A 115,343-nucleotide genomic window follows, 5' to 3' on the forward strand; every position below is an offset into this window, starting at 1 on the left:
CACGAGGACACCTCGCCGCGTGGGCTCAAGGCTGGTAGAGGCCCATCACCGCGCCCGCCGGGTCGCGGATCACGGCGTACCGCGCCTCGCCCATCGACTTGGGCCCGACCACCAACTCGCCGCCCCGCTCCTTGCAGGCGGCCAGGCTCGCGTCGAGGTCCGGAATGATCGTGTACAGGATCCACTGGGCCGGCATGCCCGCATTCGCCCCCTGGGCGTGACACACCCCGGCGGTCGGGTTGCCGGCCGAGTCGTTCATGTTGAAGTCCGAGTAGTCCTCCACCGGGACCGCCTCCGGGCTCCAACCGAGAACGGCCGCGTAGAAGTCTCGCACGGCCTCGGTCTGCTCCGGCGGAACAGTGAGGTCGTGCCAACCGATGGTGCCCATCACCGGGCCTTGCGAGTCGCTCATGCCGGTACGTTACCCTCCGGCGTGCTCGCAGATCTCGCACCGCTCGCAAGCTGGCTCTTCGGAGCCGCCGTGACCGTCTTCAGCGGGCTCACAGCCCTGCACGCCCTGTTCCGCAAGCGCTCGCCCCGCAACGCGTCGGCCTGGGTCGGGATCTGCATCGTGTTCCCCCTCTTCGGGGCGCTGACCTACTGGCTCCTGGCCCAGAACCGGATCTTCTACCGGGCCAAGCGGCTGCGCAGGCGCTGGCCCAGCCGCGCGACCCTCGACGCGAGCGTCGCCGCGGAGCGTGGCGACCTCGAGGCCGTGGCGCGCTCGGACGAGGAGCTGAGCCAGATGGCCGAGATCGAGCGGGTCGGCAACGCGGCCACGGGCATGCCCCTGGTGCCGGGCAACCGCGTCACTCCGCTCGAGAACGGAGAGGCCTGCTATACGCGGATGATCGAGCGCATCGACGCCGCGCGCGAGAGCATCTTCCTCGAGACCTACCTCTTCGACGGACCGCGCGTGGAAGCACAGTTCGGCGCCGCCCTCTCGCGCGCCGCCGAGCGAGGCGTGGACGTGCGCGTGCTGCTCGATGGACTCGGCGCCCTGGTCGACAAGGGCACGACGCGCAAGCTGCTGATCTCCCGCGGCGTGCGCGTCGAGTCGTTCCTGCAGCCGTCGTTCACCGGTCGGGGCTTGCACCTGAACCTGCGCAACCACCGCAAGATCCTCACCATCGACGGCGAGTTCGGCTTCACCGGCGGGATGAACCTGCGCGACGTGAACCTGAAGTCCGGCGACGACGACGGTTGGCGCGTGCGCGACCTGCACTTCGAGCTGGAGGGACAGATCGTGCGCGGCCTGGAGGACGTGTTCCTGGAGGATTGGCAGTTCGCCACCGGCGAGGAGCAACCGCTGCGCCGCCGCCCCGAGGCCGCCCCCGCCGGCCGGGCCCTGTGCCGCGCCGTGCCCGACGGCCCCAACGAGGACTTCGAGTCCTTCAAGTGGATCCTGATCGGCGCCATCGGCTCGGCGCGCACGCGGGTGCGTCTGGTGTCGCCCTACTTCATCCCCACCGAGGACCTGGAGACGGCCCTGGTCGCCGCCAGTCTGCGGGGCGTCGAGGTCCAGGTCCTGATCCCCGAGACGGTCGACCACAAGGTGACCCAGTGGGCCACGCGCGCGATGGTCTGGCAGATGCTGCAGCGTGGGGTCGAGGTGCGCCTGCAGCCCGGACCCTTCGCGCACACCAAGCTGGTGTTGATCGACGAGATCGTCTCGATCGTCGGTAGCGCCAACATGGACCCGCGCAGCCTGCGCCTGAACTTCGAGTTCAACCTGGTCGTCCACGATGCCGAACTGGCCGGCCAGTTGAACGCCCTGTTCGAGCGCGACTGGGAGCCGGCCGAGCCCCTGACCCTGTCCGAGTTGACCGAGGCCCCCTTCTGGAAGCGCTTCAGGGACAACGTCGCCCGCCTGGGCGCGCCCTATCTCTGACGGGCGGCCCCGTCGCCGCTACACTCGCGCCCCCCCTGCGACTCGCGCAACGTCCCAGTCCCTCCCCGATCCCAACGATGGCCAACTACCGCACCGCGCCGGCTTCGATCACCGGCATGCCGAAGGGCATCCCGTACATCCTCGGCAACGAACTCGCCGAGCGATTCAGCTTCTACGGGATGAAGGCCATCCTGACGGTCTACATGACCAAGCACCTCATGGATGCGGCCGGCCAGCCGGACTTCATGGGGGACGAGGAAGCCAAGAGCGTCTACCACCTGTTCACGGCCGCGGCCTACTTCTTCCCGATCCTCGGGTCGCTGCTGGCCGACGTGCTGCTCGGCAAGTACCGCACGATCCTGGTGCTCTCGCTCGGCTACTGCATCGGCCACGCCTTCCTGGCCATGGGCGACACGGGCGCGGGCGCCGCGCTGCTCAGTCCACGGGGCTGGCTGTTCCTCGGCATGGCCTTCATCGCCGTCGGTGCCGGGGGCATCAAGCCCTGCGTGTCGGCGCACCTCGGTGACCAGTTCGGTCCCAAGAACAGCGGGCTGATCTCCAAGGTCTTCGCCTGGTGGTACTTCTCGATCAACGTGGGTGCGGCGACCAGCACGCTGCTCACGCCCTGGCTGCTCGAGAACAAGGGCGCCTGGGCCGCCTTCGGCCTGCCTGGCGTTTTGATGGCCCTGGCGACGCTGACCTTCTGGATCGGTCGCAACAAGTTCGTCCACATCCAGCCCGCCGGCTGGAAGAAGTTCAAGGAGGAGTCCTTCAGCCCCGACGGCCTGCGGTCGCTCAAGAACCTGACGCCCCTGTTCCTGATCTTCATCCCGATGTTCTGGGCGATCTTCGACCAGACCGGGTCGGCCTGGGTCATCCAAGCCGAGTACATGGATCGCCACTTCCTCGGGGTCGAGTGGCTGGAGAGTCAGATCCAAGCAGCGAACCCGATCATGATCCTGCTGCTGATCCCGACCTTCACCTATGCCATCTATCCGGCGATGGGGCGCTTCTTCGAGCCCACGCCCCTGCGTCGCATCGGCATTGGCCTGTTCCTGACCGCCGCGGCCTTCGGCCTGACGGGAATGCTCCAGGCGCAGATCGACGCGGGCGGCGAGCCCAACATCGGCTGGCAGCTCGTGGCCTATCTGCTCTTGACCTCGGGCGAGGTTCTGGTCTCGATCACCAGCCTCGAGTTCGCCTACACCCAGGCGCCGCGCAAGATGAAGTCCTTCATCATGGGCGTGTACTTCCTGGGGGTCTCCTTCGGCAACCTGTTCACCTCCGGCGTGAACCAGCTGATGACCGGTGACGATCCGATGCTGACCCTGGACGGCGCGGACTACTACTGGTTCTTCACCGGCCTGATGCTCGTCGTGGCCGTCATCTACGTGGTCTTCGCCAAGACCTACAAGGGCTCGACCTTCGTGCAGGAAGCCATGACCCCCCTGGAGGCGGGTGAGACCGAGGGCGACCTGAAGGAGTAGCGCCACTTGCGGCGATGGCGCGGCCCGGGGCCCCTGGTACTCAGGTGGCCTCGGGCCGCACGCCGTTCGGGGGCGGCCCGTCGTTGCCGTCGCTGGACACGGCCTCGGGCAGGAGCCGCTCGGTCGCGAGCAGCAGCAGCGGCATGGCGACGGCCCACACGACCGTGATCGCGATCAGGCTCGCCGCCATATCGTCGCCGAATTGCAGCGCACCCAGGCGTACGCCGGCGAAGTAGGTGGTCGGTCCACCGAGCGCTCCGAAGAGCAGCCCCACGATGTAGCGGCGCCGCATCCAGCCCAGGGCGTGGCCCAGGCTCGGCGCGAAATTGGCCCACAGGGCCACCATCCACAGGGGCAGGGGGCCGACGAAGGGTGCGTCGGTGGCGTCGAACCGCAACAGGCCCCCGGCCGCGAGGCCGCCGTCGAGCACCAGCCCGAGCAGGGCGGCGAACAGCACAAGGCCCAGCTCGCCACGGCGGCGCGTGAAGGCCAGGTGCACCACGATCAGTGCCGCGACCACCGCGGGCCCGAGCAGCGGGCGCTCCTGCGCCGCGCCCAGCACGCAGGCCCACCAGCCGAGCTGGAAGGCCAGGAAGTTCGCCAGCTTGCCGAAGGTCGCCATCTACGGCCGCGCTACCGAGGCGGTGCGGATCGGAGGACGGCGGTCCAGGGGCTTGGCGAAGACCAGTTGCACGTCCTGGATCACGCGCTCCATGAAGCCGCCCTGGGAGTAGGCCAGGTACCACTGCCACAGGCGTTGGAACTCGTCGTCGTAGCCGAGCTCGCGCAGGCCATCCGCGTGCGCGGCGAAGTTCGCGCGCCAGTCGGCGAGGGTCCGCGCGTAGTGCGGCGTGAGGTCTTCGAGGTGCGCGAGCCGTAGATCCGAGGAACTCGCCATGGCGTCGACCAGGGCCGTCACCGAGGGAATGCAGCAGCCCGGGAAGATGTGACGCTTGATGAAGTCGACCTCGCGTCGGGCCTGGTCGTAGAGCTGGTCGGCGATCGTGATCGCCTGGACCAGGGCCAGGCCGTCGGGGGCGAGCAGGCGCGAGATGGCGCCCAGGTAGGTCGGGTACTGGTCGGCGCCGATGGCCTCGACCATCTCGATCGAGACCAGCTTGGTGTAGGTCCCGGAGAGGTCGCGGTAGTCCTCGAGCAGCACCTCGACCCGATCGGTCAGGCCCGCGCGGCGCATGCGCTCGGTGGCGTGGTCGAACTGGGCCTTGGAGATGGTCGTGGTGGTGACGCGACAACCGTAGCGGGCGGCGGCGTGCTCCGCGAAGCCGCCCCAACCGGTGCCGATCTCGACCACGTGATCCTCCGGCCCCAGGTCGAGCTTGCGGCAGATCGCGTCGAGCTTCTCGACCGAGGCCTCGTAGAGGGTCGACTCGGGATAGCGGTAGATGCCCGACGAGTACATCAGCGTCGGGTCGAGCATGCGCTCGTAGAGGGCGTTGCCCAGGTCGTAGTGGGCGGCGATGTTGGCCCGCGCGCCGTCGCGGTGGTTGCGGTTGGCCGCGTGGATCAGACGCAGCAGGGGCATCGAGAATCGCGCCAGGCCGCCCTCCAAGCCTTCGAGGGCCTGGCGGTTGCGCGCGAAGATGCGAACCAGGCCGACCAGGTCCTCGCAGCGCCAGTGACCGCGCCCGTAGGCCTCGCCCACGCCGACGGAGCCGCGCAGGGCCACCGCCCAGTAGAAGTCAGGGTCGAGCACCTCGACCCGCACCCGCGGTGCGTCGTCGCTGATCGAGCCGAACAGCCGCACGCCGAGGGCGTCGACCAGCTCGACCTGGCCCCAGGTGAGGGCTTCCAAGCGGCCCACGACCGCGCGGCGCAACAAGGCCGTCAGCCCCTTCGATCGAGCCAACTCGCCGGCCGCAGTTGCAGCGGCCGGCTCGTCCGCGATCGGCACAGGCCTCGCGACCGGGCGCACGGGGGTCGAGCCGTGGCGGCGACGGGTGAGGTCCGTGGTCGTGGGGCGGGGCATCGGGGATCGGATGGGTTCTGGTGGTGTCTGGCTCCGACCCCGACCGCTCACGTGGTGGAGCCGGGTCGTCCGCGCTCCGGGGTCTTCGTCCGCTTCGACGGATGGATGTAGGTCGGCGTGCGCCGCAGCCACAACCTCAGAGCTTGAAAGTAGATAGCGCCGTGGACCTGGACCGAGGCCAGGGGCTGTCGGGCCAGGAAGGCACGGAAAGCCGCCGGCGTCAGCTCGCGGCGGCGGGCCGTCAGGGTTGCGTCGAAGAGCTTCTCGCCGTCCGCGATCCAGTCCTTGCCGCCCCCGCGCTGCACGTCGTCCATGTGGACCGCCAGGTGGTCGCCGGGGAGCCCGAAAGACCAGCGGTAGTCCACGTCCAGGTCCACGAAGGGCGAGACGTGGAAGTCCTTCGGGAAGGTGAAGCGCGCCGGGCCCCCGCGACCCCCACCGGCGGCGCGGGCGTCGAGCACGTAGGCGCGCCGCTCGCCCCAGGGCGTGTTGGTGATCTCGGCCACGACCGCGTCCAGGCCCTCGGCGCCGGGCTCGAAGCAGTAGTAGAAGCTGACCGGGTTGAAGCAGCGGCCCATGACCGCCGGCTGGGTCAACAGGCGCACCGGCCCGGCGGGCCGGCGGCCGAGCTGCGCCTCGACGGTGTCGCCGAGCGCCTCGCGCAGGTCCCGGCGCGGATCGCCGTGGTAGTCGCGCCGACGGAAGGAGATCAGGTTGGGCCGCTCGACCGACAGGAGCCGCGAGCGCCCGCCGACCTCTTCCAGCTCGTCCAGGTCGAGGTAGAGGTAGGTGATCGCGTACTGGAAAGCGTGGGGCCGCGGCGCGAAGCGGCGGTGGCGCACCGTGCCGCGGTAGACGCAGCTCGCGAGCTCTGCCTGGACGGCGCCGCTCACCCCAGCTCCTCGCCGAAGGCCCGGCCCACGCGCAGGGCACTGCGCACGCCGTCCTCGTGGAAGCCGTGGAACCAGTAGGCGCCGCAGTACCAGGTGCGCCGCGGGCCGCTGACCTCGTCCCAGCGCCCCTGGGCCTGGACCCCGGCGTGGGTGTAGACCGGGTGGTGGTACTCGATGCGCCGCAGCACGCGGGCGGGGTCGATGTGCTCGTCCCGGTTGAGCGTGACCAGGAAGTCCTCGGGCGCGTCCAGGGACTGGAGCCGGTTCATCCAGTAGCTCACCGCCACCGGGGCGTCGCTGTGGCCCACCCCCCGATCGGTCAGGTGGTAGTTCCACGCCGCCCAGGCCAATCGCTTGCGCGGGATGATCGAGCTGTCGGTGTGCAGGATCGCCTCGTTGCGCTGGTACGGAATCGCGCCGAGTACCTGACGCTCCGCCTCGCTCGGGTCCGCCAACAGGGCCAGGGCCTGGTCCGAGTGGCAGGCGATCACGACGCCGTCGAAGCGCTCCCACTCCCCGCCGCGCGGCTTCACGTCCACGCCCTCCGCGTCGCGTCGCACGGCCTCGACCGGGGTCGACAGGCGCAGGCCGTCGCGGAAGGGGCGTGAGATCGGCTCCAGGTAGCTGCTGCTGCCGCCACAGACCACGCGCCACACGGGCCGGTCGTCGACGTTCAGGAACCCGTGGTTGGCGAAGAAGCGCACGAAGTAGCGCGCCGGGAAGGCCAGCATCTGCGAGCGGCTGGCGGACCAGATCGCCGCGCCCATGGGCAGGATGTAGTCCCGCACGAAGGGCTCGCGGTAGCCGCCGCGCTCCAGGTACTCGCCCAGGGTCGGCCCGGGCCCGGTGGCGACCGTGTCGGGTCCGTCCAAGAGCGCCGGCGCTTCGCGGCCGAAGCGCAGGATCTCCCGCACCATGCCGATGAAGCTGGGCCGGAAGAGGTTCGTCCGCTGGGCGAACAGGGCGTTCAGGCTGGTGCCGTTGTACTCGAGGCCGGTGAGCTCGTTCCTCACCGAGAAGCTCATGTCGCTGGGCTTCCAGGCCACCTCGAGCAGCTCGAGCAGGCGGATGAAGTTCGGGTAGGTCCAGTCGTTGTAGACGATGAACCCCGTGTCGACGGGCCAGGTCGCCCCGCCCAGCTCCACCTCGACCGTGTTGGTGTGCCCCCCGAGCCGGTCCGCGGCCTCGAACACGGTCACGCTATGGCGGCGCGCCAGGAGGTGCGCCGCCAGGAGACCCGAGATGCCCGTGCCGATGATCGCCAGGCGCTGGCCCGGCCGATGGAGTTCAGGCACCTCGGAGCCGTCTCCCGCTCAGCGCTCGCGGCGCTGGGGTCGCGCGTCACGCACGCGCGCCGGCACCGGCCGCAGGTCCCACACGATGCCGAGCCACGACAGCACCTTGAGGCCGTAGTAAGTCAGGTCGTACTCCCACCAGTAGAAGCCATTGCGGGCCGACGACTGGTAGTAGTGGTGGTTGTTGTGCCAGCCCTCGCCGAGCGTGATCAGGGCCAGGATCGGGTTGTTGCGGCTGGTGTCGCCGGTCTCGTAACGCTGGGTCCCGAACACGTGGCTCAGGGAGTTGATCGTGAACGTGCCGTGCAGCAGGAAAACGGTCGAGACGAAGTAGCCCCAGACCAGCATCTGCCCGGCCGAGGTGCCCAGGGACGGCCACAGGGCGTCGAGGGCCATGCCCAGGAAGAACATCGCCGCCCCGGTCAGGATCGGCACCAGCGTGTCGAAGCGGTCCAGGAAGCGCAGCTCCGGGAAGCGCGCCAGGTCGCGCACGTTCTCGAGCTTGGTCGGGAAGTTGGCCTTGCAGGTGACCCAGCCCATGTGGCTCCACCAGAAGCCGTGCTGCTTGGGCGAGTGCACGTCCTCCATCTGGTCGGAGTGCTTGTGGTGGTCGCGGTGGTGGGCGGCCCACCACAGGGGCCCGCGCTGGGTAGCGGTGGACCCGATCAGCCCGAACATGAACTGTCCGAAGCGGGTCGTCTTGAAGGTCCGGTGCGAGAAGTAGCGGTGGTAGAAGCCGGTGATCGCGAACATGCGGACCGCGTACATCGCGACCGCGACGCCCACGGCGACCGGGCTCCAGCCGACCCACAGGACCGCCAGGCAGGACAGGTGCAGGATCGCGAAGGGCACCATCCGCACCCACTCGATCTTCTGCCGACCGCCGAAGCCCTGGACTTCTTGGGCGTCGCGCGCGGTGGTGTCGAACCACTGCATCACGGCCACGAAGGGGTTCGAACTGCGCGGGCGCACCTCGCGCTCACGCTCGTCGGAGATCTCCGCGGCCGGCGCGGGGGCGGCGTCGGCCTCGCTCAGCCGGCCCGCGACGGGCAGGGCGCCTGGACCCGAGTCGACGGTCGTCCCGGCAACGCCGGTTTCGGCGGAAGCTTGGTCCTCGGTCTCTCGCGAGTCGAGCAGTGCTTTGGCGTCGGTCATGGGTGTCGGGGAGAGCGCCGCGCAGGCACTCAGGGCTTGCGGAAGCGGTAGTGGGCGACCCACCACTCGCTGCCGTCGCGGTAGCCGAAGAGCTCGGCGCAGGAGAGGAAGAAGACACGCCAGCGGGAGAACCAAGTGCGCGCCTGCGCGGGGCCGTAGGTGGCCTCGAACAGGGGCATCAGCTCGTCCCGTGCGGCGTCCTGATTGCGGAGCCAATCCTCGCTGGTCTGGGCGTAGTGGCGTCCATCGACGCGCCAACGCTCCTCGAGGGTCAGGTCCTTTTGGAAGTTCAGCAGCAGGTCACTGGACGGCATCACCCCGCCGGTGAAGAAGTGCCGTCCCATCCAGTTGTCCGCGCCCTCGGTCTCGAAGGGATAGGCCAGGTCGCGGTGACAGAAGATGTGTACGAACAGGCGGCCGTCCGCGCGAAGCCAACCCGAGATACGCTCGAGCAGAACTTCGTAGTTCCGCATGTGCTCGAACATCTCGACCGAGACCACGCGGTCGAATTTGAGGTCGATGTCGAATTCGACCATGTTGGCCGTCACGACCTCGACATTGGCCAAGCCGCGCTCGGCGGCGCGGGCCAGGATGAACTCCCGCTGGGAGGCCGAGTTCGATACGGCGGTGATCTGCGAGGCCGGGTAGTGCTCCGCCATCCACAGGGTCAGGGAGCCCCAGCCGCAGCCGAGTTCGAGCACGTCCTGGCCGTCGAGCAGGTCGGCCCGCTGGCAGGTCAGGGCCAGCATCGCCTCCTCGGCCTGGGCCAAGCTCTCGCGGCCGGTCTCGTAGAAGCACGACGAGTACTTCAGCCGCGGGCCCAGGACGGCCTCGAAGAAGGCCGCGGGGAGCTCGTAGTGCTGCTCGTTGGCCGCATCGGTGTGGATCGCGACCGGGCTGGCCTTCAGCTGCTCCACGAAGCCCTGCACGGCCCTCGCCTGGGCGGCGGTGGACGGCTGTCGCTCGTCGCGCAACCGCTCCTGGAGCAGGCGGCGGATGCCGAAACGGACCAAGGGGTCAGGCACGACACCCTTATCGACGAGATCGAGGACGAGGCTCACTGTTGGACTCCAGTCGCGGTTCCAGCGGGACGACCGCCCACCACGGGGCGCGTCGGGACCAGTGGATGCCAATGCTCGTCCGCGCTCCCACAGACTCTTTGGGTGGCGACGCCGGCGGAATCCAGGTCCGCTGGGGTTTCGTCCAGATCGCGCCGCGGATGCATCGTTCCCGGGGTCCGCAGGGCCGTGCCAGTTCGGCGACGGAGCCCAACATCGAAGCTGCCTCCCGCGTCGATCGCGGTCGGGGGCGGCTCGGTGCCGAGGGAGATCGGCTGGGACTTGGAACGGATCATCGGTTGCCGCGCCCCCCGGGGGGGTCGTCGAGGCGGACCATGATAGGTGCCTGTATCGGACCGGCGGATGCCTGCCTGGGCTCAATTGCTCGCCCCACCCAGCCCTGGGCCCCGGGGCCCCCCAGGGGGCCTGGAGCGTCATCGGGGGCTCAGGATCCCGCCGCCGCACCCGGCCCAGTCGAGCGGGGCCCAGTCGAGCGGGGCCCAGTCGAGCCGAGCGACCGCGCCCCGCATCGGGCACCTCAGACGTAGACCTGCACGTCGTCCCCCACGGCCTCGGTCCGGTAGACCCGGGCCTTGCCGCAGGGCGCGTTGGTGCAGGCGCCGGACTTCGGGTCGAAGTGGTAGTTGTGCAGGGGGCAGGTCACCAGGCGCCCGTCGACCAGGGGCCCGTCGATCAGGAAGCCCCCCGCGTGGGGGCAGCGGGCGTCGATGGCCAGGATCTCGCCGCCGACCTTGGCCAGGATCACGTCCACCCCGCGGCCGGCCAGGGGATCCCCGAAGGACAGCTTCTTCGACTCACCCTCGGGGAGCTTGGCAGCTCCCTGGACGAGGGTCGGCTGCTTGCGGAACAGGTTGAGCAGGCGCTGGAGCATGGCGGGCGGATCTTAGACGAGATGGCGCCGGGCCCGTAGGCTCCGCGCCGTGAAGCCGGTTCTGATGATCGACGTGGTGGGGCTGTCCGAACGCCTTATCGACGAGTCCACGCCCAACCTCCAGCGCTTGCGGGCCCGCGGCGCCGGCGCGCCGATGGACACGGTCCTGCCGGCCGTGACCCTCTCGGCCCAGGCCACGATGCTGACCGGGCTCCTGCCTCGCGACCACGGCGTCGTCGGCAACGGCTGGTACTGGCGCGACCTGGGCGAGGTGCTCCTGTGGCGCCAGCCCAACCACCTGGTCGGCGGCGAGAAGCTCTACGACCGCGCGCGGCGGCGCGACCCCGGCTTCACCTGCGCCAAGCTCTTCTGGTGGTGGAACATGGGCGCCGCGGTCGAGTGGTCGCTCACGCCCAGACCCTTCTATCCGGCCGATGGGCGCAAGATTCCGGCCACCTACGGCTGGCCGCGGGACTTCAAGACCGAGCTCGAGGGCGAGCTGGGGGCCTTCCCCTTCTTCGACTTCTGGGGCCCGAAGTCGGGCCTGCCCTCGAGTCGTTGGCTGACGGACGCGGCGATCCACACCCTGCGCACGCGGCGGCCGAGCCTGACGATGGTCTACCTCCCGCACCTCGACTACAGCCACCAGCGCCTGGGCCCCGATGCACCCGAGAGCCGCCGGGCCGTGGTAGAGGTCGATGCGCTGATCGGCGAACTGGTGGCGGCGGCGGACGCCGTCGGCGCGGAGACCGTGGTGGTCAGCGAGTACGCCCTGGAGGCCGTGAACCGGCCGGTACACGTCAATCGCGCCCTGCGCGACGCGGGCCTGCTCGAGGTGCGCGAGACGCCCGCCGGCGAGGTGCTCGACGTCTTCGGCAGCCGCGCCTTCGCCGTGGCCGACCACCAGATGGCCCACGTGTACTGCGCGGACGAGCGCGCCCAGGTCGCCGCGCGCGAGGTGCTCGAAGCCCTGCCCGGCGTCGCACGGGTCCTGGGCGACGACAAGCGCGAGTTCGCCCTCGACCACGAGCGCTCCGGCGAGTTGGTCGCCCTGGCCGAGCCCGACGCCTGGTTCACCTACTACTACTGGAACGACGACAGCGCCGCCCCCGACTTCGCGCGCACGGTCGACATCCACCGCAAGCCCGGCTACGACCCGGTCGAGCTGTTCGTGGATCCGGCACTGAAGGTGCCCGCCCTGCGCGTGGCGCGGCGCCTGGCCCAGAAGGTGCTCGGCTTCCGCTACCTGATGGACGTGATCCCGCTCGACGCGTCGCTGGTGAAGGGCAGCCACGGCCTGCTGCCGAGCGAGCCTTCGCGCGGGCCGGTGTTCCTGTGCTCGCGGGGCTTCGACGAGTGCGGGGGTGACCCGAGCGACGGCACGGTGGCGATGACGTCGGTGTCCGATCGAGTGTTGGCCCTGCTCGAGCGCTGAGCTCGGTGGCGCGAGGTAGGCGTTCGTACGGTGCCAGGCACAAGACCGCCTACCTCGCGTGCTTCAGCGCGGCGAGCTCGGCCCCGCTTGCCAACCACCAAAGCACTCCGCACCGTCCTCCGTCACCGCGACGATGTTCTCGAGGCGCACGCCGAACTTGCCGCGCTGGTAGATCCCGGGCTCGTTCGAGAAGGTCATGCCCGGCACCATGATCGTCGGGTCGCCCCCGTCGAAGTAGGGCGCCTCGTGCCCATCCATGCCGATGCCGTGACCCAAGCGGTGGGTGAAGTGCAGGTAACCGTCACCGAAGCCCGCGTCGGTCACCACCTTGCGTGCCGCTGCGTCCACCTGGAAGCAGGGGTTACCGGGTTTGATCTGCTCGAAGGCCGCCATCTGGGCCGCGCGCACCACGTCCCACACCTTCGCAACCTCGTCCGGGACCTCGCCGCCCACAACCCAGGTGCGCGTGTTGTCCGACTGGTAGCCGAAGAGCGAGCCGCCGGTGTCGATCAGGATCACGTCGCCCTTGGCCAGGGGCGTGTCGTCGGTGCCGCCGTGGGGCTCGGCGCTGTTCGGACCGACGAGGGTCAGGTTCCAGATCGACTCGAGGCCGAGCTTGGTCTGGGCGGTGGTGATCATGGCCGCCACCTGCCGCGCGGTGACGCCGGGCTCGACCCGCGGCTCCACGGCGTTGAAGGCGCGCACGGTCAGCTCGTTGGCGCGCCGCAACAGCGCAAGCTCGTGGGTGTCCTTGGTCCCGCGCAGGGCCTGGCGCAGGGCGCCGCCCCACAGGACCTTGTCGCGCCCCATGGCCACGCCCATCCCGTGCACGAACACGTGGCGCAGCTCGGGCTCGACCGCCAGGGTCTCGACGCCGCGCTCGGCCAGTGCCGCCGCCAGGGGCGCGTAGGCGTACTCGTGCTCGTCCCAGCCGAGGATCTCGCCGCCGGGGCCCTCGGCCACGAGGCGCTTCATGCGCTCGACCTCGAAGGACGGCGCGATCCAGAGCAGCTCCCCCGAGGCCAGCACGACCAACCCGAACAGGCGCTCGGAGCGCCCGCCGCCGACGCCGGTCAGGTAGCGCAGGGTCGTGCCCGGCTCGCACAGGAAGGCGCCCGCGGCGGTGCCCTCGGTCAGCGAGGCGTCCTCCATCAGCCCGGCGAGGCGCTTCACCCGCGCGCGGCGCTCGGCCAGGGAGATGGGCTCGAGGTCGGCGGCGCCGTACTCGAGCTCGTCGAAGTCGTCGTCGATCAGGGGCGTGTGGCGGGCTTCCATGGGGCGTTGGCGCAGGGGGTTCGGTGGTGACGGGGCGGTCGCGCTGACCGCCACACGTTACCGCGCGCGAGCCCTCCTCACCGCGCTCCGCGATCAGCGTCGCGCCCAGGCCGCAGCCGAAGGCGCTCCGCACAGGATGCGGGCCCCCGCCGCACCACGTCGGTCGCAGTCTCCGGGCCGGCGGTCCGTTGCGTCGGCAGCTCGACCGAGTCCTCAGCGACGGTCGAGCCGGGGGCATCTCGCGACAAGGTCTCCGGGACGGGGCGATCGGTTGACTCGAGGACTCGCGCAAGCAGCCCGCGAGCCTCGCTGGAAGCTCAGTCCCGTCCGTCGGGCAGACCGTCGCAGGTCAGCTCGAGGCGCACCAGCAGGGGGACCCGCTCATCGAGCGGGAGCGAGCGGTCGACGAGCCGCAGCTCGAAGAGGCCCTCGAAGGCCCGCCCTGTCACGTCCGGAGTCCATTGCGCCTCGATCCCGGCACTGGCGACCGTCGGCAAGGCGTGGGTCTCGGGGAGAGCCAGGGGTTCGATGCCCGCCTCGTCGAGCAGGGTCAGCGTCGTCGCTGCCTCGAACTCGCCGCCCAGCCGACAGCGCAGCCACGGACGCAGTGCCAGGCGACCATCGAGCTCGCAGAGGATCAACGCCGACTCGACCTCACGCAGGGGCAGGGTGCCGCCCCCGAAGCCGCGCTCGATCGCGGCGCAACCGTCGAGGCGACCGGTGGTCACGGTGCGAACGAGGTCGTCACCGCCGTCGGTCGTGCCGACGAAGCGCGTGCCTTCGAAGGGCAGCGGCATCCAATCGCCGTCACCGACGCGCCAGGTCCACTTCGCGTCGAGTCGCGCGGGCAACCCCTGTGGCAGTGCGATGCGAGCTGCGGGTGAGAAGACGACAGGCCCGTGCTTCTCGCGCAGATCGACCATCGTCTCGGGACCGAGCGGTCCCGTGCTCGCGCGGTACCAGGGCTCCACCGCCGCGGCGCGTTGGGCGACGACAACGCCAGCGACGACGAGCACGCCCAGGGCAACCACGACGATCAGCCCCACGCGTAGAACGCCTGCCCGTGACCCGCAAGAAATGTCGACGAGAGCCATGGAACGACCCTACGCCGATCCCGCTCAACTGCCGCCGACGCTCTCGACCTGAACACGGAACTCGAACACGGACTCGAGCTCCGGCCGCCGGCGGTCCTTCAGCTTCAGTAAGACTTCGGCCTCGACCACCCCCTGGTCCACCGAGCCTGCCGCCTTCGAGCTGAAGTCGGCCTCGGACAGCGGCGGCAAGCCCAGCTCGCGCGGCAGGACCCACGGCTCGCCCAGGAAATCTACGTGCCACTGGGACCCTGGCTCCACGCCGTTGACCACTTCGTGCCACGGCGTGACGGCGAGGGCACCGTCGACCTCGCACATCAAGAGGCTCGAGTTCACCGCACCGCCCTCCACCGGCGCCGCCATGTAGCTCGCCTCCACGACGATCCGGCCGTCGCGAACACCCGTGAACTCCGAACGGTCCACGTAAGGCGCGGATGGGTCCGCATCGAAGTAGCACAGCCCTTCGAATTCGATCGGCCTCCACTCCCCGCCGGGCTCACGCCAGGACCACGTGGAGACGAGGTCGTCGCCCAGGGGGCCACCGCGCGAAACGCTGATCGACGTGGACGCCTTCACTGGCCCAAGCACCGCCTCGGCCTCCGTCAACCCCGCAGGCGGCACCGGGCCCAGGTCGATCGAGACGGTCGTGGCCTGCCTCGCAAGGACGATCGCCCCCAGCACCACCAGCACGCCGAGACCGACGACGAAGAGGAGCAGCAACGCACGCTTCACGAGCGCACCTCACGGGTTTCGATCGGCGCCGTTGGATGGCCTCGAAGCGACGCGTTGATCGTCATGGTCTGGAATCTAGCGTCCTGGATCAGCGGCTCGACGGAAACGGACACGCGCACCTCGAGGACTCGGGTCGCACCGTCGTCGGCACTGGCACTCCAAGCGACCCTGAGGCCCCCGTCCAGGTCCGAAGTCGATCGGGGGTCGAACCAGGAGGCGTGCGGGCGCTGCAGTCCGAAATCGCTTTCGAGGCCCTCGAGCACGATCAGCTCAGGCGCGATCGTCGCACTGCCGCCTCCTCCGGTCGTGGGTCGCAGCGCGATCGAGCTGACCGCCCCCACCGCTATCGCGCCGTCGATTCGCTTCCACCCGACACCGAAGGTCGCCGTGCGCGCGACTCTCACGTTCGGCCTCGATTCCATCCGGCCGTAGCCAGAATCGACGACGATCTGACCGTCGCCTACACGCCCCTCGTAGACGCCGTTGGAACCACGGGCACCATCGACTTCGACCGACCGAAAGTCGAGCCCTGCGAACGGAAGGACCTGCCATCGTCCACCGTCGACGCGCCAGGACCACTCCGCGACCAGGTCGGCGGGAGGCTCCTCGGGGTACTCGATGAAGTCGCAGTCGCTGAGTTCCAGGCCCTCGTGGCTGCGACCGATCGAAGCCACTAGCTCAGCGGGAGCTGGCCCACCCTCGAAGCGCGCAGGTTGCCGCCCCAGGATCGGACCGACCGTCGCCAAGACGCCGGCGGCGACGACGATCAGGACCAACAGGAGTCGAGCGCGACGGAACTGCTGCGAGGCCATGGGCCAGATGCTACCCCGCATCTGTCGGGAGCGTGGCTGCCACGGGAACGGGCCCGCCGGTGGCGCGGTGCGGCTCGGGGCAGCGGATCGCTCGCTCCTTGGAGGCCGACCTCCCCCGCCGCACGGCCGCACGGCGGTGGTCAGCGACCCGTCGCGGCGCCGGATCGGCTCCCCGGCGGCGGGGGGACGTCGACCAAGGGGTTCCACGGACCCGCGCTGACCTCGACGAGCACCTCCAGTGCAGGGGTCGGCGGGTCAGCCTCGGTCGAGACCCACTGCGCGATACACCAGCCCTCGAGGGTGCTTCCAATGCGAGCACTGTGCGCGCTTGCGTCCAGCCAATGGCCCTTCGGACGCGCGCCGAGTGCCTCGATCTCGATCGTCGCCAAGGCGCTTCGGATCGGGCCCAGCACCGAGCCGCCCTCGTGGAGCTTGGCCCGGAAGGCCATCGGCATGAGCGTGCGCTCGCCGGCGAGCTCACTGAGCGCTATCGCGAACCAAACGATCTGCGAGTCGGGCTCGACTCCGCTCAGGGCTTGGATCGTCGCCGCGCGGACGCCGTCGACCGGAGCTAACTCGCCGCGGTGTGCGTCGGCGAATTCGATCGGCTGCCACGCGCCGCCCCCCGTGCGCCAGGACCAGCGCACCCCCAGGGGAGTCGAGTGGTCCGCGTCCGCCGCGACGCGCAGCGGCATCAGGTAGCCGTGACTGCCCAGCAGACGCTGCGGCCAGGAGCTCCCCTCCGACCGGTCTCCGAGCTCAATCTGAACCTCCCAGCCGCCGAAGCTCGCCAACAGGGCGACCAGGCCCACCGGAACGCCGACGCCGGCGAGGGCACCGGTGAGGACCAGGCAGAACCGGGCCCAGCCGAGGCGATGCGCCCGACCGGAGCTCACGACTGGCGCAGCTCCCGCGGCACGGCCGGCAGGTACTGCTTGGGCCAGGCGTGCCCCGTGTGCTCGTACTCGAGCGCGGCGCGGTGCGTCAGGTAGGCGTCGTTCAGGTGCGGGCGCGCCATGGCGATCAGGTCCGCTCTGCCGGCGGCGAGGATCGTGTTGGCTTGGTCGGCGCCTTGGATCGCGCCCACGGCCATGACCTTCAGGCCGGTCTCGTGGCGGATGCGTTCGGCGAAGGGCACCTGGTACATGCGGCCGTAGACCGGCACCGACTCGGGGGTGTTGCCGGCGGTGGAGACGTCGACCACGTCGCAGCCGTGCTCGCCCAGCCAACGGGCCAGGCGCACGCTCTCCTCGGCGGTGATGCCCGCGCCTTCGGTCTCTTCGAGCCAATCGGTGGCCGAGATCCGCACCGAGATCGGCTTGGCCGCCGGCCACACGGCGCGCACGGCATCCAGCACCTCGAGCGGGAAGCGGGCACGGTTCTCGAGGCTGCCGCCGTACTCGTCCGTGCGGTGGTTGGAGGCCGGCGACAGGAAGCTCGACAAGAGGTAGCCGTGGGCAATGTGCAGCTCGATCAGGTCGAAGCCGGCCCGCTCGGCGCGCTCGGCGCCTTGCACGAAGGCGTCGCGCACCGCGTCCATGTCGGCGCGGGTCATCTCGCGCGGCGTGTGCCAGCCGGTGCCGAAGGGCAGGGCCGAGGGGGCGATCGTCTCCCAGGCCGTGGCGTCCGTGAGCGGCGCGTCGCCCTCCCAGGGCAGCGAACACGAAGCTTTGCGGCCGGCGTGGGCGAGCTGCATGCCGATCGCCGAGGCGGAGTTGCCGTGCACGAAGTCGACCACGCGCTTCCAGGCCGCCTCCTGCTCGTCGGTGTAGATCCCGGCGCAGCCCGAGGTGATGCGTCCCTGGGCCGTGACGTCGGTCATCTCGGTGATCACCAGGCCCGCGCCGCCCACCGCGCGGCTGCCCAGGTGCACCAGGTGCCATTCGCCGGGGACCCCGTCCACGGCCGAGTACTGGCACATGGGCGAGACGACGATGCGGTTGGCGAGCTCCAGCTCGCGCAGCTTCAGGGGCGTGAAGATCGGCACCGGCGCGCGCCCGTCGGCCTCCCGCGGCGCGCCCTGTGTGCGGGCGAACCACTCCGTCACGCGCTCGACCAGGGCCGGGTCGCGCAGGGCCAGGTTGTCGTAGGTGATGCGCTTGGAGCGCGTCATCAGGTTGAAGGTGAACTGCAGCGGATCCTGCCGCACGTAGCGCCCGGCGTTCTCGAACCACTCGAGCGACGTCTGGGCTGCCTTCTGCAGCTTGAGCGTGTCGACGTAGCGGTCCTGCTGGTAGGCCTCCAGCACCGCTTCGACGCCCTCGCTCACGTGGGCGTCGAGCGCGTCCGCCAGGGCGATGGCGTCCTCCATCGCGAGCTTGGTGCCCGAGCCGATGGAGAAGTGCGCCGAGTGCGCCGCATCACCCAGCAGCACCACCTTGCCGTCGTGCCAGTGGCGGTTGACCACGTTGGGAAAGCGCCGCCAGATCGATCGGTTCGCCAAGAGCCGCTCACCGCCGAGCTCCTGCGCGAACAACTTCTCGCAGTAGGCGACCGTCTCCTCCTCGCTCGCGCCCTCCATCCCGGCCCGGCGCCAGGTGTCCTCGTGGGTCTCGACGATCCACGTGCCGCGGGCCTCGCCGGCGGCGCCCGAGCCCTCCTGGAAGGGGTAGGCGTGGACCATCCACAGGCCGTGTTCGTTCTCCTTGAACACGAATGTGAAGGCGTCGAGCAGCCTGGTCGTCCCGAGCCACGTGAAGCGGCAGTGGCGCCAATCGAGCGACGGCTCGAACACCTGGCGGTGGTCCTCGCGGATCTTGCTGTTGATGCCGTCGCAGGCGATCACCAGGTCCGCCTCGCGGGCGATCTGGCCTTCGTCGACCTCGCGCTCGAAGACCAACTCGACGCCCAGCTCCGCCGCGCGCTCGTGGAAGATCTGCAAGAGCCGCTTGCGCGCCATGCCGCAGAAACCGTGGCCCGTGGAGCGCACCAGTTCAGCTCCCAAGTACGTCTCGATGTCGGTCCAGTAGACGAAGCTCTCGCGGATCGCGCGGTAGCTCTCGGGATCCACCTGCTCGAAGTTGCCGAGGGTCTCGTCCGAGAACACGACCCCCCAGCCGAAGGTGTCGTCGGAGCGATTGCGCTCGTAGACGACGACCTCGAAGTCCGGGTGGCGGCGCTTGGCCAGGATCGAGAAGTAGAGGCCGGCGGGGCCGCCACCGATGCAGGCGATCTTCATGGGGAGGGGGGCTCGGGTGGCGCGGGGCGCGGGAGTCTAGCTGTTCAGGAGGAACGTCGCCGTGGCGTCGAAGAACGCGTGCAGCCGCGCTCGGGTGTGGGCGTCGGTGTCGAGCTCGCCCAGGGCCGCCCCCATGTGCTCCATCCAGCGGTCGCGCGCCGCCTGGTCGAGGCGGAAGCGTGCGTGCCGCATTCGCAGGCGCGGGTGGCCACGCGCTTCCACGTAGCGCGGCGGACCACCGCAGCGACCGACGATGAAGTCGAGCAGGCGCCCCTGCGAGCCGTCCCAATCGTCGTCCGGGTACATGGGCGCCAGCAGATCGTCGCCGCGGACGCGTCGATAGAAGCTGGACACCAGGGCCGAGAAGCCCTCCTCGCCGAGCTCGTCGTAGAGCTGCTCGAGGCCTGCGTAGGGATCCGTGGGCATGATTCGAGGGAGTTCGCGCGCGGGAGTCCGAAGGGCCGACTGCGGACCCCGAGGTCCGAGATTAGCCCAGGGCGGCTTCGCGCGGAATCCGATCCTCGCATCTAGTGCCGAGCGTTTAGATTCATCGCCCCGCGAGTCAACTCGCGCCTTCTGGTGAAGCAGTCGACCGTCAAACAGCTCCACGACGCCGCCGCAGCTCGGGGCGACCTCACCTACCTCGACCCGGAAACCGGCTTGGCCGTGCTGACGCGGGTCTTCCTGCGGCGCCGCGGCTACTGCTGCGGACGGGGCTGCCGCCACTGCCCCTACCACGACGAAGAAGCGTCCGACGAGGAGCGTCAGCGGCCGCCCGTACGTCCGCCGAAGCGCAACGCCGGCTGACAAGGTCCTTCTCGCGCCGCCCGCGTCGCGTTCCAATCGGTCCATGGGCGACTCCGACTACGACGCGCAGAAGGGCGCCGCCCGCGCCAACCGCGCCTTCTACGCGGCCTTCGAGGAGTTGGACATCGGCGCCATGACGGCTCTTTGGCACGACGACGACGGCGTCCAGTGCATCCACCCGGGGAGCGAAGTCCTGATCGGCCGCCGCCGCGTGATCGGCTCCTGGGCGGCGATCTTCGAGCACACCGACTCGATCCGCTTCGAGCTCTCCGACCTGCAGATCCAAGTCCGCGGCGACACCGCCTGGGCCACCATGGTCGAGCGCATCCGTGCCAGCTCGGGGGGCGAGGACATTCGCTCCGACATGGCCGCGACCAATGCCTTCGTGCGCACGGACGGTGGCTGGAAGCTGGTCCTGCACCACGCCTCGCCGGTACAGCGGCGATTCTTCCCCGAGGGCTTGTAGGCTCCCGCCCGCGGCTGGCCGCGCGGACGGGAGCACGACGCGCGTCCTACAGGTATCCGCCCAGGGTGATCTCGAGCCCATGGGTCAGACGCACCGTCTCGGTCGGCGAGAGCGGCGCCAGGAGAGCACCCTGGGCGTAGATCTGCAGGCCGGCCAGCCCGGCCACCGACGGGACGCTGATCGAGAAGTCGGCGGGAGCGCCGGTCCACGGCACGATCGACGCGAACAGCTCGCTCGAGGGCGCGAGATCGACGAGCAACTCGCCGGCGGTGCCAAAGTCGACGCCGCAGCTCGGCCAGCCGGCGACCGGGGCGGCCGAGACGACCAGCAGTGAAGCGAGTGTGGCCGGTTGGGCGCCGTCGGTGCGCAGGGTGAGGGTCTGGCCGGCGAAGGGCAGACCAGCGGCCAGGTCGAGGCTGCCCAGGTTGCCGAGGCACTCGGACATGGGCGCGGCGACGCCGGCGGCCCCGAACAGGTAGGCCGACCCGCAGGCGTCGCCGACGTCGTCGTCCCTGGCGGCGCCGGCCACGATCACGCCGCCGGCAACGCAGACCGCCCCGCCCAGCTCGTCCGACGAAGTCGAGTCGCTGGCCAGCAGCTTGGTGACGAAGGACCCACTCGCCGCCTGGTAGACGTACACCGCGCCCGACGAGAACCCACCCTGGTTGTCCTGCCCCGCGCCGACCACGACCAGTGGGCCTTCGATACCGACGGACGAGCCGAACTCGGCGAAGATGTGGCCGTCATTCGGGACCAGCTTCTCGATCTGCTGGCCGGTGACCGCATCGAACATGTAGGCGGCTCCGGAATCCTTGCCCTTGGGGCTCGCCGTCCGCGCGCCGACGACGACCGTACCGGCGTCGATCGCGACGCTCGAGCCGAAGAAGCTCCAGGCGGTCCCGTCGAGGGCGGACAACTGGCGGATCTGGACGCCGCTCGCCGCGTCGAAGACGAAGGCGGTGCCGGTCAACAGCCCCAGCCCGTCCCCTACCTGGGCGCCGACGACCACCAGGCCGGCGTCGATGTCGACAGCCCCGCCGAAGCCGCCGGCGGAGCCGGTGCCGGAGGGCGCCAGCTTCGCGAGCTCTTGCCCGGTCGCGACGTCGAACACGTAGGCGGCCCCCAGCGCGCCGACGACGGCCAGACCGCCGTCCATGGCGACCGCCGTGCCGAACTGGACCGCCGCGTCGGAGGGTTGCAGCTCGGCCGACTGGGTGCCGCTGCTCGCATCGAAGAGGTATGCCGCGCCCGAGTCGGTCCCGGTCACGTCCGCGAACGGCGCGCCGACCAGAGCCAGAGCACCGTCGACGCAGACCGCCGCGCCGAAGCGGTCACCGGCGGACACGCCGGTGGGGACGAGTTGCACCGACTCGCCGCCCGTCGTGGCGTCGAACAGGAACGCCGACCCGGCGTCCGGTCCCGCCGCGTCCGCGAGGGGCGCGCCGACTGCGACGCGCACGCCGTCGGTCCCCACGGACGAGCCGAACTCGTCGCCAGCGAGCACGGCGGCGGCCAGGAGCTTGTGGTCTTCGGAGCCCTGGACTGCGGGCGTCGCGGCGGCGCCGGCCTGCAAGGCGATGCAGGTGAACAGGAGAGTGGACGACGAGGGTCGAATGGGGTTCTTCATTGGGGTCGGGTGGGTCAGCGATCAGTTGCCGACCAGGTCGCGCAGGCGCGGTGGGTCCGGCTCGGTATTGACTCGGGTTCGAGGGGAGGCCGCGGTCGCCGCATCTGTCGCGGCCGGGACCTGCGGAGCGCCCGGGTTGGCGATCGACCACGGCGCTCGCCGGTGATCGCCGACCCGGTGGGCCCGGCAGGCCCGGTCGGCGGGGAGGTTCGAGGTCGAGCGGGCTCCGACGACCAGGGCCTCCCAGGTCACGCAGGCAGGCGGGACTCGCTCGACAATGATATTCGAGATCCGCAAGTCCTGTGCCGCACCACCGAGACCCTCCAGCGGGGTCGAGGAAGGCGTTCGACGTGGATGCCCGTCCACGGCCTCGACGCCCTGTCCACGATCTGGACGAGTAGGGCCGGCGCCCGGCGCCTCCCGCCTCCCGCCTCCCGCCTCCCGCCTCCCGCCCCGCGGCCCCGCGGCCCCCGGGTCCCGGGTCCCGGGTCCCGGGTCCCGGCGATCGAGCGGGCGATCCGACCCTCGCCGTCAGCCGCGCACGCCCGCGATCGCGCCCTCGCGCACGACGCCGTCGTGGAGTGCCGCGGCCGCCACGGCGTGGGCCACCCGCACGGCGACGGAGCGGTCGAAGGGCGGCGGCAGGATGCGATGGGGCGAGGGATCGACGACGCAGCCGGCGATGGCCTCCATGGCGGCGAACTTCATGCCGCTGGTGAAGCGCACGGCGCGGGCCTCGAGGGCGCCGCGGAACAGGCCGGGGAAGGCCAGGACGTTGTTGACCTGGTTCGGCAGGTCGCTGCGGCCGGTGCCGACGATGGCGGCGCCGTTGGCCTTGGCAGCCTCGGGGTCCACCTCGGGGATCGGGTTGGCCATCGCCAACACGATCGGGTCCGCGGCCATGGTGGCGATGTCCTTGCCCTCCAGCACGCCGCCGGCGCTGACGCCGATGAAGATGTCCGCGCCGCGCAGGGCGTCGCGCAACGTCCCGCGCTCGCCCTCGGGGTTGGTCAGGCGCGCCAGCTCCTCCTTGATCGGGTCCTGGCGCTCGCGCTCGGGCGAGAGGATCCCGCGGCTGTCGCAGATCCGCAGCTGCCCCACGGGGATGCAGCGGTCGTGGCCGTCGGTGCACGACAACAGGCGCGCGATGGCCCGCCCGGCCGCGCCGGCGCCGCTGATCACGACCTTCAACTGCGAGAGCGAGCGCCCCTGCACCCGCAGCGAGTTCATCACCGCCGCCAAGAGGACGATGGCCGTGCCGTGCTGGTCGTCGTGCAGCACCGGGATGCCGATGTCCTGGAGGGCGTCCTCGATCTCGAAGCAGCGCGGCGCGGAGATGTCCTCCAGGTTGATGCCCCCGAAGGTCGGTGCGATGGCGCGCACGGTCTCGATGATCTGGGCCGGCTCGCGCTGGTCGAGCACGATCGGGAAGGCATCGACGCCGGCGAATTCCTTGAACAGCACGGCCTTGCCCTCCATCACCGGCAGGGCGGCCTCGGGTCCCAGGTCGCCGAGGCCGAGGATCGCCGAGCCGTCCGAGACGACGGCGACGGTGCGGCCCTTGAGGGTCAGGTCCCAGGCGGCCGACACGTCCCGGCCGATCACCTCGCAGGGCCGCGCCACGCCCGGGGTGTAGGCCAGGGAGAGGTCCTCCATCGAGTCCACGCGCGTGCGCGACGAGACCTCGAGCTTGCCTTGCTTCTCGCGGTGCAGGGCCAGAGAGCGCTCGTAGATGTCCATGGATGGGATGGGGTTCGAGGGGGCTGACGACGCGCGATCGCGGAGCTGGTGCGCGACCCTACGGCACTGCCGCGCCCGCCGCGACGACCTGGGCTCGACGCGCGTCGATTTGCCGCATGGATTCCCGCGGCGACGTGTGCGAAACCATTCGCCATGGCAGCCACCTCGAGCATCACTCCTCTGACCGACGATCTCTGGACGGTCCAATCCGACTTCGGGCTGCTCGGGATGCCCCTCGGGCACCGCATGACGGTCGCCAAGCTGTCCGGCGGCGGGCTCTGGCTGCACTCGCCGGTGCCGTGGTCCGCGGACCTCGTCGCGCGGCTCGCCGAGTTGGGTCCGATCGAGCACTGGGTCGCGCCCAGCCGCACCCACGACCTGTACCTCGACCAGTGGTTCGAGCACCTGCCCGCCGCCTCGACTTGGGGTGCGCCCAAGCTGCGACGCCCGCACCCCGAGTGGAACTTCACGGGCTGGCTGGCCGAGGACCTGGACGCCCCCTGGCGCGGCGAGTTCGAGCTGTTGCCCCTGGAGGGCGCGCCGCGGGTCGGCGAGTGGATGTTCCTGCACCGCGCCAGCCGCACCGCGATCACCGCCGACGCCGTCTTCAACCTCGGCACGGCGACCGGTGGCTGGGGCGGCCTGATGCAGCGCATGCTCGGGATTCACGGCGAGGCCCGCGCGGGGCGGCTGATGCGCTCGGTGATCAAGGACCGCGAGGCTTGGAACGCGAGCCTGGGTCGCGTGCTCGAGTGGGACTTCGAGCGTCTGGTCGTCGGCCACGGCGAGCCGATCACCGAGGACCCCAAGGGCAAGCTGCGCGCGGCCTGGGGGCTGTAGGCACCGCGGCTGCGCGTCGCGCGGCCCCGAGTTCACCGCTCGCCGGTCGGCGCCTCGGCCGGCTCCGGTGCGAGCAGCACGCTCTCCGAGCGCGAGCCGGCGTAGGCTTCGACGACGATCTGAGCCGGCTGGTGTCCGCGCGCCGTGAGCGTCAGGGTCGTGCGCGCCGCCGGCAGGTTGCCGAGCATCGCCGCGGGCACTGCTTGCGCCAGGCCACCGCCGGCGAACCAGCGGCGCCGGTCGACCTCCGCCTCCCACGCGACGCGAATCGATGGGTGGACCTCGGCGGCGTTGAGCAGCTCGAGCTCGAAGCGGACGTAGCCCGGCAGGGCCAGCTCGTGGACCTCGTCGAGGCGGTGGTCGAGGCGCGTCATGAAGCGCATCGGGTAGACCTCGAGCTCGACGTCGCCGCGCGGGACGTCCTCGAAGACCCACTCGACCCGGCGACTGCCGGCGCGGGGCAGGAACAGGGGCGGACCCATGACCGAGCGCGAATCGAGGAGCTCGGAGTAGATCCGCAGCCGCACCCGATCGAGGGGCCAGGATCCGGGCACGTCGAGCGCCACGTGCAGGTCGCCGAAGATGTCGTCGGGATGCGCGTCCAACGAGAGCCGCAGGGGCAGCCAGCCGCCCGCGGCCAGCTCGCCCCGGGTGCGGATCAGCTCGAGGTCGTCCACCAGCAGGGCGGCTTCGATCGTCCCCGCCGGGAAGGACGGAAGATCGATCCTCCCCACCTGGGCGGGGCCCTCCCAGACGGTCTCGCCGCCGCTCGTCAGTCGCAGCACCGAGTTCGCGGGCAGGTCGATCCCCGCGCCCAGGGCGAGCTCGAGTTCGAGGTCGCCGCCCCGTTCGAGCCGGACCGACACCTGATTGCGCGCGAGAGACGAAACGACGGCGCTCCCGAAGGCGTAGCCCGGCGCGCGCGCGAAGAGCGTCTGCTGCGGCCCGGCACCGACTCGCTCGCCCGACAGCTCGATCTCCATCGGCGAAGTGCCGCCCTCGACCAGGCGCACCAGGTCACCGCGCGCCGGGCCCGGGTGGCCGAAGGGATCGGTCCCTGGCCGCGAGCTGACCTCCACGTCGCTCAGGTGCGCGCCGGTCCTGGCGTCCAGGGCCGAGAGCCGCGTCGTGGATTCGCGCACCACGATCACCTGCACCCGATCCCCCGGCGGCCAAGCTGCGCGCGGTGACGGCGAGAGGACTCGGCACGGCCCGCCGTCGATCCGCGGCCGGCGGAAGGTCAGGTTGCCGCGCGAGGGCAGGTCGATACGGAACTGCCCGGCGCGCACGTCGACCTCACGCACCCATTCGACCCCGTCGCTGACGAGCAGCAGCTCGATCGTCCCACTCGCTTCGTCGAACGCCATGGGCCGCTCGCCCAACACGGCGATCGAACCCGTCAGAGTCAGGCCCGCGACCGCGCGCGCCGATTCAGCCGAGTCGAGCTCGTGGGCCGCGACCATGACCGGCGCGACGGACGGCGTCGCGTGCGCCGCGGGGGCACGGGGGCTCGCCGCGTCGATGGGCTCCGCGACGTCGCGCAGCAGGAACCACGGCACCGCGGCGAGCAGGGCCAGGACACCGCACAGGGCGAGGCTGCGCCATGCGGACCCACCGCGCACCAGGTCCGGACTCACGGCCGCCCTCCGGCGACGTCGCGCCCCGTGCTCCGAAGGCCGTGGCCCCAGGATTCCGGGCCGCACCGCATCGAACGCCCCCGCGCGTCGATCGCGATGGATCGCAGCGTGGCAGCAGTGTCGGGCATCGCGCGCGGAGCCAAGGCGATCGCTCCCTCAGGGTCGGCGCTCGAGCGGCACTTCGATGCGGTTGATCCCCGCCGCCAGCTCGACGATCTGGTCGTTCACCGGTAGGTAGGCCGGCGCCGGAACGATGCCGATTCGATAGCGCCCGGGCTCCGACAGGCCGATGTGGTACACGCCCGATCTGGACCGGCAGAAGTCGGAGCGCCCCTCGCCGTCGACGGCGGCCGCCGACACGTCGGTGCCGGGCATGGACCTCGCGATTCGGCGGCCGTCGACCGCGAACACGATCTGGAGCTCGGTGGGCGGCAGGAATCGCGCCACCAGCCGCTCGGCGCCCGGTGGACAGTCGACGGTGGCGGTCCGACGGGAGATCTGAGGCGAGCCGATCGTGATGTTCAGTGCGCCGGGAGCGACCTGGACCTGGTAGAGCCCGGGTCCGACCCGCGCGAAGGATCGCGATCGGTGCGGCACCAGCGCGGAGCCCCGCGACGAGCTGACCGCGATCGTCGGGGCGTCCAGTTGCCGACCCGTCTGCTCGTCGACGCACTCGATCAGGACCGACTCCGGCGGCGGAAGCTCGAGGGCGACGGTCGTCGGGCCGCTGACCTGGAAGCTCTCGATCCGGGCCAGCTCGTGCAGTTGGAGCGCGTAGGCGCCGGCGCGCAGGGATCCGAGGGAGCCGGTGAAGTGGTTGTCCTCACTCAGATCGGACGTCTCCAGGCGTACCTGGTCGACGCGGATGAAGCGCTCGCCCCCCAGGTTCCGGTAGACCGAAGCGCTGACCCTGCGCCGCTCGGGCCAGCCCCGGGCCGTCAGCTCCACGGCGACCGGATGCTCGGCCAGCAGGGAGTCGAACTCGCCCAGGTCCAAGTCGAACCGGGTCACCTGGCCCGCTCGCACGCTCAACTCGCGAGCGAGCATCGCGTCCTTCGTCCGCGGGGACTGCCCGGCCGAGATCCGCAGGCTGTAATCCCCCACCGCAAGACCGTCCAGGCGCAGCTCGCCGCCGCTCGAGAGGGCCTCCGAAGCAATCGAGGAACCGCCGGCCGCGTCCGCCAGGCTCAGGCTCACGCGCTGGGTCGACTCCCCGACGACGCGTACCCGCAGGTCCCCGCCGGGCTCGAGCTCGACCCGCTGCTGACCAGAGGACCCGAGCCACACGCATCGCCAAGCGTGGTCCCTGGCCCTGACCCAGGCCGCGAAGGTCGTCTGGCCCGGAAACAGCCGCGGCAGCCGACCGAGGGTCAACGGAGAGCGCGCGCCCCGCGCCAGCCAGCGCCCGGGCGAAAACCGTTCCGGTCGAGGGACGCCCGACGGCAGGGCGTTCCCGCGCTCCAGGACGATGATCTCCACGCCATCCAAGTGCTCGCCGGTCGCGCGCGAGCACACCTCGATCGACTCGGCCCCGCGGTGGTCGACGCGCACCGTCGCGAAGGGACCCGCGACCTCCTCGGCGCGCCCCTCGCCCACGACGGGCACGCGCACCCCGTCCATCCAGGCGCCGTCGACCCGCAGGCTTTGCAGCGCGCCGACGACGCCCGGGATCGTGAAGAGGCCACCGCGAAAGGCCAGCGAGTCGTGCTGGACGCGTGTCTCGGAGACCGCCACGAGGCTCAGGGTCCCGTCGCCGTCGCGCACCACGCCCCCCTCCTCCATCACCAGCACCAGGCCGGCGAAGCCCGCGTCGCCGGCCGGCCGCCGAGCACCGGGCTCGCTCGCCTGAGGCTCTCTTGGCGCCAAGGCCTGGGTCGTCGGCGCGACCGGGCTCGTCAGCTCCGCCTGCCCGGCGACCGGTGTCGGGACTGCCGCCGCGCGGGCGACCGCCGGCGCTTGCCCTGCGGCATCGCCTCGCGGCACCCCGAGCAGGTAGATCCACGTCGCGGCCGCCAGTACCAGGGTCGAGAGCGCGACAGCCGTCGTGCGCAGCTTCATCGCGGCAGCATAGCCCCGATCACGATCGCGGCTCGGGCGGTTACGCGCCCGTGACCGGCGCGTCGCTCACTGCGGCACCCGGCCCTCGACGAAGGGAGTCAGGGGCAGGCCCGTGCCGCCGACGACGTTGCAATCGGGCAGCGGCGCGAAGGCGTAGCGCGCGGCGACGGGCGTCGGGACCGCTTCCGAGATGACGACGATTCGGTCACCGTCGAGCGTGGCCGCCGCCGGCTGCCAGGTCCCGTCATCGCCGACCAACTCGAAGCCGCGCGGCGCCGCGCCGTCGGTGGTCGCCAACCCGCCCCCGTCGTCCGCGACTCGCAGATGGACGCGCGCGCCCTCGACCTCGAACTCCACCGGGTTCGGGCTGCGGGCACCGACGACTTCGAGCCCAAGGACCTGATCCGCCGCGAGCAAGGCGAGCCGCCGGCCGACTTCGCGCTTGTTGCGCGGGTGCACGTCGCCCGCATCGCCGATGTCGATCGTGACGGCCATCCCCGTGCCGGGGATCTCCAGGCACCTGCGTTGGGCCTCGCGGAAGGCCGCCCAGTCGCGCTCGATCCCGGGCAACTGCACGAACAGGAAGGGCAGGTCGGGCATGGCGAAGGTCCGTCGCCAGTTGGCGATCAGGGTCTGCATCGCCACCCGATAGCGCTCGGGATCGATCACCGCACCGGCCTCGTCGGTGGCGTTCGACTCGCCCTGATACCAGATCACGCCGCGCAGCCCGAGGCCGGCCAGGGGCCGAATCCCCGAGTCGAACAGGAAGCCCGGCAGGAACGGGTGCCCGGGCAGGGCCCCCGTCGGATCGTCAAGCCAACGCCCGAGGTTCTGGCGCGCGCGGGAGCGGGCCCAGGTCGACTCGCCCTGCTCGAGCCAGGCCCGCGGATCCGACACGAACGCCGGCAGGCGGGTCTCTGCGCCCATGGCTTCGAGGGAGGTCCAGGCCTCGATCGGGCTGCCGCCGATGGCGTTGCAGATCAGCCCGATGGTTACGCCGGTGCGCTCGTGCAGGTCGCGTCCAAACCAGTAGCCGACGCCCGAGAAGCTCGCCGCCGTCCGCGGCGTGCAAGGGGTCCATTGGGCCGCTTGGTAGCCGCTCTCGATGCTCGCGTCCGCCAGTTGCCGCTCGCTCCAGGTGCCCGCCAGGGAGAGGCCACCCTGCATGTCGAACAGCCGCACCTGCGGCAAGTCGGCCCCGGCCGCAGCCGCGTCGCCGCCCTCGGATTGGTCCAGTTGCCAGCGCATGTTGGACTGGCCCGAGCACAGCCAGACATCGCCGATCAGCACGTCCTCGAAGCTCAGCTCGCGCCCGGCCACGCCTACGACCAGCTCGTAGGGCCCACCCGCATCGAGGGCTTCGAGCTCGACCGACCAGGCGCCGAGGGGATCGGTGACGGCGACGGCGGCAGCGTCCCCCAGGCTCACGCCCACCACGACGCCCGCCTCGGCGCGGCCCCAGATCTCGATCGGCTGACCGCGCTGCAGCACCATGTGGTCGGTGAAGACCGGCGCGAGCTCGAGCGAATCGCGCGCGTCTGCACAGGCCTGCGACAGGAGCGAGAGGGCGAGGACGGCGCTGGCGAGGTGAGTTCTCATCGTGGAGTCCGGCGATCGGTGGCCTCGCATGGTATGGAACCGGTGCATGGGAACCGCCACGACGATCTTGCTCCTCACCGCCTTGGCCGGCGCCGCCCAGGACTCCGACGTACCCGTTGCGGAGCCGACGACGCAGGACCTCTTCACGTCCGGCGTGGCCGGCTACCACACCTACCGCATCCCCGCCCTGGTCACGACCGCGAGCGGCGCGCTGCTCGCCTTCTGCGAGGGACGGCGGACGGGCAGCGCCGACTCGGGCGACATCGACCTGCTGCTGCGGCGCTCCACCGATCGCGGGCGCACCTGGTCGGACGTGCAGGTCCTCTGGGACGACGGCACCAACGTCTGCGGCAACCCCTGCCCGGTCGTGGATCGCGAGAGCGGTGCGATCACCCTCTTGATGACCTGGAGCGACGGCGACGTGCCCGAGTCGGACATCGCCGTGGGCCATGGAACCGACTCGAAGCGCGTGTTCCTGAGTCGCTCGACCGACGACGGGCTCACCTGGAGCGAGCCGGCCGACATCACGCCGAGTGTGAAGCCCGTGGAGTGGAGCTGGTACGTCGCGGGCCCAGGTGCAGGGATCCAGATGGAGCGCGGCGAGCACGCCGGCCGCCTGGTCGTGCCCTGCGACCACAAGACACCCGGTCCCGAGGGCACGCGCTTCGAGAGCCACGTCATCCTGTCCGACGACGGCGGCCTCACCTGGCGCGCCGGCGGCAGCGCGCCGAGGGACGCGGTCAACGAGTGCGAGGTGGCGGAGCTGGAGGACGGGAGCCTGCTGCTCAACATGCGGAACTACGACCGCAGCGTGCGCGCGCGCCAGACCTGCACCAGCCGCGACGGGGGCGAGAGCTGGGGCGATCAGCGCCACGACGAGGCGCTGGTCGAGCCTGTCTGCCAAGCCAGCCTGCGCCGCCTGCGTTGGCGCGCGGGCGACGCGCCCGGTGTGCTCCTGTTCTCGAACCCTGCGAGTACCGAGGCACGCCACCGACTGACGGTCCGGGCCAGCTACGACGATTGCCGGACCTGGGCCCACTCGCGCCTGCTCTACGAGGGCAGCAGCGCCTACTCGTGCCTGACCGCCCTCGACGACGGCACGATCGGCTGCTTCTTTGAAGCCGACGACTACGGCCGCCTGGTCTTCGCGCGCTTCGGCCTCGACTGGGTGCAGGCGGAAGCCGAGGCGTCCCGGCGCGATCAGTAGGAGCGCACCAGGTCGATCACCGTCTCCGACACCGTCTCGGCCAAGATCTCGACCTCGATCGGTTCGATCGACTCGTAGCCGTCGAGGTCGGGGAGGTACAGCCAGTAGGACCCCGGCTGGCCGACAAAGTAGATGTAGGCCCCGTCGTCGCGGTGCCCCGTGACGTTGCCGGTTGCGCCCCCGACGGCGATCAGGCTCGGAGTCCACAGTCCGGGGAAGCCGATCGGTTGGCCCTGGTCCCGCAGGGTGACCCGCACGCCGCAGGGTCGTGGCAGCTCGAGCTCGACGGCATTCGGGCCGGAAACCAACTCGACCTGCTCGACCAGTCCGGGGTGCAGGGCCGACGGCCGCACGACCACACGCACCGGACCGGCGGCGACACGTGCTCGGAACTCTCCGGGCGCGGTGCGAACCGCCTCGACCGCGACCCTGCAGCGGCCGTCGGCACCGACGGCGCCGACGTTCACGCTGGGGACGTCGATCGCTCCCCCATCCGGCTCGGCGACGCAACGCAAGCGAAGCTCGGCGGGCGGTGGGAGTCGGAGCGTCTGCTCGCCAGACTGCTCGACGATCAGGTCCGCGCTGTAGCCCAGATCGACGAACTCCGCTCGATAGCGGCCGGGCCTCTTGCCCTCGACCTGTGCGCGACCGCGGAGCAGGCCGTCCTCGGCAGACAGTGGGACGTCGAGCCAGGTGTAGGGCTCGGCGGCGGTGGCCGGCTCGCCGGAGACGAGCAGCACCTCCAGGCGCTTCAGCTCCCAGACCGGGTCCAACTCGAGCACCAGGCTCAGGTCGAACTCGGCAACCACCGCCTCCGCCGCCGGCTGGACGTCGATGCGGATCGTCGTCGTCTCGCCGCGGGCGACGGGGGCGGCGGCGCCGCCCACCAACCGCTCGCGCTTCGACTCGCCCCCGGCGCGCAGCTCGACGCGGTAGTCGCCCAGGGGCACGTGGTCGAACACGAGGGTCTGCGGAACGGCGCAGGCCCGCTCGAGAAGGCGCACGAACCGCTGCCCGCGGTAGAGCAGCAGGACGCCCTCGAAGGGCTCGGAGGGGGTTGCAAGGTCGACGCACAAGCCTCCTCCAGGCTCGAGCTCGACCACGTGGCGCTCGGTGTCCAGGTCCAGCTCGACGAGGCGCCAGGCGTGGTCTCGCGCCGCGATGAACAGGCGCAGACGCCGCTCCCCCCGGCTGTCCCGAACGGCCGCGCCGAGCCGCACCGGCGAGGACCCGTCCCGCAGGACCTCACGGGTTCGCCAGTCGGACAGCGGCAGTGCATCCGCGCCACCGGCCGACGGCATGGCACCTACCAGCAACACGACCCCGTCCAGGTGCTCGCCGGTCGCCGCGTCGCGCACCTCGAGCCAGTGCTCGGGCTCCACTTGCAGGCGCAGCTCCACGGTCCCGCCGGCCTCCAATGCCGCCTGGAGGTCGGGCAGCGGCTCGACCAGCCGCGCCTCGCGGCCCTCGGCGCGGCCGAAGCGCAGGGTCGCGTCGGCGATCGTCCCGCCGCTCTCCCAGCGCGCCTGACCGCCGCGGAAGGGCATCGAGCCCTCGATCCACTCCGCGACGTCTTCTTCCTCTTCGAAGAAGTCCAAGTAGTCGAAGAGCAGCTCCCCGTCCGCGTCGAAGCGCTCGGTGCCGTCGAGCTCGACCACGACCACGCGCAAGCTGACGTGGTAGCGCGGGTCGGACTCGGCGGCGGGGACGACTTCGGTTGCGGTGTTGCCGGAAGCGTCGGCGGGAGTGATCGGAGCCGCGCTGCGCTCGACCGGTCGCGGCGCGCCGGCGGCAACCAAGTCAGGGGACCCGGCCTGTTCGATCTGCGCCGCGTGCGCATTGGGAGCGCTCGCGACCGGGGCTTCGACCTCGCCGCGCGAGAAGAGCCACAGGGCGATCATGGCCACGATTGCCAAGACCGCTGCGATGCCGACGCCCTTCATCGCCCACCCTCCGCGCGCGCCAGCTCGACGATCAGGTCGACGAACTCGCCCCGGGCGACGACGACTGCACGCGGGCGCGGCGCGTCGTAGCCCTCGGCCCCCGCGACTTGCACGCGATAGCGCCCCGTCCCGAGCACGTCGCACTCGACCGACGCGGCGCCGGGCTCGGCGGACACCAGCATCGGGGCGTCGTCGAAGTCGAGTGGCGACAGGCTCACCGACCACTGGGCCGGTCCCAGGTCGAGCCCGCTAGCCGCGTCGCGCAGCCGCACCCGCACCCCATGCCGCGGCGGGATCGTGAATCGCAGGCGGTGCTCGCCGGGCGCGAGGTCGTAGGCGCGCTCGATCTTGCGACCGTCGACGACCGCTCGGATCGCGATCTGGCCCGCGGGCGCGGTGAAGCGCAGCACGCTCGGCTCGTCCGTGTGCTGCAGGGCGGCCGCCGGCGCGAAGGCGTGGCTGCCGTCCGTTTCGGTGAACGCCCGGCCCAGGGCGGGGCCGAGCCAGTAGAGCACCGGCGTGTGTGGCAGCGCAGCGCCGAGGTCGTCGGTCACCTCGACCTCGACCCGGGCCGGCTCGGGGACGCGCAGGGTCGTCGTGCCGGCACCGGTGACGTCGAAGGTCTGCGCCCAACGCAGGTCGCGCAGGTTCGCGCGCCACAGGCCCGCTGGCTGGGCCCCCAGGTCGTAGTGCAGCCAACTCCGACCCGGTCCCGACTCGACCACTGCGGTCGGTCGCAGCTCGAGCCCGATCGGTCGCGCTCGGTCGCCGCCATCCAGGGCGAAGCAGCCGGGAAGCTCGTCCCCGCTCCAGGGCGCGGGCACTTCGATCTCGACCTGCAGCTCGAAGCGCGGAGCCTCGCGCTGCTCGAGCTCCGCGGGCGCGACGGACAGGCGCAGCGGCGTCTCGCCAGCGCCCACGACCTCGCCCCGCGCCGAGGCCAGCACGCGCGAGTTCCCGTAGAGGTCGTCCAGCTCGAGGCTGGCGACGACCTCGCCCGCGGGGACGCCGCTGAATGGAATGACGGCGTCGAGCCCCACGACCTCGTCGACGATCCGCGTCGCTGGGTCGCCGGCCGCGATCCGCAGGTGCAGCTCGTCGGTTCGGCCCAGGCCGTGCAGCTCGACGCGGATCGAGCCACCGGGCGCGAGCTCGACCAGGCGCTCGCCCCCGGCGAAGGGGTCGAGCACCACGGGCTGCCAGGCGTACCCCGCGCCGCCCACGAACCAATTCGCCGCTCGGCCGGGGAGGATCTCGTCGGCGACCGCGGGCGTGACCTCGACCGGCGAGGGCCGGCCCAGGGTCACGGGTTCGATCAAGCCGTCGGCGCGGCCGGGGTGGTGGGCGCTACCGACCGAGCGCACCACGTCGACCGATTCAACCTGCAGCCCGGTTGCGCGGTCGCGGACCACGAGCGTCGCCGCCACGGGCGCGCGGTAGACCAGACGCACCCGGCCGTCGTCGGGGAAGCGCCGCGCCTCGGTCCCCACTGCCCGCACCGCGCTGTCTTCGAGCTTCGCGTCCACGAAGCGCAGCTCTGCCGGTGCGATCCAACCCGTCGGGACCAACAGTTCGAACTGACCGCCGGCGACCACGGGGAAGTAGGTCCGAAAGCCCTTGGTCTCGATCATCTGCACGGCGACCACGCCCGAGGGCCGCTCGTCGATCGAGCCGTCGCCGCGGATCAGGGTCACCGTCCCCGTGAGGACGGCGATCTCCGTCGAGTCGGAGGTCGGCGCCTTCGAGCTCGCCGCGCGGCGGTCCGCGGGCTCGGCACCGACCACCGGCCGCAGGCCCGCGCCCGAGCGCCCGGCCTCGCCATCGACCTCCACCCTCGCCGGGTGGGCGGGTGCGGCTGGCCCGACGCGCCGCGAGGCGGCCCAGAGCGCGAGGCCCAAGCCGGCGGCGAGAGCGACGATGACGAGGGGCGACTTCACTGCAGCTCAGTCCTTCGGCTCGACCTGGATGTCGACGTCGACCATCTCGCCCAGCGCGATCTGGACCTCGACCGGCTCGACCGGCTTGTAGCCGTTGATATCGGGAATGGTCACGCGGAAGCGTCCGGGCTCGTCCACGAGCATCGCGAGAGCCGCCCCTTCCATGTAGCCAGCGCCTCCGACGTCGCCGTCGCCGCCGTCGTCCGGCAGACGCTCGAGCTTCGGTATCCAACTCCAGTCCGTGGGGTTCACCACCACCTCGCCGTGCAGCGCGCGCAGCCGAATCCCCTGGCGGGGCGGCAATCGATACTCGAGCCGCTGCTCGCCGGGAACTACCGTGAAGTGCTCCAAATCGAACCCGCGGTCGGCCGCGAAGACCGAGATCGCGATCTCCCCCACTGGCGCGACGAAGCGGTATTGCCCCGGTTCGTCGAGGGCCTCGGTGCTCTCGTGGGACCAGCCGTCGCTCGGGCCCGTGTAGACCGAGTACCAGCTGACGCCGACACCTTCGGGCGCGGCGCCGGTCAGCTCGTCCACGACCTCGAGCAGCACGGTGCCGGGCTCGGGCGCGTGTATCGAGTAGAGGCCGGAGTGGTCGACGACGATACCGCTGCGCCATCCGAGCGACGGGAACTCCAGAAACCAGTCGCCGCCGAGCTCCTGCTCCAGCTCGAAGCTGAAGCGACGCAGGCCGGAATTCAGCTCGTCGCCGTCGGACGAGGTGAGGTCCCAATCACTCTCCTCGCCACTGGGCGAGTCGATCAGCTCGCCGCTTACGCGCAGCTCGCTCCGGGCCCAGGCCGCGGGAACGTCGACCTGCAGGGCGAAGTCGAAGCGCGGCGCCTCCTCGCCGGCCGCGGCGTCGACGATGACCTCGAGCTGGAGTGGCATTCCGGGCACGAGCTGACCCTGGGCCGAGCCGAAGACGCGCGGGCTGGTGAACCACTCGCCGCGCTGCACCCGCGCGCTGACGCTCCCGGCCTTCAAGCCCGAGAGCCGATGGCGCCCGTCGCCGCGGATCAACTCCTCCGTCAGGAACCCCGCCCCCGTGTCCGCGTAGACGGCCAGGTACAGCCGCTCCTGCGCGGGCATGCCCGTCACGTCGACGACCACCTCGCCGCCGGGAACGAGTTCGACGACGCGTCCCGCGCCGGCGATGTCCACGCCGACCGGCTCCCAAGCGTAGCCGTCCGCGCGTACGAGCCAGTTGCTGCGGCCCGCGGCTCGCTCCCAGGCGGGCAGATCCACCTGCGGCACCCGCACGGGTGAGACCGCGCCCTGCACGATGAGTCTCGGGCGCAGGCCTGGATGGGACCGGTACTCCTCGCCCTCGGCGATGTCGACGCCTGCCAGGGGAACGCCGGTCGCGGCGTCGCGCACCTCGAGTAGAAAGGGTTGCACGAGTCGCAAGCGGAAGACCAGCTCCCGGTCCGCAGGCAGCTGGTAGTCCTGGTCTTCGATCGCCATCGCGAGCAGCTCGTCGAAGTTCCCGCTGCGCAGCTCGATGCGGTCCGCCCCCGCAGCGTCGCCGCCCAGGGGCAGTTCGAACGCTCCGTCGGCGACCTCGACCTCGCTGCTCTGGCCGCGATTCCCGGTCCAGAAGTTCACGTCCAAGCGGCCCGTCGCGGTGGTCGAGATCGAGCCGTCATCCAGCTCGAGCTCGACGCGGCCACGGAGCGCAGTTCCAACAGGTTCAGCCAACGCCGTCGCGCCGTCCGCCTCCGCCGCCTCCGCGGTGGCCGTCTCGACCGACACCCGCTCCTCGGCCGCCTCGCTCGAGGACACCGGAGCGGACAACTCGCTCGGACCTTCCCGCGCCTGCTCGGACGGTGCAGCAGGGGGCTTCGAGGCCGAATCGACCTGGTGATCGCCGCTGGTCGAGATCCAGACCACGCAGGCCGAGATGGCGAGGAGCAGCAGCAGGAAGATCCAGGCGGCGCGATTCACGGGGAGCTCCGGGGGCAAGGGACGGATTCGGGGGGCCAGGGGGACTCGAGGGCAGCGCGGCCGCCTGACGCAGGCCAGTAGCCGGGGCTTCGGGGTGCTAACCTCCCGCCATGAGCGGGCAACCGATTGCCGTCGTCGACGCCTTCACCGACCGAGCCTACCGGGGCAACCCCGCGGCGGTGTGCGTCCTCGAGACGGACCGCGACGCGGAGTGGATGCAGGCGGTGGCGCGGGAGATGAACCTCTCGGAGACCGCCTTCCTGCGGCGCGAGGGGGACACCTGGCGCCTGCGCTGGTTCACGCCGACGACCGAGGTGCGCCTGTGCGGCCACGCGACCCTGGCCAGCGCCCACTGGCTGTGGGAGGCGGGGCTGGCGAGCGCCGAGCGGATCGCCTTCGAGACCCTCTCCGGTCGCCTGGTCGCGGCCCGCGCGCAGGACGCGATCGACCTGGACTTCCCGGCCCGCCCCGCTGCCCGCGCGACGGCGCCGCCGCGGCTCCTGGGTGCTCTGGGCCTGGCCGCGGGGGCCGCGCTCACGGTGGCGGGGGCCGAGGAGGACTGGCTCGTCGAGGTCGCCGACGAGGCGGCCCTGCGAGGCGTCGCGCCGGACTTCGGCCTCTTGGCCAAGGTCGACGCCCGCGGCGTGATCGTCACCGCCCGCGCGGGCGAAGGCTCGGAAGTGGACTTCCTGTCGCGCTTCTTCGCCCCGGCCTGCGGCGTAGACGAGGATCCGGTGACGGGCTCGGCCCACTGCACCCTCGGTCCCTTCTGGGCCGCGCGCATCGGTCGCAGCCGCCTGCGCGCCCACCAGGCCTCGGCTCGCGGCGGCGACCTGGAGGTCGAGCTGCGGGGCGAGCGAGTCGGCCTGATCGGACGCGCAGTGACGACTCTGAGCGGGGAACTCCTGGCGCAGTAGTCGCCGCGCTCAGGTCTCCGCCGAGCGGGGCTCGACGAAGCCGAAGAGCAGCTCCTCCTCACCGTGGCGGACGCGGAAGACCGAGACGCGAACGTCGCTGGTCGAGCCGTCGCGGCGCCGCTGCTGCGAGCGGAAGGTCACCAGACCACCCTGCCCCAGGGGCTGGTCCGACTCACCGGCGGCGAGCAGCCCGCGCCAGGCGCCGTCGACTTGATCGATGGTCAGACCGTCGAGCTCGTCGAGGCCGTAGCCCAGGGCCCGGCAGGCGGCGGGGTTGGCCAAGCGGAAACTCCCGTCGGAACGCAGCACGAGGACCTGCACCGGTGAGTCCATGAGCGCCCGTGCCAGGAGGTCGCGTTCGTAGGAGGAGTGGCCGCGGGCCGTCAGTGGCTCGAAGCCCACCGAAATCACGCCCAGGTCCACAGGACCCAGGCGGCGCAGGCCGACCACGCAGGGCAGATCGATCGCGCCGGCGACGCGCTGGACGAACACGCCGTTGCCCTCGCCCTCGTTGCGGGCTCGCTCGAGATGTTCGGTCCACAGGTCCGAACTGCGGGTGCCGTCAGGTTGGACAGTCGGGCAGAGGTCGTCGACGGCCAGGCCCACGAGGTCGTCGGCGCGAACGCCGAAGAGCTTCAGGGCGGCCCGGTTGGCGTCCATCACGACCGAGGAGTCGGCCCCCACCAGGAGCATTGCCTGGGGGACCAGCTCGATCAGGTCTCGGTGGGTGGAGCCGCTGCCGACGGTGGGGAGAGAAGAGCCAGCGGGATGGGGAGTGGGCATTTCGGCGTTCCTAACGACTCGAAGATCGCGAGCGAACTCCCCAGCCCAGATTCCATCCGAAAGGGGCTGCAAGGGGCCGAGAGCCAAACCAGGTCTTGCGAACCGTTCTCATTTCAACCCGTGCGGCCTGGATCTCCGGGCCTATGTTCCCGCCCCGGCGAGGCCCGCCACCCCGATGAGCAAGCACAAGGACAGCAAGCGCAAGGCCCGGGTGAAGAAGAAGTGCTGCGACAAGCCTCCGCGCAAGAGGTGCAGGCGCTGCCCCAGGCGAGCTGACGCAGAACGCGACACCTAGTGTCCTGGATCCATCACCAGGGTTCGTGCCCAGCACGCCCGAGCGGCGGCCGTTGGCCGACTCTCGCCTGATCACGGGTTGGACGCACCGGCCCCGAGTCCTGGTGACCGAGGCGGACCTGCGTGCCTCGGCAACCCGGCGCTCGGCCGCGCAGCTACGCCGTTCCATTCGATGTGGGCGCTTCCGCCGCGGTGGATGGCGCGACTTCGGGTCCCGCCCAGGTTCGCCGACGATTCGTCAACGGGCTTGTTCGGTCCCGGGAACCCGGCCGTTGGGAGCGCACGAGACGGCCCAGCCGTCCTACGAACTCCCATCGCCCGTGCCGAGCTCTGGCGCTCCTCCCCGACCCCGCCGTGGGCATCGGTACGGGCATTCACTCCCGAGTGTCGAGCGTCCACTCGAACCGGCCTGAAGGACAGAAGCCGCAATTGGGGGGCGCGCTGCGTGGGCATTCGGTTGGCATCGATTCCAGTTGGCATCGCGCCGCCGCCTACCTCGCGCCTCGATGCATGGTCGCAGCAGGCCTCCCGCGACGCTTCGGTTCGCGATGGGTGCAAGCCGCTTCCGTGCCTGCGGCGAGACCTCGAATGACTCCCGACTCGATCACAATGCCGAACACCGCCACGCCGATCGTCGAAGACTCGATCAGCTCACGAGTGCTGCTCTACGGTGGCGCACGAGCCCAGGAGGGCATCGACCTTGCGAGCGAGTTCGGCGTGAACGAGCAGGCGCTCGGAGTGCGTCTGGTGCGGGCCCGACGCGGCGCCGATCGCCAGGCGCTGTTCGTGGAAACCGTCGATCCCGAAGCCATCGCGGCGCCCATGGCCTGGGCCGCGCGCGTCGCCCTATGGGCCCTGGTGCGCGCCTTGGCCCCCCCGACGGTGCGGGTCGAAGGCCAATTCGACACCCCGCGGCTCGCCCACCTCTCGCCGCGGGTGGGTGGTATCGCCGCGCCTGCGATCCCGCTCCCCTCGCTCACGTCGAACAACCACGCGCGGCTGCTCGTCGAGCGACTGGAGGCATTGACCTCCGGGCTCGATGGCCCCCATCACTGGGCCTTCTTCCACGAGCAGGAACCCAGCCGTACCGGCCGCACCCGCGTCTTCGCCTGGGACGAGGCCGAGCGCTCGGGACTGACGGACAGCGCCCGACTGCTATCCAGTGAGCTCGACCTCTTGCGCGGCCTGGCGCGGATCTACGTCGAACGCTGAGCGGGGCGTTCACGCCGGGGGCCGCGCGCGTATCCTGCCCCTCCCGTGCCCAGCCGCGCCCGCCACCCCGCCGTCCGTATCGCCCGCGACCTGTCCGAAGCCCTCGGCGAGCTGCGCTTCAAGCCGCCTGTGGCCCACGTCTACGACCCCTCGGACTACGCGCGCGAACCGCTCGAGGCCTACCTGAAGCGCTTCGCCAATCCGGGCGCCGAAGCGCTGCTGCTGGGCATGAATCCCGGCCCCTGGGGCATGGTGCAGACCGGCGTGCCGTTCGGCGAAGTGGCCATGGTGCGCGACTTCCTCGGCATCGGCGGCCGCGTCGGCCGCCCCGCCGGCGAGCACCCCAAGCGCCCGGTGCTGGGCTTCGACTGCACCCGCAGCGAGGTCTCGGGCCGTCGAGTCTGGGGCTGGGCCCAGGAACGCTTCGGCACACCCGAGGCCTTCTTCGCACGCTTCTTCGTCTGCAACTACTGCCCCCTGGCCTTCCTCGAGGAGGGCGGCAAGAACCGCACGCCGGACAAGCTGCCGCGCGAGGAGCGCCTGGCCATCGAAGAGCGCTGCGACGAGGCCCTGCGGCGCATGGTCGAGTACCTCGACCCGGCCCGACTGATCGGCATCGGGCGCTTCGCCACCGATCGCCTGAAGGCGGCCCTGGGCGACGCGGACGGGCGCCCGATCGGGACCGTGCTGCACCCCAGCCCCGCCAGCCCCCTGGCGAACAAGGGCTGGGCCGAGCGAGCCGAGGCGGACTTCGCGCGGCAGGGCATCGAGCTGCCCTGACTCGGACCGCTTCGACGGCCTGGGGTATCCTCGGAGCCATGAAGCTCGCCCGACCGCTGCCCGCCGCTCTGCTCGCCCCCCTGGCCCTGCTGGCCGCCCAGGCCCTGACCTCCTGCTCCGACGAGAGCGGGCGTTCGGCCGAGGCCGTCGAGCACCTGCGCCAGGGCTTCGGCGAGGCCATGAAGGACGCCGGCGTGGCGCTCGAAGGGCTCAAGGACCTGACCGCGGCCCAGAAGGACGTCTTCCTGGAGCGCGCCTCCGAGCAGCTCGAGGCCCTGGACGGGGAGTTGGCCGCCCTGCGCGATGAAGCCGCTGAGAAGGGCGCGAAGTTGGCCGAGGCCTCGCGCGCGAAGCTCGAGCAGCTCGAGGCCGAGCGTCGCGAGCTCGAGCCCAAGCTCGACCAGCTCCGCAACGCCAGCGACGCGGCCTTCGGCGAGCTGCGCGACGGGTTCATCTCGGCGGTCGAAGCCTTCCAGCAGGCCGCCGCCGAGCCGGCCGTGGTCCCGGTCGGCGACAAAGTCCCCCATGCCGCCGACCAGGCCGACGGCGGCCACTGAGTCACCCGCGCGCTTCGAGCGCGCGAATCGCGCGCTGGGTCGCCACCCGGCGCCAGGCCTCCAGCAGCAGCGCTTCGAGCAGGTCCTCGTCGGCCGCAGCCAACGCGACAGCCACACCGCAGACCTTCGAGCCCCAGGTCAACTCCGCGAGGGCCCCCGGCGCCCGGTCGAGCCAAGCGTCGACACCCTCGACATCGAGCATCACGTTGACGTGATCGGCGTCGGGGACCGTGGCGAAGATGCGCCCCCCCACCCGGAACGAAGCGCGGCCGTGGTGGCCCTGCTCCGAAGCCTCGGGCAGGGCCAGGGCCAGGCGCCGCACGGTGGAGAGCTCAGCCACGTTCAGTCGACGAGTAGGTTGACCCGGAAGCCGATCGTCCCGCCCTGGTTCAGGACCACGTCCGGCAGGCCGTCGTCGGTGACTTCGGCCGCGACGACGATGCCGATCTGGCCGGCAGAGAGCAACGACTCGGGCGAGCGGAACCGCCACGACACGGGGTTCTCGAACAGGTCGGCCCGCTCGAGCCCGATCGGGTGGCCGCCGGCGTCGAGGGTGGCGGCCGAGACGAAGGCCCCGCCTGCGGCGCTCGGTCGACATCCGAAGCCACGCGAGCTGGGTCCGCGCCCCACGGGTCGCGGCCCCAGCTCGCGGGGCGCGGGCCCGTCGTTCAACCGCCCGCTTCGCTATCGACGGCGTCGAGAGTGACCTCGAGCGGCGCGCCGCGCTCACCCGCTCGCACTTCGACGTCGAGGGTCCGCGAGAGGTGACCCTCCGCGTCGAAGCGCAGTTGGTGCCGGCCCGGCGGCAGCAGCACGGCGCGATCGAGGGACGCAGGAAGATTGCCGTTCAGGTAGCGGATGGAGCGCACCCCCGCGAACTGGGCCTCGACGGTGACGGCGGCATCGCGGTCGCCGTCCACGCGCACGACCTTGGCCTCGATCGGCTGTCCGCCCGAGCCACGGACGGTGACCGGAAGCTCTCCAGCGGCCTCGGTCGGCAGCCTCAGGCGAGTCGTCTCGCCGTCGACGATGGTCAGCTCGGCGCCGCGGAACAGGGTCGTCGGCTGCACGGCGTTGATCGGCGTGAACTCCAGGGTCCAGCTCCGTGCGGGGAGGTCTTCGATGCGGTGCTCGCCCCCTGGCGGGAAGACGAACTTCCCCGAGCGCCGCAGTCCTGCGGCTTCGTCCAGGTGATAGATGAACTCGAGGCCGACGAGGTCGAGCCCCTCGGGCGCGCAGAGCACCAGGTCTCCGTGGGGACCGCCGGGCAGGTCGAGCTGGTACTCGAGGGTCTCCCCCACCGCGGGAGCCGTAAGGCTGAACGTGAAGTCGTGCCCGGCGTCGCTGGTCACGTGCAACTCGACCGGTCGCTCGGGGGTGACGACGATCGGCAGGGCGCTGCGCTGGAACGGATCCCAATCGCGCAGGAACGGCTCGCCGTTCTCGGGCCGGACCTCCACCCGCAAGGCGCGCGCCGCAGTGAAACCCGCAGGCACCGTCAGTCGCACGCGCGCCGCCCGGTCGAGGATCTGCACCTCGTCCGCGCTGGCGACCACGTCGAGCGGCTCGGGCTGCAGCTCACCCACGCTCACGTAGACGGTGATCGAATAGAGCCTCGGCGCCATGCCCAGGAGCTCGAAGCGTCCGTCCTCCACGACGGCGTTGGCGCAGTGGATGTGCTCGAAGGCCCCGTCGATCCAATCCAGCTGCAGCAACTGATTGCCGACGGAGAGCTGGAAGTTGTCCTTGGCGCCGTCGAGGCGGCCGACCACCACCGTGCCCTGGGGCTGGAACTCGTCGCCGCTGCGCGCGATCCCGGTGATCGACTCACCGCGCCCGAGCGCCACGTCGCCCAGCTCGAGCGCCGCTCCCGGCAGGAGCTCGACGATGCGCGTCGCCGGGCGCCGCTTCCACGCGGCCGAGAGCAGCGCGTAGCGCCCGGCGCGCTCGACCGTCAGGCGAAGCCGTCCGTCGTCGCCGCTCTGGACCTTGACCACCGCCTTCCCCACCGGCGCGTCCGAGCCCGCGGGAAAGTCGAACAGGGCGGCGAAGTGCTGACCGAGCGGATCGCCGAGCTCGTCCACCAGCCGCAGATCGACGGCGGCCAGGGCCGTCGCGTCGAGCTGCGCCAGGAGCGTGCCCGGAGCTCCTTCCAGGTCGATCCGCACGGGTTCGGCGCGGTGCAGCCCGTGCTCGAGGGACACGACCAGGGACTGCGGCCTCGGCTCCGCTCCCATGAGCCCCTCCAATGGCGACTCGAAACGCGGCAGCCCGGAGGCGTCGACGGCCAACTCCAGCTCCAACGGCGTGCCGACCGGTTCGTCGCCGGATCGCCCCTGCACGCGGACCCGCGCCCCCGCAGCGGCGCTCCCATCGAGCCCGACGACCGTGCCGACCAACCGCCAGGCCGACCCGTCCGCGAGCGCGGCACTCGGCACGGGCGCGCGGTCGGGAGTCGGGACCGATGTTTCGGCGAGGACCTGTAACCGATCGGCCTGCGCGCCGGTCCCGGGGGTGGCTGGGCGGGGGCTGGTGGGCCCGTGGGTTGGTGATTCGGACGGAGCCTGGGCCAGCAGGTCGTCCGCCGCCCCCTCGGCGCCCGGTCCGCTTCCCAAACCGATCCAAGCCGCGATGACAACCAACGCGACAGCGGCAAGGGCGACCAAGGCCTTGTTCACGATCAGAGCTCCGAGCAGGGGGGTTGCGGGGTGCGCGGCACCGAGGGCGGCGGCGCGGGCCTGGGCCAGGAGGGCTTCGCGGGCGACGCACTGCTCCAAGGCCCGGGCCTGGGGCGCGGGGGCCAGGCGCAGGGCCACGGCCGTGGCGATCGACGGCGGCAGGATTCGCCGCAACAGCTCGAGGCCGCGGTGGAGTTGCACGCGTACCGTGCCCGGCTCGCGGCCCAGGTGCGCGGCCACGGACGTGGGCGTCAGGCCTCCGAGCACGGCGCCTTCGACCACCGCCCGGTAGCGCTCGGGCAAGCGGGCGACCGCCCGCCCCACCAGCTCGCGCAGCTCCCTCGCGGCAACCACCTCGGTCGGGTCGACGGCCCGCTCTTCATCCAGCCGCGCCGGATCGGGCCGGCGCGACTCGCCCCGCCGCATGCGCGCCGCGTGGTTGGCCATCAAGCCCACCAGCCAGGGGGTCACCGGACGCGCGGCCTCGTAGCGCTCGGCGCGCCGGATCGCCGTCAGGAAGGTGGCCTGGACCAGGTCGTCGGCCGCCTCGGCGCCGGGTCCCAGACGCGCGGCCACGCGGACCAGCTCGGGTGACAGGGCGTCGTGGAGAGCGCCCAGCGCGTCCACATCACCCTGGTCCCGATAGCGCAGGAACAGCCGATCCAGGTCCCGATCACCCATCGCACCCCTCCGCACGGGAGGTGCATGGCGTTACGGCTGACGGACAGAAACCTGTCGTCCCTCGATCAGTCCTGGCGCGCGGCGGGCACCCGCGGGTTGCCGGCGCCCGTGGCGGGCAGCGCGGCCTGGAGACCGGCGGACTTGGACGCGGCCAGCCGGCCCTCGACCCCGCGCAGGCAGAAGTAACTGAGGCAGCTGCCGACCACGTACATGCCGCTGGTGGTCAGCATCAACACCGAGTAGTCGCCGCCCGCGCGCTCGAGGATCATGCCGCCCACGACCGGCCCGACGACCCATCCGAGCCCCCACATGAACATCAAGAGGGCATTCTGCACCTCGCGCAGGCCCGCGGGCGCCGACTCCATCAGGAAGGTCTTCAGGAGCGGGTGGGCCGAGTTCATCAGCGCGGTCCGCATCAGGAAGGCCACCACGGCCACGGCCGGACTGGTGGCGAAGGCCAGCATCAAGAAGAACGGCAGCGACAGGAGCTGGACCGTCGCCACGCCCCGCACGTAGCCGGCCAGCTGCAGGATCCACGGGGTCATCAGGAACCCGAAGCTCATCAACACCTGGCCGCCGGCGAAGAGCACGCCGATGCCGTCGCTGGTGAACTCGAAGCGCTCCGTGAAATAGAGCGACATGAACGGGATCGTCAGTCCCGAGCCGATCGAGATCCAGACCTGCGGCAGGGCGAAGCGCGCCATCAGGTGGCGGTGCTTCCAGATCGTGGGCAGGAAGGGCGGGCGCTCGGACGCCGGGGGCGGCGGGTCGTCGATGGCCAGGTAGAAGGGCGTTGCGAAGAGCGGCAAGAGGCCCGCCATCGACAGGGCCCAGGCGTGGCCGACCATGTCGTCCCCCAGCCAGGCGGACAGGTGACTGGCGAGCCAGCCGGCCAGGAGCGCCCCGACCACCGAGGCGCCCATGCGCACCGCTTCGCTGACGCTGAACAGGAGCGCCCGGTCGGCCCCGTCCGAGTGGCGGTAGAGGAACGGCGCCCCGGCGACCATGTGGACCGACCAGGCGAAGCCGGTGACCACGTTGGCCAGGGTGATCGCCAGCAAGGAGTCCACCCCGATCGGCCCCATGAAGGGCAGCACCGCGTAGCAGAGTGCGGTGGCCACCGCCGAGAGGCTCAGGATCCGGCGGCCGTTGAAGCGCGAGGCCAGCCAGGCGGCCGGGAGCGCAGCCAACATCTGACCCCAGGCCTGGCCGCCGATCACCGTCCCCACCGCGGGCTTGTCGTAGCCGGCGTGGTCCAGATAAAGGGCCAGCAAGGTGAAGGGGAAGGTGAACGACGCCCCCATGAACACCGCGCCGCACAGGTACATGCGCGCTGGGCGTCGAACGCGGCCCCACTTCTGTCGCCATTCGACGGCCATGGTCAGCCGCGCAGGGTACCCGGGCGAGAGGCATCCGCGCTGCGGGTCGCTCGGGCGGCGGAAGTCCGGGCCGCGGCCGTGGGAGGCTCCGGACCTTCGGCCTATAGTCGCCGGCCAGCGCCCGGAGCCCCACGAGGCCGCGGGACCGCCCCGCCGCCCATGGGACTCCACCCCCTCGTCCATCTGCTGCCGTACGTCCGCCGCTATTGGCGGTCCTACGCCCTCGGCCTCGGCTGCCTCTTCGCGGCCATGGGCCTGCGGCTGTGGATCCCGACGGTTCTGGGCGGCGCGATCGACGAGCTGCAGGGACTGGCGCGCTCGCTCGAGGGCGGCGCCGAGGACATCGACCGGGCCGCATTCATGGGGCTGGTCGCGCGGGCCGGCCTGCTGATCGTCGCGGCGGCCCTGATCGGCGCGGTGGTCCGCACCGGCAGCCGGCTGACGATCCTGGGCACCTGCCGGCGGGTGGTGCACGACCTGCGCGAGGTGCTGTTCGCCAAGCTCACGAACCTCGCGCCGTCGTTCTACCTGCGCTACACGACCGGACAGCTCATGTCGCGGTCGATGAACGACATCCAGTACGTGCAGGGGCTGACCGGCCCCGTGTTCATGTACATCGCTGAGACGTTGATCCTCTACATCATCGGTGTGTCGATGATGCTCGGCACCGATCCGGTCTTGACCTTCTGGGCGCTGCTGCCCTTCCCCTTCTTCATCTGGCGCGCGCGGGTGCTGGCGCGCACGATCCAGGAGGGCTCGCGGGCGGCCCAGGACGCCCTGGGGGTGGTCAGCGAGCGGGTCAGCGAGAGCCTCGGCGCGCAGCTCGTGATCAAGACCCTGGGCCTGGAGCCCTTCGACTTCGGCCGCTTCGAGCGCCACGCGCGCGAGTACCGCGACCTGAACCTCGAGGTCACCAAGGCGCGCACGCGGCTGATGCCGATGATGACGGCCCTGTCCGGGCTGACCCTGGGCATCGCCCTGTGGCTCGGGCCGGGGCGCATCGCCGGCGGGAGCCTGTCGACCGGCGAGTTCGTGGCCTTCCTGTTCTTCCTGCGCTACCTGGCGGCGCCCACGGCGACCCTGGGCTTCGTGATCTCGTCGCTGCAGCGCGGGGCGGCGGCCCTGGGCCGCATCCACGAGGTGCAGGCGGCGCAGGAGACCCTGGTCTCGCCGGGCGCGGACGCGCCGACGCCGGAGCTCTCGGGCGCGCTCGAGATCCGCGGTCTGACCCTGGTGCGCGAGGGCCTAGCCAGCGTCGCCGGCGCCGCCCAGGGTCGCACGGACGGCGGACCGGCCGACGGCACGGTGCGGCGCACGGTCCTGCGCGACGTCTCCCTGAAGATCGAGCCCGGGCAGACCCTGGGCATCGTCGGGCACACGGGCTCGGGCAAGACGACCCTGATCCAGGTCATGGCGCGGCTGCTCGAGGTCGAGCCCGGCACGCTCTTCTACGACGGGCAAGACGCGACGACGATGGACCCGGCGCACCTGCGCGCGGAGATCGGGTGGGTGCCCCAGGAGGCCTTCCTGTTCAGCGCGACCCTGCGCGAGAACCTGCTGCTCGGCAAGTCCGACGCGACCGAGGGCGAGATCGCCGAGGCCGTGGGCATCGCCCAGCTCGAGAAGGACATGCCCCAACTCCCGCGCGGGCTCGAGACCATCGTCGGCGAGCGCGGGGTGACCCTCTCCGGTGGCCAACGTCAGCGCGCGGCCCTGGCGCGGGCGGTGCTCGCGCGGCCGCGGATCATGCTGCTGGACGACACCCTCTCCGCCGTCGACAGCGCCACCGCCGAGGGCATCTTGAGCGGCCTCGAGCCGATCATGGCCGAGCGCACGACGGTCATCGTCGCCCACCGCCTGAGCACCGTGGCCCACGCCGATCGCATCGTCGTCTTGGACGAGGGACGCATCGTCGAGAGCGGGACCCACGACGAACTGGTCGAGCAGGGCGGCATCTACGCCGAGCTGTGGCGCGCCCAGGACGAGGCGCCCAGCGAGGGTCAGGGCCGGCTGGGCGAGGTGGCCCGATGAGCGCACCGCGCCGCGAGTACGACCCGGAGGTCGCCGGCAAGAAGAGCGCCTTCGAGCTCACGCTGCTGAAGCGCCTGTGGGTCTACGTCCACCCGCAGCGCTGGAAGATCGCCGAGAGCCTGGCGCTCTTGCTGTTCAACCAGCTCTGTCGCCTGGCCCAGCCGACGCTGATCGCCCTGGCCCTCGACCGCTACCTGCTGGACGCGCCGATCGAGGGCAACTGGTCCAAGGTGGTCGACGCCTGGGACCGCTTCGCCCAGTGGGCGCTGGTGGACCTGGGCCTGCCGCTGGCGCCCTACCAGCTGCTGCTGGCGACCTTCGCCTTCTCGGTGGTGCTCGAGTTCGTCGCGCGCCGGCGCCAGGTGTGGCTGCTGGACCTGGCCGGCCAGAACGCCCTGCTCGACCTGCGCCTGGCCCTGTTCCGGCACCTGCAGCGCCTCTCGTCGTCCTTCTACGACCGCACCGCCGTCGGCCGCCTGGTGGGCCGCGCGACGACCGACGTCGAGGCCCTGGCCGAGATGTTCTCCAGCGGCGTGGTCACCATCCTCGGTGACTTCGTGAACATCGCGGCTATGACCGCGGTGCTCCTGTGGCTGTCCTGGCCCCTCGCGCTGGTCTGCTTCCTGATGGTGCCGGTGCTCCTGGGGCTGACCCTGTGGGTGCGGCACAAGGTGCGCGCCTGCTACGACGTGCTGGTCACGCGCCGCTCGGCCATGTCGGCCTTCCTGCACGAGCGCCTGGTCGGCATGGCCCTGGTGCAGTCCTTCGTGCAGGAGGCCGCCGCGCGCAGCCGCTTCGGCGAGTTCAACGTCGACATGCGCGACGCCCAGCTCGTGGCCGTGCGCTGGGAGTCGATCCTCTCCGCCCTGGTCGAGCTGATCGGTTCGCTGACGACGGCGCTGATCCTGTGGTACGGGGGCTCGCTGGTGCTCGACGGCCTGGGCCTGTCGATCGGCGAGGCCAGCCCGGCCGCCCAGGTGCTGACCATCGGCACGTTGTTCATGTTCATCGACTACATGACCAAGTTCTTCGAGCCGCTCACCGACCTGAGCCTCAAGTACACGGTGATGCAGAACGCGATGACCGCCGCCGCGAAGATCTTCCGGCTGATGGACGTGGACGAGATCCTGCCGGAGCCGGCCGAGCCCAAGGTCCCGGCCGCGCGCATGGGGCGGGTCGAGTTCAAGGGCGTGTCCTTCAGCTACAACGGGCGCCCGGAAGAGGACGTGCTGCACGGGATCGACCTGGTCCTGGAGCCGGGCGAGCACGTGGCCGTGGTCGGCGCCACCGGCTCGGGCAAGTCGACCCTGATGAAGCTGCTCACGCGCCTGTACGAGGTGCGCGAGGGCGCGGTGCTCTTGGACGGGGTCGACGTGCGCGACTACGCCGGCGTCGAGCTGCGCACGCGCGTGGGCGTGGTGCCGCAAGAGGTGCTGCTGTTCGAGGGCTCCGTGGTCGACAACCTGCGCCTGGGCCACCCCGAGGTCTCCGACCAGGACGCCATCGCCGCCGGCCAGCGCCTGCACCTGGACCAGATCGTCGGCCGCTTCGCGAGCGGTTGGTACGAGCAGGTCCAGGAGCGCGGCAAGAACCTCTCCTCGGGCGAACGGCAGCTCTTGGCCTTCGCGCGGGCCCTGGCCGTGGCGCCGGAGATCGTCGTGCTCGACGAGGCCACCTCCAACGTGGACACCGCCACCGAGGAGCTTCTGACCGAGGCTCTGCACGAGCTGCTCGCGGGCCGCACGGCGATGATCATCGCCCACCGGTTGTCGACCGTGCGCGAGGCCGACCGCGTGATCGTGATGGAGAGCGGGCGCATCGTCGAGAACGGCTCCCACGCGGAGTTACTGGCGAAGCGTGGCCACTACTGGCGCCTGCACCAGTCCCAGTTCGGGCGCGAGACGGCGTGAGCGAGGGGGCGGTGCGCCGGCTCGTGGTGGTCGGGGCCGGCGCGGTCGGCGCGAGCATCGGTGGACTGTGCTTCGCCGCGCGCTTCCCCGTGGTGTTGATCGCCCGCGGCGCGCACCTGGACGCCCTCTGCGAGCGCGGGCTCTCGCTGCGCCTGCCGGAGTTGGCCTTTCAGCTCGACGTCCCGGTCGCGGAGTCCGTGGCCGAGGTGGACTGGCAGCCCGGGGACGTGGCGCTGCTCGCGACCAAGCTCCAGGACGCCGAGCAGGCCTTGGACGCGCTGCTCGCCGCCGCGGGCGCGAAGGTCCCGGTGGTCTGCGCCGTCAACGGCATCGACGGCGAGGTCTGGGCCGCGGAGCGCTTCGAGACGGTGCTTGCGACCCTGGTCTGGCTGCCGGCGACCCACTTGATGCCCGGCGAAGTACGCCTGCACAGCGCCGGCGCGCGCGGCGTGCTCGACACGGGCGCTGTGCGCGGAAGCGCGGGTGTTGCGGACGAGATCTGCACCCTGTTCCGGCGCGCCGGCTTCGAGGCCCTGCGGCGCGACGAGATCCTGCGATGGAAGCGCGCCAAGCTGCTGACCAACCTGGGCGCCGCGGCCCAGGCTCTCGTCACCGACGACTGGCTCGCGGTGGCCGCGGCAGCACGGGCGGAGGGCACGCACGTCCTGGCCGACGCCGGGCTCGAACACGTACCCGTGGAGGAGCTGCTCGAGCGCTGCGCCTGCGTGGGTGAAGCGCCCATCGGCGGCGTGGCGCGGGAAGGCGGTTCGACCTGGCAGAGCCGCGCTCGAGGTCTGCCGCTCGAATCCCCTTGGATCGAAGGCGCCATCGCGCGCATCGCCGGCGAGCACGGCCTCGAGGCCCCGATCAACGCCGCCTTGGCACGCGCGGCGCTCGCCCCCCGCGACCGACGCGCGGCGGAGTTCCTGCCCGGGTAGTGGGACGTCCCTCTACCCGTCGGAGCTCCGGGCCGCGAGCTCGGCCCAACGCGGATCGTCCCGCATCTCCGCGAGCTCGGTAGCCTCGTCCATCGACTCACCCAAGACGTAGCCGGCTCGGATCGCTGCATCCAAGTGCTCGAAGGCCCGATCCAGGTCGGCCGGGAGGACTTCACCGGCGCTCACCCGCAAGCGGGTGCAGTGCAGACTCGCCAACTCGTAGTCGACGCTCGCGTCGCCGCCGAGGTACTCGCGGGCTTCGCCCTCGACCTGCGCCAAGTTGACCTCCTCGCGGCCCATCAGGCGACAGTCCGCCAGGTCGAGCGTCGCCCGCCCACGCACGTAGCGCGCCATCGCGTTGTCGGGATCGCTCGCCAGGATCAGATCCCAACACTCCAGGCTCTCCGCCAAGGCCGCGGCTGCCTCGGCCGAGCGCCCCATGCCCATCAGCTGACTCGAGTGCATCCCGAGCGCCCGACCGAGGGTGTCCAAGTCGTCCAGCGTGCCGGAACTCGCGTGGGCAGCGCGAGCCAGGACGATCGCGTCGAGCTGTGCTTGCAGCGCCTCGTCCTCGCGCCCCAGGTAGGACAGCATCAGGCCCAGGTTCATGGTCAGCAGCAACTTGCTGGTGCGGACCCGCGCGTCGTAGGGGCGCTCGGCCAGGAACTGCTCGGTCAACTCCAATCCCCGCCGCGCATCGGCCACGCAGCCGGCCACGTCCTCGAACGACTGCGGCTGGCCGCTGGTCGCCACGAGCAACCCGATCAGAGCGCGTCGCGGCTCGGGCTCCTCGGGACGCTGCGCGACCTGCTGCTCGAACAGGGCCCGCACCCGCACCTCGAGCCGCGCCCCCCGCTCGGCGTCGCCGAAGCGAGTTTCGAGCGACTGCAGGTCGCTGAGCACATAGGACACGTCGCGGCCCAGCTGCCAGTCGCCCGGCGATTCCGCCAGCAGGTCGTCGAGCAAGCCCAGCGACTCTTCCAGGAGTGGCCGCGCCAGCTCGACCTCTCCCCGTCCCAGGTAGCGTCCGCCGCGGTGGCGTAGGACCAGGGCCAGGTCGGAGCTGAGCTCCGTGTTCTGCGGCTCCGCGCTCCGCGCACGACGCAGCAGTTCGATCGAGCGAGCCAAGTCCTCGTCCATCTCCGCGTTCCGCCCGAGCAACGCGAGCTGGGCCGCGCGACTGTTCAGCGCCACGCCCAGGTCCCAATCGACGCTCGTGCTCCCCCCGCGCTCTCCCAGAGCCTGGTAGGCCTCGATCGACCGATCGAAGTGCACCAGGGCGTCCTGCGGTCGCCCGAGGATCACGACCACCTCGCCCAGCTCGCGCGCCAGTCGTGCGCGATTCGCCAGGGCCGCGGAGTCCTCCGAGAGCTGCGGCATCAGCGCCTCGAGGCGCGCCTGGGCATCGGCCAGGATCTGCTCCCGGACGCGCTCGACCCCGGGCACGCCGTCCAGAGACTCGTGACCCACCTCGCGCACCAGCTCGACGATGGCCTCCACGGCCTGGTCGAGGTTCGCTTCGGCGCGCAGGCGCTGCTCCTCGGCGCGGGAGTAGAGCAGCCCGAGCCGCTCGTTCGCGATGCCGCGCTGGATCGCGAAGCCAGTCGGCACGCCGACGATGAGCAGCACGGCCAGGACTGCTGCGACCGCGCGCGCCGGATTGCGCTGGGCCCAGCGCCGCAGTCGCAACCCGGGCCCCGCGGGGCGGACGGTGATCGGACGCCGCCCCAGGAAGTTCTCCAGGTCCGCCGCCAGGGCCTGGGCACTCTGGTAGCGCCGCGCGGGGTCGCCGTCCATGGCGACCTGGCACACGACATCGATGTCCCGCGGCACGCTGGAGTTCACCGCGCGCACGGGCGCCCGGTCGCCGGCCAGGATGCGTTCGCGCAGCTCGACCGCACGCCCGCCCTCGAAGGGCGCGCGCAGGCAGAGCAGCTCGTAGAGCGTGACCCCCAAGCCGTAGACGTCCGAGCGTCGGTCCGCGACGCCACCCGAGACCTGCTCGGGCGCCATGTAGGGCAGCGAGCCCAGGATCGATCCCGAGCGCGTCAGGTCGTCGACCCAGTCCGAGCTCGAGAGGCCGAAGTCGAACAGCAGCGCGCGGCCGTCGGCCGTCAAGAGGATGTTGGAGGGCTTGAGGTCCCGGTGCAGCACGCCGCTCTTGTGGGCGTGTTCCACAGCGCGGGCGACCTCGGCGACGATGCGCGCGCAGGCGGCGGCCCAGGTCCCCGTGAAGAACGGTGACGCGGCGACCTCCACTGCCCCGTGGCCGCGTCGATCGAGCGCGGCGCGCAGGGCAGAGGCCAGGTCGGCGGCCTCGAGCCGGGCAGGGTCCCGGCCCGCGAGCTCCGCCAACACCTCGGCCAGGGTCAGGCCGATCACCCGCTCCATGGCCAGGTAGGGCGTGCCGCGCTCTTCGCCGAACGCGTAGACGGGCACGATCCCGGGGTGTTGGAGCTTGGCCACGACCTCGACCTCGCGGCGGAACCTGGCGCGGGCCTCGGGGAAGGCCAGCTGGTCGGGGCGGATCAACTTGAGCGCCACCTCGCGGTCGAGCGACTCCTGGCGGGCGCGGTAGACGATCCCCATGCCCCCGCCCCCGAGGGTGTCGAGGATCCGGAAGTCACCCAGCCGCTCGGGCACGTCCGGCTCGACTTCCGTGAGCAGGCCCGCGCGGGCCAGGGGCTCGATGCGGCGGCGCAGCTCCGGCGCCTGCTCGGGGTGGGCGGCAAGGAAGGCCTCGAGGCCGCCAGGGGCGCCGCTCTCGAGCAGCTCTAGGCACTCCAGCATGAGTTCCGAGACGCGGTCGAGGCCGGGCTTCGATCGATCAGCCATGAATCGCACTTCTCCCTAGGATGGTCCGACGCGAGCCGTTCCCTTGGATCAAGACAGTATCGAAGACCTGACCGCCGCCGCGGTGCGCGGTGATCGAGCAGCCCTCGAGCTGCTGCTCGTGCGCCACCTCCCGGACCTGCGCGCCTACGTGCGCCTGCGGATGGGACCCGCCCTGCGCGACCGCGAGGGCGAGTCCGACCTGATCCAGTCCGTCTGTCGCGAGGTGCTGCTGCGCGCCGATCAGTTCCGCCACGCCGGCGAGGGTGCCTTCCGGGCCTGGCTCTACACCGCGACCCTGCGGAAGATCGTCAACCGCGACGAGTTCCACCGGGCCCAGCGCCGCGAGGCGGCGCGCGAAGAGGTCGCGCAGGAGTCGGGCCTGCTGGACGTCTACCGCCGCTTCGCCAGCCCCTCCGGTGTCGCCACCACCGCCGAGGAGCTCGCGCGCATCGAACGCGCGTTCCTGACCCTGAACGACGACTACCGCGAGGTGATCCTGCTCTCGCGGATCGTCGGCCTGCGGCGCGAGGAAGTGGCGCGCGAGATGGACCGCAGCGAGGCCTCGGTCCGCAACCTCCTGCACCGGGCGCTGGCGCAGTTGGCGCAGGAGCTCGCGACCGAGGCCCCCTGAAGTCGGCTCCAGCATCAGGGCAAGAGTCGCAGGTGCAGGCCGGGGCTGGCCGAGAGGTTCTGCGGCAACTGCGGGCAGGGCGCGGGCACCTGCGAGAACACGGTCTGGGCGTAGACGTCGAGACCCGCGAGGACCGGGGCGGCGGGGACCGGGGTGGGGAAGGTGAGCCTCCCCGCGCCGTCGGTGACGCCGCTGGTCAAGAGGAACTGCAGGCCCAGGTCCCAGTGGACCAGGAAGCCCAGGCCCCAGTCGGTCCCGGGCACGTCGGCTCCGAGCGAGAGCGCCAGGTAGACCAGGGTCCCCGCGGGCCCGCCGTCGGCGCGCAACTCGAGCACGCTGCCGAGCACGGGCGGCGCGACGGCGATCAACCGCTGGGGACCACCGCAGCCCTCGGTGCCGGAGCCGAAGTCCCAGGTCGAAACCGCCCGCGGATCGAGGGTCCAAGCGCGGCCGCGCCCCGAGAGCCAACCGGGCGCCGTCGCCGCCAGGTCGCCCAGGCCGTCGGCGTCGATGTCCGCGCCCGCGGCGATAGCGGAGCCGAGCGCCTCGCTCTGGCTGACGCCCGTCCAGCGGCGCAGCTCCGCGTGGGGAGCCTGACCGGAGAGGATCGAGACGCGCCCGAGGTTGACGACGGGGGGGAAGACCGAGAAGTCGTCGAAGCCGGGCGCTCCGGCGGCGAGGTCGACCACGCCGTCGAGATCCACGTCACCGACGACGGCGACCGCGGCGCCCAGGTGCTCGCCGACATAGCTGCCGACCCAGTAGCCGAGGTTCGCGATCGTGAGGGTCGAGTTGAACCGCACCTCGCCCGCCCCGGCGGCGCCGCCGGGGTCGCCGATCAACAGGTCCTCCATCCCGTCGCCGTCACGGTCCGGCACTGCGGCGAGGGCGGTCCCCACCTCGCTGGAGCCGAGCGCTTCCCAGAGGACCTGGCCGCTGCCCAGGTACCGCACCGTGACCCGGGCCGAGCCCTGTGACGTGATCGCCAGGATCGGATCCACCGTCGACGGGCCGGCGTCCAGGGCGGCGACGGCGGTGCCGAAGCGCGCGCCGGCCGCGGGTCCGTCGATCGAGGCCAGCTGGGAGCCGGCGGAGCTCGCGTGCACGGCGACGCGGCCGTGGTTGCCGACCTGCGCGCCCTTGTGGAAGTCCGGCGCGCCCACGACCAGGTCTTCGCGACCGTCGCCGGTCTGGTCGAGGATGGTCGTCAGCGCCGCGCCGAAGCGCTCGCCGGCGGCCTGGCCGCCGATCGTGACGATGCCGGTGCCGTCGGCCCCGGACACGACCCGCACGGAGCCCGTGCGGTCGATCCCGGTCTGGAAGGTCCCCGAGTAGGCCCAGGGCTGGCCGATGGCCAGGTCGGCCACGCCGTCGCCGTCGAGGTCCGGCAGGCTCGCCAGGGCGAAGCCGAGTTGGGCGCCGGTGGGGCCTTCGAGACGCCACAGCTCGCTGCCGTCGGCTCCCGAGCGCACGCTTACCGAGCCGCCGTCGTAGGCGCCGCTGTCATCGTGGGGCATGCCCACGGCGGTCTCCGCCAGGCCGTCGCCGTCCACGTCCCCCAAGAGCGCCACGCTCGACTCGACCGCCTGCTCCCTGCGCGGGGCGACATCGAGCAGCTTGGCGCCGCTGCCCCGGTAGACCACCGCGAGACCGGTGTCGGTCCCGGAGCTGTCGGCCAGGGGCGCGCCCACGAGGATCTCCGGCAGACCGTCGCTGTCCAGGTCGCCGAGCCCGTCCACGCGGACCTTGTTCTTGCCCAGCTCCAAGAGGTCGATCGACGCGGGGGTCCACTCATCCAGGACGTGACCGTCGTCGCCGGCCAGGAGCTTCACGGAGTCGTCCGCCGCCGCGACGATCCAGTTGGGGCCACCGGGCAGCCAGGTGCGGGCCAGGTCCGAGCCCAGGTGCTCGAGCAGCCCCCCGGTCACCGTCCAAGAGCCACCACTGGTGCCGCCCGCCACCAGGTACACCAGACCGGAGTTGACCACCGTCGCCCCGGTCGCCGGGTTGACGGCGTCGTACAGCGGCGCGCCGACCGCGAAGTCGGCCCGGCCGTCGCCAGCGATGTCGCCCAGCCCCACCACCGTCGTGCCCCAGCTCTCGATGGAGCTGGGGAAGTCGAGCAGGAGCTCCGACGTGACGGGCGTGAAGACGACCACCGCGCCCTGGGCCGTCGACGTGCCGATCCCGCTGGCCACCAGGTCGACCAGCAGGTTGCCGTCGAAGTCGCCGACGTAGTCCACGTCGTGCCCCAGGCCCTGGGCGCTGGCGGTGCCGAGCTGGGTGTCGATCAGCCATGCGTCGTCACCGGAGTAGACGAACACGGCGCCGTGGTCGTGGGGGCCGTTGCGCGGCGCTCCGATGGCGTAATCGGCCTTGCCGTCGAAGTTCACGTCGTTGAAGCCCGCGACCGAGGTGCCCAGGCGCTCGCCGCCGGCCCCCGTGTGGGTCCGCAGCAGCTCGCCCGTCCGCAGGGAGAAGAGCAGCACCCGCCCGTTGCCGCCGTCGGCCAGGGGCAGGCCGACCAGCAGCTCGCTGATCCCGTCGCCGTCGATGTCATAGAGCTCGTCCATGCAGACGCCGGTCCCGTCGACCTGGCCCAGGTCGAAGGAGACCAGGGTCCTGCGATCGGCGCCGGAGTAGACGCGCACGCAGGGGTCGCCCTGCACAGGGCGCGGACTCGCGACGGCGAAGTCCGGGACGCCGTCGCCGTCCACGTCCTCCAGGCCGGCGACGGCCGTGCCCAGGCCCTCGTCGGTGGAGTCGGAGGGCGACGGGGGTGTCAGGTAGTGGTGCACGGACTGTGCCGCGGCGAGGGGCGTCAGCAGGAGGCTGGCCGCAAGGGTGAGCGAGCGCATCGGATGCCTTGGAGGGTGGTTCGAGGGACCCGCGCTTCGGGTCCGAACCAGGCATCAGCGAGCCCAGGCCCACGTCTCGGTCATTCCGAAGTTCGTGGGACGTACGCTGGCGGGATCATTCGTCCCAGCGGCCCACCCGGTCGCCGGCGCGGCCGGCGACCGGGTGGGCCGCTGGGACGAATGATCCCGCCAGCGTACGTCCCACGGATTCACAGCGCCCGGGCCTGGCCCTATCGTGAGCGCCCCCCTGAACCCGCCCCGGCCCCCCAGAGCCCCTCGCGATGAGCACCCCCGTCTCCGACTTCATCCGGCACCACTACCGCCACTTCAACGCCGCCACCCTGATCGACGCGGCCGACGGCTACGTCAGTCACCTCGAGCGCGGCGGAAAGATGATGGTCACCGTCGCGGGCGCGATGAGCACCGCCGAGCTGGGCCTGTCCCTGGCCGAGATGATCCGCGCCGGCAAGGTCGACGCGATCACGTGCACCGGCGCGAACCTCGAGGAGGACGTGTTCAACCTCGTGGCGCACGACCACTACGTGCGGATCCCGAACTACCGCGACCTGGGCCCCGAGGACGAGAAGAAGCTCGAGGACTCCGGCCTCAACCGCGTGACCGACACCTGTATCCCCGAGGAGCAGGCCTTCCGCGCCATCGAGGAGCACATCCTGGCCCTGTGGAAGCGCGCGGACGACGCCGGCGAGCGCTACTTCCCGCACGAGTTCATGTACCAGCTCCTGCGCGAGAAGCTGACCGCCGACGACTACCACATCGACCCCAAGGACTCCTGGCTCCTGGCCGCCTGCGAGCGCGACCTGCCGATCTTCGTGCCCGGTTGGGAGGACTCGACCCTGGGCAACATCTTCGTGTCCCACGTGGTGCAGGGCCACCTGGCGAAGTTCTCCACGGTCAAGAGCGGCCCCGAGTACATGGGCCGCCTGATCGAGTGGTACCGCGAGGAGTCGCGCCCGGCGATGGCCGACAAGTCGAACCCCGGCATCGGCTTCTTCCAGATCGCCGGCGGCATCGCCGGTGACTTCCCGATCTGCGTCGTGCCGCTAATCCACCAGGACATGGGCGACGAGGTGCCCTACTGGGGCTACTTCTGTCAGATCAGCGATTCCACCACGAGCTACGGCAGCTACTCGGGCGCGGTGCCGAACGAGAAGATCAGTTGGGGCAAGCTCGCGATCGACACGCCCAAGTTCGTGATCGAAAGCGACGCCACGATCGTGGCGCCGCTGATCTTCGCGCGCGTGCTGGGCTGGTAGGTCTCGCGGGGAGAGGGGCGATGCCCCTGGTGGTGCGCCATCCAGGTGTGGCCCCCTCGGGCCGGATCCCTGGCAGCCGCGCCGCCGGGCTCGCCCGCCGCTCTGGTCAACGACCCGCGGGGAGCTCCACGACGCTCCACGCCATGTAGTTCACGCCGGACAGGTCCTGGACCCGAATGCGCCGATAGCGGCCAGACTCGGGATCGTACTGAACGCGCATGACCTGGTCTTTGTTGTCGTTGGCGACGAACAGGTCGTCGGCGCCGTCGCCGTCGAAGTCGAGCAGGGCCGTGGCGTGCTCGAAGCCGCCCGTTGCGAAAGGCGGCACGATGCGCTCGTCGATCCACTGTCCGCCGTCCAGCGTCAGTCGGTAGATGCCACCGTTGTTCGTCGACGCGATCAGCTCATTGCTGCCGTCACCATCGGTGTCGCCGCCGCACAGGAATCGGCACATGGAGCCCTCGATTGCGACCGACGGACCCGCCACCATCGCGCTCGCAGCCGCGTCCCAGACGAACGACTGAACCTCCACGGGCTCGCTGCGGGCGGCCGAGGCTCCGAAGCTGGTTTCGCTCTCCACGGCGGCGTAGAGCTCGACCGCGCCGTCCTGGTCGTAGTCGAAGGCCAGGATCTCCCTCGCGCGGCTCGTCGGCAGGTGCGCGATGACCGAGCGCACGTATTGACCGCGCTCGGGTACGTAGCGGTACATGTCGATCCAGCCGGCCGGTTGCTCGCCGTCCAGACGGTTGGGCTCCGAGGGGGTGGTGAACAGCTCCGGCACGCCGTCGCCGTCCACGTCGCCGAGCTCGACCTCGTGCACGAAGATGCGCTCACGGGTCTCGTGCAGCCGCAGGGCTTCGAGCCCGGACGGGGTCTGCTCGAGCACGTACACGCCGCCGCGGTCGTGGGTCACGATCGCCAGCTCGTCCACACCATCGCCGTCCAGGTCGCCAATCTCGATGTCACGGAAGCGCTGCTCACGCCCACCGACGTTGGCGGTCCACAGGAGCTCGGGGGTCCAGGTGCCGTCCTCACTGCGCCAGATCTGCAGGAAGGGCATGTTGGCCGAGATGGTCAGGATGCCCGGCTCGCCGTAGAGCGGCTCCCACCACAGGGCCTTGTGGAACACGTTGCCACCGGCCATCTCGTAGTTCTTCGTGAACTCCTTGTCGCCGCGCACCTGCCACTGGACCGAGTCCACCGCGATGTCGTCCGCGGCCACAGGCGCCCAGACACCGTCCGAGGGTTCGAGACGCACGACAGCGCCGATGGGCTCACCCGCCTGCGCCACGCGGAAGACCGTCTCTCCACCGGGCGCGGTGCCCGGTTGGACCGTCAGGCTCGAGGGCTCCGTGACGATCTCCTCCGAGGTCCACGGGCCGTCCGGTTCGGCGGACGGACGCAGCAGCAACATCGTCGCCGGCTGGGGCGCGGAACCCGCCGCGAAGACGGAGATGGCCAGGATCAGGCCCGGCTTGGCGTCGTCGTTGGGGCTGGAGCTGGTGGCTTCACCTTGACCGTGGGCGACCAGCGAGAGCAGGCAACAGGCGAGTGAACAAGGCGACGGTCTCATCTCGACCTCCAAGGTCTTCGATTGCTCGGGAAAAGGCGTGGCCGCCCAGTGTAAAGGCGGGAGGCAAGTTCGAGTGCAGCGTCGACGGTGCTCGCGTTAGGCGTTCGTACGGTGCCAGGCACAAAACCGCCGCCTAGATGCGTGGGTGAACAGGCGCCTTCGGCGCCTGTTCACCCACGCATCTAGGCGGCGGTTTTGTGCCTGGCACCGTACGAACGCCTAGTGCGACCGGGCGTGGGCATGCCCCCGCGCGGGCTCCGACCGACGCACGCCCACGGTCTCGATCTCGCGCAACTGCGACTCGAAGAAGAACTCGCGCTCGCCGAATGCGGGCACGAGCTCGTCGAACCAGGTGGCACGCGGGTCGAACTTGGCGAAGAACGGCCGGTTGGTCCACGCGGGATCGCGGGCCTGGATGAAGCGCAGGACGAAGACCTCTTCCCCGGCCACCTCGGCCACGCCCTGGATCTCGACCTTGCCGGGGCCGCAGCTCATGGACGGGCCGCGCGCGGTGCGCGCGAGGCCGGAGACCTGCTTGATCGCGTCCCGATAGATCTCGTGGGCGCGGGCCAGGGGTAGCTCGAAGTAGCCGCGGGCCCCCGTGTCGCGCTCGACGAACATGTAGTAGGGAACTATCCCCAGCTGCACCTGCTCGCGCCAGGTGCGGGCCCAGGTGTCGGCGCAGTCGTTGACGTGGCGCAACACCGGCGCCTGGCTGCGGATCGCGACGCCGCAGTCGCGCAGGCGACGAACCGCGCGCACGGCGACGTCCGTCTCGAGCTCGCGCCAGTGCTCCAGGTGGGCCATGAAGGCCACGTGCTTGCCGCCGCGCACCAGGCGCTCGAACAGGGCCGCAAGGTCGTCGGCGTCCTCGTCGGAGACGAAGCGTTGGGGCCAGAAGGTGAGCGCCTTGGAGCCGATGCGGATCGTGCGCACGTGGTCGAACTCGGGCGCGAGCAGCGCCTCGAGGTAGCCGCGCAGCACCTTGGTACGCATCACCATCGGATCGCCGCCGGTCACGAGCACGTCGCTGACCTCGCGGTGGTCGGCCAGGTAGGCGTGCAGGCGGGTGGCGTCGCGCTCGGCGAACTTGAGCTCGCGGTCGCCGATGAACTGCGCCCAGCGGAAGCAGAAGGTGCAGAAGCTGTGGCAGGTCTGGCCCTGGCTGGGGAAGAACAGCACCGTCTCGCGGTACTTGTGCTGCAGACCGGTCAGGCGGTCGCCGTCGAAGACTGGCACGTTCAAGGCCTGTTGGCCCGCCGGGTGCGGGTTGAGGCCGGCGCGGATCTCGCGCGCCAGAGCGTCGATCTCGCCGCGCTCGGCCCCGCGGCGGTGCAGGGCCGCCATGCGCTCGAACTCTTCTGCCGCGAGCATCCCCCGCTGGGGGAAGACCAACTGGAAGATCGGGTCCTCGGGGACCCGATCCCAGTCGATCAGCTCGCGGCAGACGTAGTCGTTGACCCGGAAGGGCAGCACGCTCGCCACGACGCGCATCTCGAAGCGCTGCTCGTGGCCGATCCCGGCCAGTTGGGGGATCTGCTCGAGCTGGCCCGCCGAGTACGCACGCAGGCGCGGAGTGCTGGCCTGGATCATGGAACGGAAGCGTAGCGCCTGGCTCGGGTCGCCACGCGCCCCGGGCGGATCAGTGCCCCGCCGGCAGCTCCATGATGTTCCAGGCCATGTAGTTCACGCCCGACAGGTCGTAGATCTTGTCGCGCTTGTAGCGCCCGCCCTCGGCATCGAAGCGCACGCACAGGACCTGGTCCTTGTTGTCGTTGGCCACGATGACCTCGTCGGTGCCGTTGCCGTCGAGGTCGATCAGGATCGTGGCGTGCTCGAAGCCGCCCGAGGCGTAGGGCGCGACGATGCGGTCGCTCTCCCAGGCGCCACCCTTGCGCTCGAGCTTGTAGATCCCGCCGTTGTTGGTCGAGGCGATCAACTCGTTGGTGCCGTCGCCGTCGGTGTCGCCGCCGCACAGGAAGCGGCACATGCAGCCCTCGATCTCGATCGACGGACCCGCGACCATCGCGCCCTTGGCCGCATCCCAGGTGAACGACTGGATCTCCACCGGGTCGCCCTCGGCGGCCGACACGCTCTGGTCGGTCTCGGTCTCCACCGCGACGTAGAGCTCGACCTTGCCGTCCTCGTCGTAGTCGTAGGCCAGGATCTCCTTGGCGTGGCTCGCGGGCATGTGGACCACGACCGAGCGCTCGTACTGGCCGCTCTGTGCGGAGTAGCGGTACATATCGACCCAGCCCGCCTGGTGGTTGCCGTCCAGGCGGTTGGGCTCCGACGGCGTCACGAACATCTCCGGCACGCCGTCCCCGTCCACGTCGCCCAGCTCGACCTCGTGCACGAAGATGCGCTCTTCGGTCTCGTGCAGTTTCTGGGCCTCGAGGCCGGTCGGGGTCTGATCCAGCACGTACACCGCGCCACGGTCGTGGGTCACGATCGCCAGCTCGTCCTGGCCGTCCCCGTCCAGGTCGCCGATCTCGATGTCGCGGAAGCGCTGCTCGCGCCCGCCGACGTTGGCGGTCCACAGGAGCTCAGGCGTCCAAGCACCGCCCTTGCTGCGCCAGATCTGCAGGAAGGGCATGTTGGCGGAGATGGTCAGGATGCCCGGCTCACCGTAGAGCGGCTCCCACCACAGGGCCTTGTGGAACACGTTGCCCCCGGCCATCTCGTAGTCCTTGGTGTTCGGCTTGTCGCCCCGCATCTGCCAGTCGACCGAGTCCACGGCGATGTCGTCGGCCGCCACCGGCCCCCAGGCGCCGTCCGTGGGTTCGAGCCGCACCACGCCGCCCGTGGGCTCGCCGCCCTGCATCAGGCGGAAGACCGAGTCGCCGTTCGGCGCTGTGCCGGGCTGAACGGTGAGGCTGTTCGGCTTGGTGATGATCTCCTCCGAAGTCCACGCTCCCTCGGGATCCGTGGGCGGACGCAGCAGCATCATCGTCGCCGGCTGGGGCGTGGAGCCCCCGGCGAAGACCGACTTGGACAGGATCAGTCCGGGCTGTTTGGATTCCTGGCCGCAGCTCGTGAGGGCGGCGGCGGCGAGGAGGGCGGAGGCAGCGAGGACGGGTCGACGATGGCGCATCGCAGGGGGAGCGGAGGGGGTGCGGCGGGAGGGGATCGAAGGCCTTCTACGGTGAACCTACCCCGCCCGTGAGGGTCCGATCGGCGGAAGAGGGCGACCAGGATAGCGGCCCGCCGCGCCCGCCGCCCGACTACTCGCCGGCCAGCCAATCGCGGGGGACGAGGTAGCGCTCCAGCAGCGCCGCCTCGGGGGTCCCGGGCTGGGGGGCGTAGTTGTAGGACCAACGCACCTCGGACGGCAGGGAGGCCAGGATCGACTCGATCCGCCCCCCCGACTGCAGGCCGAACTTGGTGCCGCGGTCGTGGACCAGGTTGAACTCCACGTAGCGCCCGCGGCGGTGCAGTTGCCAATCCCGTTCGGCCTCGCCCCAGGGGGTGTCCTTGCGACGCTCGAGGATCGGCAGGTAGGCGCTGATGTAGTGGTCGCCGACGCTGCGGTGGAGCTGGAAGCAGCGCTCGAAGCCGAGCTCCGAGAAGTCGTCGTAGAAGACGCCGCCGATCCCCCGGGGCTCGCCGCGATCGCCGATGCGGCGGTGGGTGTTGACGAAGTACTCGTCGCAGGCGGCCTTGAAGCGGGGGTAGAGGCCCGGATCCACCGCGTCGCAGGCCGACTTGGCCTCGGCGTGCCAGTGCACGCAGTCCTCGTCGTAGCCGTAGTAGGGCGTCAGGTCGAAGCCGCCCCCGAACCACCAGACCGGCTCCTGGCCCTCCTTCTCGGCGATGAAGAAGCGCACGTTGGCGTGGCTCGTGGGCGCGAAGGGGTTGCGCGGGTGGACGATCAGCGAGACCGAGACCGCCTCGAAGGCTCGGCCCGCCAGCTCGGGCCGCCGGGCGGTCGCCGCCGCCGGCAGGGAGTCGCCCCGGGTGTGGCTGAAGTTGACCGCGGCCTTCTCGACCACCTCACCACCCTCGAGGACCCGCGGCCGGGCCAGGCCGCCGCGCTCGCCCTCGAGCACCTCGCGCGAGAAGGTCGCGGCGCCGTCCTGGGCCTCGATGCCGGCGCAGATGCGGTCCTGGAGGTCGAGCAGGTAGTCGCGGACGGGTCGGGATTCGGGGCGGGACATTGTTCCGGATTCTGGGGTCCGTCGCGGCGGCTGGGCGAGTCAAAAGGAGACCCCTGGATCTCCAATCTCCGTCGAGCCCAATCCTACGCATCCCGAACCGCGCGATCGGCGCTCCAGGCGACCCGACCCGGTCGAATCGGTAGGAAGCTGTACGCTCGACGGCCCTCGCCCCTCCCAAGCCCCAGGGGGGGTCCGCTGTCCCTCCGACAGACCCTTCGATGAAGCTTCTCCCCCATACGCTGCTGGGCCTGACCGCGGTCCTGGCCAGCGCCAGCGCCGCGACCGCCCAGCTCGAGGCCCCCAAGGCCCAGCGCGGAGCCTCCGCCGCCGTGGCCGGTGCGTCCGTCGCCCCCATCGCGCCCATCGTCCTGAACCAGGTCCTGGTCGGGCTCGCTCCGGGCGTGGCTCCGGCCGACGTCGCGGCCCAGGTTGGCGGGATCCTGATCGACCAGTTCGGTGACCCCCTGGCGCCCCTCAGCGCGGGCGGCCCGGGTCTGGTGGCGCTGCTCCAACTGCCACAGGGCCAGGGCGTCGACACGGCCCACGCTTTCCTCACGGACGTGCCCGGCGTGATCTTCGTCGAGGGCAACACCGCCGCCGGCCCGCCGGAGGGCTGCGGCGGCAAGGCGGTGACCGGGCCCCAGCAGTGCACGGCGGCCTTCTTCGACGCCACGCCCACGGGCCCCGAGTACACCGACCAGGCCGCGGTGCCGGCCATCGCGCTGAACGGTTCGACCGCGCCCCAGGCCGGCTCGCCGACGATCGTCGCGGTGATCGACACCGGCATCGACCTCGCCCACCCCCTGCTCGCGGGCAACATCCACGCGCCCGGTTTCGACTTCGTGCTCGGCCAGCCGGTGGCGGCCGACCTCGCCAACGGGATCGACGACGACGGCGACGGGCAGGTCGACGAGGCCCACGGCCACGGGACCCACATGGCCGGCTTGATCGTGCTCGTGGACCCCATGGCCCGACTGATCCCCTATCGCGTGCTCGACGCCGACGGCGTGGGCACCTCCTACGACGTCGCGCGGGCGATCTACCGCGCCGCCATCGACGGGGCCGAGGTGATCAACCTCTCGCTCAGCCTCGCGGAGCCCTCCGCCGCCGTGGAGGAGGCGATCGAGTTCGCCCACGACGAATGCCACATCGCGATCGTCGCGGCCGCGGGCAACACGGGCTCGCTCGGCGTGGTCTACCCGGCGGCCTACCACGAAGTGATCGCGGTCGCCGCCGTCGGGGTCGATGACGTCGTGGCGCCCTTCTCGGCCTTCGGCAAGGAAGTCGACGTCTGCGCGCCGGGCGTCGACGTCTACAGCGCCATGCCGGGCAACCAGTACGCCCTGTGGAGCGGGACGTCGATGTCGACCGCGATCGTGAGCGGCGGCGTGTCGCGCCTGCACTCGTGGAGCTCGAAGGCCCACGAGCCCGAAGCGAACACCGACGCCCTGGCGGACGCCGCGCATTCCCTCGAGTCGACCAATCCGCTGCACAACGACCAACTCGGGTCCGGCCGCATCGACATCGCCCAAGCCGGTGTCAAGCTCCTCCACCACGACTGAGTCCGGCGCCCGTCCGGGCGCGGACCCGCCGGCCGGGGAGGACGACCAGCTCTTCGCCGGCGTGCGCGACGGCCGGATCGACGCCTGGGAGCGCTTCGTCGTGCGCTTCGGGCCGATCGTGCGCGCCGCGGCGAGGCGCGCGGGACTCCGTGGGGACGCCGTCGACGACGCCGAGCAGTCCACCTGGACCGTGCTCCTGCGCCACGCCTCGCACATCCGCGAGCCGCGCTCGATTCCGGCCTGGGTGATCACGACCGCCACGCGCGAGGCTTGGCGCATGGGCTCGCTCAAGGCTCGCGAGCACGAGGTCGGCCAGGGCCGCCGGGCCGACCTCGGGCTGCCCACGACCGCGGCGGCGGCCGACGAGTTGCCGGCGCGGCTCGAGCAGGTGCAACTGGTTCGCGACGAGGTCGCCCGACTCGACGGTCGCTGCCGAGCCCTGCTGACGACCCTGTTCCTGGATCCGGCTACCCCCTCCTACGAGGAGATCGCCAGCCGACTCGGCATCCCGGCCGGCTCGATCGGTCCGACCCGCCAGCGTTGCCTCGCGCGCCTGGCCCTGGCGCTCGAACGTCGGGGGTTCGACGACGACTCCTTCTGACGGAATTCGGAAGCTTGCACGTATCGAACACGGCCTCCGCCGCTCAATCCCGCTGGAGCCAGGCATGAACACCGACGCTGAACCGGACGACTCGCGGCTGAACCTCTACGGGGATCTGATCGCGCACCTGGAGGGCGAGCCGACGAGTGCGGCGCTCGAGACCCTGCGGCGCGAAGCTCCGCTGGAGTTCGACCGGCGGCTCGCGCACGTGCGCCAGGTATTGGCCGCCGCGGCCCAGGCGCGGCTCGAGCCCCTGCCCCGCGCCAGCCTCGATCGCGCCAAGGCCCTGCTCGCCGACGAACGCGGCCGCGGCGGCTGGCGCACCCTAGTCGGCAAGTTGGTTCCGCCGATCGCCGATCCGCAGCTCGCCCTGCGCCAACAGGTCGCCGGACTGCGCCCCTACCAAGCGCTGTACACGGTGGACGACTACGACGTCGACCTGGCCCTGGATGAGTCCGGTGCGCTGATCGGCCAGCTCATGCACCGCGACGGCGACGAGCTGGGCGCGGCGCGCGCGGTGCTGCGCGGCGACGACGGGCGGGTCGCAGGGACCCCGCTCGATGCCTTGGGCTGCTTCGTCTTCGACCAGCTCCCCGCGGCGCCGATGGAACTCTCGATCGAGCTCGGCACGACCCTGATCGTCCTCGCGGACGTGGATCCGAACCGGTGAACGAAGCGCCGGAAGCCGCGGGCGCGCAGCCCGCGTACCTGGCGCTGCTGCTCGGGAGCGACGAACCGAGCCAGGCGCAGTGGGAGGCGCTCCTCGCGCGCCAGAACGGTGAGAACGAGGCCCTCGCCGACGAGCTCAAGGCCGAGCTCGACCGCACCGTGCGCCGCGATCCGCCCGCGGCCTTGGTGCTGGCAGAGCGGCTCGAGCGCCTGACGCGCGGGTTGCCCGAGCGACGCGTGCTGGGCCTGCGTGGACGCGCCGTGGCCTTCCACGCCAACGGCCGCAGCGCGGAGGCCATCGTCGACTACCGCGCGGCCGTCGAGCTCTACGACGCCGCGGACGAGGCTCTGGAAGCCGCGCGCGTGCGTCGCAGCCTGGTCGACGTGCTGCAGATGAGCGGCAACAGCGACGCGGCCCTGGTCGAGGCCGCACGCGCTCGCCGCGTGTTCGAGGCGCGGGGTGAAGAGCGCCTCTTGGCGCAGCTCGAGTGCAATGTCGGCAACGTGTACTTTCGCCTCGATCGCTACATGGAGGCCAGCGACAGCTACCGCAGCGCCATCGCCCGCTTCGAGCGCATCGACGACGCCCTCGGGCGCGCCTTCGCGCTGATCAACCTCGGCAACGTCGAGACCAACGCCAACGATTTCGACGCGGCCCAGCACTCCTTCGCCGACGCGGAGCGGGTCTTCGCCGAACACGATCACCAGATCTTGGCCGCCGAGGCGCGCTACGGCTTGGCCTACCTGGCCTTCCGCCGCGGTGACTTCGCGGGCGCCGAGGCCGGACTGCGCGCTAGCCGCGCGGAATTCGAGGCGCTCGGCAAGGCCAGCGGGCCGCCGCTGTGCGACATGGACCTGGCGGAGCTGCACCTGCGCCTCGACGCCTGGCGCGACGCCCGCGACCGCGCCGAGGCCGCCGCGCTGCGCTTCGAGGAGTTGGGGATGGACTACGAGCAGGCGCGCTCGACCCTCTTCGCCGGCGTGGCGCACGCGCGTCTGAGCGCGACCGACGAGGCCGAGCGCGCCCTCGCCGCCGCCGCGCGCCTGTTCGCGCAGCTCGGCAACCGCGTGCTAGGAGCCCTGGTCGCAATCCACCGCGCCGAGCTGCACGCAGGCACCGCTCGCAGCCCCGCCCTGGCCGCGGCCCTGGTCCAGGCCCGCGACGACCTGGCGGCCAGCGGCGATCGCTTCCTGACCGACCTGGGGGAGCTGGCCCTAGCGCGCTCGCGGGTCGGGATCGGCCAACTGGACGACGCGCGCAGCGCCCTCGAGGCGCTGCTCGAGCGGCGCGGCGGGCGGCTGCCTCTGCAGAGTCTGGTGGAGATCGAGGCCTGGACCGCACTGGCGGAGGTGCATCGGCACGCGGGCGACGGGCCCGCCCAGGAGGTCGCCCTCGAGCACGCCATCGAGGCCGGTGAGGACGCCTTCGCGCGCCTTTCGATCGGCGACGCGCGCCTGGCCTTCTTCCGCGAGCGCCAGCCGGCGATCACGCGCCTCGTGGCCACGCGACTCGAGCGCCTGGGATCGGGCTACGCACGCGAGGCCGTCGAAGAGCTCGACCGCAGTCGCCAGCGTAGCCTCGACGAGGCGGACGCGCGCCGCTTCCCGCCGACGCCGGCCCTGCGCGCAGCGCGCGCCCGCCTCAACGCACTCCTGTGTCGCCAGCTCGACGCTTCAACCGGAGCCTCGGCGGAACCATCTCGCGGTCCAGCGACGGACCTGAGCGCGGAGTTGCTGCGAGCCCAGGACGAGTTGATGGCGCTGGTTCGCGGGCTCGATCCGGAGCCGACTTCCGCGCAGCCTGTCATCCGTGGCATCGAGGTCGCGCCCCTGGACGCCGTTCCGAAGGGCGACGCGCTGCTCTACTACGTGCTCGACGGCGACGACGTCTTCGTCGTCTTCGGCGACCCGCTGCAGATCGGTGACTTGGGCGCGCGCAAGCTCGATTGCAGCGGGCACGACCTGGAGCTCTTGGCCGCAGGCCTGCGCTTTCAGATTGGCAAGTTGCGCCTGGGTGCGGAGTACGCAGCGCGCCACGCACGCGCCCTCGAGCGCAGCGCGGCCGCGCTGCTCGACCGAATCGGCCAGCTCTTGCTGGAGCCGGCGGCCGAGGCGCTCGACGGCCGGCCGGTGACGATCGTCCCGATCGGCGTGCTGCACGAGCTGCCGATCCACGCCGCGACCTTCGACGGTCGACCGCTGATCGCCGGCTGCGACGTCTCCTACGCGCGCAGCCTGCGCCAGCTCGCGCGGCTGCGGTCGCCGCGTGCGGTCGACGGCCATTGGCTCGCCTGCTTTTCGCCCGAGGCCGACCTGCCGGCCATCGCGCGCGAACGCGAGGCCCTGAGCGCGAGCCTCGGCGCGCGCCTGGAGCCGCGCGAACCCGACGACCTGCTCGAAGCTCTGACCGCCAAGCCATGCCGCCTACGCGCCCTGCACCTGGCGTCCCACGGCGCTTTCCAGCCGGACCACCCGCTCTTCTCCGGCCTGCGCCTGGGCGACCGCTACTTGACCGCTCTCGACCTGCGTCCGCTGGAGCTCGAGTGCGAGGTCGCGACCCTGTCGGGCTGCGAGACCGGCCGCATGGGCCGCTCGCGCTCGGACGAGTTGCACGGGCCTGCGCCTGCGCTCCTGGCCGCTGGCGCGCGCTCGGTCGTCTCGAGCCTGTGGCCGGTGATCGACGCGGACTCCGCCGAGCTGATGGACGACCTCTACCGCGGATTGGCGCAGGGTCAGCCGGTGCGCGAGGCCTACGGCACCGCGGTCCGGGAGCGCATCGTGGGCGGCTCGCGGGCCCTCGCCTGGGCGGCCTTCGTGCTCGCCGGCGACCCCCTCGCGCGTCCGGGCGCCTGAGGCGGAAGCGGGGCCCCGCGCGATTTCCGCCAGAAAAGGCGGAGGATCCGGGGGCCCCGGGTCATGGACTCTCGCGACCGAAGTCCACGCCTCCCCCCTCCACGCACCGCCACCTGCCGTGATCGAAGTCGAGCACCTGCGAAAGACCTTCGGCGCCAACGTCGCCGTCGACGACGTCAGCTTCACCGCCCGGCCGGGCCGAGTGTTCGGCCTCTTGGGGCCCAACGGCGCCGGCAAGTCGACCACCATCGGCAGCCTGTGCGGGTTGGTGCGTCCCGACGGCGGCTCGGCGCGGCTGTGCGGGCGCGACGTGACCGCGGGAGCCTCGGCGCGCGAGGGGCTCGGGCTCGTGCCCCAGGACCTGGCCCTGTACGAGGAGCTGACCGCGCCCGAGAACCTGCGCTTCTTCGGCGCGGCCCAGGGCCTGCGCGGGGCGGAGTTGGAACGGCGCGTGGCCCAGGTCCTCGCGCGCGTCGGCCTGGCGGACCGCGCCAAGGAGCCGGTCTCGCGCTACTCCGGCGGCATGAAGCGGCGGCTCAACTTCGCCTGCGGCGTGGTGCACGGGCCGCGGGTGCTGCTGCTCGACGAGCCCACCGTGGGCATCGATCCCCAGAGCCGCGTGGCCCTGCTCGACCTGGTGCGCGAGGAGGCGGCGGTGGGCTCGACGGTGCTCTACACCACCCACTACATGGAGGAGGCCGAGGCCCTGTGCGACGACCTCGCGATCGTCGACCACGGGCGCGTGATCGCCAGCGGCACCCTCGACGAGCTGCGCGCGCGGGTCGGCGAGCGCGACCTCTTGCACCTGGACGGGACCTTCGACGGGGACGCGGTGCGCGCGGCCTTCGCGGCCCTGGAGTCCCTGGCGGATGTCGAGGTCGTCGGCGCCGACGCGGAGCTGGTAGCCCTGGCCGCGCCGCGCGCCAACGAGCGCCTGCCCGAGCTGTTCGCCGTGGTGCAGGGCGCCGGCGGCACGATCCGGGCCACGACCCTGCGGCGCCCGAGCCTCGAGAACCTGTTCATCGAGCTGACCGGTCGGGAGTACCGGGAGTAACCGTGTACGTGCTCCTCGTCGCCGCGCACGAGCTGCGCCGGCGCCTGCGCGACCCGCTGGCGCTGCTGTTGATGGCGGCGGTGCCCCTGGGCATCGCGGTGGTGCTGCGCTTCGCCTTCGGCGGCACGGGCGAGGACGCGACGACGCCGGTGGCCGAGGTGCTGGTGCTCGACCGCGACCAGAGCCTGGTGTCGAGCCTGCTGCTGGGGGCCCTGGGCCAGGCGGGCGACAAGATGCCGATCTCGACCGAGGTGGTCACCGACGAGGACCAGGCGCGGCGGCGCATGGACCGCGGTGACGCAACGGCGCTCTTGATCATCCCCGAGAGCTTCGACCGGGCGCTCTTGCTGGAGGAGCCGGCGACGCTCGAGTTGGTGGTCAATCCCTCCCAACGCGTCCTGCCGAAGATCGTCGAGGAGTCCCTGGCGATGCTGGTCGAGGCGCACTTCTACGTGCACCGCGTGGCGGGCTCGACCCTGGCGCGCTTCGGCGACGGGCCACAGGACGCGTCGGTCTATCCGAACGAGGACATCGCCGCCGTGGCGGTCGAGTTCAACGAGCTCGGCGCGCGCCTGGCCGAGTGGATCGACCCGCCGCGGATCGAGCTCGACGTGGTGGTCGAGGGCGACAAGGACGATAGCGGCGAGGCGAGCGCGACCGCCCTCGACACCGGCGGCGTGGTGATGGCGTCGATCCTGGCCATGACCCTGATCTTCGCGGCCCTGGGCCTGTCCGAGGACCTGTGGGTCGAGAAGAAGTCCGGCACTCTGCGGCGGGCCCAGGCGGCCCCGCGGCCCCTGGCCGGTTGGCTGGGCGGCAAGCTGCTCGCCCACGGGGCGCTCTTCGCGGCGCTGACCACCGGAGGGATGCTGGCGGCGCGTCTGGGCTTCAGCGTCCACTTCACCGGCGAGCTGCTGGCGCTGGCTTGGCTGACGACGTCGACCACGGTCTTCGTGACCCTCCTGCTCGTGGCCCAGTCGATGGCGCGCACCCAGCGCGCCGGCACCATCGTCGCGAGCCTGTTCGTGTACCCGCTCCTGATGATCGGCGGCGCCTTCTTCCCGCTCGAGGCCATGCCCGACGGCCTGGCCGCGATCGGCGTGCGCACGCCGGTGGGCTGGGCCCTGGTGCGCTTCAAGTCGATCCTCGCGGGCAGCGCGGAGGCGGGTTCTCTGCTGGTCGACTTCAGCCTCGTGCTCGCCGTCGGCGCCCTGCTCTTCGTCGTCGCCCTGCGACGCCTGCCCGGATTCTCCGCCCGATGAGCGCCCCCATGCCCAGCCGCAGTTTCCTGAGCAGTGCCTGGCTCGTGGCCTGGCACGACCTGCGCCTGAACCTGCGTCAGAAGGAGACCCTGCTGTGGACCTTCCTGATGCCGGCGCTGTTCTTCTGGTTCATCGGCACCGTCACCAGCGGCTTTGGCGGCGCCGACGCGGGGCCCTCGATCGCCCTGCGCAGCGGCGCGGACGCCGGCTTCATCGAGGGCGAACTGGCGGCGCGACTCACGGACGGCGGTGCGACGGTTGTCTACCCCGACGACGACCCCGAGGGCACGGCCTTCGAGGACTACCGCCGCCGCATCGAGCTCCCCGAGCACTTGACCGAGCGGGTCCTGTCCGGCGAGTCGGTCGCGCTGACCTTCCGTCGCCGCGAGGCCGGCCTGGGCGCCAGCCTCGACGCGTTCACCGTGCGGCGCGCGACCTACGGCGTACTCGCGGACCTGATCACCCTGGCCGCCACCGGCGCCGAGATCAACGCCGCGTCGATGCAGGCCCTGCGGACGCAGGAGCGCGCCCTGAAGGTCGAGGTGTCGACGGCGGGCAACCTCGAACGGGTCCCCTCCGGCTTCCAGCAGGCAGTGCCGGGGACGATGGTCATGTTCACCCTAGTGGTGCTGTTGACATCCGGCGCGTCGATCCTGATCGGCGAGCGCAAGTCCGGCGCCCTGTTGCGTCTGGCCGCCGCGCCGATCCCGCGCGGCTCGGTGGTGCTCGGCAAGTGGTTCGGCAACCTGATGCTGGGCGGGATCCAGGTCAGCTTCGCGGTGCTCTTGGGCACCTTCGCCTTCGGTGTGCAGTGGGGCCCCGAGCCCCTGGCCCTGGCCGCCGTGCTGGCGGCCTACGCGGGCATGATCGCGGCGATCGCGATCTTGCTCGGCAACCTCGCGCGCTCGGAGGGTCAGGCGGTGGGCCTGGCGGTGGTGGCCGGCAACGTGCTCGGCGCGCTCGGCGGCTGCTGGTGGCCGATCGAGGTCACGCCGAAGGCCATGCAGAGCCTGGCGATGTTCCTGCCCACCGGTTGGACGATGGACGCCCTGCACCGGCTGATGGCATTCGGGCAGCCGGCGGTGTCGGTGGTCCCGCACGTGGCGGGTATGACCCTGGCGACGCTCCTGTGCGGTTGGCTCGCGGCGAAGACCTTCAGGTTCGCGTGAGCGCCGAGTAGGCGTTCGTACGGTGCCAGGCACAAAACCGCCGCCTACTCGGAGGCACGGGGGTGGGGGGCGGCAACAACATGGTGCCGCACACCGCATAGCTGCCGCCCCCCCGACAGACCTACTCCCCGTCGTCCTCGATCACCTGCTCGACGGTGATCGCGAGGCTGAGCTGCCCCTCTTGCACGTTGGTCATCACCATCTCGCCGCGGCCGGTGCTGCGGATCGTGGTCGACTCGATGCCGACCGTTCCGCCGCACTCGAAGTGCACCGGGTGCCTGCCGTCCAGCAGGAAGAGCAGCTCACCCTCGAGGTTGGCCGTGACCGAGCCTTCGGTGCTCGACTCGCCACCGCCTCCACCGGGACCGCCGCGACCGCCGCGGGCCGGCGGGTCGCCGGAGCCCTCGGCCTCGAAGGTCAGGCGCGCGGCGGGGCCCCAGTCCGAGTCGACCGACGCCTCGGCAAAGGTGACCTCGACGTCCCAGTCCAATCCAAGCAGGGCGTCGATGCCACCGCTGCGTCCGCCGCGGAAGCCGCCGCGCCGGCCACCGCCGCGACCACCTTCTTCCGACTCTTCCGGCGGCGCGGGTGGAAACAGGGTCGCCTCGAGGTCGAGGCCCAGGGCCTGCAGGAACAGCTCGCCGTCCAACTCCCACGTGGCGTCCGGCTCGACCTCGCCGGCGGGCAGGAAGTTGTCGAGGGCCAGGCCGAAGGTGAAGGCGTCCAGGCCCTCCTCCTCCACGTCGCCGTCGATCACCTCGGCCACGGGCGTGCCGTCCTCCATGCGCCACTCGATCTCGGCGCCCTCGAAGGGCGACTCGGCGGTGGTCTCCATCTCGTTCTCGCCGAAGCGCATCAGGCCCTCACCGGCGACCTCGCCGAAGACGCGGCGCACGGCGGTGGGCTCGCCGGCGGCGTGCTCGAGGATCGTGTGGGTGAAGGACACGGCGCGCACGTCTTCCGAGCCACCGCCGCCCATGCCGCCGCGCTCCACGGGCTCGCCGTCGATCTCCATCGACGATTCGAGGGTCTCGAGGCTGAAGGAACGCTCGGAGGAGACCTTCCAGGTCACCTTGCGGGCGTAGTCGGTGGAGAGTTCGGTCGGGGCGTCGAACAGCAAGGCGGCCGAGGCCAGCCCGAGGGGCAGGGCGAGGCGGATCATCGTGGGTACCGGGGGTCGGGTTACGGGTCTGGGGCAGGGCCCCGGGGAGACAACCGTAGAGCACCGGAGACGTTCCGCTGGCGCCGGAAATTCCGCGGCCACGCGCACAGGGCCGGAGCACCCCGTGGATCACGCTCGCGCAGCTGCGCGGCCTTGGGCATCGACCCCGAACCTCGAGGGGGGGGGCTAGACTCGGGAGCATGAAACTCTCCATTGCATTCGTAGTCGCCGTCGCCGCTCCGGCAGCAGGCGCCCAAGTCGCTCTGCCGACCGATTTCATCACTCCCCCCTCTCAGCCGAACGGAGACTACTTCGGCGGCGACCTCGACCTCGACGGCGGCGTCCTCGCGGTCGGCGCCCGCAACGATTCGGCCCTGGTACCGAGCGCTGGTTCGGCGTCGGTCTTCGAGCGCAGCCCCGGCGGAGGCTGGGTCTTCGCCGCCCGACTCGATCCGCCTTCGCCCTCGAACCTCGGGTTCTTCGGCTCCGTCGTCGCCGTGTCGGGTGACCAGGTGCTGGTCGCCTCGCACCGGGACGACACCGTGGGCCTCGACGAGGGCGCGGTCTTCGTCTTCGAGAGGCAGACCGACGGAACTTGGCCCCTGGTCCAGACCCTGCTCCCGCCGGACTCCGCGCTCACGACCGAGTTCGGTCGGGCCATGGACGCGACCGGCGACCGACTGGTGATCGCGGCGCAGACCGCCAACTACCAGGTCTCTCCCAACCTGACCTACCTCTACGCCCGACAGGGTGACGGGACCTGGGCGCAGGAACACACGATCGTCGAAGGCCGCAACGACGTGCTGGGGGTCGAGTTCTCCGGCGACGGCGGCCTGCTGGCGGCTTCCTGGGCGGACATCGACTTCCTCTCCTCGACCGAGACGGTCTTCGTCTACAAGCGCGAGCCCGGTGGCAACTGGACGCACTTCTCCGACATGACGATCGCCGCCTTCTCGCCCACCAACGACGACTTCGGCCGCGGCCTCGCCTTCCTGCCGGAAGCGGGCGAGCAGCGGCTGTTCATCGGCGCGCCCGGCTACGGCAAGGGGACCGTGTTCGTCTACCGGATCGAGCCCAATGGCCAGATGACCCAGCTCGACACGTTCACGGGCCTCGGCAGCAACCGCTTCGGCTACGAGATCGTGGCCACCCCCGATCGCGTCTACGTCGGCGATCCCGCGCCGGAGCTGCAGCAAGTGGCGAAGGGCCAGGTCTACATCGTCGAGCGCACCGGACCGACGAACTGGGCGGAGGCGCTGCAGCTCGCCTACACCCCGGTGGATCCGGGCGACGGCGCAGGCTTCGGACGCAGCCTGGCCCTCGACGGCTCCGAGTTGCTGGTTGGCCGCGCAGGGGTCGGGCCCGTCCAGGCCACGGCGCCGGGCGCCGTCGCGCGCTTCGCCGACGTGCGCCTGCTGCACCGCGAGATCGAGATCTCGGTCTCGGACGGCGGCACCCAAGAGCTGTTCCTGGCCCACGGCGCGGACCTCGGCGGACGACCCTACCTGGTCCTCGGCACCCTCTCCGGGACCGCGCCGGGTCTGCCCCTGCCGGGCGCCATCCACCTGCCGCTCAACCCCGACGCCTACACCGACTTGACGCTCGCGGGCGCCGGGCCGCTCACGGGCGCGATCGGCATTCTCAAGCTCAATGGAAGGGCTGATGTCACCCTGACCCTGCCCCCGGCCAGCGACCCGGCCCTGGTGGGTCTCGTGGCGCACCACGCATCGGTGGTCCTCGGCCTGAACCAGACCCTCGCGGCGGTCGGCGGCCCGGCGCCGCTGACGCTGGTGCCCTGATCCGATGCAGGCTGGCGGCGCGGTAGCGCTAGGATCGGCGTGTGAAGAACGACACCCCCGATCCTTCCAACCGCGTCGCCAAGACCGACGACCAGTGGCGTGCCGAGTTGACGCCGCTGCAGTACCAAGTCGCACGCCAAGGGGGCACCGAGCGTCCCTTCACGGGCGAGTACACCGACACGACCACGGCGGGCACGTACCTGTGCGTCTGCTGCGGCACCAAGCTGTTCCGCTCGGACGGCAAGTTCCACTCGGGCTGCGGCTGGCCGAGCTTCTTCGAGCCCCTCGACGGCGCGAACCTGATCGAGCTCGAGGACACGAGCCACGGCATGCGGCGCACGGAGATCCGTTGCGGCGGCTGCGACGCGCACCTGGGGCACCTGTTCCCGGACGGGCCGAAGCCGACGGGGCTGCGTTACTGCATCAACTCCGTCTGCCTCGAGCTCGAGCCGGACGAGGACTGAGCCGTGGCCGCCGTGCTCTGCAGCCTGATCGCGGCGCTGGCCCTCGCCACCCAGGAGGGGCCGCCGCGGCCCAACCTGATCCTGGTCATGACCGACCAGCACCGGGGCGACGTCCTCGGCGTCGAAGGCACTTGGCCGGTGCGAACGCCCAACCTCGATCGCCTGGCGCGGGAAGGCCTGCGCTTCGAGCACGCCTACGCCTCGGTGCCCTCGTGCACGCCTTCGCGGGCCGCGCTGTTGACCGGGCGCGCGCCCTGGAACCACGGCCTGCTCGGCTATTCGCGCATCCCGACGCGCTACCCCACTGAGCTGCCGCGCCTGTTCTCGGGCGCCGGCTGGACGACCCACGCGATCGGCAAGAACCACTTCTTTCCCCAGCGAAGCACCCACGGCTGGCAGACGGTCGAGCTGGACGAATCGGGGCGGGTGGAGAGCGACGACTTCGTCTCCGACTACCGCCAGTGGTTCGCGCGCCGGGCACCGGACGCGGACCCCGACGCCACGGGGATCGGCTTCAACGACCACCGCGCGGGTGCCTACGTGCTGCCCGAGGCGCTGCATCCGACGAGCTGGACGGGCGATCGGGCGGTGGCGTTCGTCCAGGACTGGCACGGCGAGGCGCCGTTCCTCTTGAAGGTCAGCTTCGCGCGGCCCCACAGCCCCTACGACCCGCCGGCTCGGCTGCTCGAGCACTACACCGAGGTCGAGATGCCCGCCGCGGCCCGGGCTGATTGGTCCGACGACCAGTTCGGATCGATCGTCGACGAGGCGGACTTCACGGCGGCGCGCAACAACCTGCCGCAGGCGGCGGTGATTGCAGCCCGACGGGCCTACTGCGCCAACGTCGAGTTCATCGACGAGCAGATCGGCCGGCTCCTGGCAGCGCTCGAGGCGCGCGACGAACTCGACGACTGCGTGATCCTGTTCACCTCGGATCACGGCGACATGCTCGGCGACCACCACCTGTGGCGGAAGACCTACGCCTACGAGGGCTCGGCGCGGATCCCGATGTTGGTCTGGTGGGGCGAAGACGCCTTGGGCGAGGAAGCGCCCGAGCGCGGCCAAGTGCTGCCGCAGCCGGTGGAGCTGCGCGACGTGCTACCGACCCTCTTGGACGCCGCCGGACTACCCTGCCCCGAAGACGTGGACGGCGCGTCGATGCTCGATCTCGGCCGAGGCGGAACGTCGTGGCGTCCCTGGCTCGATCTGGAGCACGCCACCTGCTACTGGCCCGGCAACGTCTGGACCGCACTGACCGACGGCCGCTGGAAGTACGTATTCCACGCCTTCGACGGCACCGAGCAGCTCTTCGACCTGGACGCCGATCCGCGCGAAGAGCGCGACCTGGCGAGGGATCCCGACCACGCCACGCTCCTGGCCCTCTGGCGCGCGCACATGGGCGAGCACCTGGCTGAGCGCGGCGAGAACTGGGTCACGCAGGATGGTTCACCCGCGGTCCGCACCGGGACGATCCTGCACTCGCCGGGCTACCCTCGGTAGCGCCCTCGCTCGGGGCGCGTGAGGCGTTCGTCAAGGCATCCCGACCAGCGGCCGGGCGGGGCTGAAGCGGATCGAGAGCGACGGCACCGTGTCGATCGTCCAGCCCTGGAGCAGCAGTCGCGCGCCGAGCAAGGCGGGGTCCGGAGGCAGCTCGAAGACGTCGACCACGAGCCCGGCTCCGTCGCCGGCGTAGGTCCCGAGCGGGATCGAGGCGCCGAGCTGCACCACCAGCAGCATCTGCCAGAGATCCGGGATCAAGATGTCCAAGGGCAGGGTCGTGGCCGCGACGGCCAGCTGTGCGAGCTGCCCCTGGGCGGCGTCGAACGACAGGGTGAACGGTTCGCCTAGCGACTGGAAGATCGGCACCTCGACCCGCGGGCAATCGCCTTCGAGCAGCTCCAAGGTGGAGGTCCCGTCCTTCAGCTTGAACACCGGGCTCACCTCGCAGATCCGCAGGGTGCTGAACTGCTTGCTGCTGACGCGGATCATGCTGCCGCCGGTCACGTAGACCTTCGACTGCAGGACTTCGAGGGTCGGGTCGCCGCCCGTGATGTCGCAGTCCTCGAGGCTCACGGTCGCGCACCCGCTGACGGACAGCGCCGCGCGCCCGAGACCACTGATCGCCCCCACATCGAGGTCGGCGAAGCTGACGAACCCGTCGCAGTCCACGACCTCGACCAAGGGCTTGATCGAGGTGTTGCCCTTGACGTCGATCCCCAGCAGCAACAGGTCCGCGCCCGCGGGCACGCCCGCGATCCGTAGGGCGACGTCGTAGTCCTCCACGAGCACACCCGGCCCGTCGGCGACGATCGTCAAGCTGCGCACCGATGGATCGATGACCTGGAACCCGTCGTAGGTCCCGGGCTCGACGCGGATCACCGTCGACTGGGCGGTGGCGGCGTCGACCGCGGATTGGATGTCGGCGAACATGCCGCTCGGCCCGACGGTCAGCACGTTGCCGGGCAAGGCGGCCGAGTAGGGCTTGGCGTCGGCCAGGCCGAGCTGGTTCACGGTGCCGTCACCCAGAACCTCCGACAGCCGGTAGAAGACGGGCACATTCGCGCCCAGGCCGATGTCGTCGAACAGGTACTGCGCCGGGCCCTGGGCCGGGAGTTCGACCAGGGTCGTGAAGGGTCCGGCCGCGCCCGGCGCACTCTCGAGCAGGTAGTGATCCGTGGCCAACTCGAAGCCGACCTCGAAGGACAGGGCCACCCGCTCGGGACCGTTCTTCGCCTCGAACACCGCGACCTGAGTCTGCGCGGGCAGGGGCAGCCAATCGATCAGCCCGTTCGGATCGTCGTCGCCAGACTCGCCGGCGAAGGAGCCGCCCGATCCATGGAGTGTCACGGGCCCGCCGCCGAGCCGGCGCACGTTGTAGGTGCCGACTCCGAGGGGGTCGCTGAAGGTCAGGCCGTAGCCGGCCTTGGTCGGCGCATGGGTCAGGCTCAGCAGGGTCGATCCTGGACTCGGATGGGGCCCGGAGAACTCTCCGCTCCGCATGTCGTCCGGCGCCGGTGCGTAGCTCCCGCCGAGAGCGAGCCCCGCGGGTCCGACGTCGGCCACGAGGAAGTCCCGCGCGGCGAAGACGCCGTTGACGACGGCCGCATAGCCGCCGCCGGCGTGGCCCACGAGGGCCGCCGGAGTGCCCGGCGCACCGATCAACTCCAGGCGCCCGAGGTGGTCGACCAGGATCGAGCTGCCCGCGTCCAGGGCGAGCTCGGCACCCGCCTCCACCGCCAACTCCCCACTCACCGAGAAGGGCACACCGGCAGTGCTCAGCCGCGCGCCGCCGCCGACCTCGAGCCGGCCACCGAAGAGCACCTCGACGCCATCGGCGTTCAACAGGTAGTCGCCATCGACGCGCAGGACACCGGACTTGACGAGCAGGAGCGGCAGGCTCGGCTCGGGTCCGGGGGCGGTCACGGTCAGCTCACCGGTGTAGCTGTTCGCGAACTCGAGCGTGCCCGCGGTGGTCGAGAAGCCCGCGTTGGCACCGAACTCGCGCCCGACGCGCAGGTAGTGGGCCGGGTTCTGGGTGCCGAAGGTCGTGCCGTGGACGATCAGGTCGCGGCCGACGTCGAGGCCGCGCGGCGCGCTCCCGGCCGCCGACGACTGGTAGCTGCCCGAGTACAGGGTGGCGTCTTTGTCGACCCGCAACCGAGCGCCATCGAGCACCTCGATGGCTCCCCCGGTCTGCTCCAGAAATGTCGTCCGCGCCTCGGCGAAGGTCACCGCGCCCCCTACCACGCGCAGCCGCTCGAACTTGCCCTGGGTGGTCTGGACCGCCGGAACGTCGCCATCCAGCTCGATCCAGCCGTCGCCGTCGAGGGTGGCGTAGTACAGCTCGAGCCCGCGCAGGACCGTGATGTCGGTCAGCAAGTCGCGACTGCCGGCCAAGAACCGCAGGCGCTTGAAGGTCGGGGAGGATCCCTCGAGCAGGGTCTGCTCGCCCAAGAGCTCGACCCAGCCCTCGTCGAGCACGAAGCCGGCGGTGCTGCTCCAGTCGCCGCGGACCTTGAAGCGGTTCTCCGGGTGCGGGCTGGAGATGGTCGTCCCCGTCTGGATCAGGTCGCCCTGGACGTCGACCCTCCCGAATCCGAGGGAAGGGCCGAGCTCGAGGTGGCCGCCTTCCAGGCGCAGGTCGCCGTGAACCGTGATGTAGGTGTTCGGGTCTCCCGACGACCAGATCCCTCCCAAGAGGTCGAGGGACTCGGTGGTCACGTTGGTGACCGTCGTGCGCACCCCGCCCTCCATCCGGATCGACGGAACCCCGGGGTCGCTGGAAGTGTTGATGATCCCGTCGCCCGTGAGGCGGATCAGCCCGCCGCCCGGGAAGGTCCCGACGCCGAAGAACCCGCCGGGCGAGCAGTCGAGGTCGCCGACGACCTCGAGTTCGGCGCCACCGAGATCCAGGCTGGCGTTCGTGCCGAGGTTGCCGAGCACGCGGAGGTCACCTCCGGTGAGCGACCAGCTGCCCTCGAGAATGTGGAGGTCGCGGAAAGTCGCGGGCGCCATGGCGCCCGGGAGGACCGTGATCGCCGCTGAACCGCTGCTGGCCAGCTCCACTTCACCGAGGGCGAGGGCCGAACCCGTCGAGGCGGCCCAGTCGCCTTCGCAGCGCAGACGCAGGGCGGCGTTCACTTCGCTGGCCACAGCGCCTTCGGGCACCGACCAGATGACGCCGCCCTCGACGGTCAAGGTTCGCGTGGCGGCACCGATGGACTTCGAACCGACGGGTGCGGCAAGCGTCGCCAGACCCTCGACCGAGAAGTCCGCCCCGTCGGCCAGGAGCAACTCCACCGGGGACAGCCCCGCGTGCTGGGCGAGGTCCAGGGCCAGAGTGCGCCCCTTGGCGAGGAACCGCGTGCCTCCCGAGATCTCGAGCTTGGGGACCGCCAAGGGCGACAGGCTCGTGAACTCACCGTCCCCGAGCAGCTCGATCGAGGCCAGGCCAACCGGCGAGCCCTGGGCAGCGGGGAACTGTGCCGTCGCGGCCAGGTCCACGTCGCCGACGACGGACAGCGTGCTTCCGGGCGACGCCACGAGCTGCCCCGCGAGGACCAGGTCCGCTCCCACCGCGAGTGTCCGACCGTCGGCGATCGAAACCCGCCCACCGAAGGCGACGACCAGGCTGGACACAGCGGCGTCAGCCGTGGAGACCAGGGGCTTGCTCGGCGTTCCCGAAGCAACCGTGACATCGTCGCTCGGTCCGGGAACCGCGGCGGGCGACCAGTTGGCAGCGTTGTGCCAGTCACTGGATACGGCGCCGGTCCAGGTGGACTGCGCCGACGCGGCCGAGGCGAGGCAGGCGAAGAGCGCGGGAGCGAGCAGCAGGCGGATGAATCGCATGGGAAGTCGAGAAAGGGGGAAACGAGGAGACGGGCAAGGATGCACGAAGTCGACAGCGTGTGGGGCGCTGAAGGCGTTGGTACGGTGCCAGGCACGACGCCGCCGCCTACGAGAGGGGCCCCACCGGCGCGCGGCGCCGGTGGGGCCCCTCTCGTAGGCGGCGGCGTCGTGCCTGGCACCGTACCAACGCCTGCAGCGCTTCTCAGGGCATCGCGACCAGGGGCTGTACGCCGGAGAAGCGCACCTCGACCGTCGGCACGACCTGGATCGTCCAAGCCTGGAGCAAGAGCCGAGCACCGAGCAATCCGCCCTCCGGCGGAAGTGTCAAGGCTGTGCTCGCCTGCCCGGCGCCGTCGGTGAAGCCCTCACCCACCTCGAAGTAGGCGCCGGCATTCACGAGCAGGAGCATCTGCCAGAAGCCCGGGTCGTCCAGGTCCAGGGGCAGGGCGGTGGCCGACGCCGCGAGTTGATGGAAAGTGCCCGGTGCGGCCTCCAGGTCGGCGCTGAAGGGCTCACCAAGGGACTGGTAGCGCGGCAAGGTCAGCTGTGGGCTGACGCCTGGATAGGAGGTCACCGTCTCGCTGCCATCACCCGACAGGGCGCTCGGCGTCAAGCCGCACAGCCGCGCCCTCGATCCCCCGAAGAGCTGCAGCTCGTCGATCGAGCCGCGGCCGCTGTAGGTTGCGGACGCCGTCGACAGGAGGCCCGGAGACCCCGCCAAGTCGCAGTCTTGCAGCGACACCGCGAGGCTCAGGAAGCTCTCGAGGCCGGGCTGGCCCGTGCCGCCGTTCACGTCGCAGCGGTCGAGCACGACCGCGCCGAAGTTGCTCGCAAGGTCCACCGCCGAGTCCGTGGCCCCGCCGTCGATCACCAGGTCGGCGAGGATCACGTCCTTGCCGAAGCCCACGCCATGGATCGCGACCGGCGCGGCCGAGGCGTCGATCACGACCCCGGGAGCCTCGGGCAGGATCGACAGGCTCAACACCGTCGGCGAGACGATCGAGAAGGACGGATAGGTCCCGGGGGCCACGCTGATAACCGTGAAGGGGCTCGTCGCGGCGTCGATCGCGGCTTGGATCGTGGCGAACTCACCGGTCGGCCCGACGGTCCGCACGTTGGCCGGAGTCGCGGCCGAGTAGGGCAGGGCCGCGTCCTCGCCGAGCAGGCGCACGAAGCCGTCGGTGCGGCGCTCGAGCAGGCGGTAGAACACCTCGGTGTCGGCCGCCAGGGGTGCGTCCACCGCGGCGTAGGAGCCGACGCCCGTCGGCGCCAGCTCCACCACGGTCGCGAAGGGTCCGCTCGCCGCCGGGCCGGCCTCCAGGATGAAGGCCTGGACGTCCGCTTCGAAGCTGGTCTCGAAGTTCAGGAAGACCTTCTGCGGCCCGTTGGTGGCCTTGAAGAACACGATCTCCGTAGCCGCCGGCGGCAGCCAGTCGATGCGATCGCCGGGATCGTCCTCGAACGCTTCGCCGGAGAAGTCGCCGCCGAAGTTCTGGAAGGCCACGTCGCCTCCGGTCGTGCGGCGCACGTTGTAGGTCCCGGTCAGGGCCGAGTCCTCGAAGCGCACGAAGTACAGCGTCTTCGCCGCGGCGTGTCCCAGGGTGAGAAGGGTCGAACTGCCCGTGGCCGCCGGGGAGGCGAACTCGCCGCCGCGCAGATCGTCGGGCGCGGCCGCGTAGCTGCCGTTCATCACCAGTCCGTCCGGCCCCGGCTGGGAGACGACGAAGTCGCGCGCGGCCAGGGTGCCGTTGACCGTCACGGCGTAGCCGCCCCCGGCGACGCCACCGAGGGTCGCCGGATCGCCCGGTTCGCCGAGCAGCTCGAGCCGGCCCCCACCGTTGACCAGCACCGACGCGAGCGCGCCCAGGGACAGTCGCCCGCCCGCGCTCGCAGCAAGGGTGCCGTTGACCACGAAGGGCACACCCGCGGCCCGTAGGTCGCCGCCCGCCGCCGCCTCCAGGCGCGCCCCCGCATCGATCGTCACCGAGGCGGCGGTCACGTCCACGCTGTCGTCCACCAGCCGCGTGCCGTTCTTGATCTGCACGGTCGGCAGCATCGGGTCGAGGCCGGGCACGCTCCCACGCAGGTAGCTCGTGCCCGTGCCGTCCAGCTCGACGATCCCGGAGGTCATCTGGAAGGCCGAGTTCGAGCTCCAGTCGCCAGCCACCCGCAAGCGGGTGGCCACGCTCTGAAAGCCGAGGGTCGCCGCCGTGGTGCTGAAGTTGCCGCCCACGTCGAGCAGTCGGATGCTGCTGCCGACGCTCTGGGTCGAGAACACTCCACCGCTGAAGGTCACGTCCCCGTCGACGGTCAGGGCGACCCCATCGAGGACCTCCATCTGCCCACCGGTCATCTGCAGCTCGCCGAAGTGCGATGTGGTGAACGGCACGCTGCCACCGGTCACGCGCAGCTTGTTCACGAGGTTCGCCCCGGTCTGCACCGGGGTGATCGCGCCGGGCATCACGATGAACTCCTCGCCCTGCGTCGAACCGCCCTGGACCAACAGCGAGCCGAAGACCTCCACCTGGGACGTGAGCGTCTTGACCCCACTGACCAGGCGCAGGCGCTTGAAGATCGGGTTCGGCCCACCGAGCTCCGCGTCGCCTCCGTCGAGCTGGACCCAACCCTCGTCCATGGTGAAGAGGAAGTCGCTGGACCAGTCGCCGGCGACCTTGATGGTGGTGGCCGAGTTCTGCACGTCAACCGTGGTGCCCGTGTGGACCAGGCTGCCCTCGACGTCGATCCCCCGCGCGGAGCTCCCGACGCCCTGCGAATCGAGGATCCCTCCGGTCAAGAGCGCATCGCCGGCCACGAAGCAGGTGGAGCCGTCCATCGAGCGCCAGATGCCGCCGCTCAGCTCCAGCGCTTGGAGATAGCAGGGGAAGACCTGTCGCAGTCCATCCTCGACCCGAATCGGCGCGACGTAGTTGCCAGTCGTGCGGAGGTCGCCGTTGCCGGTCAGGCGCAGGGGGCCGACGCCGACGATGGTCGCGCCGCTCCAGTTGGAGTCCAGGGTTCCGACGACCTCGAGGTCGCGATCGGCCAGGTCCAGGGAACCGCGCACCTCGAGTTCCTGCTCGACCAGAACGTCGGTGGCCAGGGTCGCGGTGCCGTTCTCCACGCGCAGATTGCCGAAGACCGGACCCGTCCCGTCGACGACCTGATTCGCCGCGCCGTCGAGCTCGAACCAACCCAGGGGCAGGGTGAAGTCGCCGTTCCCGGTGAAGTCGCCCGCCACGCGAATCTCCGTGGCCGCGTTCTGCTCCGCCGCGGCGATGGTGCCCGACTCGACGAAGGTCCCGGCCACGTCGATGTAGCGCAGGCTGCTGCCGACGCCTTGGGAGGCGAACTGGCCCGCCAGGAAGGTCGCATCGCCGCTCACGGTCAGGGCGACCCCGTCCAAGAGGCGCAGTTGACCGCCCGCGATCTCGAGGTCCCCGACCCGCGAAGTGGTGATCGGAATCGTCCCCGCGGCCACCCGCAGGCGCGCGATCTCGTTGGCGCCGGTGCTGACTGCGCTGACGGCGTCGGTCATGTTCAGCCACGGGCTGCCCGCCGTGGAGCCCCCTTGGGAGATCAGCTCGCCGTTCACCTCGACCTCGCTGGTCAGGGTGTTGATCCCGGAGACCAGGCGCAGGCGCTTGAAGGTCGGGCCGGCCCCACCGATCTCGGAGTCGCCGCCATCCAGGTAGACCCAGCCCTGCTCCAGCACGAAGGACGGGTCGCTGGACCAGTTGCCCGCGACGCGGATCGTGGTGGCCGAGACGGTCGAGTCGATCATCGTGGACGACTGGGTGAAGTCGCCCAACACGGTCAAGCCGCGGGCGGAGCTCCCCACCGGCTCGGACACCACCAGGCCTCCATCGAGCAGCACGTCGCCGGCCACGGTGCAGGGCGAGCCGTCGCGCATGCGCCAGATGCCGCCGGACACGTGCAGCGCCTCGACGAAGCTCGGGAACACCTGGCGGGTGCCGCCGATCAGGTGCAGCGGGGGGATCGAGTTGCCGTTGGTTCGCAGCTCGCCGTCGCCGTCGAGCACGATGGGGCCCGTCCCGACGATCGTGGCGCCGCTCCAGTTCGAGTCGAGGTTGCCCTGGACCGTCAGGTCCTGCGCGCCGAGGTCCAGACTCGAGCGCACCTCGAGCTCCTGATCGATCCGAGTCGCGGCGAGCAGGGTGTGGGCCCCGCCGGCGAGTCGGAGGTTGCCGAAGGTCGGTGCCGCGCCGCCGATCGTCGAGGCCCCGCCGCCGTCCAGCTCCACCCAGCCGGTGGGCAGCACGAACGCGCCGACCCCGACCCAGTCGCCAGCGACTCGAATACGCGTGGCGGCGTTCTGCTCGGCGTCCGCCGCGGTACCTGCCTCGAGCATGTCGCCGCCGACGTCGAGGTAGCGCAGGCTGCTACCGATACCCTGGGAGGCGAATAGTCCGCCCAGGAAACGCAGGTCCCCGTCGATGGTCACACCGACGCCGTCGAGCAGCCGCAGGTTGCCGCCGACCACCTCGAGGGTCCCCAGGTGCGAAGTGGTGATGTTGACCACGCCACCGACGACCCTCACCCGATTGAGCAGGTTCGCGCCCGTGCTGATCGGAGTGATCGTCCCGGTCATCTCGATCCAGCCGCTGCCCGTGGTGCTGCCGCCGATCGAGGTCAACTCGCCGAAGACCTCCAGATCGTCCACGATCTCGCGCGCCCCCGAGACCAGGCGCATGCGCTTGATCTGCGGTGAGCTGCCGCTGAGTTGGCCGGGAGCCTCGAACTCGACCCAGCCGTTGTCCATGAAGTAGCCGTTCTGGCTGACCCAGTCGTCGAGAACCTCGATCCGGTCGGCGCCCGACGGGCTGACCAGGGTCCCGCCGAACTGCTGGAACAGGCCATCTACCCGCAGCACACGCGCGCTGCTGCCGACTGCGTCGAAACGCAGCACGCCATCGTTGTGCTGGAACGGACCGAGGACGTGCGTCGTCGTGCCATCGCGCAGCACCAACTCCGAAGCACCGCCGGACAAGGTCAACGACTCGGCGGTCAGGCCGAAGCAGTTGTGGACGCCACCGAGGATCTCGAGTTCGGGCAGCGGGTTCACCCCGCCGCGCAGCTCGCCGTTGCCGGTCAGGCGCACCGGAACGGTGGCCCCGAGGTTCTTGTTGACCAGGCTCGCGCCGGCCCAGTTGGTGTCGAGGGTGCCCTCGATCTCCAGGTACTCGGGCCAGTCCAGGTCGAAGGTCGCGCTGCGTACCTCGCATTCGCCCAGCACGCGCACGTTCTTGTTCTCGAGCAGACGGGTGCCGTCGATGATGCGGAGGTTCAGGAAGACCGCCAGGAACGTCGAGCCGAAGGCCGAGCGGATCACATGGGTCCCCGCGCCGCCCAGCTCGACCCATCCGGCCTCGAGGGCCGTCGATGTGCTCGCCTGCCAGTCGCCGTTGGCGCGCAGCACGAAGGCCGCGTTCTTCTCGGACCCCGGCGGGTAGTTGGGCACATCCCAGGTGGTGGTGCCGTTGATCACCAAGGTGCGCGTCGAGCTGCCGACGTTCTGGGAAGTGATCGGAGCGCTCAGGAGCGCATCGCCATCGACCGTGAACAGCCCGCCGTCGATGACCCGCAGCTCGACCGTGGGCAGGGACGCACCCTGGTCCAAGTGCAGGCCAGCCGAGCGACCGGAGTACAGGACTCGCAGGCCGCCGACGACGCTGAGCGGGGGCAGGAGCACCGAGGCGTTGGCCGAAACCGTGCCGGGTCCGATCAGGCTGACCTCGCTCAACCCGTTGAAGCTCGCGGTCGCAACGCTGACCGACAGGTTGCCGCCAACGACCAGGGCGCCGCTGCCGTAGGCATCGATCGCCCCGTTGCAGGTCAGGTGCGCGTTGACAGTGAGGGTGCGCGTGTCCTGGATGCCGACCACCGCGCCGGCGTTGATCTGCACGCTGCCCACGACCACGTCGCCGAAAACCGCCTGGGGAGCGTTGGCCGTACCCGTGGGGATGATCGCGGTGTCGCTCGGTCCGGGGACGCTGCCCCCGGTCCAGTTGGTGGCATTGTTCCAGTCGCCGTCCGCTCCCCCGATCCAAGTCAGGGTCGACTGGGCCTGGGCGGCGGGGGCCAGGGTGCCGAGGACGCAGAGGAACGTGAACGCCCCGAGGGCGCGCAGGCGGTCGATGGGCTGCATGGCGGTGCTTGGTTCGAGGTCGGGGTGCTGGTGCGATCCCCCTCTCGACAAAGTGCATGCGCGCCCGCGGGCGACAGGCTTTCCGCGCCTCCCGCGCTGCCGTCAGTGCCTAACTCGCGGAACCCTCGTCACTTGAGGTCATACGCCGCAGCACCAACTCGTGGGTCTTGCGGAGCCGGTCGAGGGCCCGCGCGCGGGCCTTGCCCACGCTCTCCGGACTCATTCCGAGCCGCTCGGCCATCTCGACCAAGGTCACGTCCGTGGCGCTCCACTCGACCAATTGACGGTCGCGCGGCAGCAACAGGGCCAGGGCCTTGGCCGCCAGGACGAGCTGCTCCCTGCGGGCGGCGATCGTCATCGGACCGGTCTGGCTCGCGCTCGGCTCGTCGCCGGGTGTGGCGCCGGCCGAGACTGTCGACCGCCCGCCTCCAAGACCCGAACGCACGACCCGGCCCGACCCGCGCTTGAGCGCCGCCCAGTGCCGATGGCGGTCGCGCAGGTAGTTGCGACCGACCTCGTACAACCAAGCGCGCGCGCTGCCCTCGCCGCGATCGGTGAAGCGCTCGGCGCGCACCAGGGCCTCGCCGGCGAAGCCCTGGTAGAGGTCGTCGGGGGTCTCGAAACGCAACAGGGTCGCGCTGGCCTGGCGCGCGAGCATCCCGCGCAGGGCATGGCCGTGCTCTACCAATGCGGCCGAGACCAGCTCGCGTGAGGAGTCGGTCACCGGTCCTCCTCCGGGCGCCACATCAACCGCAGACCCGTTTCGCCGGTACTGCGGTGCGGCTTGTGCCCGTAGCCGCCCAGCACGCCGTTGATCGCCGCCGGCGCCTGGCCCCAGGCTCCGCCCGCGGCGTGGCGATAGCCATTGGCCGCGTCGAACCAGTCGTCGATGAACTCGGCCGCATTGCCGCACAGGTCGTAGACGCCGGTCGGCGACTCGTCGACGGGGTAGCTCATGACCGGCTCCACTCCGGCGCGCGGACGCGAGAAGCAGGTGTTCGCGAAGCGTGGATCGAAGCGCGAGCCCCAGGAATACAGGCGCGACTCGAAGGCCACCGCGACCTCGGCTCGCCGTCCCTGGTCGCCCAGGAAGTAGGTGCCACCGTCCCCGTGCTCGGTGCGCCAGGCCGCATAGGCCGTCGCGTCGTCGTAGCTGATCCCGATCACCGGCATGTCGCCGGTCCAATCGGGCGGCAGCTCGACCGTGCCTGCGCCCTCGTCACGCTCCCAGAAGATCGTGCCCGTACCGCCGGAGCGCGGGATGCGGATCACATCGCCCTCGGCCAGGGCCGCGTCGATCTGGGCGCGCACGGGCACGTCTTCGAGGAAGGGCAGGTACTGCTCGGCCGTGGTCTCGTGCTCGGCTGGCCAGCTCTCGCGCAGCACGCTGCCGCGGTAGGCGGTGTGGACGAAGCCGGGCGGCGCGAACTCCAAGGGGCGGGGCTCGAGCTCGATCTCGATGCGCGGCTCGGTGTCGCCCTGTCCCACGGCCGCACGCAGGGGCCGGCAGCCCGGGGCGGTGACTACCACCACGTACAGCCCGCGCCGCAGTCCGGGCACCTCGACACCGAGCTCGAGCTCGCAGGCCCGGGAGGCGAACTGGGGGTTGGCCGTCGTGCGCCAGGGCAGGCCGGGAGGTACGTCGACCGACTCCCGCTGACCCTCGCGCCAGCGCAGGGCGCGCCCGCCGCGAAGGGTCAACCAGGTGTCGGGCTCGAGCAGCTCGACTTTGGACAGGTCAGCGACCTCCAGCTCGAGGGTCTGACCCCCGCGCCTGATGCCGACGGTCGCGGATCCCGATGCGGCGTCGACCGCCAGCTCCGCGTCGAGGCCGTCCCACACCGCCCGACGGTCGACGGAAACGATCCGATCGCCGACGCGAAGCTGCGTGTCCTCCGTCGATCCCGCGACGAAGGCGCCACCGTCGATCGGCTCGCCGTCGACCTCGAGCAACAGGTCGGTCGCCTCGAAGTTCCAGGGCTGATCGTCGAAGGCGCTCGACAGTCGCAGGGCCCGACAGCCCAGGGGCAGGTCGGGCTGGTCGAGGTCCAGGCCGGTGGGCCCCACCGGCACGCAGACCTGGCGCCGCTCACCGTCGGGGCGGATCTCGTCCAGTTCCTCCAGGCGGAACAGCCAGGCGCGCGCACCGGGCACCGGTGAGCTGACCACGAGCGTCGCCGTGGGGAAGGGCAGCTCGTCCAGCCGTCCGTCGGCCGTAGCCCGGCGCAGTTCCTGCTCGAACAGGCGCTGCCCCACGCTGTCGCCCGTCGCCACCGCGTCCTGCCACTTCTCGAGCAGCAGCGATTGCAGCACCTCGCCAGCTTCCTCCTCCAGGCCGGGGTCCAAGCGCTGGGCGCGAGCGAGGAGCTCGCCCACCAGGAACGCCACGCCCTCGCGGCGCCGACGCGCCTCCTCAACCTGGTCGACGATGGCAGCAAAGGAACTGCGCTCCTCGTCGGTCACGAAGCGGTACTCGCGCGCCTGGGCCAGGGCGCGCAGCTCGAAGTCGAGTGAGCGCATGGCCTCGCGATCGTCGGCGTACTCGATCACCGCGAGACGCGCCTCCTCGAGCGCCGCGCGGGCATCGGCCTCGCGCTCGACCCGGTTGAAGTGCTTCTGCAGCGCGACCATGGCCAGCAGAGCGAGGATCGCCACGGTCGCGATGCCCAGTCCGGCGGCCGCCGCGGGCTCGCGCCGGGCCCACTTGGCCGCGCGCTCCAGCGGCGCCGGCGGCCGCGCACGGATCGGCCGCAGGGCCAACACCGCCTCGAAGTCCGCCGCCATGTCGTAGGCCGAGCGATAGCGCCGCTCTGGATCCTTCGACATGGCGTGGTGCACGATCGTGGCCAGGTCCTTGGGGATCCCGGGTCGAATCGAACCCAGGGGCGTGGGTTCCTCGCGCAGGATCGCTTGCAACAGCGCCTCGATGCCCTGCGCCTCGAAGGCGGGTCGGCCTGAGAGGGCGTGGTAGAGCGTCGCACCGAGGGAATAGACGTCGGTCTCGGGCCCCAACTCGCGATTGCCGCGCACCTGCTCCGGCGAGGCGTAGCCCAGGGAACCCGCGAAGCCGCCGGACCGCTCCTGGGTGCCGACGTCCCGCGAGCGCGAGAGGCCGAAGTCGACCAGGACCGCGTAGCCCTCCTCGTGGATGCGGACGTTGGAGGGCTTGACGTCGCGGTGCAGCAGGTCGGCGTTGTGCACGCGCGCGAGCGCACCGGCGAGCTCGAGGCCCCACTGGGCCACCTGCACCGGCGGCAGCGGGCCGCGCTCGGCCATCAACTCGGCCAGGGACTGGCCGGGCACGAGTTCCATGGCCAGGTAGCGCGCGCCCGCGTCGGTGCCGAAGCCGAACAGTCGCACGACGCCGGGATGTTGGATGCGCGCGAGGGCCTTGGCCTCGCGTTCGAAGCGCTGCTCCGCGCCCAGGGTTCCGGCGAGCTCCTCGCGGATCACCTTGAGCGCGACCAGTCGGCCGAGCGAGGTCTGCTCGGCCAGGTAGACCACGCCCATGGCGCCGCTGCCCAGGGCCTCGAGCAGGCGGAACTCCCCCAAGCGGTCGAAGGGCAGGCCAGCGCTCGCCTCGCGACGCGGACGCGCGCCGACGAGTTGCTGGATCTGACGCAGGCGAGCGACGAGGTCGTCCACGCCCGGACCGTCGCCGACCCCGGCCCGCGCGAGGAAGTCCCGCGGCTCGCGCATCTCCCCCGCCAGCGCAGCCTCGAGGTAGAGGTCGTAGAGCTCCTCCGCCCGGGTGTCGGCGAGGCCGTCCTGGGGCGCGGGGTCGGGAACGGGGGGGTCGGCCGCCATGGCTCAAGACTACGAGAGCCGGGCGGGGGGAGCGATGGGACGTATGCTGCCGTGGGGCGTACGGCGCCGGTGGGACAAATGATCCCGGCACCGTACGCCCCACGGCACCGTACGCCCCACGGCAGCGCCGCCCAATGGGGCCCGAACCTGAGGGCGCGTCCCGACTCAGTTGCCCAGGCGGACGGCGATCGGATTGCTGGCCGCCACGAGCACCGGCACCGGACCGTCGAGCGCGACGCGGGCGTAGGCGTGGTACAGCGACACTCCAACCAGCGCGGTGGGAAGGCCGGCGGGCACCGCGATGAACGCCTGGGATTGGCCCGCTCCGTTGAACGTCGCCACGGTTCCGCTGAAGGTCGGCGAGCCCGCCTGGACCGCGGTCAGGACGGTGTACGCATCGAGCGTCAGCGGCAGCGCGACCCCGTCGATGCTGATCGTCGAGAGCGAACTCGTGGCACTACCGAGCACCATCACAAGGTCCCCCGCGTTGGCCGGTTCGGAGTAGCTCCGGAGACTGACGGTCGCTCCCTGGCCGACAGGTACGTTGACCGGCGAGGCGTAGAGGCAATCCGTCCTCGTCCGATCGAAGATCACGGCCGAGCCATAGCGGTAGAGCGGATCGCTGTCTTCGGGTGCACCGACCACGATCAACTCGTCGGTGATCGCCACGTCGAACCCGAAGCTCTTGTCGTCGCTACCACCCTCAGGAGCGAAGATCTGCTTCGTCTCCGTCCAAATGGCCCCATTGCGCTCCCAGAAGGCGACACCGGCCGCATCACCCTGGCAGCACTGCTCCAGGTAGCCCACGACCAGTGCGTCGTCAGTCATTGCCACCGAGCTGCCGAAGGCGACCGTTGACGCGAGCGTTGCAGCAGCCGGCGCGATCGACTGCGCCAGCGACCAGGACGCCGCGGTGCGCGCATACAAGAACACGGTCCCCTCCTGCGCCCCGAACGTGTCGTCGCGCGGGCTTCCGGCGGCCAGGTAGGAGGGCGCCAGGTCGATCGCGGTACCGAATTGACCGTCTGTCTCGGGAACCGGCGCGACGATTCGTTGCTGCTCGATCCAAACACCCCCGACCTTGCCGAATTGGACCACCGAGCCGGCGGATCCCTTGCCATTGGCGGTGTCGAACGGTGCGCCAGCCACGATGACCACCCCGTCGGTCGCGACGGAGGTCCCGGCTTCGGCCTGGGACTGGACACTGGTTGGATAGATCGCTGCCTCGAAGGTCGCGAAGCCAAAACCCAGGTCCCGCCACACGTAGACGGCGCCCTGGCGGATGCCCAGGGTGCCGTTCGAGGGTGCACCGACCACCAACAGGCCCCCTTCGACGTCGACCGCGTAGCCGAACTCCTCCTTGTAGGTGGGGTTCGGAGGCGAGAGCGTCTGTGCGTGCGACCACGTCGAATCGTTCCGACGGAACACATGCGCGGCCCCCGACAGGGGGCCGGTCGCAGACTGCCGCACGGCGCCGACCAAGAGCACATCGCCGTCGACGGCCAGGGAGTAGCCGAACAGGTCGCTGTCTACCGGAGTGGGCTGGGTCAGGATCTGAGTGCGCTTCCAAGGGCTTTCAGGCCCCTCGCGGTTGTAGACGAAGACCGCCCCCGAGTCCGAGCTGGCGAAGTTGGTGTACGGATCGGAGACGAACAACCAGTCACCGTGGGTGGCGACGGCCCACCCGAGGCGCTCGGTCTGAGTCGAGTCCTGGGCCGAGACCTTCGCCACGGGGCACTGGGCGGAGGCGAGACTGCCGAGGACGAAGGTCAGGGCAACGGCGGCGGCCGAGCGTCGCGCGGCGAATCGTTGGTGAAGCATCTGCATTGGAGGTAGGCGGACGAGATTGCGGTTGATGACCGCGGGCTCAGGGCGGGATTCGAATAGAGCGCGCAGCCGCGCTCTAGCGGCACTTGCAGTCAATGGCCGGCAACGGACCGCCCGCGCGCCAAGGAATCGAACTGGCTGCGGTCCACATCAAGCGGCGCACGAGCCGCACCCGGCAGCGGGAACTCATGCAGCGCGGCAGGTCACCTAGGCCGCAACCTCGCCGCTCCCCACCAGGGAGGACACCAGGGACCAGACGAACTGGCGCACGGCTGCATTGAGCAGGAAGGTCACGACCACGACGGCGACGAACACCAATCGGATCACCACCGCTTCGACCAGGGCACCGACCACGTAGCCGATGATCGCGAGCACGGCCATCGTGACCATGATTGCCGTTCCCGTCTCGCCTTGGTCGGTGGCGGCGGCGCAGCCACCCATTCCACCGACCAGTGCGAAGAGGGTCCCGAGGGCGCTGCCCTCTTTCTGCTTGTCTGCCATCGCACGCTCCACTCCCGTCCTTCGATCGGATGAGCGCCCCGGACCGGAGTCGAGGTTGGACGGCCCGGCCCTCCTTCCAGTCGTCGTGCGCGACGTCGCGCACCGGTGCTCGCCGTCCCTTGCGAAGCGATCGCTCGACCGGACCACGCGCTGGGAATTGTCTTCGCACGGGCCCGCCCCAAGGCGTTGCCTGCGAGTCCGCTTCGATCAGCAGGATCCGGGCTGGCGATCAGCGAGCACCAGGCCGGTCAGACGCTCGGACGGCTCGAGCTCTCGATCCACGCGCCAGAAGCCCTTCGGGGCGAGCTGGCGCACGAAGCGGCGGCGGGCGAGGTCCGGCGCCGCGTGCGCGCAGTCGCGCAGGATCCAGGCCAGGTCCCCGTCGTCGAGGCCGAACAGCTCCGCCACCGCGCGGTCGAGCCGCGCGCGCAGTCGGCGCCGTGCGGCGTCGGTCACTACCGGCTCCGCCTCGGCCCGAGCGACCCAATCGGGCGCGAGGGGACGCGCGGCCTGCGCCACCGCCCCCACCAAGCCCAGGCGCGCGGCGATCGTCGCCAGCTCGCCCGCGCGCGGCTCGATCTCGGACCAGGGCGGCAGCGAAACCTCTTCGAGCACGAAGCGCGAGAGGTTCACGCCGCCCAGACGCAGCCGCACCTGCCAATCCAGGACGAAGCTGTTGAACAGCGCGGCCAGGCACAGCACACGTCGGGGGTCGGGCTCGCGCGGCGCGAAGAGGAACAGCGAGTCGCCGGTGACCCATCCGCCGGTGACCGCGGCGATCAGGGTGCGCGCGTTGGTCGCGGGGGCGATGCGACGGTAGGCCAGCTTGAGTCCCGGCGCCTCCGCCCCGCGCGCGCGCAACTCGGACTCGAACACGAAGTGTTGCGGGACGGGCGGCGCGAGCAAGTTCGCGTGGCGCTCGAAGCGCGCGCGCTGGCCGGATCCACTGACGTAGCCCGCCGCGTTGGCGGCGTGCTGGCCGATCATCGCGCCTTGCAGCACCGGCAGGGCGCGCTCGCCGTCGGGCGCGGTCCAGGTGCCGTCCGCTCGCTGCACCATGCCCCGCGAGCGCAGATCTTGCGCCGAGCGGAACAGGCGCGCGTCCGCCGACATGTGGAGCTCGGTCGAGAAGACCAGGTCCCACCCCTGCGCGTCGGCCAGGGGCTGGCCCGTGGCCGCCAACTTCTCGAGCAGCTCCAGATCCCGCCGCGGACCCAGCTCCAAGAAGGCTGATGCGTGCGGGCTCGTGCGCTCGATCAACTCACGCGGATAGCGCTCCGCCGCCGAGGCCGCGCCCGACCAATCGTCGAGCGAGGCCTGGGCGAATGCGGCGCGCACCGCCCGGGTGCTTCCGCCCCGCGTGGCGATGGCGACGCAGAACTTGTAGCTCTTGTGGATCGGGAAGATCCCGTCGCGGTTGTCGAAGGCGTACAGCCACTCCCAACGGCAACGATCCAGGAGCAGCCGTCGCAGTGAGCGCGTGCCGCGATCGCAGTACAGCGCCCCGGGCACCACCATCCCCAAGCGTCCACCCTCGCGCAGCAGGGTGTAGCCCAACTCGAGGAACAGCTTGTAGCCGTTCAGGTCGCCGGTCCCGCGGTGCTGGAAGGGCCGCGCGGCGCGCTCGGCGGACTGGGAGCGCCCCGCCGCGCGACACCAGTGGGCGTAGGCCGCATCGCGGGCGCGCAGCTCGATCCAACGCGCCTCGAGCTGGGGATCCGCCGCGAAGAGCTCGCTCCGCCGCCCCCGTGCCTCGCGCGCGCCGAGCTCCAGGTAGTCCTCGTCGACCGCGCCGAAGAACTCCCGCGCGATGCCCTTGACCGTCTCCCAGGGCGGATTGCCGAGCACCGCGTCAAAGCCCCCTCGGGCGTGGACGTCGGGGAAGGCCAGGTCCCAGTGCAGCACGCGCAGGTCGGCGCAGACCTCGCGCGCCAGTGCGCGCGCGGCCGCGGGCGCAGTCGTGAAGTCCTCGGCCCGCGGCGCCAGCTCGAGCCGCTCCGCCGGCCAGAACCACAGGGCCACCCACAGGTCGCGCAGGTCGGGATCTTTGATCGGCACGACGCCACTCGGCCCGGGCCTCGGCGTCTGCGCCAAGCGCTCGGCAAGGGCCGCCGCGAAACGCCCGGGCAGGTGCGCGAGCCCCGTCGGATGGTCCTCGTCCCCGCCGCGCCGCTCGAAGGCCCGCCGCGGATAGCCGCCGTCGGAGGGGAAGGAGCCGACCAGCGCGTCGCCGCAAACCAGGCGCGCCTCGATCGCGGCGGCGGAGGGGATGCGCGCGCTCCCGTCGGCCGGGGGTCCATGGCCTGCTGCAGCGGTGCTGCCCTGCGTGCCTCCGGCCGCCGAAGACACATGGTTCGCGGAACCGAGCACGGCCTCTTCTCCAACGCCATCGAGAGACCCGACGTCGACATCACTCTGCGCGCCGACACCGGCGGCCGCCGCCAGGGCCACGCGGGCGGCAGCGACGGCGCCGCGATCACGGTCGACGCCGTACAGGGCGCGCGTCGCCAGGCGAGCGAGCTGTGGACGACGCACTTGGCGGTCCGTCGCCAGCGCTTCGCCGGCGAGGGTCTCGTCGCGGTGCCGCTCGACGCTCGCCTCGAGGGCGTCGGTCAGCACCTCGAGCGCCGCCACCAGGAATGCACCGCTGCCGCAGGACGGGTCGCAAACACGCAGCTCGAGCAGTTCAGCGGCAGGCCGCGGCGCTCCCTCACCGTCCGACAACAACGGCGCCAGGGTCCGCCGCGCCGTCGCCAACGCCAAGGCCGCCGGCGTGTAGAAGCTGCCGCTGCGCTTGCGCCCCGCACCGTGCTCGCGCACGACCGGGCCGTCGGCATCGCGCACCAAGCGCCAGGAGGACCACACCTCCGCCCTCCGCACGACCCGCTCGGCGTCCGCGCCGCCGAAGGCCAGACCCTCGGCGCGCCGCTCGCGAAGGCCCTCGGCGTCGACGCTCCCCCCGCGCGCGTGCCGGATCCAGTGCTCACGCTCCGCCTCCGCCCAGGCCTCGTCCTGGACGTCCCAACCGGCGGGGCGTTCGGGCGAGGTCTCACTCACCAGGCGACCGCTCCGAGTCCGAGCAAGACCACTGTCGCCAGCCCGCCGCGACTCCGGGCCCCTCGCCTTGATCTCGTGTTCCTGCAGAAGTGCGGTCCATGCTCATTACGACCCTGGCCTCGGTGTTCTCGACTGGACCTCGAACTCGCTGGCGTACCGACCCCGCGCCTCCGATCCAGACCCCTAACCTACTGCAACCTGAGGACTTGCGCCCCTACCTCAGATGTTCTGCGGATCTGACGTCCAAGCTGACCCCGATTTCACCCGTCGTTCTCGAGAGCCGGTCGAGGACCGGCTGACCTTGACAACCCTGACGCCCCAACCTGGAGTGCCCGCGATGCAACACAAGTCCTTCATGCCCGACTTTTCCAACGAAGATCTCCTGCCCCGAATGATCGAGAAGATCCATGAGATCGACCAGGAGGCTTTCGCGCTGCTCTGGGACAAGCTCGAAGCAGATCTGATGCGAATGGCCAACAGCAAGATCCGCCGCAACGGCGCGGGCAACGTGACCTACAGCGCGACGAGGTTGTTCCAGGATTCCTTGTTCGCCTTGCTCGGCGCCCACCTGCCGCTGGTCAAGAAGCTCGAACGCTGCGGGCTCACCATCGACCAGATCTTGCCCACCGACGGCGTCGAGGCCCAGGATCTCGACCGAGAGCAGTTCCTGGCCCTGCTCAGTGCACTCAGCGAGTTCATGCGTGATCTCCTGAAAGCTCGCGCAGACCAGCGCAAGAGGATCAAGCGCGGCGGCACGATTCATACCGAGCGGATCGAGTTCGCTCTCGATCGCCCCGTCGAGGCATCTCTGGAGGATCCGGAGGTGCTGAGTTCGATCCAGGAGGTGCTCGAGACCGTCGCCAAGCTGGCCGATCCGCGGCACATCGAGATCTTCCAGCTGCACTACTTCGCCGGCATGCCCCTTGCCGACCTGGCCACCCTGTATGAGCTCGACGAGAGGACGATCCGTCGCGACATCAAGGCCGTGAAGGATGCCCTACAGCAACAGTTGGAAGCCTGAGGCCTTCCACTTGCAACGCCCGAAGACCCTCCTCCTACCTCAGCCATGACACGCTCGAAACCCTGTCTCGTCGAGCGACTTCGTCGCCTGAAAGAGTCGCACCCCGACCTCACCCTCCCCGAGTGGAGAGTGCGGTCGAGGAATGCTTCCGATGGCGCGGGCGCCCTCCTGGCCGAGTTCGAAACCGCCGTAGCGAACAGCGAGACCCTGGGGGTCGAGCGTGAGCTCGGTCGGGTCATCGGGGCCGGGGCGCAGGGCGTTTGCGTCGAGATGGGGAGTGAGACCATCCTCAAGCTCTTCCTTCCCCGCGACTGGCTGCGGCCCGACCGGATTGACCGTGACTCGGAACGACGCGCCCACAAACGCCTTGCGGATTGCCGAGGCGTCGTCCGCTGTCGGGCGTCGGGCACGATCACCATCTCTTCGATTGCGACGACCTACCATGCGCTCGTCCTCGACCGAGTCGATGGGCAAGGTCTCGCCGAGGCAATCGTCGACGAGGCCCACGACCTTCAGACCCGGCTGCGCTGGTTTGAATCCATAGCGACGGCTGTCTTCGACCTCCACGACCGAGCCGGCTTCGTCCATCTGGACCTGAAGCCCGAGAACGTCTGCCTCGTGGACCGCGGGCTTCCCCGCGTTTTGGACTTAGGGCTCGCCCGGTCCAGCCACGTCGAGATTCGGGCGAAGGCCGCCGAGCCCCTGGGCTCGATCGGCTACGGCGCACCGGAGCAGTTCCCCATCAACGACGACTCGCCGTCGATCGACAAGGCCGCGGACCTGTTCGCCCTCGGGCAGCTGCTGGTCACCTTGGTTCGCCGGAAGGCCCTCTACCCGGGGCCGATGGACGCCCAGGCCTATGCCCGCTGGCTGCGCGAGGGCCTTGCCAGCGCGTTGGAGCGCTTGCCGCAAGAGTTCGTCGACTGCGGATCGACCGCCGAGCTCGCCATGGCGGCGCGGGCCAACCTCTCGATCGATCCGGCCGGTCGCCCCCACAACGCCGATGACCTCCGTCGCGCGGTAGAGCGCAGCCTCGACCCGCTCCTCGGACACACTTCCACAACCAGTAGCGGTCCGCGCGACCCGGACGCCGACGCGCAGCGCACCCGACTGGAGCTGGTGCGACTGGAGACCGAGCGGGCCGACCTCCTGCAGATCGTCACCGAGCAGGAGGCGTCGCGCATCGTGCTCGAGGACGTCTATGTCCAGCTCTCGTTGATCGAAACCGCCAGGGAGCACGACGCCCGCGCCAACGACCTCATCCAGGCCTTGCAGGAGTCCGGCGGCGCCGCCGCGCCCCTTGCGAAGATGACGCTGGACGAGGCCCTCGCGGACCACCGGCGCATCCTCGTGGTCGGGGGCGCGGGATCCGGGAAGACGACCCTCCTGCGTCGGCGGGCACGGGCCCTTCTGGATGGGGCCAGCAACCCATCCGCAACCCTCGAGCCGATCCTGGTGCGACTGCGCGACCTCGATCACGTGCCCCTTCCACCCGCCGATCAGCGCCCGGGACAGCCGGCCACATTGCTCCAGTGGATCGCCGCCTGGCACGCCGAGGAGCTGCGTCGGCGTCGTCTGACCGAGGACCACGCCCTGACGGCCGCCCACCTCGCCCAGCTCGTGGATCGCGACGCGGTGCTACTCTTGCTCGACGGTTTCGACGAGCTGTCGAGGGAACGTCAGACCGAGTTCGCGCAGCTCTTCGACGAATGGGCCCGGGACGGATTCGCCGGCTACCAGTCGGCGGGCGATTCGTCCACCGCGCCCAGCCGCAGCCCATCGGTCACAGCTTCGGAAGCGGGCGCGCGGGTGGTCCTCTCGTCGCGGCCGAACTCGCTGCCGACCAGCAACGACGACGAGCGCTCCTTCGAGGGCTTTGTGCGCGCCGAGGTCCAGGACCTCGACGGCGAGCTTCGCCAGAAGCTCGCGCGGCGCCTCTTCGCGCACATTGGCGGGTCCGCGGGGAAGGGCGGCGGCGCCTTCATCGAGCGCCTCGCCGACGACGGCCCGCCCGAGTTCTCCGAGCTGCGGTCGCTGGCAAGCACGCCGGTCATGCTGACCTTGCTCGTGCTGGTCCACCTCGCGCGTGGCGCAGACCTGCCCTCGCGCCGGGTGCTGCTGTATCACGAGGCGGTGGATGAGTTGATCCGTCGCTTCCTGCGCCGCCGAGACCCTGCGCTGGCCGGCTGGAACGGAGCCATGGTGCGCTCGTGCCTGACCCGCATCGCCTGGCGCACCCAATGCCAAGAGGACGAGAAGGCAAGTGCCTGGAATGCCACTCGCAACGTCGAGGCCTGGATCGCCGAGTGGCTCGAAGAGGTGCGCGGTCTCGCACCCGTCGCCGCGCGGGCGGCGGCACCGGATCTGCTGGAGCTGTTCCACGAGCGCTCGGGCCTGCTGGTGGAGCCGGAGAATCCGACCCAACGCTTCGTCCACCGTTCGATCGGCGAGTTCCTGGCCGCGACGGCCCTGGCCGAGCGGGAACGGGACGAGGTGGAGCAGACGCTCGAGGAGCACCTGGCCGACCCACATTGGGAGAACACCCTGCAGATGGCCGCGGCCCTGCTCGCCGATCCAAGTCTTGGCGCACGCGGCAACGCACGCCGCCTGGGCCAGATCCTGGATCGTGCGGTCTTTGGTGCGGTTTCTGGTCCGGGTGCGGAACAAGGCCCCACCCCGTCGCCCGCGCCCGCAGACCTGAACCGAGTCCGCGGCCTCGCGCCGATCCTGTCCGAGTTGCGCGTTTTGGAGCTCGGTCCGGGCCTTCTCGAAAGCCTACGGGCGCGGCGCAACGGGCACCTCTGCGCCTGGGCCGAGGACCCGCGCTTCGCGATTGCCGACCGTGTGGCCGCGGGCGACGCGCTTGGCCTCCTGGGCCCACCCACGGACGCGGAGGAGCCCGGCGGCGATCTTCGGCTGCGCGGGGAACGACGCTGGGTCGCGGTCGGCGGCGAGCCGAAGCTCGAGATCCAGCGTTGGCCCGTCCTCGTGGGCGAGTACGCGCGCTTCCTCGCGGCCTGTGGACCGCGGTCGCCCCAAGGAAGCCATGCCCTTCGCTCGGCGGCGAGGGCGGCCGAGGGCTGGCCCTTCGATGACGAGGCTGATCGCAAGTTGGCGCTCGAGGGCCTCCGCAAGCTGGCTCGTGAGGGCAAGGTCGACGAGCCGGGGAACTGGAGCCGTCAACTTCGTGGACCGTCGAACCTCCCGGTGGCCGAAGTGAACTGGATCGAGGCCGTGGCCTACTGCGCTTGGCTGGGCAGTCTGGAACGCGAGGCCGGCTGGGTCGTCATGCTTCCGACCGAGAAGCTATGGGAGCGCGCGGCGCGCGCGGGTCGACCGGCCCCTTCGGAGGCGGACCAGGACTACCCCTGGAGGAGCGATTTCAATTCGGAACGAGCAAACACCAAAGAGGGCGGGCTCGAACGCACGACACCGGTCGGAGTGTTCGTCGGCGGGCACACGGCCGACGGGGCGTGGGACATGGCCGGCAACGTCTGGGAATGGACGCTGACTCAGTTCGACGAGCGCTATGGCTCCGTGAACCGCGTGATGCGTGGCGGCTCGTTCGCGAACCCCGCCGGGCACGCCCGGTGCGGCTCCCGCGTCATCGGGCTCCGCTCCGTGCGCCCCCGCTACTTCGGCTTTCGCGCCGCCAGGACCATCACGCCCTGACCCCTTCACCTCTTCGCCCCTGGCCGTGGGCGAGGAGGGCGTGCGAAGCCGCCCGACGAGCGGGCAGCGATGGACGGATCCGCCTTGCGCGGCGAGAATTTCGAAGAAATGGCTGGAGGTGGCGCCGGGGGTGGGCTCGGGAGGAGCCCATGCGGGTCAAGCTCTTCACCTTTCGCTACTCGTCGACCCTGGGCGGGTTCGACGATCGGCCCTTGCAGGCCTTTCTGCGCGACCGCGAGGTGATCGCCTGTCGCGAGCACTACTTCCAGGTCAACGACGTCCCGCACCTGGCCTGCGTCTTGATCTGGCAGGAGGCGGTCGTCACTGAAGACAACGATCGTCCGCGCGACGACCGCCCGCGCGAGCGGGCCCGCGGCGCCAAGAGCCAAGCTCGCGAGGATCCGACCGCGCGCCTGGACGAGGCGGGCCGGCGCGTGTTCGCCACGCTGCGCGAGTGGAGGCGGGATCGTGCGCGCGAGGAGGGCGTGCCGCCCTACGTCGTCTTCACCAACCGCGAGCTGGTCGCCATCGTCGAGACTCGGCCGGACAGCTTGACGGCCCTCGGCCAGGTGTCGGGGGTCGGCGCCGGCAAGGTCGAGCGCTACGGCAGGGCGTTGCTCGAGAACCTCGCCGACTGTACGGCCGAGAGCTCCAGGCACCCGACCGCCCAGGAGCCCACCCCGTGACGTCCCAGCCGGCCGATCGGCCGCGCCCGCGCGACGCCGGCCCCGAGCTTCTGGCCCTGGCCCGCTGGGAGGCCTTCTGTGAGTGGTTCCTGCCGCACACGGCCCGCTGGCCGAGGTCTTGCCGCTTCACCCTCGTACGGCGCCTGCAGGATCACGCCCTGGACGTGGCGGAGTGGCTCGTCGTCGCCCGGTACGAGCCGGCACAGCGGGCCGAGTTGCTGCGCCGGGCCAACCTGCACCTGGAGCGCATGCGCCACCTCCTGCGCCTGGCCCGCTCCCTCGGCCATGGCTCCAGTCGCGCCGCCGAGCGCGCCCACGGCGAGATCGACGAGGTCGGTCGGATGCTGTTCGGCTGGCGCCGCTCGCTCGGCGAACCACACCGGGTCCCCGCGGACCGTCGCGCTGCGGAGCTTCCGCGATGACCAGGACACGCGGGGGCCATTGGGACTCCATCGTGTCGTTCGAGAACCTCCTACGCGCCACTCTGAGGGCGGCACGGGGCAAGCGACGCCAGCGCGTGGTGGCCGAGTTCCTAGCGGAGCGTGAGCGGCGTGCTCTCGCCCTGCGGGCCGATCTCCGCGCCGGCACTTGGCGCCCCGGGGAGCCGAAGACCTTCTTGATCGAGGACCCCAAGCGGCGGCTGATCTCGGCCGCGCCGTTCACCGACCGGGTGGTCCACCACGCCTTGATCGACGTGCTCGAGCCGACACTCGAACGCCGGATGGTCCGGCACAGCTTCGCCTGCCGGCGCGGCCTCGGCGTGCACGCGGCGCTCGATCACGCCCAGGGCCTGATCCGGCGCCACCCGTGGTTCCTGAAGCTCGACGTGGCCCAGTGCTTCGGCTCCATGCGGCACGACGTCGTCATGGGTACCCTCGGTCGGGTCCTACGTGGTCGTCGCACCTTGGAACTTTGCGAGCGGATCGTGGCCGGGCCGCCCTCGACGGCGGGGAGCGGGAGAGGGCTGCCTATCGGCAACCTGACCAGCCAGTGGTTCGCGAACCTCACCCTCGACCGGCTCGACCACTACGTCCTGGAGTCGATCCGAGTCCACGGCTACGCGCGGTACATGGACGACTTCGTCGTCGTCGGCCCCACCAAGGCGAGCCTCGTGACTGCCCACGCCCGCATCGCCGGCTTCCTGGCCGAGCAGCTCCACCTCGAGCTGAAGCAGCGCGCGACGATCCTCGCACCCAGCAGCGAAGGCCTGCCTTTCCTGGGTTGGCGCCTGTACCCGGGCCTGCGCCGCCTGCGCCCGCAGAACCTGCGCCGGTCCCTCGCGCGCCTGCGCCGCCGGCGCTGGGAACTGGCGACCGGGCAGATCTCGGAGCGTGGGTACATCGACGGCGTACGGGCGCTGTGCTCCCACCTCGGCCACGGTTCGACCCTGACCCTGCGCCGGTCGATCTTCGATCGCCACAGCGGGGTGCCAGTCGCCCGGGCCGAGGGGCGTCCGCCCTGAGCGGGCGGAGCGAGGGGGCGCGGGCCCGAAGGCTCCGAGAACCGCGTGATGCGTGGCGGCTCGTTCGCGAACACCGCCAGGAACGCCCGGTGCGGCTACCGCAACAACGGGCACCGCTCCGAGCGCAACCGCAACATCGGCTTTCGCGCCGCCCAAGACGTCACCCGGCCCGCCCGCGCGGGACGCGTTCGGCTTTGCCGGGCGGTCCCCTGTGCCGTGCAGCGTGATGTCCAGGCCCGGCTCCCGTGCGGCGCCGCCGCGGCGACTGCGTCGCGGCGGCCCCGCCGAAGCGACTCGGCCGGTCGTGAGTGGTAGGCGCAAGCCCAAGCTCGCGACCGGCCCCTGCCATGCCCATGCGGCGCCTCGGGGGCGCGCCGCGCTGCCCCCGCGTGCTCGGCGGCCAGGTCGTCGGGCCGGCTTCGCGCGGCGCCTCCTCCCGACCGCCTGCGCGCGCTGCCGGCCGGGGGGACCGAGGGGGCGCGATCGCCAGTCGCGGGGGGGCGAAACCGCGGGCGGGCCAGTCGTGAAGGGGTGAAGTTGTCAGGCCGTGATGTCCTGGGCGGCGCGAAAGCCGAAGTAGCGGAAGCGCACGGAGCGGGGCCCGCGGAAGCGGTAGCCGCACCGGGCGTACCCGGCGGTGTTCGCGAACGAGCCGCCACGCATCACGCGGTACCCGGAGCCGTCATCGACGAACGGGCGGCCCTCACGATGGGCGACCTGCGAGTCGCTGTAGTTCGACGACCACGAATCCTCGACCCACTCGAACACGTTGCCGTGCACGTCGTGGAGACCGAAGGCATTGGCCGGAAGCTGTCCCACCGCCTGGGTTCGTCCGCCCGAGTTGGCGTCGTACCAACCGACTCGAGCAAGGTCCGGCTCGTCGGAACCCGACCAGTAGGACGTCGTCGTCCCCGCGCGGCAGGCGTACTCCCACTCGGCTTCGGTGGGCAGGCGCAGGCCGGCCCAGGCGCAGTATTCCTGGGCGTCGTCCCAGCTCACACCGACCACCGGCTGCTGGGGACTATTGAACTCCCGGTCACCCCATGAATCGGGCTCGCGATGGCCGGTGGCCTCGAGGAACAGGGCGTAGTCCGCGTTCGTGACCGGGAAACGGCCCAGGAGGAAGGGGCTGACGTTGACCGGGTGGTTGGGCTGCTCGTCCCCGTGCCCGTCGGGATCCCCCATGGTGAAGGTCCCCCCGGGAATCGGGACCAGCTCGTAGCCGCCCTGCAGAGCGGGCCGTGTTGACCGGTGGGTCGCATCCGAAGTTGGACGGTCGCTCGTCAGCCGAGCGATCTCGGCCAAGGGGTGCTCCGCAAGACGCGCGAGCAGCCGCGCGTCCAGGCGATCGCGATGGTGGGCCCGCATCAACTGCAGGGCCGAGAGCTGGCGCAGCCACAAATCCTCGTCGGCGCCCGCGGCCCGCTCCAACAGGCCCAAGAGCGGTTCCGCCGGACAGCCGCCGCGGTCGGCGATGGCGAGATCGAGCCATTGCCGCCTGGCGTCGCGAACCGTACGGCGCTGGTCGGCGGTCGACCGTGTCACACCGGTTGGAACCAAAGGCGACTCAACGATCGCCCCAAACAAGCGCTCGAAGAGGTCGTCGGTCTGGCAGGTCTCGGCCCAGGGGCGCGCGAGCGGACTTGCGAAGCACAGCAGCACCTCCTGCCACCAGGGATCCCCCGCCCGCCCGGCGAGCGGGGCCAGAGTGCCACGCTCCGGCACCGCGAAACTTCTTTGCTCGACGAACTCGACTCGCAGGTCGAAGCTCGTGAGGTACTCCTGAAACGCCAGGTGCGCGAAACCGATGCGGTCCTGGGACCAACCGACGAGTAGCCCGCTCTCGTCCACGACCCTGTCCAGGAACGCGCCGAGCGTCGCCCTCGGGTCGGGACCCGCCGTGCCGTCGGGCAGCACCAGTGCGCCGGACTCGAGGGCCTCGATCAACTCGGCGCGCGAGATGCGATCGCGCCCCTGGGCGGAGTGCATCCAGTGCGCGATGCGAGCCAGGATCCTGCGCGCGACCCCGGGCTCGAAGCCGACCTCGAGACCCTTGGCGCCCTGCCACTCGTGCAGCAGGGCCTCGACGCAGGCGCCGTACAGCTCGGCCCGCCGATTGGGCAGGTCCTGCTCGAGGGTGTGCACGACGCACAGAGCCGCCAGGAGCAGCGGCGTGCGGGTGAGCTCCGCGATGCGCGCCGAGCGATCGCTGGCCGTTGGGCCCACCGTCGCTACGAGATCATCGGCCTCGCCCGCGAAGGTGTCCTCCGGCAAGCCGCGATCGAGGGCCGCGACCCGATACCAGTTACGCACGAAGCGCTCGCGTCGCTCGTCGGAGAGGGGAGTGAGCGAGGCGACGAAGAACTGGGTCTCGAGCTGGCTCTCGCGGCGCAGCTCGTCGGTGAACCCGGCCACGCGGCAGGTGGCGACGAAGCGGCAGGTCGCGTTGTCCTCCGCCAGGCCGGTGATCCAGCGTCCGACCGCCTGACGCTGGACTGGATCCCGGACTTCGTCCAGGCCGTCCAAGAGCACCAGCAGGTTCCCCCGGCGGGCCAGCTCCGCACCGAGGCCCGCAGGCATCTGGGGGAATCGGTCGGCCGGCAACTCGGTTGCGAAAGTGACTTCGAGCAGGTCGCTCAAGCCCTGGGTCGTGTGGGCACAGTCCTTGAGGGGCACGAACACCGGCAGCACGTCGGAGGGCAGGCCCAGGTCGGTTGGATCGTTGTCCCCCAGCAGCCAGAGCAGGAGGTGCAACAGGTGGGTGGTCTTGCCCATCCCCGGGTCGCCGAGCAGTAGTGCGCCACGACGCCCGCCGCGCTCAGCAGCCCTGCGGAACAGAGTCACCAGGTCAAAAGCCTCGCCGCCCTCGACGGCGCTCGTTGCGAGCTTGCGGCCCATCGCCGCGCCGCGCACCCCGCGCTCGACGAGTGCTTCGACATCAGGCCTCGCCGTCAGGGGCACGTAGAAGTCCTCGAGGGCGGGCCGCACGGTCAGCTCGTTCGCTCGGGGAATGCCCAAGAGGCGCAGTTGCGCGTACTTCGCCTGGGCGGACCTGCGGTAGCCCCGGATCGAATCGGTTTCGCTCGGTGCCAGACGTCCCTGGACCTGGTGTTGTTCGGTCCGAGACAAAGTCCGGAACAACTCGCGAGCATGCTTCACATCGTCGAGCATGTCGCGAGCAGTCGGGTAGCGCCCGCCGGAATCAAGGCTCGCGGCGCGTCTCACGATCGACTCGAATGAGTCGACCAATGCGGTCGTGACATTGGGGAAGGCACGTCGGCACTCCGCACCGAACTCGCCGAGCCGCTGCGCATGCGAACCCTGCAGCCACTCGAAGTACCGGTCATCGCCTCCCGGCCAGAAGGAGCGACGCGTCAGGATCCAGTAGGCGATTGCACCGAGGCTGAACACGTCCATACGCGGGTCGACGATCGCCCCGTCGATCTCCTGCTCGGGTGCGGAAAATCCCGCACTGCGGTGGAGCTTCTCTTCTCCTGTCCCAGCCGAGAGGGCCGACCCGAGATCGAACAGCTTCCAATCCCCCGCGTAGTTCTGTCCGATGTTCGCCGGCTTGAGGTCGAGATGGCACAACTGGTCCGGGGAACGGTGGAGGCCTTGGACTGCTTCGACCACCTCAACCAGCGCGGTGAGTCGCTGCTCGAGGCTCCACCCTTCCTCATCGAGGCGATCGGCGAGCTTCGCACGTAGACGTTCGACCAGCAGCGCGAAGTACTCCTTGCCTCGCACGACGAGATTGAGCGAGGTCTTGACCTCGGCCACTCCAGCCGCGACTCGACCTTCGTGCGCCTCGGCAATCGAGATCTCGCGGGGCAAAGAGCGCAGGGGTTCGATCAGCTTCAAAACCCAGGCGGGATGGACGCCGATGACGGTGCCTTGCCCGCCGCGACCCAACACCTGTCGGAGGCGGTACGTGCCATTACTCGGGGCCATCGCCTGGCCGTTGGCCGCCACCGACCGCAGGGCCGCGTCGAGTGCTTCGATCGATGCGCGGCCCCGCTGCGGATCCCAAGCGGGTCGGTGGGCGGACTCCATGCGGTCGAACCACTGGGCCGGATCGATCCGACTCGGCTTGGTATCGCCGGCCACCAAATGCTCGAGCACGAGGTCGGGCTGGTGCTTGTGAATCCAGCCGAGCACGTCGAGGAGCCCGGGCGCGCTCAGCGCGCGCCCGGGCTCCTCGGCGTCACCTTCTTGGTCCGTCCCCTTCGTCATCCGCTGCTACCGATTGGCCGCCCCTGGGGCTGCTCGGCGGGATCTTAGCCGGTCGGGACCCAAGAGACCCGTACCACGGCCCACCTCAGCCGGCCAGAAGCGGGCGCAGGTCGAAGACCGGGCCGGCCTGGCCGGTCGCGGCCTGAAGGCTGGCTGTGTCCGGCCGCCAGTAGGTCCGCAGCACGGTCCGCCGCCCCGCGATCGGGGGACGCGCGTGCAGACCTCGGTCGTTGCGAAAGACCATGTAGCTCCCCTCGCCCACGACCAGCCACTGCAGCGCCTCGTCGACGGCCCGACGGAAGCCGGCGAAGGCCCGGGCCGCCGCGGCACCGAGCGGGCGGGTGTTGTACGTGGGGCATTGCACACACAGCTCACCCGCGGCGTTCTCGAAGACCAGGGGCAGCGGGGCCGACCAGGAACCGCCGTCGAGGTCGAAGCTGTGGGGCTTGCGGACCGCGAAGTCCGGCGTCATCAGGATGGCCCGGTCGGGGCGGTCGAGACGGTCGAGGATGGCCTCGATCGGGGCATAGCCGGTCGGCACACGAGTCTCGTTCTCGACCCCGAAGAGGGCGATCGAGCGCACTCGAAGGTGAGGGGGCAGGATCGCGTCGTCACTGTGGGCGGCGAAGGGGCCCGGGCTGGCACCGCTGTTGGCGACGACGCCGGGCGTTGGACTCAGGCCGGGCACGAGGACGCCATCGTTCTGCTGCAGGTACTGGAAGGGGCTCCCCAGGGGCGAGCCCAACGCCAGTGCCAGCACTCGCTGGGCGTCGGGCGACAGCCGCGAGCCGGTCGGGGCGAGGCCCTCGATCGCCACGGCGCAGGGGCCGAAGGGTTGCGAATGCGCCTCGACCGCCGCCACGGCGGCCGGCAGGTGCGCGCTCAGGATCGGTCGAGCCTGCCGCGCGAGTCGCCACAGGATCGGTGTCTCGTTGGGGCTTCCGTTGGCGCGGTGAAGATCGTCGATCTCGGTCAGTGCCGCGAGGGCGCGGTCGGGATCGACGGAAATGCGCGCGATGGTGGTGGCCACGTCGCGCCCGATGGTGTTGTCGATGGTCTGCATGGTCTGAGCCTCCTTGCGGCTCGGCGGTTGTTGCACGTGTCGGAGGCCCTTGGCCCCCTCAACAGCAACCGGGTCAAAATCGACCCGCGGCGGACGGACCATCTCGGGATTCCTCGTCGCAATCCGTTCACGCCCCCGCCTTCCGCAGGGTTCGCAGGGCGCGGCGCACCAGTGCATCGGTCTCGCGGGTCGGGCTCTCGGCGAGCCAGCGGTCGGTGAGTGCGACCACGAAGTCGGGCCGGTCGCGGCTGGCGTCGTTGAGCCAGTTGGCGACCGAGTCGCGCACGTACTTGGAGTCGTCGGAGCGCAGGGGCTCGAGCAGGGTCAGGGCGCGCTCGGGCTCGTCGCGGAAGGCGCGCAGGTGGGCGCACCATACGCCGCGCGGGCGCGTGGCCTCGCTCGCGAAGCGGCGCAGGTTGGGGTCCGCCTCGCGGGTCCAGGGCTCGAGCAGCTCGACCGCCTGGTCCGGCTCGCCGATGATCGCGTCGCGCACGGCCAGCCAGGCGATCTCGCGCACGCCGGAGTGCGCGTCGGCGGCGAAGGGCTGCGCGCGGTCCAGGCGTTCGGCCAGGCTCAGCTCCCCCACCTGCTCGGCGTAGCAGGCCCAGTTCCGTACGGCGTCGCAGGTGTGTGCAGCCAACCGCCGTCGCAGGTCCCGGCCGCGCCGCACGCGCCCGCGACCGATCGTCGCCAGGCCGAGGGCGCGGCCCAGGCCGGCGGTGCGGGCGACGATGCCCTGCTCGGACAGCTCCACCGCCGTGGCCCGCAGGTCCTCGCGCGACAGGTCCCACTCCAGCTCCCCGAGCACGTGCTCGAGCAGCCGCGTCTGGTCGATCGCCAGCCACTCCACCAGGCTCGCGGTCTCGAGCTCGCCCCGCTCCAGGCCGCGAAGAACCTCGGGCGGGATCTCCGCCATGCGGCGCGCGCCCTTGCGTCCTCGGCTGGCGGTCATGGGCGGAGCTTCGCACATGGGGCGTTCGAGCACGACCCCCGAACGAAACGCGGCCCCGGCGCCTCGCTGGGAGGTGCCGGGGCCGCGCCCTCGCTGTCCGGGATCAGCCGATCACGGCAGGAACACCAGCTCCACCGCGTTGGTGAAGCCGAGCACGAGCCCGTCGACGTAGGCCGTCTGGGCGAAGACGGAGACCGGCGAACTGGCGCCGCCGTTGACCGTCAGGCCCGCGCTGCCGGCGCCGTCCATGACGACCGTCAGGAGCAGGTCCGCCGAGGGCACCAGGGTGCCGCCGAAGAGCGGCGTCGAGGCGTTCGACGCGCCGACCACGACCCAGCCGATGGTGCCGGCGGGGGCGCCGACGATCGAAAGGTTGGAGGTGTTGCCGGGCGACAGGGGCTGGCCGCAGACCGTCATGGTCGCGGTGCCGGGGCCGCCGAAGCCGAGGTCCGCCTGGCACACGTCGCAGGACAGGCGGTCGACCGAGAAGTCGTCCACGCCGGCCTCGATCAGCGAGCCCGCGCCCTCGTCGGCGGCGCGGAAGCGCACCTGGACGTTGGCACTCGGCGACACGAAGTCGGAGACGGTGAAGTCGTGGTAGATCCAGCCGCCGCTGGTGCCGGCGCCGGTGGGGCCGACCGTCTCGACGTTGACCCAGGGGCCGCCGTTCGAGACCTCGACCTCGAACACGTCGGCGTTGGACGCGCCGCCCGTGTCGTTCGAGTACCAGCGGTAGTAGGAGATGATCGCGTCACCGCCGGACAGGTCGACCGGGGGCGAGATCAGGGTCGTCGCCCCGCCGTCCACGTCGTTGTCGCCCAGGCCGCCGAAGGGCGAGCCCTGGCCGGTGACGTAGCAGAGGGATCCGCCGCTCGTGTTGTCGTTCTCGGGCTGGGCCGCGGTGCCGACCGGGTCGACGCGCTCCCAGACACCCGTGGTCGCGGCGTCACCGGGGGCGCCGACGGTCCAGCCGGTGTCGACCTCGAAGTCGTCGGCGAAGAGACCGGTCAGCACGCCCAGGGCCGGCGCGTAGGTGTCGGTCTGGAACGGACCGCAGTTGACGTCGGTGGTGCTGAAGAAGTACTCGACCTGCGAGCCGCACGAGGCGCCGGGCAGGGCCGCCGACCAGGTGTTGCCCGACTGGAAGGCCATGGGGATGGTCTGGAAGGCCGAGACCCCGTCGAAACGGTAGTTCAAGTCGACACCCGCGGTCGGCGTGCCGAGCACTTCGACGGTCAGCGGGGTCACCGTGTCGGGCGCCAGCAGGGTCGGTTGACCGGCGGCCAGCAGCGGCAGGGTGCTCGGCAGACACGCCTGGGCGTGGGACTGCATGACCCCGATCACCGTCGGGTGGAAGAACGTGGTCATGTTGTTCAGACCACCCGGGCACAGGTGGCAGTAGCTCATCACCGTGCCGTTGCTGATGCAGCCGCCGTTCGCGCAGTTGTCGATCTGCGGCGAGTAGTCGTGGGTGTGCGGCGAGTTGAAGTTGTGACCCAACTCGTGCGCGGTGACGATGAAGTCCCACGTGGTCGGACCGGACTGCACCGGGAAGGGCAGCAGGCCGTCGATGTTGCCGCACACCGCGAAGGTGAAGGCCGAGTTCGAGTCTTCGCACAGCACGCCGACGTAGGCCACGCCGCCGCCGAGCCCCGCGCCCGACAGCATCATGCCCACTTCGGAGTTGAAGGGGATGTTGCCGGTCCAGGCGCTGGAGAACTCGTTCAGCATGGTGATCGAGCCACCGCCGTTGTCGGGGGTCGACCAGGGGTCCGCCGGCGTGGTGTAGAACTGCACGTAGGGGAACACCAACGTCGTGTCGATCTGCTCCTGGTAGCGACCGTTGACGGCGCCCAGGAGCGTCGTGACGTAGGCCGCCTCGGCGGCGAGGTCGTTGTAGAGCTGGTAGAGCTGGTAGTCGGTCTCGATCGACAGCGACGCCTGGTTGCCCGAGCAGCTCCCGCCGATCGGGAGCAGACCGCTGCCGCTGCCGCCGCCGACGGATCCACTGCTGACGGGGGGCTGGGACGAGCTCTGCACCGGGCGACCGCCGTTGGGGAGCAGGTCGAGGGCGCAACCGCGCAGGTCCTGGACGCCCAGGGCGCGGACTTCACTCTCCGAAGCGACCCAGGTCTCCGTGCGCGACCAGCCCTCGGCGCCGGGCTGGGGCATGAAGTGGAAGAACTCGCCGCCGGTCTCGACCCAGCCGCGCACGCCGCGGGTGGAGAAGGACAGCATCACCTCGGAGCCGGGGTCGCCCTCGACCTGGCCCTTCCAGAGGCTGATCTGCAGCTCGGAGAGCAGCTTCGGCCGAGCCACGCCGTCGACGTAGAAGCCGAACTGCATGGCGTCGAGGTCGACCCGCTCCAGGGCCAGGTCGACCCCCCCGAAGGGCAGCGGCGCGCCGCCCAGGCGCATCTGGTCCAGGCCGCGCAGGGTGCTCAGTTCGCCCTCGCGGGTGACGAACTTCGGCAGGGCGGTGGTGCTGTCGACCCCGGCGGGGTCGAGGGGGAAGGGACGCAGGTCGACGGGAGCGAGGCCGACGCCGAGGGGCGCGGCCAACACGAGGGACGCGAACATGCCGGATCCGTAGGGCTTGGGGACGGCCGACGGGCCCCGTGGGGGCTCGCCGGCGGGGGGAGAGGCGGGTCGATGGAACCGCCACCGGGGACGCTCGGGGGGGCGTGCGGCACGCTGGGGGGCGCGAGCCGGGCAGGACGGACCGCAGGTTAGGAAGGGTCGAAGGCCCGTGGGGTTCCGATCTCTCCCCCCATCCCCGGGGACGGGCGACGGGGCGGTTCAGAGACGCCGCCGTGTCCGGGCTGCGGCCCCAGGGTCGAGGTTCCGCGGGCCGCGGGCGCCGCGAAGCTCCTACCGCCGCCGGAAGATCACCACGACCTCGCCGGCGTAGCCCACCGTCACCAGCTCCGGGCCGGGGGCGTCGTCGATCAGCTCGCCCAGGGAGAGGTGGTGCAGGCCGGCGCGGGAGTGGTAGAGGCGCTCGCCTTCCCAGGGGATCGCGCCCTCGTCGCGCAGGAGGGTCACGTCGCCGCCGTAGCCGGTGGTGGCGGCCTCGAGACCCGGCACGGCCGGATCGAGGTCCGAGAGCACGGCGCCGCGCAGCTTCAACTCCTCGTCGTGCAGGAGCTGGCCCCGATCGCCCTCGATCAGCCACAGGCCCCCGTCGTCGCCGGCGGCGAGGATCCGGTCCCCGCTCACGGCCAGCCGCGCCAGGCCCGCCGGCGCCCGGAAGGCGACCCGCGTGGTCCAGCCGCTCGGACCGCGCTCGACCAGCACCAGGCTGCCGTCGTTGCAGGCCACGGCCACGCCGGACTTGAAGGGCACCATGCCCTTGGCCGGGGCCGGGGTCGTGCCGATCTTCTCGGCCGTTGCGCCCGCGCCCGCGTTGAAGCGCAGCAGGGTCAGGTTGCGGCTGAAGCCCCCCACCAAGGCCTCGTCGCCGGGATGGACCGGATCCAGGTCGGCCACCGCCACCGCGTGGACCAGGGCGCTGTCGGTGAATACCGGCCGCATGCGGTACTTCTTCTCCTGGGCGTCGTAGCCGGCCACGAAGACCGCGCCCTCCCCGCCGGAGTCCTCGCTGCCCGAGGCCATCCCGACCGCCACCAGCTCGTCGGCCCCGATCTGGGGCCAGACGTCGCCCACGGCGACCTGGATCATCTCGCCGCTGGCGTCGCCGACCTTGGTGCCCTTCCAGGAGCCGTCCTGCTCCGCGACCACCCGCAGCGCGCCGCTGGAGGCGACCACGGCGATCTCCAGGCCGGAGTCGGGCGACAGGTCGCCGATCGCGCAGCCCCCGAGCTTCTCGCCGGCGTCGAAGACCACCCGGTGGTCGAACTGGACGGGGACCGCGGTGCAGCTCGCTGCGAAGAGGGCGATGAGGATCGAGAAGCTGATGCGTTGCATGGCGGCAGAACTTGAAGGGCCGGGAATCGGGGCGCCGGGGTCGGAGACCCTCTTGCAGAACAGTGTCGGAGACCCGCTAGCAGGATCAGTGAGGATGAGTTCAGCCCGCGGCGAGGCTGGAACAGGTCGCAACGAGTCGGCGGGCCAATCCGTCCACGGCCGCTTGGTCCCCATCGCGCTCGAGCGAGCCGTCCTCGGCAAAGATCTCGTGGGCGGCGGGGAAGGCCCGCATCTCCGGCAGCACCAGCACGCCGAGACCGCTGAGGATCGTGTTGAGCTGCGCCAGGCCGCGCACGCCGCCCAAGCGCCCGGGGGAAGCGGCCAGGAGGCCGGCGGTCTTGCCGCGGAAGGCCACCAGGGGCGCTTCGCCCGCGGACTCGGTGCGCGAGGCCCAGTCGATGACGTTCTTCAAGGCGCCGCTGTAGCCGCCGTTGTATTCCGGCGAAGCGATCAGGAAGCCGTCGCTCTGCGCCATCAGCGCCTTGAAGCGGCGCGCGCCCTCGGGCATGCCCTCGGCGTCCTCGTCATCGCCGTCGTAGAGCGGGATC

The 115,343-nt window shown here is 71.1% G+C and carries 78 protein-coding genes and 1 pseudogene (1 of these 79 running past the window's edge); 31 read left to right on the forward strand and 48 right to left on the reverse strand.

Going from position 1 to position 115,343, the window contains the following annotated elements; all coding sequences use genetic code 11:
- Positions 1-25 precede the first annotated feature (25 nt).
- A complete protein-coding gene (locus Pla133_RS22210) occupies positions 26-412 on the reverse strand; it encodes a VOC family protein (protein WP_419191847.1) in 387 nt (128 codons plus the stop codon).
- Between the two features lie 21 nt (positions 413-433).
- Here Pla133_RS22210 and cls point away from each other — a divergent pair, with 21 nt between their 5' ends.
- Positions 434-1,891, forward strand: coding sequence for a cardiolipin synthase (gene cls, locus Pla133_RS22215; RefSeq protein ID WP_419191848.1), 1,458 nt, complete (start codon positions 434-436; stop codon positions 1,889-1,891).
- 77 nt (positions 1,892-1,968) lie between these two features.
- On the forward strand, positions 1,969-3,378 hold the full coding sequence (locus Pla133_RS22220) for a POT family MFS transporter (RefSeq protein WP_145069381.1): 1,410 nt from the start codon (positions 1,969-1,971) through the stop codon (positions 3,376-3,378).
- A gap of 40 nt (positions 3,379-3,418) precedes the next feature.
- Here the strand turns inward: Pla133_RS22220 and Pla133_RS22225 are convergent, their stop codons facing one another.
- The 7 genes from Pla133_RS22225 to Pla133_RS22255 form a co-directional block, all read right to left on the reverse strand.
- On the reverse strand, positions 3,419-4,000 hold the full coding sequence (locus Pla133_RS22225; RefSeq protein WP_145069383.1) for a DUF2878 domain-containing protein: 582 nt from the start codon (positions 3,998-4,000) through the stop codon (positions 3,419-3,421).
- A complete protein-coding gene (locus Pla133_RS22230; RefSeq protein ID WP_145069385.1) occupies positions 4,001-5,365 on the reverse strand; it encodes an SAM-dependent methyltransferase in 1,365 nt (454 codons plus the stop codon). It lies immediately after the preceding gene.
- A gap of 47 nt (positions 5,366-5,412) precedes the next feature.
- Complete coding sequence (locus tag Pla133_RS22235; RefSeq protein ID WP_145069387.1) at positions 5,413-6,258, reverse strand: DUF1365 domain-containing protein; 846 nt, start codon at positions 6,256-6,258, stop codon at positions 5,413-5,415.
- Positions 6,255-7,553: an NAD(P)/FAD-dependent oxidoreductase gene (locus Pla133_RS22240; RefSeq protein ID WP_145069389.1), complete on the reverse strand. Its 1,299-nt coding sequence runs from the start codon at positions 7,551-7,553 to the stop codon at positions 6,255-6,257. The genes Pla133_RS22235 and Pla133_RS22240 overlap by 4 nt, the downstream gene beginning before the upstream one ends.
- An 18-nt stretch (positions 7,554-7,571) precedes the next feature.
- A complete protein-coding gene (locus tag Pla133_RS22245; RefSeq protein WP_145071040.1) occupies positions 7,572-8,489 on the reverse strand; it encodes an acyl-CoA desaturase in 918 nt (305 codons plus the stop codon).
- Positions 8,490-8,737: 248 nt separating this feature from the next.
- On the reverse strand, positions 8,738-9,769 hold the full coding sequence (locus Pla133_RS22250; RefSeq protein WP_419191849.1) for an SAM-dependent methyltransferase: 1,032 nt from the start codon (positions 9,767-9,769) through the stop codon (positions 8,738-8,740).
- 535 nt (positions 9,770-10,304) lie between these two features.
- Complete coding sequence (locus tag Pla133_RS22255) at positions 10,305-10,658, reverse strand: Rieske (2Fe-2S) protein (RefSeq protein ID WP_145069394.1); 354 nt, start codon at positions 10,656-10,658, stop codon at positions 10,305-10,307.
- A gap of 64 nt (positions 10,659-10,722) precedes the next feature.
- On the opposite strand from Pla133_RS22255, the gene Pla133_RS22260 reads away from it, so the two are divergent.
- Positions 10,723-12,093, forward strand: coding sequence for an alkaline phosphatase family protein (locus tag Pla133_RS22260; RefSeq protein WP_145071042.1), 1,371 nt, complete (start codon positions 10,723-10,725; stop codon positions 12,091-12,093).
- Positions 12,094-12,156: 63 nt separating this feature from the next.
- Here the strand turns inward: Pla133_RS22260 and Pla133_RS22265 are convergent, their stop codons facing one another.
- The 7 genes from Pla133_RS22265 to Pla133_RS22295 form a co-directional block, all read right to left on the reverse strand.
- Positions 12,157-13,368: a M24 family metallopeptidase gene (locus Pla133_RS22265; RefSeq protein ID WP_145069396.1), complete on the reverse strand. Its 1,212-nt coding sequence runs from the start codon at positions 13,366-13,368 to the stop codon at positions 12,157-12,159.
- Between the two features lie 317 nt (positions 13,369-13,685).
- Positions 13,686-14,462, reverse strand: a complete 777-nt coding sequence (locus Pla133_RS22270; protein WP_145069399.1) for a hypothetical protein — start codon at positions 14,460-14,462, stop codon at positions 13,686-13,688.
- Between the two features lie 24 nt (positions 14,463-14,486).
- Entirely contained in the window at positions 14,487-15,191 is a 705-nt protein-coding gene (locus Pla133_RS22275; RefSeq protein ID WP_145069401.1) for a hypothetical protein, read from the reverse strand.
- Positions 15,188-16,003 carry a hypothetical protein gene (locus tag Pla133_RS22280; protein ID WP_145069403.1) on the reverse strand — a complete coding sequence of 272 codons (816 nt, stop codon included), beginning with the start codon at positions 16,001-16,003 and terminating at the stop codon, positions 15,188-15,190. Before Pla133_RS22280 ends, Pla133_RS22275 begins: the two co-directional genes overlap by 4 nt.
- 140 nt (positions 16,004-16,143) lie before the next feature.
- A complete protein-coding gene (locus Pla133_RS22285) occupies positions 16,144-16,899 on the reverse strand; it encodes a hypothetical protein (protein WP_145069405.1) in 756 nt (251 codons plus the stop codon).
- Entirely contained in the window at positions 16,896-19,181 is a 2,286-nt protein-coding gene (locus Pla133_RS22290; protein ID WP_145069408.1) for a bifunctional salicylyl-CoA 5-hydroxylase/oxidoreductase, read from the reverse strand. Before Pla133_RS22290 ends, Pla133_RS22285 begins: the two co-directional genes overlap by 4 nt.
- A 36-nt stretch (positions 19,182-19,217) precedes the next feature.
- A complete protein-coding gene (locus Pla133_RS22295; RefSeq protein WP_145069410.1) occupies positions 19,218-19,607 on the reverse strand; it encodes a globin domain-containing protein in 390 nt (129 codons plus the stop codon).
- A 180-nt stretch (positions 19,608-19,787) separates the two neighbouring features.
- Here Pla133_RS22295 and Pla133_RS22300 point away from each other — a divergent pair.
- A pseudogene (locus Pla133_RS22300) lies at positions 19,788-19,988 on the forward strand (DUF5522 domain-containing protein); the annotation flags it as partial.
- 43 nt (positions 19,989-20,031) lie between these two features.
- Positions 20,032-20,454, forward strand: a complete 423-nt coding sequence (locus Pla133_RS22305) for a nuclear transport factor 2 family protein (RefSeq protein WP_145069412.1) — start codon at positions 20,032-20,034, stop codon at positions 20,452-20,454.
- 46 nt (positions 20,455-20,500) lie between these two features.
- Here the strand turns inward: Pla133_RS22305 and Pla133_RS22310 are convergent, their stop codons facing one another.
- Entirely contained in the window at positions 20,501-22,081 is a 1,581-nt protein-coding gene (locus tag Pla133_RS22310; RefSeq protein WP_145069414.1) for a hypothetical protein, read from the reverse strand.
- A gap of 531 nt (positions 22,082-22,612) precedes the next feature.
- Positions 22,613-23,821, reverse strand: coding sequence for an NAD(P)-dependent malic enzyme (locus Pla133_RS22315; RefSeq protein ID WP_145069416.1), 1,209 nt, complete (start codon positions 23,819-23,821; stop codon positions 22,613-22,615).
- Between the two features lie 153 nt (positions 23,822-23,974).
- On the opposite strand from Pla133_RS22315, the gene Pla133_RS22320 reads away from it, so the two are divergent.
- The gene (locus tag Pla133_RS22320; RefSeq protein WP_145069417.1) at positions 23,975-24,661 is read left to right on the forward strand and encodes a DUF4336 domain-containing protein; all 687 of its coding nucleotides are present in this window, start codon (positions 23,975-23,977) and stop codon (positions 24,659-24,661) included.
- A 32-nt stretch (positions 24,662-24,693) separates the two neighbouring features.
- Here Pla133_RS22320 and Pla133_RS22325 read toward each other — a convergent pair whose 3' ends face one another.
- From Pla133_RS22325 to Pla133_RS22335, 3 genes are all read right to left on the reverse strand, one after another.
- Positions 24,694-26,298 carry an AsmA family protein gene (locus Pla133_RS22325; RefSeq protein ID WP_145069419.1) on the reverse strand — a complete coding sequence of 535 codons (1,605 nt, stop codon included), beginning with the start codon at positions 26,296-26,298 and terminating at the stop codon, positions 24,694-24,696.
- 156 nt (positions 26,299-26,454) lie between these two features.
- Positions 26,455-28,356, reverse strand: coding sequence for a hypothetical protein (locus Pla133_RS22330; protein ID WP_145069421.1), 1,902 nt, complete (start codon positions 28,354-28,356; stop codon positions 26,455-26,457).
- A gap of 66 nt (positions 28,357-28,422) precedes the next feature.
- On the reverse strand, positions 28,423-29,955 hold the full coding sequence (locus Pla133_RS22335) for a sialate O-acetylesterase (RefSeq protein WP_419191850.1): 1,533 nt from the start codon (positions 29,953-29,955) through the stop codon (positions 28,423-28,425).
- Between the two features lie 46 nt (positions 29,956-30,001).
- Between Pla133_RS22335 and Pla133_RS22340 the strand changes: the two genes are divergently transcribed.
- The gene (locus Pla133_RS22340; protein WP_145069425.1) at positions 30,002-31,162 is read left to right on the forward strand and encodes a sialidase family protein; all 1,161 of its coding nucleotides are present in this window, start codon (positions 30,002-30,004) and stop codon (positions 31,160-31,162) included.
- On the opposite strand, the gene Pla133_RS22345 is transcribed toward Pla133_RS22340, so the two are convergent.
- From Pla133_RS22345 to Pla133_RS22355, 3 genes are read right to left on the reverse strand one after another with little or no spacing between them, the layout of a single operon-like run.
- Positions 31,156-33,105 carry a hypothetical protein gene (locus tag Pla133_RS22345; protein ID WP_145069427.1) on the reverse strand — a complete coding sequence of 650 codons (1,950 nt, stop codon included), beginning with the start codon at positions 33,103-33,105 and terminating at the stop codon, positions 31,156-31,158. The genes Pla133_RS22340 and Pla133_RS22345 overlap by 7 nt on opposite strands.
- Positions 33,102-35,042: a hypothetical protein gene (locus Pla133_RS22350; protein ID WP_145069429.1), complete on the reverse strand. Its 1,941-nt coding sequence runs from the start codon at positions 35,040-35,042 to the stop codon at positions 33,102-33,104. Before Pla133_RS22350 ends, Pla133_RS22345 begins: the two co-directional genes overlap by 4 nt.
- Positions 35,043-35,048: 6 nt before the next feature.
- Positions 35,049-36,989 carry a hypothetical protein gene (locus tag Pla133_RS22355; protein ID WP_145069431.1) on the reverse strand — a complete coding sequence of 647 codons (1,941 nt, stop codon included), beginning with the start codon at positions 36,987-36,989 and terminating at the stop codon, positions 35,049-35,051.
- A 110-nt stretch (positions 36,990-37,099) separates the two neighbouring features.
- On the opposite strand from Pla133_RS22355, the gene Pla133_RS22360 reads away from it, so the two are divergent.
- Positions 37,100-37,906 carry a PhzF family phenazine biosynthesis protein gene (locus tag Pla133_RS22360; RefSeq protein ID WP_145069433.1) on the forward strand — a complete coding sequence of 269 codons (807 nt, stop codon included), beginning with the start codon at positions 37,100-37,102 and terminating at the stop codon, positions 37,904-37,906.
- A gap of 9 nt (positions 37,907-37,915) precedes the next feature.
- Here Pla133_RS22360 and Pla133_RS22365 read toward each other — a convergent pair whose 3' ends face one another.
- The gene (locus Pla133_RS22365) at positions 37,916-38,689 is read right to left on the reverse strand and encodes a PAS domain S-box protein (protein WP_145069435.1); all 774 of its coding nucleotides are present in this window, start codon (positions 38,687-38,689) and stop codon (positions 37,916-37,918) included.
- 903 nt (positions 38,690-39,592) lie between these two features.
- On the opposite strand from Pla133_RS22365, the gene Pla133_RS22370 reads away from it, so the two are divergent.
- The 3 genes from Pla133_RS22370 to Pla133_RS22380 are packed head-to-tail and all read left to right on the forward strand — an operon-like array spanning position 39,593 to position 41,532.
- Positions 39,593-40,195 carry a hypothetical protein gene (locus tag Pla133_RS22370; RefSeq protein WP_145069437.1) on the forward strand — a complete coding sequence of 201 codons (603 nt, stop codon included), beginning with the start codon at positions 39,593-39,595 and terminating at the stop codon, positions 40,193-40,195.
- A 45-nt stretch (positions 40,196-40,240) separates the two neighbouring features.
- On the forward strand, positions 40,241-40,975 hold the full coding sequence (locus Pla133_RS22375) for a uracil-DNA glycosylase family protein (protein ID WP_419191851.1): 735 nt from the start codon (positions 40,241-40,243) through the stop codon (positions 40,973-40,975).
- A 38-nt stretch (positions 40,976-41,013) separates the two neighbouring features.
- The gene (locus tag Pla133_RS22380) at positions 41,014-41,532 is read left to right on the forward strand and encodes a sll1863 family stress response protein (protein ID WP_145069439.1); all 519 of its coding nucleotides are present in this window, start codon (positions 41,014-41,016) and stop codon (positions 41,530-41,532) included.
- A gap of 1 nt (position 41,533) precedes the next feature.
- Here the strand turns inward: Pla133_RS22380 and Pla133_RS26665 are convergent, their stop codons facing one another.
- From Pla133_RS26665 to Pla133_RS22395, 4 genes are all read right to left on the reverse strand, one after another.
- Positions 41,534-41,872, reverse strand: a complete 339-nt coding sequence (locus Pla133_RS26665; protein ID WP_419191852.1) for an MmcQ/YjbR family DNA-binding protein — start codon at positions 41,870-41,872, stop codon at positions 41,534-41,536.
- 2 nt (positions 41,873-41,874) lie between these two features.
- Positions 41,875-42,204 carry a hypothetical protein gene (locus Pla133_RS26670; RefSeq protein WP_419191853.1) on the reverse strand — a complete coding sequence of 110 codons (330 nt, stop codon included), beginning with the start codon at positions 42,202-42,204 and terminating at the stop codon, positions 41,875-41,877.
- Entirely contained in the window at positions 42,201-44,891 is a 2,691-nt protein-coding gene (locus Pla133_RS22390; RefSeq protein WP_145069443.1) for a sigma-70 family RNA polymerase sigma factor, read from the reverse strand. The genes Pla133_RS26670 and Pla133_RS22390 overlap by 4 nt, the downstream gene beginning before the upstream one ends.
- 65 nt (positions 44,892-44,956) lie before the next feature.
- The gene (locus Pla133_RS22395; protein WP_419191854.1) at positions 44,957-46,270 is read right to left on the reverse strand and encodes an MFS transporter; all 1,314 of its coding nucleotides are present in this window, start codon (positions 46,268-46,270) and stop codon (positions 44,957-44,959) included.
- Positions 46,271-46,429: 159 nt separating this feature from the next.
- Between Pla133_RS22395 and Pla133_RS22400 the strand changes: the two genes are divergently transcribed.
- Genes Pla133_RS22400 through Pla133_RS22410 form a run of 3 tightly spaced genes read left to right on the forward strand, consistent with a single transcriptional unit; the run spans position 46,430 to position 51,149 of the window.
- The gene (locus Pla133_RS22400; protein ID WP_145069447.1) at positions 46,430-48,301 is read left to right on the forward strand and encodes an ABC transporter ATP-binding protein; all 1,872 of its coding nucleotides are present in this window, start codon (positions 46,430-46,432) and stop codon (positions 48,299-48,301) included.
- Entirely contained in the window at positions 48,298-50,211 is a 1,914-nt protein-coding gene (locus tag Pla133_RS22405; RefSeq protein WP_145069449.1) for an ABC transporter ATP-binding protein, read from the forward strand. The genes Pla133_RS22400 and Pla133_RS22405 overlap by 4 nt, the downstream gene beginning before the upstream one ends.
- Positions 50,208-51,149 (forward strand): ketopantoate reductase family protein, encoded by a 942-nt coding sequence (locus tag Pla133_RS22410; RefSeq protein WP_419191855.1) that lies wholly within the window; start codon positions 50,208-50,210, stop codon positions 51,147-51,149. The genes Pla133_RS22405 and Pla133_RS22410 overlap by 4 nt, the downstream gene beginning before the upstream one ends.
- Before the next feature lie 12 nt (positions 51,150-51,161).
- On the opposite strand, the gene Pla133_RS22415 is transcribed toward Pla133_RS22410, so the two are convergent.
- The gene (locus Pla133_RS22415; protein ID WP_145069453.1) at positions 51,162-53,984 is read right to left on the reverse strand and encodes a serine/threonine-protein kinase; all 2,823 of its coding nucleotides are present in this window, start codon (positions 53,982-53,984) and stop codon (positions 51,162-51,164) included.
- Positions 53,985-54,027: 43 nt separating this feature from the next.
- On the opposite strand from Pla133_RS22415, the gene Pla133_RS22420 reads away from it, so the two are divergent.
- A complete protein-coding gene (locus Pla133_RS22420; protein WP_145069454.1) occupies positions 54,028-54,615 on the forward strand; it encodes an RNA polymerase sigma factor in 588 nt (195 codons plus the stop codon).
- A 14-nt stretch (positions 54,616-54,629) separates the two neighbouring features.
- Here Pla133_RS22420 and Pla133_RS26675 read toward each other — a convergent pair whose 3' ends face one another.
- Positions 54,630-57,473: an integrin alpha gene (locus Pla133_RS26675; RefSeq protein WP_419191856.1), complete on the reverse strand. Its 2,844-nt coding sequence runs from the start codon at positions 57,471-57,473 to the stop codon at positions 54,630-54,632.
- A gap of 281 nt (positions 57,474-57,754) precedes the next feature.
- Here Pla133_RS26675 and Pla133_RS22425 point away from each other — a divergent pair, with 281 nt between their 5' ends.
- On the forward strand, positions 57,755-58,747 hold the full coding sequence (locus Pla133_RS22425) for a deoxyhypusine synthase family protein (RefSeq protein WP_145069456.1): 993 nt from the start codon (positions 57,755-57,757) through the stop codon (positions 58,745-58,747).
- Between the two features lie 106 nt (positions 58,748-58,853).
- Here the strand turns inward: Pla133_RS22425 and Pla133_RS22430 are convergent, their stop codons facing one another.
- From Pla133_RS22430 to hemF, 4 genes are all read right to left on the reverse strand, one after another.
- A complete protein-coding gene (locus tag Pla133_RS22430; RefSeq protein ID WP_145069458.1) occupies positions 58,854-60,320 on the reverse strand; it encodes an FG-GAP repeat domain-containing protein in 1,467 nt (488 codons plus the stop codon).
- 219 nt (positions 60,321-60,539) lie between these two features.
- A complete protein-coding gene (locus Pla133_RS22435) occupies positions 60,540-61,913 on the reverse strand; it encodes a KamA family radical SAM protein (RefSeq protein ID WP_145069460.1) in 1,374 nt (457 codons plus the stop codon).
- A 49-nt stretch (positions 61,914-61,962) separates the two neighbouring features.
- Complete coding sequence (locus Pla133_RS22440) at positions 61,963-63,414, reverse strand: FG-GAP repeat domain-containing protein (protein ID WP_145069462.1); 1,452 nt, start codon at positions 63,412-63,414, stop codon at positions 61,963-61,965.
- 130 nt (positions 63,415-63,544) lie between these two features.
- Positions 63,545-64,477 carry an oxygen-dependent coproporphyrinogen oxidase gene (hemF, locus tag Pla133_RS22445; protein ID WP_145069464.1) on the reverse strand — a complete coding sequence of 311 codons (933 nt, stop codon included), beginning with the start codon at positions 64,475-64,477 and terminating at the stop codon, positions 63,545-63,547.
- A 218-nt stretch (positions 64,478-64,695) separates the two neighbouring features.
- Here hemF and Pla133_RS22450 point away from each other — a divergent pair, with 218 nt between their 5' ends.
- The 7 genes from Pla133_RS22450 to Pla133_RS22480 all read left to right on the forward strand — a co-directional run bounded on the left by Pla133_RS22450 (position 64,696) and on the right by Pla133_RS22480 (position 73,647).
- Entirely contained in the window at positions 64,696-66,039 is a 1,344-nt protein-coding gene (locus Pla133_RS22450) for a S8 family serine peptidase (RefSeq protein WP_145069466.1), read from the forward strand.
- Positions 66,014-66,640, forward strand: a complete 627-nt coding sequence (locus Pla133_RS22455; protein WP_145069468.1) for an RNA polymerase sigma factor — start codon at positions 66,014-66,016, stop codon at positions 66,638-66,640. The genes Pla133_RS22450 and Pla133_RS22455 overlap by 26 nt, the downstream gene beginning before the upstream one ends.
- A gap of 64 nt (positions 66,641-66,704) precedes the next feature.
- On the forward strand, positions 66,705-67,310 hold the full coding sequence (locus Pla133_RS22460) for a hypothetical protein (protein WP_145069470.1): 606 nt from the start codon (positions 66,705-66,707) through the stop codon (positions 67,308-67,310).
- Positions 67,307-70,162, forward strand: a complete 2,856-nt coding sequence (locus tag Pla133_RS22465; protein WP_145069472.1) for a CHAT domain-containing tetratricopeptide repeat protein — start codon at positions 67,307-67,309, stop codon at positions 70,160-70,162. The genes Pla133_RS22460 and Pla133_RS22465 overlap by 4 nt, the downstream gene beginning before the upstream one ends.
- Positions 70,163-70,280: 118 nt before the next feature.
- Positions 70,281-71,216 (forward strand): ABC transporter ATP-binding protein, encoded by a 936-nt coding sequence (locus Pla133_RS22470; protein WP_145069474.1) that lies wholly within the window; start codon positions 70,281-70,283, stop codon positions 71,214-71,216.
- A gap of 2 nt (positions 71,217-71,218) precedes the next feature.
- On the forward strand, positions 71,219-72,478 hold the full coding sequence (locus Pla133_RS22475) for an ABC transporter permease (RefSeq protein WP_145069476.1): 1,260 nt from the start codon (positions 71,219-71,221) through the stop codon (positions 72,476-72,478).
- Positions 72,479-72,486: 8 nt separating this feature from the next.
- A complete protein-coding gene (locus tag Pla133_RS22480) occupies positions 72,487-73,647 on the forward strand; it encodes an ABC transporter permease (RefSeq protein WP_419191857.1) in 1,161 nt (386 codons plus the stop codon).
- Positions 73,648-73,768: 121 nt separating this feature from the next.
- Here the strand turns inward: Pla133_RS22480 and Pla133_RS22485 are convergent, their stop codons facing one another.
- Positions 73,769-74,809 (reverse strand): hypothetical protein, encoded by a 1,041-nt coding sequence (locus Pla133_RS22485; RefSeq protein WP_145069480.1) that lies wholly within the window; start codon positions 74,807-74,809, stop codon positions 73,769-73,771.
- Between the two features lie 200 nt (positions 74,810-75,009).
- Here Pla133_RS22485 and Pla133_RS22490 point away from each other — a divergent pair, with 200 nt between their 5' ends.
- Genes Pla133_RS22490 through Pla133_RS22500 form a run of 3 tightly spaced genes read left to right on the forward strand, consistent with a single transcriptional unit; the run spans position 75,010 to position 78,572 of the window.
- A complete protein-coding gene (locus Pla133_RS22490; protein WP_145069482.1) occupies positions 75,010-76,608 on the forward strand; it encodes an FG-GAP repeat protein in 1,599 nt (532 codons plus the stop codon).
- Positions 76,609-76,649: 41 nt separating this feature from the next.
- Entirely contained in the window at positions 76,650-77,072 is a 423-nt protein-coding gene (gene msrB, locus Pla133_RS22495; protein WP_145069484.1) for a peptide-methionine (R)-S-oxide reductase MsrB, read from the forward strand.
- Between the two features lie 3 nt (positions 77,073-77,075).
- Entirely contained in the window at positions 77,076-78,572 is a 1,497-nt protein-coding gene (locus tag Pla133_RS22500; protein ID WP_145069487.1) for an arylsulfatase, read from the forward strand.
- A 30-nt stretch (positions 78,573-78,602) separates the two neighbouring features.
- Here Pla133_RS22500 and Pla133_RS22505 read toward each other — a convergent pair whose 3' ends face one another.
- From Pla133_RS22505 to Pla133_RS22535, 7 genes are all read right to left on the reverse strand, one after another.
- On the reverse strand, positions 78,603-82,421 hold the full coding sequence (locus Pla133_RS22505) for a hypothetical protein (RefSeq protein WP_145069489.1): 3,819 nt from the start codon (positions 82,419-82,421) through the stop codon (positions 78,603-78,605).
- Positions 82,422-82,623: 202 nt separating this feature from the next.
- The gene (locus Pla133_RS22510; protein ID WP_145069491.1) at positions 82,624-88,587 is read right to left on the reverse strand and encodes a hypothetical protein; all 5,964 of its coding nucleotides are present in this window, start codon (positions 88,585-88,587) and stop codon (positions 82,624-82,626) included.
- A 109-nt stretch (positions 88,588-88,696) separates the two neighbouring features.
- On the reverse strand, positions 88,697-89,311 hold the full coding sequence (locus Pla133_RS22515; RefSeq protein WP_145069493.1) for a sigma-70 family RNA polymerase sigma factor: 615 nt from the start codon (positions 89,309-89,311) through the stop codon (positions 88,697-88,699).
- Positions 89,308-92,394 carry a protein kinase domain-containing protein gene (locus Pla133_RS22520; protein ID WP_145069495.1) on the reverse strand — a complete coding sequence of 1,029 codons (3,087 nt, stop codon included), beginning with the start codon at positions 92,392-92,394 and terminating at the stop codon, positions 89,308-89,310. The genes Pla133_RS22515 and Pla133_RS22520 overlap by 4 nt, the downstream gene beginning before the upstream one ends.
- 165 nt (positions 92,395-92,559) lie before the next feature.
- On the reverse strand, positions 92,560-94,215 hold the full coding sequence (locus Pla133_RS22525; protein WP_419191858.1) for a hypothetical protein: 1,656 nt from the start codon (positions 94,213-94,215) through the stop codon (positions 92,560-92,562).
- Between the two features lie 213 nt (positions 94,216-94,428).
- Positions 94,429-94,722: a hypothetical protein gene (locus tag Pla133_RS22530; RefSeq protein WP_145069499.1), complete on the reverse strand. Its 294-nt coding sequence runs from the start codon at positions 94,720-94,722 to the stop codon at positions 94,429-94,431.
- Between the two features lie 207 nt (positions 94,723-94,929).
- Entirely contained in the window at positions 94,930-97,779 is a 2,850-nt protein-coding gene (locus tag Pla133_RS22535) for an Eco57I restriction-modification methylase domain-containing protein (RefSeq protein ID WP_145069501.1), read from the reverse strand.
- A gap of 337 nt (positions 97,780-98,116) precedes the next feature.
- Here Pla133_RS22535 and Pla133_RS22540 point away from each other — a divergent pair, with 337 nt between their 5' ends.
- The 5 genes from Pla133_RS22540 to Pla133_RS22560 all read left to right on the forward strand — a co-directional run bounded on the left by Pla133_RS22540 (position 98,117) and on the right by Pla133_RS22560 (position 104,620).
- Complete coding sequence (locus tag Pla133_RS22540; protein WP_419191859.1) at positions 98,117-98,800, forward strand: ECF-type sigma factor; 684 nt, start codon at positions 98,117-98,119, stop codon at positions 98,798-98,800.
- Between the two features lie 270 nt (positions 98,801-99,070).
- Positions 99,071-102,472 (forward strand): SUMF1/EgtB/PvdO family nonheme iron enzyme, encoded by a 3,402-nt coding sequence (locus tag Pla133_RS22545; RefSeq protein ID WP_419192460.1) that lies wholly within the window; start codon positions 99,071-99,073, stop codon positions 102,470-102,472.
- Between the two features lie 149 nt (positions 102,473-102,621).
- A complete protein-coding gene (locus Pla133_RS22550; protein WP_145069508.1) occupies positions 102,622-103,158 on the forward strand; it encodes an HRDC domain-containing protein in 537 nt (178 codons plus the stop codon).
- Positions 103,155-103,580, forward strand: coding sequence for a four helix bundle protein (locus Pla133_RS22555; protein ID WP_145069511.1), 426 nt, complete (start codon positions 103,155-103,157; stop codon positions 103,578-103,580). Before Pla133_RS22550 ends, Pla133_RS22555 begins: the two co-directional genes overlap by 4 nt.
- Positions 103,577-104,620 carry a reverse transcriptase/maturase family protein gene (locus tag Pla133_RS22560; RefSeq protein WP_145069513.1) on the forward strand — a complete coding sequence of 348 codons (1,044 nt, stop codon included), beginning with the start codon at positions 103,577-103,579 and terminating at the stop codon, positions 104,618-104,620. Before Pla133_RS22555 ends, Pla133_RS22560 begins: the two co-directional genes overlap by 4 nt.
- Before the next feature lie 540 nt (positions 104,621-105,160).
- Here Pla133_RS22560 and Pla133_RS22565 read toward each other — a convergent pair.
- The 6 genes from Pla133_RS22565 to Pla133_RS22590 form a co-directional block, all read right to left on the reverse strand.
- Positions 105,161-108,853: an SUMF1/EgtB/PvdO family nonheme iron enzyme gene (locus Pla133_RS22565; protein WP_145069515.1), complete on the reverse strand. Its 3,693-nt coding sequence runs from the start codon at positions 108,851-108,853 to the stop codon at positions 105,161-105,163.
- A gap of 85 nt (positions 108,854-108,938) precedes the next feature.
- Positions 108,939-109,916, reverse strand: coding sequence for a hypothetical protein (locus Pla133_RS22570; protein WP_145069517.1), 978 nt, complete (start codon positions 109,914-109,916; stop codon positions 108,939-108,941).
- Between the two features lie 127 nt (positions 109,917-110,043).
- On the reverse strand, positions 110,044-110,868 hold the full coding sequence (locus Pla133_RS22575) for a DNA alkylation repair protein (protein ID WP_419191860.1): 825 nt from the start codon (positions 110,866-110,868) through the stop codon (positions 110,044-110,046).
- Between the two features lie 111 nt (positions 110,869-110,979).
- Complete coding sequence (locus Pla133_RS22580) at positions 110,980-113,448, reverse strand: M12 family metallo-peptidase (RefSeq protein WP_145069522.1); 2,469 nt, start codon at positions 113,446-113,448, stop codon at positions 110,980-110,982.
- 291 nt (positions 113,449-113,739) lie between these two features.
- Positions 113,740-114,795 (reverse strand): hypothetical protein, encoded by a 1,056-nt coding sequence (locus tag Pla133_RS22585; RefSeq protein WP_145069524.1) that lies wholly within the window; start codon positions 114,793-114,795, stop codon positions 113,740-113,742.
- Positions 114,796-114,895: 100 nt separating this feature from the next.
- Positions 114,896-115,343, reverse strand: partial view of an NADPH-dependent FMN reductase gene (locus Pla133_RS22590; RefSeq protein WP_145069526.1) — the 3' portion only. 134 nt of this gene lie beyond the right edge of the window; only the last 448 of its 582 coding nucleotides appear in the window; its start codon lies off the right edge, out of view; its stop codon occupies positions 114,896-114,898.

The sequence above is a fragment of the Engelhardtia mirabilis genome (assembly GCF_007748095.1).
GTDB lineage: Bacteria > Planctomycetota > UBA1135 > UBA1135.

What these genes read in the sequence shown, in the direction of transcription:
- Pla133_RS22520 (WP_145069495.1), bottom strand. Translation starts at nt 92,394, where the DNA reads ATGGCGGCCGACCCCCCCGTTCCCGACCCCGCGCCCCAGGACGGCCTC.
- Pla133_RS22225 (WP_145069383.1), bottom strand. Translation starts at nt 4,000, where the DNA reads ATGGCGACCTTCGGCAAGCTGGCGAACTTCCTGGCCTTCCAGCTCGGC.
- Pla133_RS22450 (WP_145069466.1), top strand. Translation starts at nt 64,696, where the DNA reads ATGAAGCTTCTCCCCCATACGCTGCTGGGCCTGACCGCGGTCCTGGCC.
- Pla133_RS22510 (WP_145069491.1), bottom strand. Translation starts at nt 88,587, where the DNA reads ATGCAGCCCATCGACCGCCTGCGCGCCCTCGGGGCGTTCACGTTCCTC.
- Pla133_RS22440 (WP_145069462.1), bottom strand. Translation starts at nt 63,414, where the DNA reads ATGCGCCATCGTCGACCCGTCCTCGCTGCCTCCGCCCTCCTCGCCGCC.
- Pla133_RS22290 (WP_145069408.1), bottom strand. Translation starts at nt 19,181, where the DNA reads ATGAAGATCGCCTGCATCGGTGGCGGCCCCGCCGGCCTCTACTTCTCG.
- Pla133_RS22560 (WP_145069513.1), top strand. Translation starts at nt 103,577, where the DNA reads ATGACCAGGACACGCGGGGGCCATTGGGACTCCATCGTGTCGTTCGAG.
- Pla133_RS22295 (WP_145069410.1), bottom strand. Translation starts at nt 19,607, where the DNA reads ATGCCCACGGATCCCTACGCAGGCCTCGAGCAGCTCTACGACGAGCTC.
- hemF (WP_145069464.1), bottom strand. Translation starts at nt 64,477, where the DNA reads ATGTCCCGCCCCGAATCCCGACCCGTCCGCGACTACCTGCTCGACCTC.
- Pla133_RS22330 (WP_145069421.1), bottom strand. Translation starts at nt 28,356, where the DNA reads ATGAAGCTGCGCACGACGGCTGTCGCGCTCTCGACCCTGGTACTGGCG.
- Pla133_RS22480 (WP_419191857.1), top strand. Translation starts at nt 72,487, where the DNA reads ATGCCCAGCCGCAGTTTCCTGAGCAGTGCCTGGCTCGTGGCCTGGCAC.
- Pla133_RS22425 (WP_145069456.1), top strand. Translation starts at nt 57,755, where the DNA reads ATGAGCACCCCCGTCTCCGACTTCATCCGGCACCACTACCGCCACTTC.
- Pla133_RS22245 (WP_145071040.1), bottom strand. Translation starts at nt 8,489, where the DNA reads ATGCAGTGGTTCGACACCACCGCGCGCGACGCCCAAGAAGTCCAGGGC.
- Pla133_RS22365 (WP_145069435.1), bottom strand. Translation starts at nt 38,689, where the DNA reads ATGCCCACTCCCCATCCCGCTGGCTCTTCTCTCCCCACCGTCGGCAGC.
- Pla133_RS22435 (WP_145069460.1), bottom strand. Translation starts at nt 61,913, where the DNA reads ATGATCCAGGCCAGCACTCCGCGCCTGCGTGCGTACTCGGCGGGCCAG.
- Pla133_RS22490 (WP_145069482.1), top strand. Translation starts at nt 75,010, where the DNA reads ATGAAACTCTCCATTGCATTCGTAGTCGCCGTCGCCGCTCCGGCAGCA.
- Pla133_RS22545 (WP_419192460.1), top strand. Translation starts at nt 99,071, where the DNA reads ATGGGGAGTGAGACCATCCTCAAGCTCTTCCTTCCCCGCGACTGGCTG.
- Pla133_RS22460 (WP_145069470.1), top strand. Translation starts at nt 66,705, where the DNA reads ATGAACACCGACGCTGAACCGGACGACTCGCGGCTGAACCTCTACGGG.
- Pla133_RS22220 (WP_145069381.1), top strand. Translation starts at nt 1,969, where the DNA reads ATGGCCAACTACCGCACCGCGCCGGCTTCGATCACCGGCATGCCGAAG.
- Pla133_RS22530 (WP_145069499.1), bottom strand. Translation starts at nt 94,722, where the DNA reads ATGGCAGACAAGCAGAAAGAGGGCAGCGCCCTCGGGACCCTCTTCGCA.
- Pla133_RS22390 (WP_145069443.1), bottom strand. Translation starts at nt 44,891, where the DNA reads ATGGGTGATCGGGACCTGGATCGGCTGTTCCTGCGCTATCGGGACCAG.
- Pla133_RS22540 (WP_419191859.1), top strand. Translation starts at nt 98,117, where the DNA reads ATGCAACACAAGTCCTTCATGCCCGACTTTTCCAACGAAGATCTCCTG.
- Pla133_RS22310 (WP_145069414.1), bottom strand. Translation starts at nt 22,081, where the DNA reads ATGAAGAACCCCATTCGACCCTCGTCGTCCACTCTCCTGTTCACCTGC.
- Pla133_RS22415 (WP_145069453.1), bottom strand. Translation starts at nt 53,984, where the DNA reads ATGGCTGATCGATCGAAGCCCGGCCTCGACCGCGTCTCGGAACTCATG.
- Pla133_RS22270 (WP_145069399.1), bottom strand. Translation starts at nt 14,462, where the DNA reads ATGGCTCTCGTCGACATTTCTTGCGGGTCACGGGCAGGCGTTCTACGC.
- Pla133_RS22485 (WP_145069480.1), bottom strand. Translation starts at nt 74,809, where the DNA reads ATGATCCGCCTCGCCCTGCCCCTCGGGCTGGCCTCGGCCGCCTTGCTG.
- Pla133_RS22335 (WP_419191850.1), bottom strand. Translation starts at nt 29,955, where the DNA reads ATGAGAACTCACCTCGCCAGCGCCGTCCTCGCCCTCTCGCTCCTGTCG.
- Pla133_RS22230 (WP_145069385.1), bottom strand. Translation starts at nt 5,365, where the DNA reads ATGCCCCGCCCCACGACCACGGACCTCACCCGTCGCCGCCACGGCTCG.
- Pla133_RS22320 (WP_145069417.1), top strand. Translation starts at nt 23,975, where the DNA reads ATGGCAGCCACCTCGAGCATCACTCCTCTGACCGACGATCTCTGGACG.
- Pla133_RS22525 (WP_419191858.1), bottom strand. Translation starts at nt 94,215, where the DNA reads ATGCTTCACCAACGATTCGCCGCGCGACGCTCGGCCGCCGCCGTTGCC.
- Pla133_RS22505 (WP_145069489.1), bottom strand. Translation starts at nt 82,421, where the DNA reads ATGCGATTCATCCGCCTGCTGCTCGCTCCCGCGCTCTTCGCCTGCCTC.
- Pla133_RS22580 (WP_145069522.1), bottom strand. Translation starts at nt 113,448, where the DNA reads ATGTTCGCGTCCCTCGTGTTGGCCGCGCCCCTCGGCGTCGGCCTCGCT.
- Pla133_RS22305 (WP_145069412.1), top strand. Translation starts at nt 20,032, where the DNA reads ATGGGCGACTCCGACTACGACGCGCAGAAGGGCGCCGCCCGCGCCAAC.
- Pla133_RS22575 (WP_419191860.1), bottom strand. Translation starts at nt 110,868, where the DNA reads ATGACCGCCAGCCGAGGACGCAAGGGCGCGCGCCGCATGGCGGAGATC.
- Pla133_RS22370 (WP_145069437.1), top strand. Translation starts at nt 39,593, where the DNA reads ATGCCGAACACCGCCACGCCGATCGTCGAAGACTCGATCAGCTCACGA.
- Pla133_RS22400 (WP_145069447.1), top strand. Translation starts at nt 46,430, where the DNA reads ATGGGACTCCACCCCCTCGTCCATCTGCTGCCGTACGTCCGCCGCTAT.
- Pla133_RS22395 (WP_419191854.1), bottom strand. Translation starts at nt 46,270, where the DNA reads ATGGCCGTCGAATGGCGACAGAAGTGGGGCCGCGTTCGACGCCCAGCG.
- Pla133_RS26675 (WP_419191856.1), bottom strand. Translation starts at nt 57,473, where the DNA reads ATGCGCTCGCTCACCCTTGCGGCCAGCCTCCTGCTGACGCCCCTCGCC.
- Pla133_RS22405 (WP_145069449.1), top strand. Translation starts at nt 48,298, where the DNA reads ATGAGCGCACCGCGCCGCGAGTACGACCCGGAGGTCGCCGGCAAGAAG.
- Pla133_RS22340 (WP_145069425.1), top strand. Translation starts at nt 30,002, where the DNA reads ATGGGAACCGCCACGACGATCTTGCTCCTCACCGCCTTGGCCGGCGCC.
- Pla133_RS22255 (WP_145069394.1), bottom strand. Translation starts at nt 10,658, where the DNA reads ATGCTCCAGCGCCTGCTCAACCTGTTCCGCAAGCAGCCGACCCTCGTC.
- Pla133_RS22265 (WP_145069396.1), bottom strand. Translation starts at nt 13,368, where the DNA reads ATGGAAGCCCGCCACACGCCCCTGATCGACGACGACTTCGACGAGCTC.
- Pla133_RS22280 (WP_145069403.1), bottom strand. Translation starts at nt 16,003, where the DNA reads ATGGCCTCGCAGCAGTTCCGTCGCGCTCGACTCCTGTTGGTCCTGATC.
- Pla133_RS22550 (WP_145069508.1), top strand. Translation starts at nt 102,622, where the DNA reads ATGCGGGTCAAGCTCTTCACCTTTCGCTACTCGTCGACCCTGGGCGGG.
- Pla133_RS22565 (WP_145069515.1), bottom strand. Translation starts at nt 108,853, where the DNA reads ATGACGAAGGGGACGGACCAAGAAGGTGACGCCGAGGAGCCCGGGCGC.
- Pla133_RS22380 (WP_145069439.1), top strand. Translation starts at nt 41,014, where the DNA reads ATGAAGCTCGCCCGACCGCTGCCCGCCGCTCTGCTCGCCCCCCTGGCC.
- Pla133_RS22210 (WP_419191847.1), bottom strand. Translation starts at nt 412, where the DNA reads ATGAGCGACTCGCAAGGCCCGGTGATGGGCACCATCGGTTGGCACGAC.
- Pla133_RS22585 (WP_145069524.1), bottom strand. Translation starts at nt 114,795, where the DNA reads ATGCAACGCATCAGCTTCTCGATCCTCATCGCCCTCTTCGCAGCGAGC.
- Pla133_RS22570 (WP_145069517.1), bottom strand. Translation starts at nt 109,916, where the DNA reads ATGCAGACCATCGACAACACCATCGGGCGCGACGTGGCCACCACCATC.
- Pla133_RS22345 (WP_145069427.1), bottom strand. Translation starts at nt 33,105, where the DNA reads ATGAAGGGCGTCGGCATCGCAGCGGTCTTGGCAATCGTGGCCATGATC.
- Pla133_RS22360 (WP_145069433.1), top strand. Translation starts at nt 37,100, where the DNA reads ATGAGCGGGCAACCGATTGCCGTCGTCGACGCCTTCACCGACCGAGCC.
- Pla133_RS22315 (WP_145069416.1), bottom strand. Translation starts at nt 23,821, where the DNA reads ATGGACATCTACGAGCGCTCTCTGGCCCTGCACCGCGAGAAGCAAGGC.
- Pla133_RS22430 (WP_145069458.1), bottom strand. Translation starts at nt 60,320, where the DNA reads ATGAGACCGTCGCCTTGTTCACTCGCCTGTTGCCTGCTCTCGCTGGTC.
- Pla133_RS22260 (WP_145071042.1), top strand. Translation starts at nt 10,723, where the DNA reads ATGATCGACGTGGTGGGGCTGTCCGAACGCCTTATCGACGAGTCCACG.